The following is a 115,343-nucleotide window of genomic DNA, read 5'->3' as shown; positions in this document are numbered from 1 at the left end:
AAATACAGCCTAACAATATTTATTGTAGCAAATTTATCTAATGGCCACAATAGTTTTTTATGATTTTTCATGATTTCTTTTCATATTATACCTTATTTATCTTGTAAAACCTTAATTTTCAGTTTTTTTATTAATCTAAAATATAACTATTCTACTTTACTTAAATTTCATTGTAAAATATAATTTAGAATATGATAAATTACCCTTTATAATAAATAATTTCTAATTCAAGTTAAATTTCATGATACTACCCAATTGTTTTTATATACCTATAAAAACTCTTAAATATAACTTTTGGAGGTTTAATTATGGACAAGATACATATATTAGGTACTGGTAATGCGATGGTTACTAAATGTTATAACACCTGCTTTACTCTATCACATAATGAAGAACACTTTCTTGTAGATACTGGTGGAGGGAATGGAATACTTTCTAACCTTGAAAAATTAAATATAAGCATTAACAACATACATAATCTTTTTATATCCCATTGTCATAATGATCATATTAACGGTATAACTTGGATAATACGTAGTGTAGCTCAAGGAGTTTTAAGAGGAAACTATGAGGGAAACTTAAATATATATTGTCATAAATCTGTGGGGGAAACCATAAGAACTATATGCTCCTTAATACTTCAGAACAAATTTAATAGTGTTTTAGATAAAAGGATATTATTTCATTATATAGAGCATGGGGATTCCCTATGTATATTAGATAGCAAAGTCACCTTCTTTGATATAAACAGCAAGAAAGAACTCCAATATGGATTCACTTTAAAAGATGAGGCTGGTATGACCTTAACCTTTTTAGGGGATGAACCCTATAGAGATGATGTTTATGAATATTGTTATAATAAAGACTATATTCTTCATGAGGCCTTCTGCCTATATAGTGAAAGAGATACCTTTAAGCCTTATGAAAAACACCATGCAACGGTTAAGGATGCCTGTGTAAATGGTGAAATACTAAAAGCTAAAAATATAATTCTATATCATACAGAAGATAAAAATATTTTAAATAGAAAGCATCTATATTCTAAAGAAGGAAAAGAATTTTTCTCTGGTAATATATTTGTTCCAGATGACTTAGATGAAATTCCTCTAAACTCTAAATAAACTTTTAAAAGATAAAGCTTTTACTTAAAATATAATTCTATGATAAAGCATTTAAAAGCTACGAGTTATATTCTTAGCTTTTAAGTACAATGTTCTATATATCCCTATACTCCATAATTTATCCATAAACACTATTGAAACTTTAAAAAATCTATGATATTATTAACAAGTAACCAAGCCGATGTGGCGGAACGGCAGACGCATTCGACTCAAAATCGAACGGGAAACCATGTGGGTTCGAATCCCACCATCGGCACCAAAATATCAAAAAGTCACCTTAATCATGAAAATATTATTTTCTAGTTAAGGTGACTTTTCTATATTATAATTCAATATAAATTTATATTTTTAAGCTACTATTACCCAAAATGATATTCCTTTTATTTCCAGGGAAATTTTTATATAATTTTATGTCTTCACTATCCATAGGATACAATCTTAATATCACTTCTAGATATATTAGAATATTTTTAGGCACCTCTAAGTTTAGTCATTGAAGCAATAAACTCATTTACTTTTAAATAAAATATCACATTATCAACACCATTTTAATAGATAAATAATTAAAACTTATAAATTACTTTAGAAATAAGTTATTCTAACCTAACTGATTCCATTTCTTCTCCATTACTGGTGGAACATAGTTTTTCATTTTTTCTATTAATATTAATGGTTCATTAGCTGATAATAGAAGTTTCATATTTGATTCCTTCATAAAGCCTTCACTACATGCTGTCTTAAGTATATTTATAAAGTCATTAAAGAAACCTTCTATGTTTAGTACGCCTATTGGTTTTTCATGGATTCCAAGTTGTGCCCAGCTAAGTACCTCAAATAATTCCTCAAAGGTTCCCAGTCCTCCTGGGAGAGCTATAAATCCATCTGAAAGTTCAGCCATAGTTTTTTTCCTCTCATGCATATCTTTAACTTCAATAAGCTTAGTTAGATTCTTATGAACCATTTCTCCTGAAAATAAACCTTTAGGCATAACCCCTATTACTTTTCCATTATTACTTAGAACTTCATTTGCTACCTCTCCCATAAGCCCTATTCTAGATCCACCATAAACTAGTTCAATATTATTCTTAGCCATTTCCCTTCCAAGTAATTTAGCTATTTTTTTATATTCCTCACGTCCACCTAAATTAGATCCTGAATAAACGCATATTCTTTTCATTAAATATCCCTCCTATGCTTTCATCTGTTGATTCCCTGTCCTGAAATAATTATAATTAACATAATGATATAAGTAAAATTAATATCTAATATAGGAGGTATACTAAAATTTTATATGTATATTAATCTTGAACTTTACAGGACTTTTTATATTACTGCAAAACTCGGAAGTGTTTCTAAAGCCTCTAAGGAGCTTTTCACTTCCCAACCAGCTGTTAGCCACTCTATAAAATCATTAGAGGAAAAATTAGGAGGACAGTTATTTTATAGAACTCCTCGAGGTGTTTCCCTTACCCTAGAAGGCAAGGTGTTATTTGAATACATAGAAAAAGGATATGGAATTATTCAAAATGGAGAGAGAAAATTTAAGGAACTTAAAAATCTTACCTTTGGTGAGGTGAGAATAGCTGCTTGTGATGCAGCATGTAAGTATTTTCTTATTAATTACTTAAAAATATATAATAGGCTTTATCCTAATATAAGGATTAATATTACCAATGAATCTTCCTATAAAATCCTTGAATTATTAGAATGGGGTGAAATAGATATAGGTATATTAAATATGGATATTAATAAAAACAAGCCCCTTAATATTATAAAAACAATAGATCTACAGGATTGTTTCGTGGTTAATGAAAAATATAAAAATTTAGCTAGTAAATCCATTTCTTTACCTGAACTAGTTTCTAGTTGCCCTATTCTTCTCTTAGAAAAAGGTGGTAACTCTAGGCACCGCATAGATGCATATTTCTCTACTCAAGGGGTAATACCATCCCCTGAAATAGAATTAAGTACTGTAGAACTTCTGGTTGAATTTTCTAAAATAGGCTTAGGAGCTGCTTGCGTAGTAAAGGACTATATTAATAATGAATTAGAATCTAAGGAATTATATGAGATTAAACTTAAAGATCCTATTCCTAAAAGAGTTATAGGAGTTGCAACTAAAAAAGGAATCTCTATGTCCTCAGCTGCTGAAAAATTTATAGAGGTTATTGAAAATTAACCTCTTTCTATAGATATTACTATATTTGAAACTTTAATTATTAACCTTTAGAAATTCTCTTATAAAGAAAATTTCATAAGACTATCTTATTTTGTATAAATTCTGCTTACTTTGTAGACAATTACAAATGAGGTGTTTATATGAATAAAAATAAAGCAGGAGTTTTTTCTATGGAATCAATAGTAGTTATATTTATACTAGAATTACTTATTATAATACTCTCCTTAATAGTTGGATAATGCATAATTTTTAAGATTTATATAGTTAAAATATGCTATCCTTAATTGTTAATTACCTATATTCCTTTAGCTATTTTATACTATTTCTTTATCCTATATTTTTTATCACTCTTGAAATCATATGGTAAGAAGTGATACAATAGCATATAAAAAACTAAGGAGGTAAATATTATGGGGAACACAGCAGCTTTTTTTGATATTGATGGAACAATATATAGAGAAGGATTAATAACTGAAGTTTTTAAGAAAATAATAAAATATGAATTAGTAGATGAAGTTAAATGGTATAGAGAAGTTAAGCCTGCCTTTGTTAAATGGGATAAACGTCAAGGTGATTATGATACTTATCTACTGAAAATGGTAGATATCTATATAGAAGCTATAAAGGGTATAAATAAATATCATATAGACTATATTGCTAAAAAGGTAATAGAACAAAAGGGAGATAGGGTATATACCTTTACTAGAGAAAGAATTAAATGGCACAAAGAGCAAGGTCATGCTGTAATCGCCATATCTGGCTCTCCAATAGAATTAGTAAGAGAGATGTCTGCAAAATACAATATGGATGATTATAGAGGATCCATATACCTTTTAGATAAAGAGAATAACTATACTGGAGATATAATTCCTATGTGGGATTCTGAAAGTAAAGAAAAAGCAATAAAAGAGTTGTCAGAAAAATATAATATAGATCTTTCAAAAAGCTATGCCTATGGGGATACTTCAGGAGACTTTACCATGTTTAAATCTGTCGGAATACCTTATTGTATAAATCCTACTAAAGAATTATTAGCAAAAGTAATGGAAAATGATGAGGTAAGAGAAAAAATTAAGGTTGTAGTAGAAAGAAAAGATGTAACCTATAATTTAGATATAAATACAATTCAGTTTATATAATGAATTTTTTCGTAATATATTAGGGAAGGTAGTATAAAAATACTACCTTCCCTAATTTGTTATTTATAATATAACTAATTACTTTTTACTTTATGTTTTTAAACTCCTTACTAGGAATTAGTTGAACTAAAGTATCATACTCACTTGGTTCTAAATATATATATCTTACCTCTTCATCTAATTGAAATTTAACAAGAAGCTGATTTTTATTTAAAACATCAAGATTTATCTCTTGTATGTCCATTATACTATATTCTGAGCCTCCAAAAAAAGCTCTATCTGAAAACTTACTGTCTCCTAGCTTATCATGCTCTTTTAAGTCATTATAAACTTGCTCAAAAGTAGCAAAGTAGCTAATATCAATCATTGGAATTTCAATTATATTAAAATCCTCTTCTATGTCTTTAGATACTATTTTTAACCTATTATCCTTAACCCACCATAGGGTATTAATATCCGTTAAACTTATATCTTTATAATAAAATTCCACAATTTTAAGGATTTTAGCTTCTTTTGGTATGCCATAACTTATCCTGTTTTCTTCTCTTTCTTTAATTTCCTTAGCTTTTTTTTCTGCTTTAAATTTCTTTAATCCCTTATATATGGCTATGATAACTACTAACCAAATAAATATTCTTATATTTATAAGTGCTGTTAAAAGTAATATTATTCCTAGTTCAATTAAAAAAACATTATTTTTTTCCTTCATAGGTTTCTCCCTTCATTAGTTATTTTCCACTTATTTAATATAACATTTAGTTTATGATTAAATCAAATTTAGTTTTTCATCTATTATTTAATTTGTAAAACATTGTATCATAAATTCAAAAATAAAAATAAACACTATGAGCATTACTAAATTTCTATAATACTCATAGTGTTTTTATAATATTTTCTTAATCTTTAATTTGATTCTAAAAATAATGCCCTTCTATTATTTAACCTTTTAAAGTTAAATACTTCTTGTTGCTTCCTTTAACCAATTCTTTTCTTCTTCCTCTAAAATTGGGCTAAGGACGTCATAAACCTCTTTATGGTAGTTATTTAACCATAGTATTTCATCCTGGGACAATAAGTCTTTATTTATAACATCTAACTCTATAGGACAATAAGTTATGGTGTTAAATCTTAAGAATGTTCCATAATCATTTTCTTCAACTTTTTCAATTACATGAAGGTTTTCTGTTCTAATACCATGTTTTCCATCCTTATAAATTCCTGGCTCATTGGTTAAAATCATCCCTTCTTCAAGGGTAATTGAACTTTGCTCTTTTCTTATTCCTTGAGGACCTTCATGAATATTTAAAAAGAATCCTACTCCATGGCCTGTTCCACATCTATAGTCTAATCCTTTTTCCCAAATAGGTCCCCTAGCTAATATATCTAAGCTGTGTCCTGTAGCACCTCTTAAAAATACAGCTTTAGCTAAAGCAATGTGTCCTTTTAAAACTAAGGTAAAGTCTTCTCTTTGCTCCTCTGTAATATCTCCAAGGCTTATAGTTCTTGTAATATCTGTAGTTCCATCTAAGTATTGTCCACCAGAATCTATTAAATAGAAACCTCTTGGAGAAAGCTTAGCATTACTTTCTTCCTTGGCTTTGTAGTGAAGCATAGCAGCATTGTCTTCATAAGCTGATATACTATCAAAACTTATGCCCTTAAAGTCATCTTCTTCACTTCTAAACTTTTCTAATTTATCTGATGCACTAATTTCAGTTATTTCTTCTTTTCCTATAGTATTTTTTAGCCAATATATAAATCTAACCATTGCTCTACCATCTTTTATATGGCATTTTATAAAGTTCTCTATCTCCACTTTATTTTTTATAGCCTTAAAATCAGTAGTTACATTTCTTTCTTCTACTATATTAGATTCTTTATTTATAGCATCAAATATAGATACATTTGTCTTCTCTCCATCTAAATAGAAAGACTCCTTGGAATCTAAAACTTTTAAATCTTCAAATACTTCATCATAAGGTTTTACTGCAATTCCATCCTTATTTAAAATACTTTCTAATTCTTTTGAAACCTTACACTTATCTACATATAACGCTGTTTCTTCTAATCCTATTACTAGATAACTTAAGAATACAGGGTTGTGTCTTACATCATTTCCTCTAAGATTAGTTACCCAAGCTATATCATCTAGAGAACTTATAACATAGTTAGAAACCCTTTTCTCTTCCATTACTTTTCTTATTCTCTCTAGCTTACTAACCCTAGATTCTCCAGAATACTTTATATCAAAATCAAAAATTTCATCACAAGGAATAGTTGGCCTTCCTTCCCAGATATCATCTATTAAGTCTGATACTGCTCTTACTTCTATCCCTAATGGATTTAGGTCCTTACATAAGTTTTTGTATTGGCTTAAGGAAAATACCAATCCATTAAATCCTACTGTCTCTCCCTTTTCTAAGGATTCCTTTATCCAAGTAGTATAAGATATTACCCCTGGATTTCCCATTTTAAAAAGCTTAACTTCTGTACCATTAATTTCTCTACTAGCCTGAAGATGATATCTTCCATCTGTCCATAATCCTGCTTCTTTTAAAGTTACTACTAAAGTCCCTGCTGAACCTGTAAATCCTGACATAAATTCTCTAGACTTAAAATAATCTCCTACGTATTCACTTTGGTGATTGTCACTGCTAGGAATTATAAATGCAGAAAGATTCTCTTTTTTCATAAGATCTCTTAACTTACTTATTCTTTCATTAATCACAAAACCATCTCCCATCTTAAATATCTAGACCCTATTTATATAATATATCTATTATAATTAATTATCAAACCCCTTAATCTATAATTTATATAATTGAAAAAAATAAGAGTTATTTAAATAATATACAAAAAACTTTGGGTATAAATTACCATTTTAATATTTCTATGATAATTTCTTTATATCACTGAACTAACATACTCATATTAATTTATGATACTAAATAATTTTTAGGTGATAAAATCTATATTTATAAAAGTTAAGAAGAATTGTTTATCCTATTATCCTTAACTTTTATTAGTACACTCTAATAATCTTACTAAAGCCCTATTACCTCATCACTCTTTTAACAACTTAATATTTTCTCTATTTATTTTATAATAAGACAATGTCTTTTCTATGTTAAATCCTAAAGACTTATATAAATAAAAAGCTTTATTATCTATAGAAGTAGTAAGCCTTATATTTTCTAAATTTTTCTTAGAAAATAGCCAATCAACTCCTAAGGATAACAGCTTCTTCCCTATTCCTTTTCCTCTTAATTCCTCTTTAACTCCTATAAACTCTACAATACCTTCCTTAAATTTTTCCTTATACTCTACACAAATATATCCTCTTAAAACCTCATCTTTTAATACAAAAATCTTCTTATTTTCATTTAACCTATTAATAATATCTTTTCCACTATAATAAGAATCCTTAAAAAAACTTTCATGAAGTTTTATAAAATCATCATAATCCTCTTTTTCTAATTCTCTTTCCTTTCCATTGTCCATTATCTTAAAATCTTCTTTGCTTAAGGACATATAATATATATCTTGTAAATGTTCTCCTAGTAACATCCCACTTAAGTCTTTGCACATTATGTTCTCTTTATTAAAATACATATTTATTCTTTTAATAGACAATGGTAAAATTTTGTTTATCTCAATAAAAAGCCTTTTTTCCATTCCTTTATAGTTATTACCCTCTATAAATGGTCCTAAAGCCTCTCCTACTCCTTTTTCCTCATCAATATCTATTCCTAAAGTTCCTGCTAATTTATTATTTTCATAAGCCAAAATAAAAGCTTTCTCCATATCTTCTTCTGTAAAATCTTCTCTTAAGCTCTCTTCTATTTCTATAGTCTCCTCCCCTAGATAGCCTATATTCTTTTCTGGATGTTTATTTATATTTCCTATAAATTTACTTAAGTCCTTTATTAAATTTTTATCACCTTTAATAAAGCTAATCATTATATCATCCCCCTATTACTAATTAAAATCTAATAATTGACATATTATAGCTCATTAAAGTAATTATTCCATATTTTATAATTATAGTAAAGTAAAGGCAAACTCATCCTACATAATGTCCTCTTATTGTATAGGTACATCTTATAGGATATAGTTTACCTTCCTGTTTATTTAGATCTCTTATAGAGTTTTAAAATTAATTTATACTTCTGCCTAAAGCAAGATACGTCAAGGATATTTCTAACTTTTCTATTACTTTTAAAAATCTTTTAATAAATTATATAGCTTCTCTATGTTTTCCTCTAAAAGTTCCTTAGGGCTTTGATTATCCCTTCCTGCCCCTTCTGCTAAAAGCTCAGCATAATCCTCTATTCCCATAAATTTAAGGATTGCCTTCATAAATGTTGTATCAAAAGCATACTCATCTGAAGGTGGAACTGAATAATATCCCCCTCTTGTAACAACAATTAGTGCTTTCTTACCACTTAAAAGCCCTACTGGTATTCCATCTCTATATTCAAAAGTTATCCCACTAGCTATTATATGATCTATATAAGCTTTTAAAATAGAAGGAACACTTAAATTCCACATTGGAAATGCAAATATGTATTTATCATAAGAGGAAAACTCCTTAGCTTTCTCCATTATGACTCCCTCATATCTACCATAATCCTCTACTGCTTCTTTAGAAAGATGTGGTACCTTCTCCTTATATAAATCTAAATTCACTATAATATCCTCTGGATTTAACTTTTTATATTCCTCTACAAACTTATTACTTAAGGTTAAGGTATAAGACTCTTCATGATTCTTAGGTGTCGCCATTACATATAAAACTTTACTCATATTTACCCCTCTTTTCCCTATGACATTTAGTATTAACTATTATGATATAATATTACAACTTCTTAATATGAAACTCAATAATAGGGATAAAGTATATTCCTTAATATATAAATATTTACATAAAATATTCCCAAAAGCCTGTAATTACATAATATAAACTACTTTCTATTTGCCCCATTATTTAAATATACTAAAAGATCATGGGTAAAATTTGATCCCCTTGATATTATTATCCCTGTGAATAATATTCCTATGGTAAATTTCATATTTATTCCTATTATTGCCATTATATCTATTCCTGTGGTGTAAGCTACTAAAATTCCTATAAGCAAAGCTCCTAACTTATCTATAGAAAAATGTCCTTCCTGCCATACCATTTTTAATGTTTCCCATGTTCCTTCCACTAATAAAGCTAAAGCAAATATTTGAAAAAATTTCTCCACCTTAAATCCCCCTTTATTTATATAATTACTTTCGTATATTTAAGTGATTCTAACTTTTCATCTTATGGCTATAAGCTTTAACACCCACATCTTCTAAAAGGTGGGGATAACAGTTGCCACATAACTAGATGAGTCTATCTAACATTCGGTGGAAAGAACACCATCTGAATGTTAGATTCCTTCTATTTTAGCTTCACTTTATATATGTTTATTAAGGTTTTTAATATTTAATGCATAAAAATAGGTTATCTAGAATTAATTCTAGATAACCTATTTTTTACTCATGAGCCTTTGGTTCTCCAAACACTGCTCTTACACTCTCTGCTTGAGGGTCATGTTTAATTTTTTTCTTTTTAAATCTTCCATCTTCTTTTCTATTATTTTTTGTATCTCTCATTTTAGTCATATATTTCACCCCTCTTTTCAGTATTAGTGTGTTACTTTTCTTTTATTTTATTCTTAACTATAAATATTTTTAGTGAAATATCTGTCTCCTCTATCTGGAAGTATGGTTACTATATTTCCCTTTTCTATATTCCTTGATAGCTTTAAGGCTGCCACAATATTAGCAGCTGAAGAGGTTCCTACAATTAAACCTTCCTTTAAAGCTATATTTTTAACCATTTGAAAAGCTTCATCATCTGATACCTTTATAACCTGATGAACATAATTCATATCCATAGTGCCTGGAATAAAGTTATTTCCTATACCTTCGATATTGTAATCCCCTTCTTCTCCACCACCTAAAGTAGAACCTTCTGGGTCAGCAAGAATACCCTTTATATTTAAATTTTTTTCTTTTAAATATTTTAAAACCCCAGTAAAAGTTCCACCACTACCTGCTCCTGCTACAAAATAGTCTATCTCTCCTTTTAAGTCCTCATATATTTCTGGTGCTGTAGTTTCATAATGACATTCTGGGTTTGAGATATTATTAAATTGATCTAAGGACATGGATCTTGGAATTTCTTTAAGAAGTTCTTTTCCCCTCTTTACTGCCCCTTTAATTCCTTCTTCCCTTGGTGTGTTTATAATAGTAGCTCCTAAAGCTTTCATAAGTACTTGTTTTTCCTTAGAAAACTTTTCAGGAACCACAAAAATTACATTATATCCCCTGTTTATTGCCCCTAAAGCCACTCCTATTCCTGTATTACCTGCTGTAGCTTCTATTATTGTATCACCTTTTTTTAATTGTCCCCTATCTTCTGCATCTTTTATCATATATATACCAATTCTATCTTTTATGCTTCCTCCAGGATTTTGACCTTCTAACTTTACAAAAATATTTACCCCTTCTTTTATATCTAGATTGTTTAATTTTAAAATGGGAGTATGTCCTATAAGTTCAAATACACTATTTATATAACCCATATTCTCACCTTCTTTATATGACTTTGTAATTTAATATGATGTGTTCTTTTTCCTAGAGGCATTAAATCCATTTATTAAGTCCTCTTTTATATCCTCTACATCTTCTATTCCCACAGAAAGCCTTAATAGATTCTCTTTTATTCCTATGGTTTCTCTAATATCCTTTGGTATGGCTCCATGGGTCATGGAAGAAGGATGACAAATTAAAGATTCTACTCCTCCAAGACTTTCCCCTAAGGTTATTATCTTAAGATTTCTAAGGAATTCTCTATAATCATATTCTTTCTTTATAAGGAAAGAAATCATTCCACTAAATCCATTAGACTGACACCTATGAATGCTATATCCTGGATGATTAGAAAGTCCTGGATAATAAACCTTTGAAACTTCCTCACGGTCTTCTAAAAAAGCTGCTATTTTCTTTGCATTTTCATTATGCCTGTCCATTCTCACTCCTAGGGTTTTAATTCCTCTAATTAAAAGGAAGGAATCAAATGGTCCTAATATTCCTCCTGTGGAATTTTGAATAAAGTGAAGTTTTTCTCCAAGCTCCTTATCCTTAACCACTATAACTCCAGCCACTACATCACTATGGCCTCCTAAATATTTAGTTCCGCTATGAATTACTATATCTGCTCCTAGGGTAAGAGGCCTTTGATAATAGGGGGTCATAAAGGTGTTATCTACAATGGTTAATATTCCTTTACCTTTAGCCAAAGCAGAAACTTCTCTAATATCTGTTATATGCATTAAAGGATTTGTTGGAGTTTCTATAAAAATCCCCTTTACCTTAGAGTCTATAGCTTTTTCTATATTGCCTATCTCTTTAGTGTTTACAATAGAATATTCTATATTAAAATTACTAAAAACCTTATCTAAAACTCTAAAGGTTCCACCATAGAGATTATCTGATATTAAAATCTTATCCCCACTTTTAAAAAGAGATATTATAGCTGTTATAGCTGCCATTCCTGAGGCAAAAGCAAGCCCCCTTTCTCCCTCCTCTAAATCAGCTATAAGTTTTTCTAAAGCCCCTCTTGTTGGGTTTCCTGTTCTTGAATACTCAAACCCTTTAGTTTTATTTAATTCCTCTTGTTTATAGGTAGATGTCTGATATATAGGGATATTAACTGCTCCCGTAAATTCATCTCCATCTATTCCTCCATGTATTAAAGCTGTTTTAATTCTCATAAACTTATTCCTCCTTATTTGCTGATGCTATGAAAATACCTGTTTCTGTGTACTCACCATTACTTGAATAACCCTTACACATTAATTCTGTATTATCTATAGATATATTTTTAAATCTTACTTCTTCTAGCCAATTTTTTATTTCATCATTAGAAAAACCTAACCATTCGTCGTGCATTTCCTCCTTTGCCCAATGTCCATCATGCTGAAGCACATCAGATATTATAACTGTACCCCCTTTTTTTGTTACTCTATACATTTCTTCAATAGCCTTTTTAGCATCCTTTATATGATGAAGAGCCATGTTTATAAAAACTACATCCAAGGATTCATCAAAAAGAACTAAATTATCTATTAATGACTTAATTGGATAAACATTATAAAAATTTTTATTTTTTACTACCTTACTAACTTCTCTTAACATATTTGTTGATTGATCTAAAGAAAATACCACACTAGCATCTAAAGCCAATGCTAAAGATAAAAACCCAGTACCACATCCAAGGTCCGCTACTACCTTATCTTTTATATTTACCTTTGATAATATTTTGTACTTTAACCTTTCTTCAAAATAATTACTTCTTACAACACTCCAATTTTTAGCTATATAATCGAAATACTCCATAGAACTCATAATATTTCCTCCCCTTAATTATTTTTATTTCAAATTTTAATATACTTTTTACACAGTTTATTTTTTCCATTTAAATTTTTGCAAATAAAAAAGCCCCGTCTCCTTTTATAGAGACGAAGCTATGTATACTCCGCGGTTCCACCCTAATTAGATATAAAATCTCACTTACTTTCAAGCACAATTATGCTCTATCTCTTTAACGGGAGAACCCGTAGTATCCTACTTAATTCGGACCTATACTCCAAAGGGCACTTCATATATTTTATCAGTGAAAGCTTCTCAGCACCGCTTCCTCTCTGTAACCTTCCAATACACTACTTTCCTTTTTCAACGCATTTCTAAAATATTTGATTGTTTATAATCTTATTATATGATAATAATGAATTTTGTAAATTTTAATATTCAAATACATATCTCATCATCTATTATAAATATCTATAATAAATCACTAAATATATTGTAAATAACTTATCCCTTCCTTAAGGTATAACCCCTATAAAATTATATAAATATATAATTTTAAACATAAAAAAAGATATTGGTGGGGGACCAATATCTTAAAGGGGTTATATAAATAAGGGGTTAAATATTTATTTGGCTTTATGTGTTATAGTATATCACAAATTTCTACAAATTATATTAACAAAATGTAAATTCTCCTCTAAAAACTCATCTTAACGGTTACATTTAATAAAATTTTTAAATTATATTAAATTATTACTGTAAATCATAGCTTTTATAATCCCTTCTGATAATATCTCTTCTATAACTTTGAGGTCGTAGGATAAAATACATATTTCTATAACTATACCTTTAATTTTTGTATTTTTTAAAATATATAGTTTCTCCCCATTTTTTATATTCACATTAAAATCCATACTATACATTATATATTTTTTTATTCGATTTCCTATTTTAGCTCCATCCTCATCCTTTACATATATATTAATCTCATTACTATTACCCTTTATGCAGTTAATAGATATAAATAACTCTGCCTTACTTTGATTCACCTTAATTATTCTTCTTTGAAGAGATTCTCCATTATTTATTATATTTTCTGTAGAACAATCTATAATACTATGCCCCCTATCCTTAAGGTCTTTTATTATATTCCCACCTATAGATTCTATTAACTCTAATGCTCCCCTATCCTCATCACTACTCTTAGAAAAATCTTCTGTGAATTTATTCCCCATATCTATGGCGTATTTCATGTTTTTTCCTCCCCTTTATCTATATGTTATTTTATTCAAATTTCTTTAACTTGTTCTATAACAACTTCTTAAAACATATGTTATTTTTAGATATTATTTTAAAAATTGTTATATATTTTAATCAAGTTTCTAAGTTATATCTAAAAAGGAGGAAAAATTTCTATGAATAAAAAACTTTCCTTATTATTTCTTCTCTTTACATTCCTTTTTATAACCTCCTGTGAAGTAGTAGATTATAATAAGAAAAAGCCTAATAACTTTTTTTATACCAAAGATCTTTATAATAAAGTTACCTCTTCTGAAAATGTTAAAGTTCTTCTTTTTGAAACAAATCTACATAAAGAAATAGATGTTACCACTGAAGGAGTGGATACAGTAAAAAATTTCATTGAAAATTTAAAAAATGAAAGCTTTATATCTAAGCCTGAAGACCTATCTGAAGAAGCTCCTTATAAGTTCTTTGTAGATATAGATGAAGATAGATATGTTATAAATGTCTATGATGATGCCTCTGTATCTTTGCATCCTTGGGATGGAGTATACTCTCCTGACTATATAAATACTTCTAAGGTATATAAGGCTTATAATTTGCATAAGTTCTCTAAATATATATTAAAAAAATAGGTTTATTAATGTGATAATTTTTCTAATGAATTATTTTTAGAAATTTTATCACTTTTTTCTTTTACTCAATTAATATATAAAAATTACTTATAAAGACTTAATATTAATGATTTAGTGTATAATTAATGTAAGAAAGGAGTGTTTTTATGGATATTTCTAGTAATACTATTCATCACAACATATGCAAGAAACTTTTAAATATAAACTGGATAAATAAATATAAGCTCCCTAAAAATTTAATTGAATACCATATAAAAAAGTATGAATTTATAAGTAAACTTAATTTAATGATAAATAATAAGGATTTCTCTGCTAAGAGCACCTTAAATCTACTAAATCCTTTAATTACATATATAATAAAAGAAAATAGCTTAGGGAAAATGGACTCTTTAGAACTTTTAAATTATATTTATGAGTTTTCACTTAATAAATCCTTTCCTGAAGCCACAACCATTGACTTTAACCCTAACTTAAATGGTGTTTGTGAACTTTATTTAAGATGCTTTAAGGTTATTTGTGAAAGTGAAAAACTTAGTGATAAAGATACTTTTATAAGCAAGTATCCCTTAATTTTTTTAACTAAAGAAGAAGAAGAAGATTTAGAACATAAGGATGAATATATAAGATTCGTTAAAGCTTTTAATAATTCTTATGTTTATGAAATGATAAAAATTAATGGAGAAATTACTGGTTTTAATACCTTAGATCATATTTGCGGGGTCCATTATTTAGCCGTATCTGTAGCTCGTCAGATAAAAGCTCTTGGCTTTAAAGTTGATCTTGGGAGAGTTTCAGGTAGTGCAGCTGGTCATGATATTGGGAAATATGGATGCAAAAAACATGAAATGAAAAGGGTTCCTTATCTTCATTATTACTATAGTGATCAATGGTTTAAAAATCATGATATTAATTATATAAGACATATAGCTGTTAATCACTCTACCTGGGACTTAGAACTTGAAAACTTATCCCTAGAAAACTTAGTCCTTATATATTGTGATTTTAGGGTTAAAAATATAAGAACATCCAATGGAGATGAAATGAAAATCTTCACCTTAAAAGATTCTTTTCAGGTTATATTAGATAAGCTTGATAATGTAAATGAAGAAAAAATTAATAGATACAAAAGAGTCTATGCAAAGCTTAAGGATTTTGAAGATTTTTTACTTAGTGTTAATGTTAACACTGATATAGCATATATAAATGATAATTCGCCTTTAAACACTGAAGGTATAGAAATAAAAAATTACTCTTTAACCCAAGGTCATGAAGTAATAGATAGTCTAAAATATATGGCAATAAACCATAATATAAATCTTATGTATATGCTTAGAGATGAATTTTCCTTAGAAGTACTTTTAGAAAAAGCTAGAAGTGAAAAGAACTGGAAGAATCTTAGGGAATATCTTAGAATTTTCGAAGAATACTCTACCTACTTAACCCCACAGCAGAAAATTCAAACCATGAATTTTCTTTATGAAAACCTAATACATCCTGAGGATGATATAAGAAATCAATGTGCTAAAACCTTAGGAAGCTTAATTGCAATTTATGATGAGGAATATAGAAAGGAAGTACCTCCTAGCGTAGGATCTACTGTAAATTCCTATAAAAGTCCAAAACTTTTAGATAAATATATAAATCTCCTATTATTCCCAAGTCATAAAATTATATCTACCCATAGGTACTGGCTTGGATATAGCCTAAGTATATTGGTTAACTCCTTATTTCAAAACTCTAAGGAAAACTTAGCCTTAATTTATAGAGATATTCTTTTAAAATATTATGATAGCTCAAAATATAAGTCTTCTGAAATATATATATTCCTTTTGGAAACTTGTAAATATATTCCCCTTAACCCTTATGAGGAGAATGTGGAAATATTATATACCTTTCTTATAAGTATGGTAAACAAAAGAAATCCTTCTTTAAGGCTATGTGCTTTAGAAAGTTCTATATATATTTATTACGGTTCTAGCCTTAATAAAAATTTCTCTAATAAACTTATAGATTATATTAAAGAATGTACTAAAAAAAGCCCTATATATACTGAAAATCTTTTAAGATATAAGTTATGTAAAGCCCTCAATTTAGAAGAATATATTTCCATTTTTAGAAACTCTGCATTAAATACTCAAGAGGAAATTCAAGATATATTCCTCTCTAATCTAAAAACCGCTACTGATTGGGTTAGAAAAAAGTATCAGATTGAACTTCTTTTAGAAAACCTAAAATTTAAAGATGAAGCTCCTGCAATGCATACTGCCCTTCACTTTTGTAACCTTTTGAAGGTAAGTGCTGTTGAAAGTGTTAGAAATGCTGCTGGTGCTGGTATACTTAAGGTTATGCCAAGACTTACTTCATCTGAAAGAAATGAGATCGCAGTAGAACTTCTTCGTGCTCTTGAAATGGAAGAACATAAATTTACAGAATATATACCTAAATACTTAGGTGAAATTTTCTTGTACCTATCCCCTAAGGAGCTTGATGAAATCATAGATGATTTAAGTTATAAAATTAAAATTACAAAAACCAATGTTAAAAGTCTTATTTTAAAAACTATTGGGGTAACTGTAAAATTCTATGATAGTTATAAGAGAAACTTTAAAGAAGAAGAGGGTTTATTTAACCATAGACAAAAAAAGTTATTAGGAATCCTTTTAAATGGACTTGGAGACCCAAACCATCAAGTGAAACAATCTGCCTTTGGGGTTATTGGTAAAAGTATTTTTGGCTCTCACAATTTATCTTTACCTCAAAAGAATAGTATATTTAAGCTTTTATCAAAAAAATTATTGAATCTTATAATAGAAGAAAAAGAGGATGAACTTTTATTTCTCTCTAATTCTGCTGGACTTAATCATATATATAGATTTATATCTGATTATACCTTCTTTTTAGGGGATATAGATTTACCTATTCCTAAAAAGGTAGCCTTTTTCCCTGGGACTTTTGACCCATTTTCCTTAAGTCATAAGGAAATAGCTAAAAGAATTAGAGATCTTGATTTTGAAGTTTATCTTGCTGTGGATGAATTTTCTTGGTCTAAAAAGACTCTTCCAAATCTTTTAAGACGTTCTATTCTTAATATGTCCATAGCTAGTGACCTTAATATGTTTATATACCCTGGCACCTTTCCTACAAATTTATCTAACAAGGAGGATTTAAAGTCTCTTAAAAATAACTTTAAAAATTCTGAAGTTTATATTGTAGTTGGAGCTGATGTAATTGCCAATGCCTCTTCTTATAAAGCTTCTTATGAAGAAGGATCCATATTATCTTTTTCTCATATAATTTTTGAGAGAAATAAGATTAAAGAGCTAGAAGAGGTACTTAAAAACATTAAAGGTAATGTGGAAATTTTAAGTCTTCCAAATAAGTATACTAATATAAGTTCTACTCAAATAAGAAATTATATTGATGAAAATAGAGATATATCTAGCCTAGTAGATCCTTTGGCTCAGCAATATATATATGATAATGGCTTCTATCAAAGGGAACCTTTAAATAAATCAAATGTTAAAATGCTAACCATTGAAGTTGAAGTTTTAGATAATTTAAAAGAGAATCAATTAATAGATTTTCTAACTTTAATTTCTAAGGATAAAGACGCCACCTTATATAAAACTTTAAAAGAGTTCTCTCTTAAGCCATCAGCTAGGGCTCTACTTCTTAAAAATAGCCAATCTAATGAAATATTAGGATTCTCTTTATTTCATTGGGCTAGGTCTTCCATGTTATATGATGAGCTAAATGATGTTAAAATGGCTAAACTTATTAGAGATACCAGTCCCGGAAGAATAATAATTTTAGATGGTTTTTATGTAAAAAATCATGATAAAAATAAAACTATTCTTCCAATGCTTTTAACTGAAACCTTAGCCTTTTGTGTATCTCATGATTATGAATTTGCACTATTTAAAAATTCAATTAAAGAATTGACTCCAAATAGCTTAGAGGATTGTTTAAAACTTTATGGATTTACCTCTATAGAAGATAAGGGGTATTCTAATACATGGATTGTAAATATGAGTAATCCATGTGTTATAACCTTAGACCTTGAAACTTACTTAAAAGAACCTTTTAGAAGTAATTCAAAAATTAGAAATGTAATAAATGAAAGTAGAATAAACCTTCAGAAGGCACTATGTAACCTATTCCCTTCTGAACTAATTCTTCCTTTTAATATAAATATGATTCATAAAGCCATGATTGAAAAAGTTTGTGAGGAAAATAAAGTACCTACTACTATAATAGAGCCTAAATCCTCTGGAGATGCTATGTGTGTTCCTTATGGAGATATTTTAGATAGATACGTTATTCCAAATACAGTAACAAAATCTCTCCATACTGAAAAATATTTTAATCCAGATATGAAAGATTTTAAAGTAAGAGAATCTCCTCACTATTTAGATCTAGAGAATCAGATTAAAATGCTAAAGTCTTTTAAAAGACCTATAATTCTTGTAGATAATATTCTACATAAAGGATATAGATTAAAAGCCTTAGACCCTATCTTTAAAAAAGAAGATATTAAAGTCCAAAAGATTATTACAGGTATATTATCAGGTGGTGGTAAAGACCTTATGGACTATCATGGGCGTTTAGTTGATAGTGTATATTTTATTCCTAGGCTTAAAATGTGGTTTAATGAGAATTCCCTGTATCCATTTATAGGTGGTGATTCTTTATGGAGAGGTAAGTTCCCTGAAAGAAATCTTCTTCCTTCCATAAACTTAATTCTTCCTTACACCTCCCCTGTGTTTATAAGAGGAGCCTCTGTTGAATCCATATATGACTTTTCAGAGACTTGTATAAAGAATTCTATCAAAATACTAGAAGTTTTAGAGGAAGAATATCATTCTATTAATGAAAGAAACCTTACTCTCCACTCTCTTGGAGAAGTCTTTACCATTCCAAGATCTGTGGATCATGGGAAACATATGAAATATGACTTAAACTTAAGTCCTATTACTTACCTAAGAAACGATTTGGAATCTCTTGAAAGGCTTAAAGAAATATTAAGGAGATGATAGATATGAATATATATAAATATAATAATTCAATACTTGTTTCTACTAAGGACCTTAACTTTGAAAAAATTACAGAGGAAGAAGCTAAAGGCTTCTCCTCCTTAGTTTATTATTTAGATTATAAACCTCTAGATTCCTTTAGGAGTTATTTTAAAATTAACTCCTTAAAGGATTTAGAGGAGGAATCAATTAATACTTTAAAAAAATCACATGTTGAAGCCTCCTCTTTCTATCCTAGTATATTAAAAGAAGCTATAGATAACAATTGTGGATTCTTTATAAACCTAGCCAATAAAAACTTTAAAGAACTTATAAACCCATGTAAAAAGGATAAATTCAGGATTAATATAGTTGGTCTTGGAGATGTGGGAGGAACTCTATTAACTGGAATCAGGCTCCTTGGAGGTGAAGTAGTTCATTCTATTGGTATATTTGACTTAGATAAAAACAAGGTAGATAGATGGGTTTTTGAAGGTAATCAAATTTTAGATATAAATAATCCATGTGCTCCAACCATAGAAGCCATAGACGAAAAAGATCTATTTAATTGTGATATGTTTGTATTCTGCGTGTCTGTAGGTGTCCCTGAGGTTGGAAAAGAGCATAGCGATGTTAGACTTATACAGTTTGAAGGTAATAAGAAGATTTTATCCCTATATTCTAAAAAAGCTAGGGAATCTGAATTTAAAGGAATATTTTCTGTAGTATCAGATCCAGTAGACCTTTTATGTAAGGTAGCATTTAATGAAAGTAATAAAGATTCTAATGGAGAATTTGATTACAAGGGTCTTTTAAGCCACCAAATAAGAGGATATGGCTTAGGCGTTATGAATGCCCGTGCAAATTATTTTGCCATGGAATCTCCTTCTACTAAAAATTATATACAGGAAGGAAGAGCCTTCGGTCCTCATGGGGAAGGACTTATAATTGCAAATAGTATAAAGAAATATGATGAATCACTTTCAGATGATTTAACTGAAAAAACTAAAACTGCTAACCTTCAAGTTAGAAAGGCAGGTTTTAAACCTTATATAGCCCCAGCCCTATCTTCTGGTGCCCTAAGTCTTCTAGCTACCTTAAAAAGTCAGTGGCATTATAGTGCCACCTTCCTTGGTGGTACATTTATGGGATGTAAAAATAAAATGATTTTAAATGGAACTGAAATAGAAACCTATGACTTCCCTGCTCTTTTATTTAAAAAGCTTGAAAATACCTATAATTACTTAAATTCTATATATAAATAATTGGATAATCAAATTTATGTAATCAAGCCAAATAAAAATATAAGTAACAGGCTTGATAATATGATTAAAGGAGCATTAGAGGGAAAAGATTTTGTAATTATTGAAGATTTTAAATCTAACCTTAACTTAAAAAATAAAAAGCTTTTATTTGCCTTAGAACTTGATAATATACTTTTAGATATACCAATGATAAGTTTTATAAAGGATATAACAACCTATGATAATAATTCCCTTAAAAATTCTATTGGAGCTATTCTTGTAAATAGCTCCTCAGAACTTGGAACTAAAAATGCTTCTCAAGATTTAATATTCCTTTGCAATAATCTTGGGTGTAGCTTTTTAGGACATCCTATAGTAGAAGCAACTAAAGATCTTAGAAACTTTTCTAAATGGCAGAAGGTATTAAATCTTCCACTAGAGGAAGTTCTTATAGATAGAGCTAAAGAGCTAGGTAATAGACTCTATAAATTCAATGGGTTTTCTATTAAAGACCCTAAGATACTTATACTATACTCAACTCCTAATACCCACTCAAACACCTTAGCTCTTTGGAAAATGGTATATAAAGACCTCCCTAAAAAACTTTCTGTAGAAGAACTTTTGATAGAAAATGGAAAGGTGCTAGACTGTAGAGGTTGTAATTATAATCTTTGTGTCCATTATGGAAAAAATAATAAATGCTTTTATGGAGGGGTTATGGTAGAACAAGTTATTCCCTCTATAGAAAATGCTGATATTATAATTTGGCTCTGTCCAAACTACAATGACGCATTGGCAGCTAACTTAACTGCTGTTATTAATAGACTCACAGTGCTCTACAACAAAATGAACTTTTATGATAAAGCCTTATATGGGATTGTGGTTTCTGGAAACTCTGGAGGTGACTCTGTAGCAAAACAGCTTATTGGTGCTCTAAATATAAATAAGGGATTTTATCTCCCTAGTAACTCTATTCTTACAGCTACAGCAAATGATCCAAAGAGTATATACTCCTATCCTAATATAGAAGCTATGGCAAAAGAGTTTAGTGATAAAATCTTAAAGGTAATTTTTAGGAATTGAGTGTTACCCTAAGATTAATACTTTTATGAAACTAAGTACTAGTGTTTAAATATTATAAATTCTAAGTATTCGATAAGTGATATTTAAAATCTAAAATAGCTCCTAGTATTAAGTTTTAACTTAATACTAGGAGCTATTTTCTTAAATCCTAATATTTATGTTTATTTGATAGCTATAAGCTGCAACACTCACATCCTCTAAAAGCAGTGGATAATAGTTGCTACACCACTAGATTAAACTCATCTAACCTTAAGATGGTGGAAAGAACACACCGTCTGAAGTAAGATTCCTTCTATTTTCCCAGTTTAATATAGTATTGAAATTGAATATATCTTTAAATGTGAAATAATATATTTTTATTTATCAACAACAACTTCCCCATTTTCATCTAGTAATGGAGTTAACCCACTGGTAGCTCCCCCTAAGGTACCTAAATAATTAACACCCGTTATTTTATCAACAAGTATTAATACATATGTTGCCCCAATGTTTTCTTTTAATTTTACCTCAAATCTCTTTTCTTTTTTATCTTTATCAAACATATTTATTCTCCTTTTAAACTATAACAACGTCATTACATCCATTATTTATTGCTATATCTCTAAGCTCTTCCATATATTCATCTCTTGGTACATAAGATTTTATTAAATCCGTCCTAACTCCCAAGGGTCTATATTTTATAAGCTTATATCTTATATTCCCATCCATAGATCCTATTAATTTACTTACCTTGTCCACTGTATATTTATTATTTAATACCTCTGGAACTATAACTGTTCTAATTTCATAAAGCTTATTCATATTACCAAGATATATTGCATTATCAAGGATAGTTTTATTACTCTTTAAAGTGAGGTTTATATGTTCCTCTTCATCATAGGCCTTAATGTCTAACATAACCTTATCAGTATAATTTAAAAGCTCTTCCATATCTCTAAAGTCTTTATATCCATTGCTGTCGAGAAAAGTACTTAACCCTAAGTCCTTAGCTTCTTTAAAAACTTTTGAAATAAATTCATGTTGAAGAGTACATTCCCCTCCTGAAGTTGTTATTCCAGTTATAAATGGCATATTTTCTTTAATTTCATCTATAAGCTCCTTATAATGGAACTTTCTTGTTTTGGGAGTACTGCCATTTTCACATATTTTTATGCAGCTATCACAGTTGACACATTCCTTATAATCCCAAGATATATTCCCTTCTTTAATTGATATAAGATTTTTAGGACAAACATCCCTACACTTTCCACAATTAATACAGGAATTTATAGTCTCAGGGTTATGACAATACTTACAGTTAAGATTGCAGCCTTGGAAAAATATAGCCGTTCTATTACCTGGTCCATCTACAGAACTAAATGGAATTATCTTATTGATTATTCCATAATCCATTGCTATCTTACCTTTCTATCTAATATTCTTGCATTGTCTACAGCACCCTTACCTAAAACTACTGTATCATTTAAGACTTGTTCTCCCCTGTTTAGCTTCTCTATATCTGACCTTTTAACAAGATATCCTGTTATTCTTATAACATCACTATCTGAAGAATATATAGATAGGTATCTCATTCCTACTTTAAATGCTCCATCTATAATATCTACTATATAGTCTGGATTGTTTATACTATTTTTTTCAAACGGGAATATATCACCAATTCCTGATGGAAAATACTTATGGAATAAAGCACTTTGCTTTAAATGATTTAGAAGCTCTGGCTCTTCTCCTATTGGTATTCTACATCCTGGACTACTACCCTTATCAGTATCTATACCAACTTGAGCATGAAGAAGAAATCTATTATTTGCTCCTTCACAGTATTTATTTTCATGATTATTTACAAAGTCATACATAGTATTTATAATTTTTACTCCAAGGTCGTCTGCCTCTTTATTATGTCCAAATTTATCACTTAATTCTTCTGCCTTTAAAAGAGTGTTAACACATTCTGCAAGACCTACAAGTCCAAACATTGCTGTAAACTTATCTCTAGAAATTAATCCTTCCTTTACTAAGAAGTTTGAGCTAAAGAAGCTACTTTCTTCTACTATATATTTTATTCTTTCATCTATATAATCTGCCATATTTTCCATAGCGAAAGGTAATTTATTATTTAAAAAATCCTCTACACTACTAGCCTCTAAGGATAGCTTATGTAAATTCATTCTAACTAAAGTATAGCTTCCTCCTCCAATGTTAAGTCCGTTATAGCAGCTAGCAATAGCGTAATCTCCCTTAAAATCTTTAGAGAACATTTCATCATTAGCAAAACTTGGCTTTGCAGTTACTAAAGCTGTCTTTATTGATTCTACAACAAAATCTCTTGGAGTATCTTTACCATACTTTAATGTTATATTAGGTGTTGAATTTTGTAATTCTCTCTCTACCTTAAGAATTATCCTTCCTGCCTTAGTGGCCCTTGGTCCTATATTAGCATGACAGAAAGAATCTGTTATAGTTCTATCTATATGAGTTAAAAATAACTTTATAGCCTTATAGCTCTCTTCCTCATCAACTACAAAGGGTTCTAAAAGCTCGTCTATATTTCCTACATATACTGGCATTGTTGTAATAGATGGAACATGTTTATATAAGATTAAAAGATTATTTACAGCTTCCCATATATCCTTTGCTGGCTTTAACCTTAAAAATTCACTACCATCTTTCATAAACTTTTCATAGTTCGGTATTATATATCTTGGTCTATAAGGAGCATTCCCCTCGAATAAATCACATATTATCCCTTTGTCTCTAAGTTCTTGTGTTTCTTTAGAAATGTTTAATACATTTAATGTATTTTCCCCTGCCCTTGCTAAAGCAACCACTTTTTGTTCAAAAGTAAGAACAGCATCCTTTACTATATTCTCAATATTGCTCATACTAATTGCCTCCATTTTCTATTGATTCTAATTTCCCTATTTAAAACCCTATTGAAAAGGTATACTATTATAGTTTTATTGTATAACATCCAATGTTTTTAGTAAAGGTCACTTATTTGCATTATTGTATTCATATGGAAAACAATAATATATTTTAACATATCAATAGAGCTCAATACTACTATATAGCATTAAGCTCTATTTTTAAAAATTAATATAGTTTTTTATATTGGCACTTAACTTATATCTCTTAGCTTCTTAAACTTATAGATTATAACTCTTATATAAAATACGCTTTTAGTTAAAAATCCTATGCCTTGTTATAATATAAGTTACTATCTTTTCAGATTAAACTCTAAAAATTCTTAAGTTTAATTTATATATTTATAAATTAAGTAAATCTCACTATCTAAACTAAATTTAATAATAGAATTACTAGGTAAATGAAGTTACTTTATTATTAAGTTATTTTTCTAAGTCCTTCTTTATATCTATTATTCTCTTATTTAAAATAGGGTGAACATAATAAGGAGCTATTTCACTTAAAGGATCTATTACAAAAGCCCTTTCCTCCATTCTTGGATGAGGAATTACTACCTTTTCTCCTTCTGTTACTATATGATCATATAATAATATATCAAGGTCTATAGTTCTTGGCCCCCACTTTATAACTCTCTCTCTCTTTAACTGTTTTTCACAGTTAAGTAAAAAGTCCATAAGTTCTTCTGGAGTTAGTAGAGTTCTCACTTCACATACTCCATTTAAAAACTCCTCTTGGTCTTCATAACCCCAAGGCTCAGTGGTTATAAATTCAGAAACCTTTGTAACCTTTGTATGGGATTCATCTATAAGTCCCAATGCATTATCTAAGTTCTCTTTTTTATTTCCCATATTGGAGCCAATGGCTATATAAGCTTTATGCCATTTTCTTAAAACACTTACCTCTACATAATCTAAAGGCTTTAAAATAGGTGCCCAAGGTTTTTTTATAGATACCTTAACTTCCTCTATGATTTCATATTCTTTTAATATAAATTCTGCTAAATTTTCAGCTGCTTCTTCTATTAAATCATAGCTCTTTCTCTTAAATTCTTCCTCTACCTTATGGCTAAGCTCCCCATAATGTACTGATTTATTTAAGTTTCCAGTTTTCCCTGGTTCTCTTAGAGGTAAATATAATTCCATAGTAATTAAAAATTTTTGCCCTAAGATTTTTTCTTCTTTAAACACCCCATGGTTTGCATATATTTCTAAGTCTTTAATAAGTATTCTATCCACTATTATTTACCTATTTTAACCTTTCTATGGCATCTGTCATTATCGCCACCCTTTTATTTTCAAGAACATCATGGATTCTTACAAAATCACAGCCCTTAACTATGCCAATAGCTGTAGTTGCTAAAGTTCCCTCTAGCCTCTCACCCTTTGGAAGATCTAAGGCATTTCCTATCATAGACTTTCTTGAAGTTCCAAGTAGCCATGGATATCCTAAATCATTTAATTTACCTAAATATTTCATAGCCATTAGATTTTCTCTTTGATCCTTAGCAAAACCTATACCTGGATCTAATATTATATTTTCATCCTTAACTCCAGCTTCCTTTGCTATATTTATGCTTTCTCTTAAATCTTCCATCATGTCATCTATAAAATTATTATAATTTCTATTTTCTCTATTATGCATTATGCAACAAGGTACTTCATACTTTGCTGCTACCCTTGCCATGTCCTTATCTTTCTTAAATCCCCAAACATCATTAATCATGTTTGCTCCAGCTTTTAAAGCTTCCTCTGCAACCATTGCCTTATAAGTATCAATAGATATAGGAATATCCTTAAATTCTTTTCTTAGAGCCTTAATTACAGGAACAACTCTTTTAACTTCTTCTTCTGCATCTACAAAATCATGGTTAGGTCTTGTGGATTCTCCCCCTATATCTATTATATCCACACCATTTTTAATCATTTCCCTAGTATGTTTTAATGCCTTTTCTATTGAATTATATTTTCCTCCATCTGAAAAGGAATCTGGGGTTACATTTAATATCCCCATTATGTAGGTTCTCTCTCCTAAATTAAAATTCTTATTTCCAATTTTTAAAACTCTATTTCCTCTAAACATAGTGTAAATCACCCACTTAATACATAATATTTTTATTTTTTTTCTCTTCACTCCAGTAACATTTATCTATGGCTTTGCAATTAAAACAACCTCTAGATAACTTATCACTTCTATATATTAGACTCTCTAAGGAAGTTTTATCTTCCTTATGAATCCTATGATTGTCTATAGCAGAACATATTATTTTTATTTCCTCTTCATTAAACTTAGAGTCTTTTAGTATAGGAATTCCAATCTCTATGGATGCCTTATTATGAGGTACTCCTCTTTCATACTCTAATACTCTTCCTATATCATGAATAAGCCCTATAGCATATATGACATCTTTAGGATACTTAAGATTTTCTTCTAAATTTATTATGTAAGCTATTCTACAAACATCTAAAAAATGATTTAAATCATGTCTGCAGAACTCCCTATTTCTTTCATATTCTTCAAGGATTCTTACATTTTTTATATAATCTCTATGATGGAGTATATTATTGATTCTCTCATTATTATTCATTAATATCTCACCCTCTATTACTACAGTGCCATTAGCCTATATACTTCATCTCTAAGATCTTTATTAGTTTCAAACTCTCCCTTATAACATAGGGTAACAGTTTTACTTCCTGGTTTTTTTACCCCTCTCATGGTCATGCAAAGGTGCTCTCCCTCAACCATTACCATAACTCCCTTAGCATCTAAATGCTTCATAATAGCCTCTCCTATATCACTAGTTAGCTTTTCTTGAAGCTGAGGTCTTTTTGAAAACACATCTACAGTCCTTGCAAGCTTACTAAGTCCAGCTACTTTTCCATTAGGAATATATGCAATGTGAGCCTTCCCAAAGAAAGGTAAAAAGTGATGTTCGCACATAGAATAATAGGTTATATCTCTTTCAATAACTATATTGTCTTCCTCTACAGTAAAGCTTTTAGATAAATGTTCCTTAGAATCCTCATATAATCCTCCAAAAACTTCCTTATACATTCTTGCTATTCTATCTGGAGTTTCTTGTAACCCTTCTCTATTTGGATCTTCTCCTATGGCTTCTATTATAAGTTTTACTCCTTCTTTAATCTTCTTCTCATCTATCATAATTGTCCATCTCTCCTTCAAAGCTTAAATAAGATTTTCTTATGTCATCTATATAACTATTTCTCTTAATATTAATATCTCCAACTTTATTTATAGGCATAATCCCCATAAGAGAGTTACTTAGAAAAGCCCCTTGGCTCTCTAGCAAATCCTTTAAGGTATATTCACCTTCTATAACATTAAAATTTCTTATAATCCATTGTCTTATTACTCCATTTAAAAGTCCACACCTTACCTTTGGAGTATATATTCTATTATTATTTATAAAAAATAAGTTGCTTACTGCTCCTTCTGAAAGCTTATCCTCTTCATTTAAGAATATAACTTCTTGAAATCCTTCTTTTGAAGCTCTTCTTTTTTCTAATATATTTTCCCCATAATTTAGAGTCTTATGGTAAACTAATAAAGATTTAGAATTCCTTCTGTAATCACTTACCTTTAAATTAAATCCATTATAATAGTCTTCCTTTTTATAGGTAATATCTCTTAAAGATATTACCTGATTTTTATCTGTAACCACTATTTTCAAACCACAATTCTTAATTTTATTATCCTTAATAATCTGTTCTATGGATTTATGGTTTATAGATTCATCTATTTCTAATATCTTTAAAGAGTTATTTAGTCTTTCTATATGTTCTTTAAGAAGAACTCCATACCCTTTAGATGTAACTTTAATAGTTTCAAAAGCTCCAAGTCCAAAGTTAAATCCGTTATCTAAATATATAATATTATTTTTCTCATCTAAAATCTTCATAATATTATAATACCCTCATTAAAGCTTTTGCTTTATGTAGAGTCTCCTCATACTCATCCTCTTTTATGGATTCAAAGGTTATTCCTCCACCAACTCCAAAGTAGGCTTTATCATCCTTCTTAACTATGGTTCTTATAGCAATATTAAAATCTGCATTTCCCCTAAAGTCAAAATATCCTATGGCTCCTGTATATATATTTCTACGAATCCCTTCTACTTCCTCTATAACTTCCATAGTTCTTATTTTAGGTGCTCCTGTTATAGATCCTCCTGGAAAACATTCCTTAATACACTTAACGCTAGATACATTGTCTTTAAGGTCTCCCTTTATGGTAGAAACTAAATGAAATACTGTAGAGTACTCCTCAATAACAAATAATTCAGTTACCTTTACACTATGATTTTTGCATACCTTACTTAAATCATTTCTCTCTAAATCCACTATCATAAGAAGTTCTGATTTATCCTTCTCTGAATTTAAAAGTTCCATCCTATTTTTTTCATCCTCCTCTTGATTTTCTCCTCTAGGTCTTGTACCTTTTATAGGTCTTGTTTCAACATGTCCATCTCTTATACTCATAAATCTTTCTGGCGAGGAGCTTATTATATGAAAGTCATCCACTTCCATGTAAGCTCCAAAAGGACTAGGATTTATTCTTCTTAAATCCTTATATATATCATAGGAATCTCTTTCTGTTGTACAATGAAATCTTTGAGTTAAATTTCCTATATATATATCCCCGCTTCTTATATATTCCCTAAAGGTTTCAACCCCATTTAAATATTCTTCTTTGGTAAAATTAGATTTAAATTCTTTATTAACACCCTTTACTTCCTCATATTCTACCTTTTTTCCATTTTTTATTCTATTAATTATACCCTCTATGGATTTCTCTTTATCCTGAAGGACTCCCATAGAAGAAACATAGGATTTATTGTTTAAATGATCAAAAATTATTATGTTGTCATAAAATAAAAAATAGGCTTCTGGTATTTTAATATCCTCTTTAGCAGTGGTTGGAAGAGTTTCTAAATTTCTTCCCATATCATAGGAAAAGTACCCCATAGCCCCACCTATAAAAGGAAGGCTTAATTCCTTACTCTCCACATGATACTTATTAATAAGATCTTCTAATTTCTTAAAAGCATCTCCTTTAAATTCTTCATTATTTATCCATATAGTATCTCCATAGGATTTAAATTTTAAGAAAGTATTTATTCCTATAAATGAGTATTTACTTAGATTTTTATCCTTTAATGAGCTATCTAAAAATATTACATCCTTATTTCTAAATAGACTATATATACTAAAAGCATCAAGATTACTTTTAAATTCTTTAACTAAAACCTCCATAATTAAATCCCTCTACATTCCTCAATAAAATTTTTAAGGATTTCATGTCCTTGTTCTGTAAGTTCAGCCTCTGGATGAAACTGGACTCCTTCAATAAGATATTTCTTATGTCTAAGTCCCATTATAACCCCATCCTCTGTACTACAGGTTATCTCTAACTCTTTAGGTAATCCTTCTTTTTCTACAATTAAAGAATGATATCTGGTAACATTTAAAGGATTTTTTATGTTCTTAAATACTCCCTTATTATTATGAGTAACTTTTGTAACCTTTCCATGGACAGGAATACTTCCCTTTACTATTTCTCCTCCAAAATAATGTCCAATACATTGATGTCCAAGGCATATTCCAAGAATAGGAATCCTTCCTTTAAATTTTCCAATTATATCTAAACACCCTCCACAATCTGTTGGATTTTTAGGTCCTGGGGATATTATTATTCCTTCTGGATTTAAATTCTCTATTTCATCTATGGTTATACAGTTATTTCTCTTTACTACTACCTGTTCTCCTAATTCCTCTAAATATCTAACTAAGTTATATACAAAGGAATCATAATTATCAATCATTAAAAACATACATCTCACCTTTATTATTATTTTACTTAGCTTTAAAAAAATAATATCATAACCTTAAAATATATTCTACAATTTATAACGTATAAAACTAAACTTAGGTTTAAATATGTAATAATTTCTTGTTTTTACTCCAAAATCTAAATTTTCTAATAATTCAAGTTACTTCTTGTCTATTTCTATTTTAAGAGCTTTTATACTAAGGTATATTAAATAAAAATATTTTTACCATATTAACTAATTATTTTCTTTATTCTATCTTATAATATAATTAATACCTTTAGAAAGGATAGATGAAAATGATTATAGATTTACATACTCACTCTAATAAATCTGATGGCACATTAAGTCCTTATGCCTTAGTGGAGCTTGCTAAAGCACAATCCGTAAACACCTTAGCTCTAACAGATCATGATACTGTAGGTGGGGTAGAGGAAGCCTTAAGGGCTGGATATGATTTAGGAGTTAATATAATTCCTGGTATAGAACTTTCAACTACTTATAATAAAGAAACTATTCACGTTCTTGGATATTTTAAAGGAGATGGCTATAAAGATAAGAATTTAATTAATTTTTTAAATAACTTAGAAACAAATAGAATGACTAGGGCAAAGCAAATAGTTGTTAATCTAAAAAAATACTTTAATATAGATATAGATTATAATTCTATCATAAATAATAATAAGGGTGTTATAGCAAGACCACATATTGCAAAGGCAATTATAGATGCTGGGTATAATTACACCTTTCACAATATATTTAAAAAATTCTTAGGTGACGATAGTCCTGCTTATGTTCCTAATAAAAAGGTTTCTACTGAAGATGGAATAAATCTTCTTAAAAGTTATGGATGTATAACTTCCTTAGCTCATCCTGTACTAATTAAAAAAAATCCTGTAGAAGATATAATCTCCCTCCCCTTTCATTGTATTGAGGCAGTGTATTATTTAAACTTTAAGAAGGATGAGTTAAAACTTATATCTTTAGCTCAAAAATATAAAAAGGCCATAACCTGTGGTTCTGATTTTCATGGTTATGGAGAAAGTGACACAAAACATGGTAATGTTGGTTCTGTTTCTATTACCCCTGAACTAATAGATCCTTTTCTTAAGCTTATAAAAAATTAGTTCTTATAAATGAACAAAAGCCATTAAATAATGGCTTTTGTTTTTATTTAAACAATAATTAAAGATTAGTATAATTATTGTTGCGGCTTATTAAATTTCTTTTTCTCATCATCATTAAACCACTTATTTATAGTGGTTGGGTTACTAATTATTCCTGCCATTACTAGTATAGATAAAAATGCTGTCACAAGTTCATTATAATTTTCTGGTAGAACCTTTAATCCTAATCCTTCTAATAATAGTGGTATAAAAGCAAATATAGCTAACCATAGTCCATAATTTGTCCATCTGCTTTCTTTCATTGGTATCCCTCCCTTGTCCATAACTTTATAAGGTGTTATTTTCATGTGTAAAAAATAAAAATTTAATTACAAAGGGCTTTTACTACATTCTAGATTCACTAATAATTTAAATATAGATTATTCATAAAACAACTTAAATCTTCTCTAAAGTTTTTACCCTCTCAATACATAATATGGCTTTCTATAAATTCAGTTACAAAATAAAAAATCCTATATTTGATAGGATTTTTATTTTTCAATTATAGATCACTAAGTTTTCTATTATAATAACTTAATTCTATATAATATAAGTGTAGTCCTTTATAGTTTAATTATATAGGGTTACTATGTCAGTTCTTAACTTATACATTCCTTAAAAAGCTGATTTATCAATGAATAAATACCATGTATAAGTTAATTTTATATTGAGTAGCCCTATAATATAGGGTTTTTAACTTGAATCTTAACTTATACATGCACTTAAATCCTTTAAAACCTTAAATCTTAAGTAATGCATAAGATAAGTTTTGAATGGAAAACCCTATAGTTTATAACTTAAAACTTCTACTTTATCTTTACATTTAACTAAATCCTTTAACTAGATAATTCATGTAATAATATACTGAGGATTCATTACCATTTAAATAAAGAGATAAACCCTTTATTGCTTCTTGATAATCCAAATTTAGAATAAAAGGACTCTTCAGAAGGCTTTGTTAATAAAATAGGACTTAAGTTGTTTTCCTCAAGAACTTCCATTAACTTTTCCATTATTTTTGTGCCAATTCCATTTCCCTGAAAGTCCTTATGTACAATTAACCTCAATATATAAGCATGTTTGATGCCGTCAGAGAGTATCTGCACAAATCCTATAAGTCTATTTAAGTCATCTCTTGCAGTAATCCATCCCCAAGATAATTTTAATGATTCCTCTAATTTACTAGAAGAACTTACTCCCCATCCTATAGTTTTTAATAGGTCATTTAATTCATTTACATCCATTGTATCATTTACTTTAATTTTCAAAGAATCCTCTCCCCTACACCTAAATAATAACTAGTTTATACTTATAAAATATATATTTTATTATACCAATTCTTCAATATATTGTATATATACCTTATCTATGATATTCTTTCCTATAAACTTAGGTTTAATTTTAACTTTATAATCTTTTCCTTTTTATTCACTTTGTTTACTTTTAATTTAGTTTACATAATATTTATTTTGTAGTTGTATTTTAACTTAGACAATATTATTTGATTTTATAAAATAAAAAGGCACTAAGATTCTATCTTAGTACCTCCTTAACTATATTTCTATTCGTTTAATTTTACTATAAAGTTATATTTTATTTTTCTCACTAAAATTCCTTCAATTACTTTAGCGCTTTAAATAATTACATCTATCTCATAAACTCCTATTGCCTTATTAGATTCCATGATTTCAAGTATATCTTTCATATTATAAATTTGTAAATCTATACTTGAATTGTTCTTAAGATCTTCTATATAATTTAGTGCATTCTTATGTACCTCTCCTGTTGTCACTATAATGCCTTTATCTATATTATTACTAACCATAGCTCCTACTAACTTTTGGCATATTTCTCTTCCTATTACTAGTTTCTTAATATCACTCTTATTTTCTATTTTCTCTAACTTTTCTTCTGAATCAAATCTCTTACATTCAACATATGTTTTCTTTTCATTTTTATCTATTAAAATTAAATCCTTTCCCCCATCACCTCTAGCTTCTGTGATTTCTACATATCTGTATTCTCCAGTACCTTCAAAAAGCCATCTACAAAATGCTTCAAATTCTATTCCTGTCATGTTCATAATGCTTTCTTTTTTAACATCCATATTAAACTGTATTTTTTCATCTTTAAACTTTAACAATTTATCTATAATATATACTAATGCTTTTGTTATATATACTAAACTTATCACTATTATAATACCTTTTATTGTATACATTTAATCACCACCTATAAGGAATTATTTCCAAATCATTATATTATTATTCCATAATAAATAAGAATCTATAATGATTAAATATAAATTATCACTAAGGGTAGATTTTCATTTTTATATAAAAAAACATAAATTAATTGACAATTCTAGGTACTATTACTTCTATGGAGAGCTATCTTTCTTAAATATTTTAATAGAATTCTATTAATTTTTACAATCAATAACCTTCATCTATTAACATGTCTTTTTTTACCATATTTTCTTAAAATATATCATAATTTCTGCCTTATACACTTGCAAATAATTACATAAATATTTTAAGGTAAATGTTATTATATTATTTATTAAAAATATCTATTTATAGGAGGATAATTTAATGAACAAACTTTTTCTAAAAAAATTCTTAGTGATCTCACTATCCTTTGGAGTTATATGTATTAACTCCTTATATACATCAGCATCTCCATCCATTCCTCAATTTACAAGGGCCTCTCCTATTTCAATGTTAAAAGCTAATAGTTCTATTATCGAGTCCACTCCTTTGCAAGAAGGACAAACTATAGTAGAGACTATAACTAAGGAAAAAGCCTACACCATAAATACAAAGGATTCAGAAAATAAAGAAATCCTTTTAATTGGTACTAAACCAGTGAAAGCTTTCCTCTATTCAGAAAATTTCAAGCATCTAGAAAGTTTTGATTCAGGATACTTTGATTATTCAACTAAAATAAACTGGGACTTTGTTCCTGGATTAAATTATACATTAGTAATAATTCCTCAGGATGGAGAAACTAAAATAAGAACTCAGTTCCAAAATAAATATGACTCTTCACTTATGTATGTAAGTTCCTTCACTCATGAAACAAGAAGAATAATAGAGGGAGGAAAAAAAGACTTATATAATCTAAAGTTTTTAAGTGATGGAAATTACAAGGTTACAATAGAAAGTAATTCAGAAAAGTTAAATGTTTCTCTTAAATCTTCTTTTGGATTAAATGAAAACTTTGTAGTTGGCCTTTCAAAAAAAGAATTCACCTTGAATGCTAAATCCACAGGTAATTATCTTGATCATTCAATCTCCTTATATAATGAAGGAAAACCAAATAGCACTGCCACATACACTATAAAAATTGAAAAGTTTAAATAATATTATTTTCTATTCTTTCTTATTCTATAACTATATATAACAAAAAGAAAGAAGCAAATAAATAACCTCCTTCCTATTAAACACAAAGAAGTCATGTTATTCCTCATTCTCTTTCATTAAGAACAGGAAATCACATGACTTCTTTAACTAAAGATCATTATTTCAATACTGAGTTATTTATATTCTTAAAATACTCCAGGCTTTTTATATAAGTAAGTATCCTATGCTTCTAATAAGAATGCATGGTATCCTCTCATGGTTTCATATATATCTGCTTTACTTGCTATTTCCCATGGAGCATGCATATTGTGAAGAGCAACTCCACAGTCTATAACTTCCATACCATATTCTGCTAATATATAAGCTATAGTACCGCCACCTCCTTGATCAACTTTTCCAAGTTCTGCAGTTTGCCATGTAATATTATGCTTGTCCATTATAGCTCTTATTTGCGCTACATATTCAGCATTAGCATCATTACATCCTGACTTTCCTCTAGCACCTGTATATTTATTAAATACTATACCCTTACCAAAGTAAGCAGCATTCTTCTTCTCCATTACAGCTGGATAATTTGGATCAAAAGCAGCACTAACGTCAGATGATAACATCTTAGAGTTAGCTAAAGCACGTCTAACCTTAAGTTCACTATATTGTCCTAATCTATCCATAATTTCTGCTACTGCATTTTCAAAGAATCTTGATTGCATTCCTGTAGCTCCTATGCTACCTACCTCTTCCTTATCCACAAGTAAGGTTACACAAGTTTTATCACTTTCTTTTATTTGAGTCATAGCTTCAAAGGAAGTATATGCACATACTCTGTCATCTTGTCCATATGCCATAACCATACTTCTATCTAATCCATACTCTCTTGCTCTACCTGCTGGTACAAGTTCTAGCTCTGCAGATACAAAATCTTCTTCAATAAAATCATATTTTTCGTTTAATAATCTTAATATATTTAACTTAACTCTGTTCTTAGCTTCTTTATCTTCTACTGGAATAGAACCAACAAATACATTTAAGTCTTCTCCCTCTATACCATTGGAAAGTTTCTTTTGCATTTGATCAGCAGATAGATGTATAAGTAAATCTGAAATTCCAACTACTGGGTCTTTAGGATCTTCTCCTATAACTACCTCTACAGAAGTGCCGTCCTTTTTAACTACTACTCCATGTATAGCAAGAGGTATTGTAACCCACTGATATTTTTTAACTCCACCATAATAGTGAGTTTCCATCATAGCCATATCTGTATCTTCGTATAATGGATTTTGCTTAAGGTCTAATCTTGGAGAGTCTATATGAGCTCCTAATATTCTCATTCCCTTTTCTAAAGGATCATTTCCTATTAAGAACATAGCTAAACACTTGCTCATGTAATTTACATAAACTTTATCTCCAGCCTTTAAAGTTTCTCCATTTTCAATTATCTCCTTTAGGTTTCTATATCCTTCTTTTTCTGCAAGAACTATAAGGTCACTTACACATTCCCTCTCTGTTTTGCATCTTGACATAAAATCAATATATCTTTCTGAAAGATTAAAAACCTTTTCCAAATCTTCCTTGGAATACTTATCCCAAGCATATGGATAATTTTTACTTAAGTCTTTTAATTCCATAGTATTGCCCCCTAATTTACGAATTATTCTACTATATTTTAAGCTATTTTTGGTAAAAATACAAATCTATTTCCTCTTAATCTGTTATGATACAAGGTACTAAAAAATCATTTTCCTCTCTTGGAACCTTTTCAATTACCTGAAAAGAATAAGCTATAGCTATTTTATAACTCTCTTTTCTTACCATTGGAAGAAATCTATCATAAAAGCCTCCTCCATAGCCTAGCCTTCCCCCATCTTTATCAAAGGCCACTCCGGGTATTATAACTAAATCTATAGATCTTTCGTCTATTATGTTGCTTTCTTTAATTTCAGGCTCTAGTATTCCATAATTACTAGGAGTCAATTCCTCTAAGGATTTAATTTCTATAGCCTTCATTCCTTCTTTTTTAGATACAACCTTAGGAACACATATTCTTTTACCTAACTTAAGACTATAGGTTATTAATTCATGAGTATAAACCTCACTTCCAAAACTTACAAAAATAAATATTACTTTGCTATTTTTATACGCCTCTGTGGAAATCACCTTATTAAAAATATTTTTACTAGCCTCTTTTAAACTATCTATGGTAGCCCCATCCCTAAGAGCTATCATATTTTTTCTTAGAGTGCTTTTATAGGAATTCATCTGAGGCAGCATCCATTCTTTGTTCTATTATATCCACAGGCGAAGTTTTAGAAATTAGGTTGTATCTATAGTTAGCTGCTGCTGCTTCTATTATAACTGCAATATTTCTTCCTGGTCTTACTGGAATCCTAAGTCTTCTTGCAGGAACATTTAATATGTCTATATATTCCTTATCTATTCCTAACCTATCATAGTTACCATCATCTTTCCAATGCTCAAAATGAATTATAAGAGCTATGGTTTTTGAGTGAATCACTGAACTTAGTCCATATAATGCTGGTACATCTATTATCCCCATTCCCCTAACCTCAAGCATCCCTGATGTTATACTTGGGGAAGATCCCTTTAATACTCCATCTATTGCTTTTATATCTACAGCGTCATCTGCAACTAATCTATGGCCTCTTTTTATAAGCTCTAGAGCAGTTTCACTTTTGCCTATACCACTTTCTCCTGTTATTACTATTCCTATACCATAAACGTCTACAAGAACTCCGTGGATTCTTGTTTCTGGAGCTAAGTTTTCAGCCAATAGATTTGAAAGTTTATTAATAAACTTTGTAGATATCATATCACTTCTTAAAACCCATCTTTTATTCTTCTTAGCATACTCTAAAAGTTCCTCATGAGGCTCTAAGTTCCTAGTAAGAATTATACAAGGGGTTTCAAAGGACATAAATTTCTTAAGTCTCTTTCTTCTTATTTCAACTTGCATATCATCAAGAAAACTCCATTCAGCTCTTCCTATAATCTGTATTCTTTCATTAGCAAAATAATTGTAAAATCCTGATAATTGAAGTCCAGGTCTATTTAAATCACTAGTATCAATTTCTATGTTATCTTCTCCTTGTACTAGTATTTCAAGATTAAATTTATCCACTAGCTCTTTTATTTTTACTGCCATCCTTCTCAATCCTTTCAAGCTTAAAATTAAGATTTCTTTTTAACAGTATCAAGCTGTGCTTTAAAATTTTTCTTTATGTTATTTACATATTGTCTTCTTAATTTTTCTTGCTCTTGTTTTTCTTCCTCTGTTAATCCTTCCTCTTTGCTTTTTTTATATAAATAATTTATTCTTTTAATTAATTCATCTATATTCATCTTCTTCATTCCTTCCTCTTTACACTGCTATATTAAATTACTATAATCATATTTAATTTTACTTCATATAAGGTAAATGAATCAAGGATAACTTTATATTCTCACTTAATATTTTACTAATATCTTAGTAAATTTATGACTATATTCTACATATTATAAGTTATACATCTGTCCTTTATTCAACATATAACAACTACTAGTAGTTTTTTCCATTTATTGTAATTAATCTTTTTCTTGATGTTTTTGTGATTCTTTGAAGTTTTTTGTATATATATGACTTAATTTTTTACTTTATTTATTCTATATATTTGGTAAAATATTATTACAAAGCTTTCCATTTTTATTTATTATTTTTATTTTTTTATTAGGATTAGGAGGAGTGATTTATTATGATAGAAAGGTATTCTATTGAGCGAAAAATAGAAGATTTACGAGGGAAATTAAACACCCTAACTTGTAGCAATAGACTTACAGATGATATTGTCATACAATACAGTGAAGAATTAGATGAGCTTATAGTTGAATATTTCAATCTTATTACTAGTAGTTATACTATAAGTTAATACTAGCTTTTACTACCATATACCCTTCATCTAAGTTAGTTTTAGAAGCTATATGCTTAAGATTTTTGAGTAACCTAAAGCTTAAGGTACTTTTATACAGAACATATTATAAACTTTTATTAAAGTTATTACTTAGGTAGACTTATGAAAAAGAGTTGGTTTTTAATTTTTAAAACCAACTCTTTTATTATAAAAATTACATATTTAAGGAGTCTAAAACTTCCTCTATATCAAATTCCTTTCCCTTTTCAAAGAATATTGCTATAAACTCATTGTAGTCATAATTCTCTGAATCTGCATCATAGGAAATAAATTGACCATCTATATGGAATTCATCCATAATTTCTTCAACTATTTCCCCTACATTATCTATAGCTAGATCATTTATATATGGAAGAAAATACTCATCATACCACTTATTACTTTCTTCTTCATCAGTACATTCATCATTACTATAAGCTCTAGCTGCCTCTATTTCATCCTTATCGAAATCATAAAAGAATCTTACTACCTTAGCATCACCTTTATAGGCAATCTCTTCTGCTTCACTTAAATCATTTTTGCTTAAATAAGCTATTACATTTTTTATATCCATTATTATCACCTCTTATATTTATTTGTTGTAAAGAAGATCCTTGTATTCCTTCTTTACTTCCTCAAATTCTTTATCATCTTCTACTAAATTTAATTCCTTATTTTCTTCTATGTAATCTACTCTAAACACAAAGGCATCATCTTCGTTTCCTCCCTCTACAGGAGCTAATATCATATATTCTTTTTCATCCTCTGTATCCTCATTTAAAAATATATGCGCCACCGCTTCAAAGGCTACCTTATCTCCATTTTCATCTTTAAAGTACATTATTTCCTTATCTTCCATTAAGATCACTACCTTTACAATAATTTATCTGATGACTACCAGCTGTAGATAACAGCTGCTACGCCCCTAGATTAACTCATCTAATCTTCAGATGATGGAAAGAATACCATCTGAAGGAAGATTCATTCTATATCTATACAATAATACCATTACATTTATTAATTATCAATAAGAGTAATTTTTATACCTAAATAAATTTTTATTTAATTTTTAATATAGGGTTTTTAGCTTGAATCTTAACTTATACATGCACTTAAATCCTTTAAAACCTTAGATTTTAAGTAGTGCATAATATACGTTTTCAATTCAAAACCCTATATATGAGTTTTAAACTTTTAACCTAACTTTTTCATGCTTTAACTCCTTAAAATTATAAATTTTAAATATCTTTCTTATTTCATTAGTTTTTGCATTTATATATTATTTTTAGGAAAATCTAAATTATAAAGGACTATGTGATAGTTTATAAATTATCACATAGTCCTCTTTATTATTTTAAATTTTCTACAATTGTCTTTGCAAGGGAGTCTGCCTTTTCAAATTCATCCTTTGATGGAACAAAACATATTTTTAGTCCATCATCTATAACCTTAAACTTTAAGGTTTTTAATCTCTCTGTAAGCATTGTAACGCCTTCTCCACTCCATCCATAAGAACCAAATGCTGCTGCAACCTTTCCTCTATTAGTTATAGCACTTACCATAGATAATAAGTCCCAAGCTGGTTTTACAGCGTCTTGGTTTATTGTTGGAGACCCAACTAATATTCCACTTGCATTTTCAATTTTTTCTACTAATTCTTCCATAGGATGCTCAGTTATTTCATAAGCTTCTGCTGATACTCCTAATTCATTAATCTTTTTCTCTAAGTACTTAGCCATTACTTCAGTATTTCCATAAGCTGATATATAGAATATTTGTATATTCTTATCTTCTCTCTTATCCTCAGTAGCCCATTGTCTATATAAATCTAAATACTTATTAAGATCGTTAGTATGAACTGGTCCATGACTTGGAGCAATTACATCAAATTTTATATCCTTTATCTTTTCTAGTCCCATAAGAACAAATTTCTTAAATGGTCCCATTATGCAATCAAAGTAATATTTCATTTCCTCTAAATAATCTTCACTTTTAGCACCCATTATTTCTCCTTCTTTTGGACAATAATGGCATCCTGTAAAGTCACAAGTAAATAGTAATTCCTTCTCTACTGCATAAGTAAAAATTGTATCTGGCCAATGAAGATTTGGTGCAGATATAAATCTTAATGTTGTACTTCCAAGACATAAATCTTCTTTAGCTTCTATTGATTTAAATTCTCTATTCATTATATTCTTTAAATACATTATAGCAGCTCTTGAACCTACTACTGTTGCTTCTGGATAATCCTCTAAAAGCCTAATAACAGATCCACTATGGTCAAGCTCTGTATGTTGTACTATTACATAATCTACCTTCTTTTCCCCTATAACTTCCTTTATATTTCCTTTAAATTCATCATAAAAACCATTCTTTACAGAATCCACAACTGCTATCTTCTCATCGTTTATAACATAGGCATTATAAGTAGTTCCCTTTTTTGTTTCCATTATTATATCAAAAACCCTTAGGTCTTCATCTCGGACTCCTACCCAATAAATATTTTCCTTTATTTTTATTGCTCCCATGAAAATACCTCCTCTGTAACAACTATATACATATAAATTAAAATCTTAGTTAAACCATCTATTATTTCTTTAACTTAAGTTAATTTTATCACAACTTCGCACTATTTGGAATACTAATTAATAATTATTATCCATTTAATAAAAAATTTAAGGTTATTTATCAATTAAATAAGATAAATTTCCATTATAAAATATATATTCATAATGAAGAGCCCTTGTTAATGCAACATATAACAGTTTCTTGTCTTCCTCTTCTTCCTTATAATTTTCATCATTACAATTGTATATTATAGAACAATCAAATTCTAAACCCTTTGTCATATAAGAAGGTATAACTATGTTCTCCATAGATATTATATCGTCACCCTCTTTTATAAGAGTCCATGAATAGCTTGAGTTTTTTCTAATATAATCATAAATCTTTTTACACTGCTTTTGAGTCCTTCCTATTATTGCCACAGAAGACTTCCCATTTTCTCTTACTTCCTTTACTATAAGTTCTATTTCAGCTAAGAAATCTTTATTACTTTTAAACTCTTTAACTTCTGGATTTTTTCCATGCCTTAACACTGGCATTGCTGGAGTTAAACTATTTTTCTGCTTTTTTAAAACCTTATTTGCAAATTCTATAATTTCAACGGTTGATCTATAACTTTGTGTTAAAGGAGTATATAGACAGTTATTATTAAATACTTTTTCTATAACATCCTTCCAATCTTTAATTCCCTTATAGAAATATATGCCCTGTCCTATATCTCCAACTATAGTTAGAGATTCTTTTTTAGCTAAATATCTTAAAATATGCATTTGAAGAATACCATAATCCTGAGCTTCATCCACAACTACATGGGAAAATCTATAGTTTTCTGGTATCTCTTCTAAGTTAAATTTTAAATAAAGCATAGGTGCTAAATCGTCACTATCCACTCTTCCATTTTCTATATCTTCCTTAAGTTTATTTTTTATGTAATCTGATATTCTCTTTGGTATCCTGTTATCCGTAGCTATTGAAAATAAATCTTCATCTTGAAAAAATCTTAAATATATATTCCTTGCATTAAGATTTTCCCAACGCTTAAAGTATTCTTCAATAACTTTTTTACTATTCTTTTTTATTATTTCTTTCTTAGCATCTCTTTCATCATAAAGACTTATTATCTTCTTTCTTATCTCTTCTTTGTCCTTTGTATCTTCACTCTCTCTTTTTATCTTAAATATTTCATTATCATATTTACCTTCTATTTTATCTATTAAATACTCTATCCTTGTCTTAAGTCTTAAATTCAAATATCTTTTAATTTCATGCTTTCTTTTATTTACTGGAAGATGAATAAAATCCTTAAGGAATAATCTCCTGATTTCCTTACCATCTACAAGTTCTTCTCCATCTATAAAAATAGATTCTATCTTACTTTGTTCTATTTGTATAAGCTTTATATATCTATCTAGCATAATTTTAAATTCTAATGAATTTTTAAGTCTACTTACTTCCTTAATATAGGTCTTTTCTTTCTCATCATCCATCTCTAATACCAATGCTAGCTTTTTATCTTTATTCTCCACTTTACCTTTTATTTTAAGAATCTCTAAAGCAATTTCCTCAAAAGTTTTTTGTTTAACCTCTGCTGCTCCAAGGGAAGGTAGTACGTCAGATATATAATCTAAGAACACCTTATTAGGAGCTATAACTAATATATCTTCCCCCTTTAAGGTCTCATTATATCTATATAAAAGATAAGCAAGTCTATGAAGGGCTACTGTAGTCTTTCCTGATCCTGCTGACCCTTGAACTATTATAGGGCTAACTTTAGGAGCTCTTATTATATCATTCTGCTCCTTTTGAATAGTTGCTACTACATCCTTAAGTTTTGATCCTGTGCTCTCATCTAAGGTTATTTTTAAAAATTCATCTACAAGAGCATTTTCATCATCTCCTCCAGAAGCTTTTAAAATTATATCATTAATCCCTTCATCAAAAATATCTTCTATCTCATTATCCTTATATCTAAACTTTCTTTTTAAGGAAAGTTCTCCCTCAATTAATCCTACAGGTGCTCTGTATTCTGTCCATCCTTGGGTTCCACTATAATATAAATCAGCTAGTGGTTCTCTCCAATCTATTACCTTTTGATCTCCACTGTCAGAATCCCCTATACTAAATTTCCCTATATAAAAACCTTCTACTTCCTTTTTATATTCTCTAAAATCTATTTTTGCAAAATATGGCTTATTGTAAGCCTCTTTAAAATTACTTATGTTTCTTTTAGTTGCCTCATATCTTATAGAGTTTGCTTTTATATCATTAGAATTTGCTACTACTCCACCTTTTTTTAGTGTAGTTAATTTATCCTCTAGGTCTTTAGACTTATTCTCTAATTTTAATATTTCTAAATCAAGCCATTCCTTAGTATCTTTTAATACTCCTCTTTCTATTTTAAGTTCCTTTTCTTTCATAGTTTCACCTCTCTCCTTAGCACTATAAAATAATAAGATCCATAGATAATCCTATACTTTAATAACAAACCTATTTCTACTAAAACTACTCTTATAATATATTTTATTATGTAATATATTAAACCCATATATTATATTCCCATTTCAATATTTTGTCAAATAAAATAAACACACTAAGACTTTTAAAAATCTTTAGTGTGTTTATTTTAAATATTATCTTTATGAAAATATTATTAAGATAAATTATTATGCTCTTTGTCTTTCTTTGAAGAATCCCTTAGATAAGTCTCTCCTTAATGCCTTACTTAAAGCTTTAAGTAACGCTGCTGAAATCACTCCATCTGCACAATGATGAGCTATAGAGCCTATAACAGTTACTACTAATATGTAGTATAGGTCTAATCCAAAGAAAGGAATAACTGCAAGGCCTTCTAATAATCCATGTACTGGAGCTGTAATTAAAACCACCTTTTTATATTCAAATCCTCTTTCAACTAGTATTCCCCCTAAAGCCCCTACTATTATATGACTAGCTGCTCTAAATACTACCACTAAAGGAAGTCCTGTATACATAAAACCTAAGGTAGATCCAAGGCCTACAACTGCCGCAGAAGCTGGTGATAAGTACATAGATAAGAACATAGGTACATGGGACGCCAGTGTAGCTGTAAAAGGCCCTATAATTATCTTTAAAAATCCGAAAGAAACAGGTATTATAATAGCTAAAGCTGCAAATAATGCTGTAAAAACCATTTTAGTAATTTTATTATTCATAATATTATCCCCCTAATCGATGTATATACACTAGTATATACCATTATTTTTCTCATGTAAATACCTTAGGTTGTAAATATGAATAATTAATAATATTTCTAGATTTTAATAGAAATATTAAAGCAGATGGCATGTATAATACCATCTGCTTTCTTTTATAGCATATCTATATGCTTATATTTATGTCTAAAGCTTATTCTAAGCTTCCCTATTTTGTTCCTGCTCCATCATAGATTTAACTTTCATAAGTCTTGTTAAATTACCTCTTTCATTCTCATCAAGTTTCATTACTATATACTTAATTGTTTCCTGAAGTTGAGGTATTGTCATATACTCAAGAGCATTAACCCTTCTTCTTGTCTTTTCTATTTCATCAGCCATAAGCTGGCAGCTCTTTTCTACCTCTGCAAGTTCTAATAGCTTTGGTAGTATTCCATAAAGCTTTTCTATGGCTCCATCTAATTCTGATGAGGTTTGAGCAAATCCATAAGGATATATGCTTCCTGTATCTCCTTCTAAGCTTCTTTTAAAGTTCATCACTGGAACATTAACACTCATTATATTTTTATGAGTGAGCTCTAGGGAAATTTTTTCCTTAGGATAAGCAATAGCCTCCTCCAGCATTTCTGAGCTCATAACAGCTCTAGCCATTAAGAACTCTTTAAAGGATCCACCAAGTTCTTCTTCAACTGACTTTCTAAGTTCATTATTGTACTTAATAAGTTCTATAAATCTTCTCATAAGCTCATCTTGCTTATCCTTTAGAAGTTTATGTCCTCTTGTTGCAGTTGTAAGTCTTTTCTTAAGCTTGGTAAGCTCCATACGAGTAGGATTTACATTTAATTTCATAACTACTCATCCTCTCTCTTAGGAAGGTACTTTTCAAGATATTCATCTCTAATTCTCTTAAGCTCAGCCTTTGGAAGTATTGATAATAGCTTCCATCCAAGTGCTAATGTATCTTCTATTGACCTATTTGCATTGAATCCTTGAGATACATAGTTATTCTCAAACTCTTCAGCAAACTTAGCAAATTTCTTATCTGCATCTGATAAAGCTGATTCTCCTAAGATTACTGCAAGTTCCTTAGCTTGCTTTCCTTGAGCATAACAAGCAAACATTTGGTTCATTGTGTCTGCATGATCTTCTCTAGTTTTTTCCTTACCTATACCCTTATCTTTAAGTCTAGATAGGGATGGAAGAACATCTATTGGAGGCATTACACCTTTTTTATAAAGTTCTCTTGATAGAATAATCTGTCCTTCTGTTATATATCCAGTAAGGTCAGGAATTGGGTGAGTCTTATCTTCCTCTGGCATTGTAAGTATAGGAATTTGAGTTATAGAACCCTCTCTTCCTTTAAGTCTTCCAGCTCTTTCATATATAGTAGAAAGGTCTGTATATAGATATCCTGGATATCCTCTTCTACCTGGAACCTCTTTTCTAGCTGCTGAAACTTCTCTTAGAGCTTCGCAGTAGTTAGTCATATCTGTTAATATAACAAGAACATGCATTCCCTTTTCATAAGCAAGATATTCAGCTGTAGTTAATGCCATTCTTGGAGTAGCTATTCTTTCTATAGCTGGATCATTAGCAAGATTTATAAATAGTACTGCTCTATCTATAGCCCCTGTTTTTGTAAAGTCATCTATGAAGAATTGAGCTTCTTCAAAAGTAACTCCCATAGCTCCAAATACAACAGCAAACTTAGAATCAGAGTTTAGAACCTTTGCCTGTCTTGCTATTTGAGCTGCAAGTTCTGCATGTGGAAGTCCTGAAGCTGAGAATACTGGAAGCTTTTGTCCTCTAACAAGGGTGTTAAGATGGTCTATAGCTGATATTCCAGTTTGTATAAACTCTGAGGGATAATCTCTTGCCACAGGGTTTATTGGGGTACCATTTATATCTAATCTCTTCTCTGGTATTAGCTTTGGTCCTCCATCTTTTGGTCTACCAAGTCCATCAAAGACTCTTCCAAGCATATCCTCAGAAACTCCTATTTCAAGTGGTCTTCCTAAAAATCTAACCTTTGTTTCTTTTAAGTTAATTCCAGCTGATCCTTCAAAGAGCTGAACCATGGCTTTATTTCCATTTACCTCTAGAACCTTACCACGTCTAATTTCTCCTGTCTGAATTTCTATTTCAACTAGTTCATCATAGTTTACTCCCTCAACTCCATCAACAAGCATCAAGGGTCCAACAACTTCTCTTACGGTTTTATATTCCTTAAGCATTTAGTACCCCTCCTTCGCTTATTAACTTATCCATATCTTCGGATAATTGTTCACTTATAGCATCAATTTTACTAATTTCTTCTTGAGGGATATATTTAGCCCTTGCTATTTTTTCTCTTATTTCCATTTCAAGAATCTTGTTTAAGTATACTCCTGATTTTAAAGCTCTTGCTGCTTCATCCTTGAACTTAAGAGCAAGCTTTAACATCTTATATTGCTTTTCAAGAGAAGAATAAGTATCTACTTCATGGAAAGCATTTTGCATTAAGTAGTCTTCTCTTATAGACTTAGCTGCTTCAAGCTTTAATCTATCATCCTCTGATAAAGAATCTACTCCAACAAGTCTTACTATTTCTTCAAGCTTTGCTTCCTCTTGAAGTAAAGCCATAGCTCTTGTTCTAAGATCACTCCAATCTGATGCAACCTCTTCATCCATCCATGTTCCTATTTTTTCAAGGTATAATGAATAAGAATTTAACCAGTTTATAGCTGGGAAGTGTCTCTTATATGCAAGGTTAGAATCTAGTCCCCAGAATACCTTAACTATTCTTAAAGTTGCCTGAGTAACTGGCTCTGATAAGTCTCCTCCTGGAGGGGAAACCGCACCAATTGCAGTTAATGCTCCTTCCCTATTATCAGAACCTAAGCATATAACCTTACCTGCTCTTTCATAGAAGTCTGCAAGTCTTGATCCAAGATAAGCTGGATATCCTTCTTCTCCTGGCATCTCTTCAAGTCTTCCTGACATTTCTCTTAAAGCCTCTGCCCATCTTGAAGTTGAGTCTCCCATAAGAGCTACTGAATATCCCATATCTCTAAAGTACTCAGCAATAGTCATTCCTGTATATATAGATGCTTCTCTTGCTGCAACTGGCATATTTGAAGTATTTGCTATAAGTACTGTTCTTTTCATTAAGGATTCACCAGTCTTAGGGTCAACTATTTCTGGGAATTCCATAAGAACGTCAGTCATCTCATTTCCACGTTCTCCACAACCTATATAAACAACTATCTCCGCATCTGCCCATTTAGCAAATTGGTGTTGAACAACTGTCTTACCACTTCCGAAAGGTCCTGGAACTGCTGCTGTACCACCCTTTGTAACTGGGAAGAATGTATCTATTATTCTTTGTCCTGTAACTAGAGGCTCTGCTGGATTTAACTTTTGTGCATATTTTCTACCTCTTCTTACTGGCCACTTTTGAAGCATAGTTAATTCATGAGTTCCTTTAGAAGTTTCTAACTCACCTATCTTTTCAACTATAGTGAATTCTCCTTCATTTAGGCTCTTTATTGTACCTTCAATTCCATAAGGTACAAGTATTCTATGCTCTACAACAGAAGTTTCTTGAACCACTCCTATTATATCTCCTGAAGTTACATGATCTCCTACCTTCTTAGTTGGAGTGAACTTCCACTTTCTTTCTCTATCTAAAGATGGAACCTCAATCCCTCTCTCTAGAAAATCTCCTGCTAATTTTTGATAAGCTTCAAGAGGTCTTTGTATACCATCAAACATAGCCTCTAAAAGTCCTGGTCCAAGTTCCACACTTAAAGGCTCTCCTGTTGTATAAACAGGATCTCCTACTCCTACTCCTGAAGTCTCTTCATAAACCTGAATGGAGGCTTTATCACCTCTCATCTCTATAATCTCACCTATAAGGCGCTTATCACTAACTTTAACAACGTCATAAACGTTAGCTTCTTCCATACCTTCAGCAACAACTAAAGGTCCAGATACTTTTATTATTCTTCCAACCTTCAAGCTTCTTACCTCGCTTCCTATAAAATATTAACACCAACAGCCTTTTCAACATTCTCCTGAATTCTCTTCATTCCAATGTTTAGAGAACCTTGATTGCTTGGAATTAATATGATGGCTGGAACCATAGCTTTATTATATCTTTCTATGGTTTCATCTAAATCCTTAGCCACCTGCTCCGTTACAAATATAACGGCATATCCTTCCATTGCCATTTTATCTATAGTTCTTCTAGCTTCCTCTATCTCAACCACTGGATAAACATCTATTCCTATGGCTTTAAAAGCTAAAATTGAATCTTTGTCTCCAACAACACCAATCTTATACATAGACATCACGCAGCCTTTCTCTTATAGCATCAGGTGATAATCCATTTATCTTTCCAACCATTATAATTCTAAGGACTTTTATTTCAGTTTCCTTAGCTATTATATAAGAAACTATTGGCTCTGGTCCAAAATGAATATACTTTGCCTTTTTAGCTTCTTTCATTAAATAGTCTTCTGTAACTTTTTCAAAAAAGCTTAATCTTCCTGATACTAAATAATCTTCTAAGCCACTTTTTACAGCTTCGAAACTTTTTAATGAGGACAACTTAGGTATAAAATTTTCTAAAGAATCTTCATAATTCTTTATGAAAACTTCTTCCTTTAAGTTTCCACCCTGAAGGAAAACTTCTTTAAAGAACTTAGCTTCCTTCTTCTGCTGTTTAAGTCTAATATAAGTTTTTATATTTATAAAATCTATATTATTTTTTACATAATCCTTAATAAAATCAAACTCAGTATCCTCTGCAGTTCTTAAAATATCCTTATAAAGATATCTATCAAGAATTATATCTATTACTTGAGGGTCCATAGACTCCTTAAAATCACTTTGAGCTTTCTCTATAGCTTCTCTCATAGTATCTGGAAGTTCTTTAAGATTTTCTGATACTATAGAAAGTTTTAGCTTTTCTAAAGGAACTGTTCCCATTTCCATAAGAAGATGGTCAAGATCACTTTTCAAAGCTTTAGCTTTAAGAAGAACCTTTAGATTATGATAATCATACTTTAAGGTCATTATGTCTACAAAGGACTTTTCTGGAGTTATCTCATAGGCTAAAGAGATTACTCTCTTTAATTCCTCTCTTAATAAATCATCATAGTCCTCAGCTCTTTTTACATTTCCCATAAGGTTCCCATATTCAGTTTCTTGTAGAACCTTTAAAGCTTCTAGAGCAGAGGAAGAATCTATCATTCTTTCTATTTTAATTTTATTAAGGAGCCTAGTTTCTAAAACTCTAAGCCTAGCCACTGCTTGAGTATACTTCATTCTATCCATAATGGCTATCCTCCTTAAAACTAATTAAATAGAGCTTTTACAATTTCCTGCTCTAAATCATCTTTGTTATAGGATAATAAACTTTCAAATGTCATATTTACATATATTCCATTCTTTGAAAGGATAAATCCACTTGATATTTCTCTCTCTCCCTCATAAAGCTTAAGTTCTCCCTTTTTTCCTTTAGCTGAAAGAGACTTATTAGTTTCTTTTAAACTATTCTTTATTTCTGCCTTATAAGCTTCTGGAACTATAACTTCCTCGTCTCCTTCTATATCCATATTTACTATAAAATTATTGAATATAGAGTTAAACTTTTCCACTGGAAGATTCTTAAGTTCTTCCAGTGATTTATTTAATACTTTATCTATTATTTGTCCTTTAGCCTTTAAGCTTTCATTTCTACATTGAAGTTCTGCAGAAGATATAACTCTTTCTTTTTTAACCTTAGCTTCACGATTAGCTTTTTCAATAGTAGAAGCCTTTAAAAGGTTAGCTTCATTTACTTTTTTATCTATAATCTTCTGCTCATCTTTTTTTGCTTCTTCTAAAATTTCATCGCTTTTAGCCTTAGCATCCCCTAATATCTTAGAGGTAATATTATTTAAATTTGACATAACTTCACATCCTTAATCAGCTTTTTATTAGAACTTAAATACTAATAATAGTGATATAACGAAGGCTAAAAGTGCATATGTTTCAACCATTGCAGAGTAGATTATTCCCTTTGTATTGTGATCTGGGTTCTTAGCAAGTATAGAAATACCAGCAGCAGCTGTTTTAGCCTGAGCTATAGCTGATTTCCAACCAACAAATGCTATTGGAAGACATGCAAAGAAATAATATGCACCAGTTTCAAGAGCTAATCCTGTATCAAGCTTTAAGAATACCATAAGACCTATAACGAATCCGTATAACCCTTGTGTACCTGGTAGTAATTGAAGAACTAATGACTTACCAAACTTTTCTGGCTCCTCAGTTATTAAGCCTGAAGCAGCTTCTCCCACAAGACCAACACCCTTAGCGGATCCTATTCCTGGCATTATTACAGCTAATGCCATACCTAGTGTTGCTAACACTAATCCTCCATTATTTTCAGTTAAAAATTTAATTAACGCTTCCATTTTATTTCCTCCTAATTCTCTTTCTTAAGATTTATATATTTGTTTTTAGCCTTAAATGGAGTGAATGCTTTTCCACCACCCTCATAAAATTTACTAAAATATTCAACATATTGAAGTCTACATGTGTGTACATATGCACCTAAGGCACTTAGTAGTAAGTTAAATACATGACCTGCTACAAATATAAGAGTACCTGCTATAATCTTCATTATAGGATTACCAATCATTCCAACCATTAAGTTAAATGCGGATCCTATAAATCCTCCTGCAAGTCCTAATGCCATAAGTCTTGAATAGGAAACTAAATCTCCTACATATCCACTTATTCCATATAAAGCATATAATCCTGCTCCAAGTTTTGCACCCACACTCTTATTTTCTCTACCTTGGGTAAGAACTATCATAACCATACCAACTATCATTACCCACTTAAAGATGGATATTATAGAAGGTGATAGTCCAAGAGCGCCTCCTCCAATAAGAACAAGTCCTCCTGTTAATGCTAAATACCAAGATCCAGCATCATATATAGCATCTTTTATGGCACTTGTTATAGCACCATTTCTTATACCTTCTCTAATGATCATATAAGCCTTAATGCCTAATCCTGTGTATATTTGTATTAATCCAAGGACTATAGCAGCTATCATAACTACCATTACATCCTCACCTGGATTTACTAAACCTTTAATAGGAATAACTCCATTTAATATATCTCCAAAGTAAGAACCATATATTATTCCAGCTATAGCTGTTGGAATACTTAGATACATAAAGAACCTTACAAAACCTTCTTGATTTTCATCTAGCTTAAATTTCTTTAAGGCGTAGAAAGCAGCTATAAACATTACTAATCCATATCCAGCATCTGCAAGCATCATTCCAAAGAACACTAAATAGAATGGTGTTAAAAGTGGTGTTGGATCTATCTCATTATATCTAGGAACACTAAACATAGATGTTATTGACTCAAAGGCACTAACCACTTTATTATTTTTTAATAGTACAGGAACATTAGGATCATCAGAATCAGCATCCTTAATATCTAAATAATAATTATCTTTAGCTACGGATTTTACATTATTTTCTAGCCTCTTTCCATCTTCACTAGGAATCCACCCTTTTATAACTACTAGATTATCACTATTTAAGAAATTATCACTAGCTCCTGCTATGAGTTCTTTATTACTTAAACCTTCATATACAATCTTTAAATCTTCAATATTAACAGCTTCTTTTTTTAGTTCTTCTTTTATATTATTTTCTTCTATTCTAAGAGTTTTAAGTTTACTATTAAAAGAATTAATAATATCTATTGGTTTTTCTTCATAATTTATATTTACTTTTGAAAAACTATTAGCTTTTAATATTTCAAGAGCCTTCTCCTCTTCCTCCTTATGCACTATTGCAAGGATATAGGATTCACCCTTTATATCATTTAAAAGCTCCACATATGAATTTTTAATATTGCTATTAAAGTCTTCAAGGAATCTATCCTTAAACATTTTAGGTATAGTACCTATAAAATATCCACAATGATTTAAACTCTTTAAATCACCAAAAGATACATCCAGATTAACCCAAGGAGATAATACCTCTATTTCTGAATGAATTTTACTTAATTCATTTTTAATACTATTTAGATCATTATCCTTTTTCTTAAGGCTATTATAAGTATCCTCCCATGGAATGGTATTAACTCTTCTTTCAAGTTCTCCATAGGATAAAGTTGTTTTTCCTTTTTTCAGGGCCTCAAGAGCACCTTCCTTTTGGGCATAATCTTTTAGCATATCCAAGGAAAAATTTATTTTAGCTAAATCCCCCTGAATCTTAGAAAGACCTTCTCCCTGTCTACTAGAAGTTAAGAAATTTAGTTCTTCTTCTTCATTGTCCTTTAAGTCAATGAATTGAACTCTTTCAAACCTTTGAAGTCTTTCTAAAAGCTCTTCTTTTTGTGATTTAAAGGCTAACAATGTGAATTTGCTCATTTTAACTATTGCCATTTATATTCACTATCCTCTCAATCACTAAATTCACAGCTTTGTTTAAGTTTTCATCACTTAAACTTAGGATACTATCCTTTTGCTTTTTACCTTTATCCAATATAGGTAGTGCTTCCTTTTCCCCTTCTTCCTCTGCATTTTTTAAGATAGCACTGCTTTCCTCTTTTGCAGATTTTAATATTTCCTCATACTGACTCAGTGCCTTTACTTCAGCATCTTTCAGTATTTCCTTAGCTTTTAAAGCGGCATTTTTTATAATTTCATTGCCCTCTTCTTCAGCTTTTCTTATATCTTGTATTGCTTCTATGGCCAAAACCTCACCACCTTTGTATGAATATTTTTAAATTGTAATTAAGACTTTATATAGTATTAATTACAATTTATTCAGTTATTAATTATTATACTATATTTTTAAATAATTTCAACCTAAAAAACGACACTATATGCAAGTATACATCATAACTTCTATCGTTTATTGTAAAACTTCATAGTTTGTTTTCTAAGTTTAAAAATTATTATCAACTTTAGAAATAGAGACAGAGGATTACCTCTGTCATCTTAAGCATATATTATTTCTGGGACTTCTTTGTCTTTGAAAACCACATAAACTTCTTGATTTTCAATAGTTTTTCCTTGGATAATCCCTTCAATATTTATATTAAACTTATCTATATAATCACTATTTGAAAGTTTTTTCCCATTATCTTTTAACATAAACTTAATATTTTTTTCTTCTTCCTTAGTTATATAACCATGCAAGAATTCTGGTATTCCTCTTCTTTTATTGAAAGAAAGATATTCATATCTTAGAATTTCTTTTAAAACTTCATTACTATTTTCTAGAAATTCTGAGTTAAATTCCATGAAAAACTTATAATAATCATTATTAGATATGCTTCTTTTAAAATATCCCTTATCTTCAAAAAACCTTCCTAAAGCCTCATAAAACTCAAAAGGAGTATTAAACTTTTTTTCTAAATATTTTATAGTTAAATTAAACTTACCTGAATTATAATATTTATCGACCATATGCTCTACCTTCTTTAATAAAAGCATATTTTCATAGGATACATCCTTAGTCTTTAAAACCTCATAAGGAGCATAAGGTGTTGGAGCCATACCCCACTTATCTTTTTCATCCCTCATAGATGTTCCCTTTATAAGTTTTAAAAATCCTAGTTGAATCTCTTCTGGTCTTATACTATACACATCATTAAAAGACTTCTTAAAACTTTCTAAGTCTTCCCCTGGAAGTCCAGCTATTAAGTCTAGATGTTGTTTTATATTTTTTCCCTTTTGTACATATTCTATGTTATGTTTTATATCTTTAAACCTTACATATCTATTAATTTCTTTAAGTACATTATCATTAGTAGTTTGAACCCCTACTTCAAATTGAAATCTTCCTTTAGGAGCCTTTCTTAAAAGCTCTAATTCTTCCTTTTTTAATATATCTGCAGATATTTCAAAATGAAATGCAGTATCTGTATTAATATTCATTAAAAAATACCAAATCTCCATGGCAAATTTCCCATTACAATTGAAAGTTCTATCTACAAACTTTACAAGTCTTACATTCTTATCTATAAGAAATTGAAGATCTTTTTTTACCCTCTCTATATTTAGAAATCTTACATTACTTAATACTGAAGATAGACAATACTTACATCTGAATGGGCAACCTCTAGATGCCTCATAATATACTATTTTATTATTTAAATCATCTTCCTTATCATAAGGAAACACTAGTTTATTCATATCCATTATAGGTCTTTTCCCATTATAGTTTATTATGACTTCCCCATTTTCCTTAAAAGTTTTATAATAAAGACCCTGTATATATTTTAAATCTTTTTTTCCTAATTTATACTCAACAAATTCTTTAAATGTCTCCTCCCCTTCTCCTTCAATTATATATTCTCCTACATTATGCTTTAAAAAATTCTCTCCATTGTAGGTAACCTCTGGTCCACCATATAAAATTTCTATGGATGGATCGATTAATTTAATAGTTTCTGCTACTTTTCTAACATATTCCTCATTCCATATATAAGTTGAAAAAGCTACAACCTCTGGCTGTTCCATAATAATTCCTTGAACTATATTGTCTAAGGAATCATTTATTGAGAACTCCATTATCTCCCCTTGGTAATTTAAATCTTTTGTATATGCCTTTAAGTATCTTATGGCTAGGTTGCTGTGGATGTACTTTGAGTTTATCCCCACTATTACTATCTTCATGTGCTTCTCTTCCCTTCTTTTTAGCTCTTATAAAAAAGATTTCATCCCATACATTAGTATCTAAAATCAAATACTCTTTATTTAATATGGATAAAATACTATGTTCATCATAGGATTTCATTATATTCATATCCTTTAATATAAATTCTTTTTCTATGTTGTTTGGAAGACTACAAATTATTTTACCTATAAAAGTTTTACCATAGGCTTTTTTATAATCCCAAATATAAATTTCTCCATTCTCTTTTAACTTACTGGTAACATCATCTATAAGCTTTTTTCTCTCCTTATTAATAAGAGGCTTGTTCAATACGAAAAACATGGCAGCATTATCATAAAACCCTTTTTCTAAAGCATTACCATCTCCATCTACGTAATCAACACTTATCTCATCATAGCTTTCCTTTAATAGACTATATATTATACCATAATTTTCACTGGATATATCTAAAACATTATTTTCTAATTTAATATGATTAAAGTCTAATTTATATTCCCTCATAATCCCCCTCCTCTTTGGTATTTATTTCCACATAGAAAAGGATAATTCCTTCTTTAAAGAATTATCCTTTTATTTTTCTTAAATTTTCATAAAAATCCAATAAGAATCCTGCTGTAGTTTTCTGAGCTTCAACTAATATTACAGAAGCTATAGAACTATACTTTTCATCCTCTGGAACCTTATATTTAAACTTAGAATATATCTCCCTTGCCATTTTTGAATTTCCCTTAATATAGTTTTCTACAGTACCATATCTAACAATCCCTTTATCCACTGCATACAAACTAGGATTTGAAGAAAGTTTTCTTACTATCCAAAGTTCAAAAGCCCTATGCTTATTTAAAAGCCTATTATCTACATGATGAGGCACTGTCATATCTTGAATCAAATGACAAGACGCCCCTAAAAAGAACATTGCTTTTCTTACATCCCCTATTTTATAATTAGCTAAAGATTTGTTACTATATTTTATACATTCTGTTAAGGCATTAGAGAAACCATAAAGTCCCCTTTCCTTAGTTGCATGATAAAAATGATTAGTACTCTTAAAATCTTGATCTATCCAATGGGCTCCTTCATTTATGTCTACTATATATTCTTTAAAAAACTCAAATTCTTTTATATATCCTTCTTCCTTTAATATATTTAATCCTTGAGTATTTATATACTTATGAACATTGCAGTGGGTGTTTATAACCTTTTTTTTCATAGGATTAACAGCCTTCATTACAGACCTTACTGCATTTCCATAAGTTTTTTCAAAAGTTCTCTTCAAATTCTATCCCTTCTTTATCTGTTTATTGTTTTAAAAGCTACAGCTACTATAACCACTCCAATAACTAGTAAAGATATATATATGGATTTTTTATCTACCCCAGTAAATCCCAAATTAGATTTTTCTTTAATTTCATATATAAAACCCTTATCTTTATCTAAAATTATTAATCCTTCTTTATTAGACTTCAAGCTAATGTTCTTTGATTCTGGAAGGCTTATAGTTTCTATTATAGATGTTTTTTCTCTTAAGCTATATATAATAGTATCCTTATAATCATAAAAATATATACCATCTTTCTCTCCTAAAACTCCATATTTATCTATAGCAAGAGACTTTATAGATGATAAATTACTGTGCTGATATATTGGAGAAGGTGGATTTACTGTTTGATGATTTTCTAATATAAACTCTACTCTTGTATTATTCTTACCTTTAAACCTAGGAGAAGTTACAGGATCTCCTCCACTATAGTCTGGCCATCCATACCAAAGACTCTCTTTTATATCATATATATAATCCTTATCTCCTTTTATAGGTCGTGACCCTCTATCTTCCATTCCTCCAATTGAAGCTATTATGTTTCCTTTACTACTAAAATCTATTCCTTCTATGTTCCTTATTCCCCAGCTATATAAAGATAGCTTATTAGCTTCTATATTATATTTAATAACTGAACTATTTCCTGGAATCTTTCCATTTATCACTTGCCCCTTAGTGTTTTTTGTATTATAAGAAGTAAAGGCTCCCGTTCCCTTAAACTCCCTTCCCTTAACTGAAATTGATTTAGGACTTATATCCTGAGAAAATGGACTTTTACTCAGCCAAAGATTATCTTCTCCAACTATTCCTGAGTTAGTTACTGCTCCAACAGTAATATATAGATTCCCCTCATTAACTATAATTTTACTCTTATTATAGTCACCTATATTAGGAAGATCATTTATTAATATAGTAGTTCTATTATCTTCTATATCATACTTATAAACCCTAGTATCGCTACATATATATATGTTGTTTTCATAATAGACTATGGAGTCTATATTAAATTCATTTTTTTCCAATAAGTTATTTACCTTACCATATTTATCAATTCGTTGAAGCTTACTCTCATAAGCTACATATATGTTGCCTTCCTCATCTAAGGTTATATCCCTTGGTTCTTTAAGCCCCTTAAATTTTATCTCATAGCCTAATTTTTTATCCTTTATCTCTATAGGTGGTGCAGAGTATATTTTAGATATTATAAATATAAAGCATATTGAGCATACAAAAATCAGTATCCCCCATAAATTTTTAAAAACCTTCCTCATCCCTCTCCCTCTCTTTTATTACTCTATTAATTATATATATTTTCTAAACCCCTTCTTAATTACTTATATATCTTATAAAAATATATAATAAAAAAGAGTAAGTGATTTAAACCTCTAATCACCTACTCTTTAAGGAGTCTTCATCTATAAATCTTATAATCCTAATATATATTTTTTATTTAGTTTAAAATATATATTGTAAAGTAAATCTTTAGTTTAAACTATAACTTTCTAAACTAAGTTCCTATTTATCGTACACTAGCTAAAGTTATATGCTGCTTTTCTACAGTAGATAAGATTTCAAATAGAGTTTGTAATTCCTTGCTACAAACCTTATCATAATATCTATTGTAATAATTTATAGCATGTTCCTCTCTTTTTATAGCTTCTTTTAAGAAATCTTCATCCTTCTTAAATCTCTCATAACTAATATTCGCTAATTTAGGTAGATTCTCAATTCCAATAATTCTTTTATGAATATGAGCATGAGTATACTCAATATTTGATAAAGCCTTAAAAAAGCTTTTATTTTCTTCATTACTACACTTTTCACTAGCAACCTTATAGAAATCCCCATTAAAAACCTCAAGTTTCATAGCATGATCCATAATTTTTGTTGTATCACCATCTAAATTTAAGTCACTTCCTAGAACTCTTTTATCTTCTTCCCCAAACCATTCCATAGAAACTCCACAAAATGGACAATATTTAATATCTAAAGGCTTATTATAGCTTGGCATAGCATGTTTATTGATATCTACTGAAGCCTCCCTTAATATATATCCGCAAACTAAACACTTTATCATAGTACTTCCCCCACTTATATATTCAAGAACTTATTTATTAAAATTATATAAACTTTAATTTCATTTCTTATATCTTCCATAAAAGTTTATACAACTAAAGCATAAAAAAGTCATTACCCTTTATCTTTAGTTATAATTTTAAAATTGCAACCTATATATTTTCTAATAAGTATTCTTGTTTATTTATAATTTTATAAAATTATTTCCTAATTCATTTTATCCCAATTTAAATATAAACTAATTATAAAGTAATTTCAAATCTTTTGTGGTAATATCCCCTCCTCCTTAAGAATATTATTTATAAGTGAACACTTTAAAATTAGGAGGATATTATGTCTAACAAAAGCTTCTATAAAAACTCCTTAATGCTTATTGCTTCTAACTTAACCACTGGTATATTAGGTTTTACCTTTTCTATAATATTATCCAGAAGTTTAGGAGCAGAAGGCATGGGATTATATGGTCTTGTAATGCCTATATATAACCTCTTTATTTGTCTTATATGTGGTGGAGTAATAACTGCCATATCAAAACTATCAGCCATATATTTTGATGAAAAAAGTTATTTCAACCTAAAAAGCACCATTAGAACAACCCTCTTTTTTAATTTAATATGGGGGGTGCTAATCGCTATATTAGTATTTTTTCTAGCTCCCTTTATAAGTTCCTTTATTATAAAGGATTCAAGAACAGTAAATGCTATAAGAATAACATGCCCAGCCATGGTTTTTATAGCTTGTTCTAATATATTAAAAGGATATTTCTATGGAACATCAGAGATATTAGTTCCAGCTATTATAGATATTTTCGAGAAAGCCGTAAGAATTTCTGTAATAATATCTATATCCATGATATTTAAACTTAGCTCAGTGACAACTTTAGTTACAGTTTCCTACTTGGCACTATGCATTGGGGAATTTATAAGTCTAACCTTCTTATATATATATTATAAAAAAAGCATATATAAGCTTAAGGATATAAAGCACACCAATAGAGATGGTCGTGGTCAACTACTTTTTAATGTTTTGATTATATCTTTACCTTTATGCCTAAATGGTTTTTTAACCACTGCTTTAGATGCTTTATGTACCTTATTATTACCAAGAAGACTCCTTAAAGCTGGTATAGAATACTCCATGGCCTTAGGACTTATTGGAAAATTCACAGGAATGACTATGAATATAGTGTTTTTCCCAATGATAGTTGTTGGATCCATATCCACCTTATTGATTCCTGACTTATCTCAAACTATTAATAAAAAAGATTATGATTCTGCTGCCCTTAGAATAAAGGAAGTTCTTAAGATAGCTCTCCTCCTAGGTCTTAGCACTTTAGCTATTTGCAATGCTATTCCAACGGAATTAGGTTTTATGTTTTTTAAAAGACAGGATCTTGGTCCTTTTATAGCTTTTGCTTCTCTTTGTGCCCCATTTAGCTATTGTTCTTTTACAACCTATAGCATTTTAAATGGTATAAGCAAACAAAACATAATTTTGAGAAATTCTATAATAGGAGCATTAATAGAGATTTCTTCATTATTTATATTAGCTTCTATTCCATCTATAAACATATTTGGCTATGGCATAAGTCTTATGATTACTGCTATAGTTGTTTTAATTTTAAATTTATACGAAATAAATAAACATATAAAAATTAATTTCTCTCTTTTTCAAATTGTACTTCCTATTCTTATAGGAGTATTATGCTTTTTTTCTTTAAAGATTGTATCTGCTTTAACTTTACCTATTACTGGAACCTTTAAAAATATATTTATAATTGCCCTTGGATTTTCATTCTTTTTAATAGGTATATTTATAAAAGACAATACTAAAAACCCCTCTTATTATAGGTAACATAATAAGGAATTAATAATATAAAAAACACTAGAATACCCTTAATATTAAAAAAACACTCCTTGTGTTCTTTTAAATTTAAGTTATCCTAGTGTTTTATCTTTATTATAAATTTTATCTTAGCCTTCTTCTCATAAATCTTGGGATTACCTTTTGAATCTTTGGAGAAAGTGAGTTAATATCCTTCTTAGTTATTCCTCCTGTTAATATAATTCCATAGGAATATGCAAAGGCTCCAACTAATATTGTAGTTATTGTAGGAAATGCAACTGTAATTACATAGCCTGACCCAATACTATTTGCTATGGAAGAAGTTATTAGCATAGTTACAAATACAAATACTGTCATAAGTATTGATGCCATAAATGGTTTTATAGCATATCTAAATAAGCTAACCCTTATTTTCAATGTAGAATTTAAAATCCTTTGATTTATTATCATAGGTATTAAAGAACATAATATAGTACCTACAATAGCCCCCTTAACATTAATATGGGGTATAACTACTAAGAAATAATTAGATGCTAATTTTGCTAATATTCCTAGTCCAAGGGATATTAAAACTGCATATAATTTATTCATACATTGTAATATTATTGTTTGTATTTGTACTATGGAGGTAAACACCACAGCGATAGCTCCTAAAAATAAAAGCTCATATCCTGCTGAATTTTTCATAAAGATAAGTTTATATATTTGTTCGCTTAGTATACTAAGTCCAAAAGCACAAGGTATAGATATCATATAACTTACCTTAAAGGCAAATCCAATTTTCTCCCTTATGGTTTTTCTATCCTTTACAATAAAAGCCCTAGATATTGCAGGAATAATAGCTGCACATAAAGCTGCAATTAATGTTAGAGGTACATTAATAAGGGTTGTGTATTTTGATACAAGTCCAAACATAATATTGGTCTCTGCCTCATTAAATCCTGCTACTCCAAGCCTTCCTCTAACAACAATCATATCAATAACTGCTCCAAAATATTGAAGCATAGCACTTAATGTTATAGGAAATCCGTATCTAAATAAATTTCTTACTATTTCCCTATTACTTAGCCTTCTAGGTTGTAATTCATCTATACTTTTACTTATTTTAATAATTTTATTATCATTATACTTCTTTATAAGATATAGGGCTGCAACTAAAGCTCCTAGCACTGTACCCAGGGTTCCTCCAGCTGCCCCATCTGCTGGTCCATTTTTCCTAAGTAAAAGGGCAAATCCTAAACTAAATATAACATTAAATATCTGTTCTAAAATTTGAGATACAGCAGTAGGTGTCATTATACTTCTACCTTGGAAGTATCCCCTATAGGCTGCTAAAATAGAGGTAACCACAATAGCCGGTGCTAAAGTTATAAGAGATAAAAATCCTTGTGGTCCCTTAGTAAATTTAGCAATAGGCATAGCAAACTGTAAAAGTATTATACAGGTAACCATACCCACTGCAAGAAGGATGCTTCTTGCTATTTTAAATGTCTTTACTGCATCTCTATAATTATTTAATTCTATAAGTTCAGAGACTTGCTTACTTATGGCTGTTTGCATCCCTGTGTTTGTCATAACATATGTAAGAGTAAATATTACATAAGCTCCTGAATATATTCCATACCCCTCATCCCCTACTATATTAACTAGGAGAGGAACATATAAAAGTGACATTACTTTTACCAATATTCCTGCTAAGGAAAGTACAGCAAACCCCCTTGTAGTAGATTGCTCTTTCATAACTATCTCCTCAAACTTTTCCTAGAATTTAAATACATCCTTTTTTATCTTCTTAAATATAGGAGGCAATGTCTCTGCTATAGTTTTATTTTGAAGATAAGTAAATTTCTCAGGACAGTCTCTAAAAACAACTTTGTAAGCATAAAGGTATTGATAGTTTAATCCAAATTTATTAAAGAAGAAACTATTAAGCCTCTTTTCACCATACTTTTCATCCCCAACAATAGGATTTCCAAGATGAGCTAAATGTGCTCTAAGTTGATGACTTCTTCCTGTAATTAGTTCTATTTCTATAAATGAAAATAACCCATTACTTTTAATTGTCTTTACTTCCATGGCTATTTCTTTAGTATTAGCCTTTTCTGTATCAAAGATTTTTGAAGTATTACTATTTTCATTCTTACTTATGTACCCAGTATAAATACCGTCCTTTATTCTTCCTTTAACTAAAGCCACATAGTATTTTTGAACCCTTCTATCTCTTATCATTTCATTTAAAGTTTTTAGAGAGTCAAAGTTTTTACCAAACATAACTATTCCAGAAGTATTTCTATCTAACCTGTTACATGGTGCTGGGGTAAATGTTATCTCCTTTTCTGGAGTATAGTCTCCCTTTTCATGAAGATAAGAAAGAACATAATCAGTAAGGGTTGTGTCTCCCTTTTTCTTATCTGAATGAACAAGAACTCCCGGCCACTTTTCTATTAATAATACATTTTCATCCTCATAAGTAACCTTAAAATTTGTATTAATATCTTTTAATTTTTTAAGTTCTTCTTCTTTTTCTTTTTTTCTTTCAGAAGAATCAGTTTGTATGTACTTTATAAAAACCTCATCACCTTCACAAAGTGAATATTTTTCATTTCCTTTTTTACCATTTACCTTTATGTCCCCTTTTCTTAGAGCTTTATATATAGCACTTAAAGGAACGTCCTTTAATAATTTTCTTAAAAATTTATCTAACCTTTGAGCTGCTTCATTGGGTCCAATTACTATTCTCAAGTCAACCACTCCTAATTCTTCATTTTTTCGGGCGCTATATTTACATAAAGCGCCCATTGTATAAGCATAATATTATTTTAGTTACTTGTCAAATAGTCAAAAGCTGCCCTGCATTGTATTGCTATTCCTAAAGAAAGGCTTTTTTCATCTATATCAAAATAACAACCATGGGCTGGATTTACTATCCCCTTATCCTTATTTTGAACTCCTAAAAAGTAGAAAGCACTAGGTCTTTCATTGGAAAAGTATGCAAAGCTTTCAACTCCCATACTTGGATGTTCTAAAATATTAATATTTTCTTCTCCTAAAATCTTCTCTGCAGAAATCTTTAAATGCTCCATCATGCTATCATCATTGTAAAGGCATGGATAACTCTCTTCTATATCTATCTCTGAGTCTCCTCTCATAGCCTTACATATTCCCTCTGTTATTTCCACAAGTCTTCTTTTAACAAGCTCTCTATCTTCCTTTGTTAAAGTTCTCATAATCCCTTTAATTTCAACCTCAGAAGGGATTATATTTTGAGCCGTTCCTCCATGTATAGCTCCAACTGTTACCACCCCTGGATATACTGGAGCTATTTCTCTTGATACTATAGTTTGTAGTGCTGTAACTACATGACAAGCTATTACTATAGGATCTATGGTATCCTCTGGATGAGCTCCATGGCCTCCCTTTCCTTTTATTTTAATAGTAAAGGGATTAGATGCAGCGTTAAATACTCCATACTTAATACCAACCTTTCCTACTTCTATCTGTTCTGCCACATGTAATCCAAGGACACAGTCTACATAAGGATTCTCTAAAACCCCTTCTTTTATCATAAATCTTGCTCCTCCAACAGTTTCTTCTGCTGGCTCAAACAATAGCTTAACATTTCCTTTTAGCTTATCTTTATGACTATTTAATATTTTTGCTGCCCCAAGAAGTATTGAAGTATGAGCATCGTGACCGCAAGCATGCATTTTACCCTGAACCTTAGATTTATAAACAGTATCCTTCTTATCTTCAAGGGGAAGAGCATCAATATCTCCCCTTAAGGCTATGGTTTTTCCTTCTTCCTTTCCTTCTATAATTGCACACACTCCTGTGCCTGCAACCTCCTTATATGGTATTCCTTCCCTATCTAAAAACTCTTTAATTTTTCCGCTAGTTCTAAACTCCTCAAACCCAATCTCTGGATGCTGGTGAAGGTCTCTTCTTATTTCTATTATTTCCTCTTCTACTTTTAATGCCTCTCTATAAAAATCTATATTACTACTCATATTATTACATCTCCTTTATTTCCAGTATATATTTATCATATCCCCTTCTTTAAGAATATCATAATAATTAGCTCCCTTTCCATTGTTCTCTAAAACTATATTTCCTTTTGCCTCTGATAAATCAAAGTCTATAAAATCAAATATATCTACAAAAATATATTCTTTTTTTCCTCTTAATATAGTTTCCTTTCCATTTATTACAACTTTAAGTTTCTCATCATATTTATTATCTTTATCCTTAGAAATATGAATTTCCTTAGCTACCTCTTTAGAACTATAATGTAGCGAATCCCCATCATTTATTACATAATTATCATCTAACTCTTTTCCTTCATTTAATACCATTTGATCTCTGTCTATATAGTACTTCCTTAAATCTCCTACTGTTTTAGGATATCTAATTTCTATCTCTTCCATAGGTAATATTTCTTTAAACAGGGATACCCTATGTCCATTTAGAAAGCTTAATGGAGTAAGCTCTGCTTCTTCTTCATTTAACGTAAACCTAGTTGAATAAATATTTTTAACATGATCTACTATTTTGCTAGAACCACCTTCCCCATCCACTGCTGGTATAAGGTCTATTATATCGCCTTCTCTAACCTCATCTTCTAAGGATGCCTCTTTACCATTTACTCTTATTTTAGCATTCTGTCCTAAGGTCCCAAACATCACCCTATTTACTCCATTTATTTTAAATTTTAAGTTCTTACCATTTTTTCCTATGAGAACCTTTGGATTAACCCCTCCTTGAAGAAGCACATCCATAACCTTATTCTTGTGAGAATTAAACAAGCTAACCACATTGCCATCAAGTATCACATCAATAAAATCATTTCCTAAGTTCTTTATAGATACTAGAGCTATTCCAAGTACCGTTACTCCAATACTTCCTAAGGAATTATCTTCACTTAGGCAATCTGTTACTCCTTCACGTCCCTTAATTGCAATTCTTTCAATAGGAAGTCCTATTTCTTTACTAAGTGCCTCTTTAATTCCTGGGGTATGAGCTCCTCCTCCTACTAAAAACAATGCATTGGGTGGTTTTTCTCCATTAAGTTCTAGAACTTTTATAGCTATTTCATGGGATATTTTATGAACTACTGGCTCTATAACCTTTATTATATTTTCTCTGCTCACACTATTTTCAAGGCCTAAAACATCTGTATAAGTTATTTCATCTTTAGTTAAACACTGCTTTTTCATGTTTTCTGCCATGTTAAAATCTACTAAATAGTTTTGCGCTAAAGCTTCAGTAATTTCATCTCCTGCCATAGGAACCATTCCATAGGCACTAATTGTATTAGCACTTGATATTGCTATATCAGATGTTCCTGCCCCTATATCTATAAGACCTATATTAAGAAGTCTAAGACTTTTAGGTATTACAGCCTCTATGGCTGCTATAGGCTCCAATGTTATATTTGTAACTGTTAAATCTACCTTATTCATAACTGCATATAAAGAATCAACCACAGATCTTGGAAGAAAGGTTGCTATAACCTCAACAGCTGCTTCTTCCCCCTTATGGGATAAAAGATTTGACATTAAATATCCATTTAAATAATAATTTTTTACTGAATATCCAACACAATATAATTTCCCCTTTGAAGAGGAAAAAACTGCCTCCTCTGCATTCCTCACTGCAGTAAGCTCTAGACTTCTTATGCTATCCTTATCTATTTCCTTATCTTCACTAAGTCCTACTGAAGCCTTACTTATAGAAGTTCTTAAAAATCTTCCTGCTGCAGCTATTGATACATTAGTCAATTTCTTTTCTATATTTTTTTCTATATCCTCTTTTACAAACCTAACAGATTTCGCCACTAAATCTATATCATGTATTTGTCCATCTATCATAGATCTTTCTTCATGTTCCTTATAACATTCATAAACTACTTGAAATTTATTATCCACTATTTTTCCTACAGTGCCTATAATAGATCTTGTTCCTATATCTAAGGCAAATATTAGTTCATTCACCATAATCAACCCTCTTAATTGTAAATTTAAAGGCTCATATTCTACCCTGAATATGAGCCTTTATTAAAATTATATAATACAATTTTTTATTATTCAATATTTTAGTCAACTAATATAAGTTCATCCTTACCTTCTGTTACATAAGGTAGGTGTTTAACTATATCATATATATAACACATATATCTATTTTTATCTCTCCCCATCTGCTCTTTAGATACTTTGTTATAGTATAGCATATTACACCAAAAATCAACAAAGTGATCCTTAGTTAAAAACACCCTTTCATTATTGGAATTAATAACAAAGCCAGTACTAAATATATCTACTATGTCTAAGTCTATATTATTTTCCTTATTTATTAATATATTTACGTCTTCCCACATTTTTTTAAATGCTACTGCTCCCATAAATATCTCTTCCTTTCAATAGTTATCCCTTATTATATATAACACATTTCTTAAAAATAATATAACATATTTCTTCATTTCTTTCAATTAATATATTCTTTTTACTTTAATATATATAACTGAAAGTTTTTATTTTACTATGTCTATTAACTTATTGTTTAGTAGTACATTAAAATTGAAACTTCTAACTATATCATTAAACTTTATTTTTATAATATCGTCTTTAAGCTCTTCAATAATTCCTTGTCCATAAATTTTATGAGTAACAGTAATACCTTCCTCATATCCACAATAATCTATCTTATTTTCTATTTTACATTCTTCTATAAAAGGAGATGATTTTATAAATTCTCCCTTTATACGTCTTGGTGAATAAAGATAGAGATTATCTATAGCTCTTGTAATTCCTACATAAAATAGCCTTCTTTCTTCTTCCATGGTTTCTAGCTCATCCTTACATCTTTTATGTGGAATATACTCTTCACTACAGTTGATTATATGAACATTTTTAAATTCCATGCCCTTAACTCCATGAATTGTAGAAAATATAACCCTATCCTCATCATTCTTAACTTTAGAGCTATTTTTCATTTCCTCTTCCACCTTCTCTACATGGACTAAAAACATTAATATAGAGTTGAATTCCTCTAAGGAACTTTTAAACTCCTCTATAATTTCTTCTAATTCATCAATGGAACTTTTAAATTTTAAACAGTATTCCTTTATATAATCTATGTATCCCAAATCACTTAATATGAAATCTGCTGCACCTTTTAAGTTTATTTTATTTAAATAATTTATATCTTTTCTTAATCTATCCATATTTTTAAGCTGGAAAGCCTTCATATCTTGATATTTTTCTAGGATATCAAATACATTTTCATCATAGGGATGGTTTCTTACCTTTTCTAATGTGCTTTTACTTATATATCTAAAAGGTTTATTTATTATCCTTAAAAAGCTTTCTCTATCACTTGGATTTATAGATAACTTTAAGTAGGATATAATATCCTTACATATAAAATGATTAAAAAAATTATATTCCTTGTCTAATAGAAGAAAAGGTATCTTTTTTCTTATAAAGGCATCTATTAAACTTCTACTTTCTAAGTTTGTTCTATAAAGGACGGCATGTTCACTATAGTTCCCCTCATTAAGACTTTTATATTCTTTTATTTTATCGCCTATATCATTGCACTGGAGATTCTCATCAAAAGGATTAAATTTTACAATCTTTCCTTCATCTTCTCTATTTGCATTTATATCTTTTAAATTTCTTAGAGTATTATTAGTTATCAAATTTTTAGAGGTTTTAACTATATTCTCCTTACTTCTATAATTTACTTTCAAATAAATTTTTTCTCCATTTTTAAAATACTTATTAAAGTTCACCATACATTCTGGTTTAGACCCCCTAAAAGAATATATGCATTGATCTTCATCTCCTACTGCAAAAACTTCCCCTTCTTCTCCAATACTTTTTAGTAAATCTATTTGAAGTCCATCACAATCTTGAAACTCATCAACTAGGATATGTTTAAATATACTTCTATATCCTTTTAGTATACTTGGATTTTCACTGAGTAGTTTTTTAAGCTGTATTTGAAGGTCGTCAAAATCTAAAAGTCCCTTAGAACTCTTATAATTTTCATAGTTCTCATAGGCCTTAATAAAGACTTCCTTATCTATGCTACCTTGAAATTCTTCTATGGTTTTAAGACTACATTTATGAAGAGATATATTATTTATAACTTCTTTTATTTTATCCTCACATGCTGAATCAGAAAATTCCATTAAGCTTCTAGATATTAATTTATAAGTTTCTCTAGATTCTATAATTTTTATTTCTTTATAATGCCTTAATAAAAGTTTATAGCAAAGCCCATGAAAAGTTCCAAAAAAGGGCGAGTATCCTATGTCTTTTATTTTTTCATATCTTTCTTTCATGTTAATAGCAGCTGCTTTAGTAAAGGTTATTACCAATATATTTCTTGGATTAACCTTTAAATTATTTACTAAATATGCAACCCTATTTATTATAACTGTGGTTTTACCACTACCTGGAGCTGCAACTACTAAAGTATTTTTAAAATTACTTTCTACAGCCTCTCTTTGGTATTTGTCTAACCTCATACCTTGACCTCTTTTCTAAATTTATACTGTAATTATTGACTACTACTTGAATTAAAATTCAACTATATGTGTAATATATTATAGACTACTTAAGAATAAAGTAAAACTTAATTTATAGATATGTTTTATGCTTTTATCCTCAAATATATTAAGTTAATTCATCTGTAATTCTTATAGTAACTTCTAAAGAAATATAAAACATTAAAATTGTAAAACCCACCCTAAAATACTAAATATATTGTAATAATTCTTTTAAGGTATTACAATATATAATGATATAATTAAACCTTAAAGAGGAGATTTGATATGAATGCTAGCTTTAATGTAAGAAATGAAAGAAATTTAACAATGCTTGTTGACTTTTATGAACTTACTATGGGAAACGGTTATTTTAGCAGCAATGTAGCAGATAAAATAGCTTATTTTGACATGTTCTTTAGAAGGGTTCCTGATGGCGGTGGATACTGCATAATGGCAGGAGTGCAGCAATTAATTGAATACCTATCTAATTTAAAATTTACTAAGGATGATATTGATTACTTAAAGAGCAAAAATATTTTTTCTGAAGACTTTCTTAATTACTTAGAAAACTTCGAGTTTTGTTGTGACGTTTGGGCTGTTCCTGAAGGAAATCCTGTATTTCCAAATGAACCCTTAGTAGTTGTTCGTGGACCTATTATTCAAGCCCAATTTGTTGAAACTATGATACTCCTTACTATAAATCACCAGACACTTATAGCCACTAAGGCCAATAGAATTTGTAGGGCTGCAGAAAATAGACCTGTTATGGAATTTGGTTCAAGACGTGCACAAGGATATGATGGAGCTATATATGGTGCAAGAGCTGCAGTTATCGGTGGATGCTCTTCAAGTGCATGTACCATAGCTGAAGAACTTTTTGGTGTTCCTACTTCTGGTACCATGGCTCATAGCTGGGTTCAATTATTCCCTACAGAATATGATGCTTTTAAGGCTTGGGCAGAAACTTATCCAGATAACTGTACCCTTCTAGTTGATACCTATAATGTAATAAAATCTGGTATACCTAATGCAATAAAAATTTTTGATGAAATATTAAAACCTAGAGGCTTTAGTCCTAAGGCTATAAGAATAGATAGTGGAGATATAACTTATCTAACTAAGAAATGTCGTGCATTACTAGATAATGCAGGTTATAAGGATTGTAAAATAATAGTTTCTAACTCATTAGACGAACATATTATTTCTGGTGTATTATCTCAAGGAGCTAAAATAGATGCTTTTGGTGTTGGAGAAAGACTAATTACTGCAAAATCAGAACCTGTCTTCGGTGGAGTATATAAGCTTAGTGCCATTGAAGAGGATGAACTTATATTACCTAAAATAAAAATAAGTGAAAATGAGGAAAAAATTACAAACCCAGGTTTTAAAAAGATTTTTAGAATTTTTGATAAAGATACCCATACAGCTATTGCAGATCTTTTAGCACTAAACTATGAAACCATAGATGAGAGTAAACCACTTGAAATATTTAATCCTATCTTTACATGGAAAAGGAAGAAGTTAACTAACTATTATGTAAAAGAACTTCTTGTACCAATCTTTAAAAAAGGTAAGGCTGTTTATTCTAGTCCTTCAGTTATGGAGATTCAAGAATTTGCAAAGAATGAAAGTGAAAAACTTTGGCAGGAAGTTTTAAGGTTTGAAAATCCACATACCTATTATGTTGATTTATCTAATGATCTTTGGAATTTAAAACAAAATCTTCTTCATAAGTTTTCAGATAATTATAAAGAAAATTAATCTATTAAGGCTTGTAGAAAATTTTTCTACAAGCCTTTTACTTTTGTTATTTTCTTTATTATTCTTTAGTTTACCACGTTATTCCCTGATAATTCTCATAAATATTATCTATATCTAATTCTAAATTATCTTTAAATTTAAAGGATTCTCCATTTGCAAAAACTTTAAATGGACACTCATCATCATCCTTACGGAAGGGACAACTATTAAAGCAAGTTATACTTTCTTTTGAAGTTGATAAAAATGGACACTGATTAATTTTTATAACCCCCTTACTCCTTAAAGTAATAAACCATAAACTCATTATAGTAAAGTTTCTTATATTTTTAAAGGGATTTTTGTAAATATTTTCAGTCTTTTCTAATAACTTTTTATTATATTTATTTATTATTCCTCCTTGCTTATACTTATAATTATGCTATAATACATTTTTGTAAGAACTAAAGATTAATTATAATTACAAGGAGGTAAATATGCAAAACTCAAAGTTTTTGAAAATATTAGTTTTAAATAGTTTAATAGCAGCTCTTTATGCTGTTCTTACTATATTTGTTCCATTTAGCTATGGTGCTGTTCAGTTTAGAATTTCTGAGATTTTAACATTATTAGCTTTTGTAAATAAAAAATACATACCAGGTCTTATTTTAGGATGCTTTATAGGAAATCTTGGCAGCGCCCTAGGTCCATTAGACCTTATATTAGGAACTCTTGCTACGGCTATTGCTGTAACCCTTATGAGCTTTACTAAAAATCTATTCGTATCTACTCTATGGCCTGTTATTGTAAATGCATTAATAATAGGTGGAGAATTATACTTTGTTTTAAATCTTCCATTTATACCTTCTGCATTTTCTGTAGGTTTTGGAGAATTTGTAGTAGTTTCTATAGTTGGATATTTTATATTTAAATCTCTTATAAAAAATAAAAAACTTATGGATATACTAGATATATAAGTTTTAGGGAGGCATACTTTATAATACATTTTCATGTATTATAAAGTATGCCTCCCTTAGATTATAAATAAAAGCTCTTACTTTTCACTTTAAACTATTAAATATATTTTATCTTTTCTTTTTATTATGATTTCTATAGACAGTTATATCCATAATCTCATTTTGGAAAGCCTTTAACAATGCTTTTTCAAGAACCTTTTCCTCATCAAAGTTTTCTATGTCCTTACATACTGCATACACCTTATTTAATTCACCAAAAGCATTTCTATAGGTTAATGTAACATTTGGTTTTTCATACTCTACATTCATTATTTTAATTCCCCAAGATATCTGTGCATAATCTCCATTAACCTTTAATTCACTCATATCTTTTAGTCTATTCTTCTCATCATCTATATTTTCTATAATTATTAATTCATCTCCAACTCTATATTTGCTCATATATACCCCTCCTCTTTGTTAACATATTAACAATCTTTAATTACAGCTTAACATATTTCTGAAAATTAGTAAATACCAAAATATTCTTACATTCCTTATATACTTATATATAAATACAAAATTTACATTTAAATATATAAATATTTTATTTAAACAATATTATATTATGATATAATTTTCTATAGACTGATTACTATAATTTACTATAAAGATCTTAATGTTATAAATGGTATTAGATTATAATTTTAAAACTTATAAATATGGTATTAAATCTTATAAGTTTAGTTCAAAGGTTTCATAAAATAAACATATAATAGAACTTTATATGTTTCTAGAAACCTTTTGTTATACGAAATATTATGGTAATTATTCTATAGATTTATAATATAAATCCTATTTACTATAAAGTACTAAATATAATTTAAGTAGGATTAACTTTAAACAAAAGGAGAACTAAATGTTCGGTTATGTTAAACCTTTCAAACCAGAATTAAAAATAAAGGATTATGAACTTTTTAAGTCCTATTATTGTGGACTATGTCACAGCATTAAGAAGCTTTATGGAAACCTTCCTAGAATGTCTTTAAATTATGATATGACTTTTCTCTCTATATTATTAGAGGGACTAGAGGAAAACAAGGAAGATTTTACACCCTTTAAGTGTGCTATTCATCCCTTTAAAAATAGGGTTAAAATAATAAACTCTTCTAATTTAGATTATTCTGCTCATATGAATATTGCTCTAGCATATTATAAATATATAGATGATAAAGAAGATGATAACTCTATTAAAGGTCACATAGGATCTATTTTATTTAAATCTTATTTAAAGTCCTATTATAATGAATATAAGGACTTATACTTAGATATCTTCTATCATCTTAAGGAACTAAATAAAATAGAGAATTCATCTCCTAAAAATATAGATGAACTTTCTCATAACTTTAATATAATAACAGGTAAAATATTAAGTTACTCTGTTAAAGATGAAAAAACTAAAAACTTAATGTATAACCTAGGCTATAATCTAGGAAAATGGATATACATAATAGATGCCTTAGATGACTTAGAAAAAGATATGAAAAACCAAAAATTTAATGGCTTAAACGTCCTATATAATGCCAACAATATACCTTATGATGATTTTAGAAAAAGTATTTTAAATAAGGTAGAGTTTCTTCTTTTATCTTGTGCATCTACTTGTTTAGATTATATTAATATGATACCTTTATATAAAAATAAAGATCTTATATATAATATACTAGAATTTGGTCTAATGGATAAAACCCAAGAGATATTAAAAGGAGTTGACTGTAATGAAAAATCCATATGAGGTCTTAGAAATAAACTCTAATGCATCTCAAGAAGAAATAAAAAGAGCTTATAAGGAACTAGCAAAAAAATATCATCCTGATCAATATGGAAACAATCCTCTTCGTGAATTAGCTGAGGAAAAAATGAGGGAATTAAATGAGGCCTATGACTATCTTATGAAAAATTCCTCAAACTCTAATTTTAATGGAGGAAATAGTAATTCTAACTATAATAACAATAATGTTTATATGGATATAAGACAGGATATCCAAAGAGGAGACTACTTTAGCGCAGAAAATAAACTTAATTCTATATCACAAAAAAATGCTGAGTGGTATTACTTAACTGGTATTGTTCATCTTAAACGTGGTTGGCACGAATCTGCCTATGAAAACATAAAAACTGCCTCTAGAATGGATCCTTCCAATCTTGAATATACTCAAGCTCTTAATGCCCTTAATAACAGAAATAAAGGCTATAGAGAAAATTATTATGGCAGAAGATCTAATAGCAATGATATTTGTGATACCTGTTTGAAACTTTGGTGTCTTGATACATTTTGTGAGTGCTTAGGTGGAGACTGTATTTCCTGTCTATAATATACATAATCTTAATCTTAATTTATACAAATTCTTTAATATATAAATTCTTTAATAATATAGTTTTAAATATATTATTAAAGAGTTTTCCAATTAGTTTTATCTATATAATAGTAGTGAATGAAATAGTTTATGACTTTACAATTCTAATATTCTAGTTTTAATTTATCTAGAATATTAGAATTGTAAATTTAAAGATAAACTTGGAGGTAGAGATGTGAAAAATAAATCTAATCTTATATCAAAGGGAGGACTTTTTACTGGATTATCAGTTATTTTTCTCTATCTATCATTTATACTGCCTACTAATAAATTAGGTTTTCTTATTTTAACCTCTGCCCTAATTATTTTAACTATAAAGACCATAGGGTTTACTGGAGGACTATTATCTTATATATCTACAGGAGTGCTATCCCTTATAATAGGTTTAAAGTCTATATCACTGGCTTATGTATCTTTATTTGGATTATACCCTATTATAAAATATAAGGTAGAAGGACTTAGAAATATATTCTTAGAAATTCTACTAAAACTTTTATTTTTAAATCTCTCATTATTTCTTAATTATTATATTTATAAATCCTTATTTATGGATATTAATTTAATGAATATGGATTTACTAAATAAGCTACCCATACCCTTAATTATAATTTTTATTCAAGGTGTATTTTTACTAATGGATTATATACTTACTTTAATTATACAATTTATAAACGAAAAATTAAAATTTCTTTAAGAGATAAATTACTCTTGATTAAAAGTATACTATTTAAGAATTGTATACTTTTAAAAACATATATCTTAATTAAAATAATAAAAGGTAGGGTTTCCCCTACCTTTTATTATTTTAATATATCTAAAAAGCTTTCCTCTATTAAAGAATTATATTTTCCTTCTCTAAATTCTTTAACAATATGCTTTTTATTCTCTAAATTACTTATTTGTATTTTCTCTTTTAACTCTTCTGGAAACTCTACATAAGCTCCTAGTGGGTTCATCTCTCCATCAAAAACTAAAATACTAGGTATTCTTGCATCCCCTACTGCTTCTTCTAAAAACTCTTCATTTCCTTCTCTTTTAAAAAATTTTAATTCTATATTATTATTTTCTTCTTCTAATCTTTTTATAAAAGGAATAGCTACTGTACAATCTGGACAATATCCTTCTGAAAAAATCAGTACCTTTCTCTCTTCATTTAATGACTTTATTGTATCTTTAGTTTCATCACTTAATACAGTATTCTTATATATGTTAAAATGCTCCTCATCTTTATCCCTCATATAAGTATTAAAATCTACACTTTTAGATATATCTATCATAGTAATCCTCCTTTATTAAAAATATTTGTTAAATACTATTATATATTAAGAGTACTATTTAATCACCTATAATAGAAAAATTTTATTACCAATAAATAATTTCCATTATATTACTTAAAGGAGTTATTTATTCTAAATCGTGATTTAACATATTTTTTAATAAAATATTAATATTATATAGCACTAAATCACATTATGTTATATAATATTTCTTATTAATTATATTTATATAGTCTATTATTAATTATTTATTATATAATATTCTTATTTATGATAAATTTTTGTACTCTGCCTAAAGAATATTTATATTATTAAATAACTTTTGACAATTAATAATTTCTATTATATAATTTAAGTAACACTATATAGGGGTGATTTTATGGATAATATAACTACTATTTTCAGAGAAAAAAAATTAAAACTAACACCTCAAAGAATTGCAGTATACAGATATCTTCAATCAACTAAAGATCATCCATCTGCTGAAATCATATACAAAGCTCTACAACCTTCTTATCCAACTATGAGCTTAGCTACTGTTTACAAGGCATTAAAAACCCTTGTAGAAGTTAATTTAGTTCAGGAAATAAATGTTGGTGAAGGTAACTTTAGATATGATGGAAAGATAGGAATACATCCTCATATTCAATGTGTAAGTTGCGGTAAGGTAGATGATGTAGAAGGAGTTAGTTTTGAAAATTTAAATTCAGATGTACAAAATTTTACTGAATATGAAATTTTCACTAATAAACTTTATTTCTATGGGGTTTGTCCTCAGTGCAAAGCAAATAAAGCTTAAAATAAGGCTATAGCCTTATTTTAAGCTTTATTCTTTTATATTATATATTATACCCTTTTTTATATGATTCACTATTACTTCTTCATATTTTCCTTTAAACATCTCATTAACTTTTTTATTAGCCCCTATAAGACCTTCCTTTGAAAACTCCTCTTGAACTTCATCACTTAATGCAAACTTTATAAGATTAAAAACTTCCATATTAATATTCCCTCTTTCTGGAACCATCATTATCCCATCAATAAATATAGGATAATTATAAATTTTAGAGTAATCAAAAATACTCACTCTACTTTTATCTATATCTTTAGCATAATAAGATGATATAACTGCCACTGGTATTTCCCCATTATTTATAGATATAAGTTCTTCCTTTCTTCCTACGTATAATATTTCTTTAATCTTCTCATCCTTAATATCCATAAGCTTATAAATTTCTTCTAATTTTACTTCTTCAGGAAGTATTACTGGTATAGTTATATTCTTATTCTTTAATTCTTTCTTATCTGGGACTCCAGTTATAGTTCCTTTATTATATATTACCTCTAAAGTATAAGGAAGCACTCCTATACCATAATAGCTTTCTTCTTTTAGCCCAAGTAAAGTAAATGAGTCATAAAACCTATCTTTAATACTATTCTCTTTTACCAAAAAATCTAGATTCTTTAATATGCCTTTTTCTTTTAAGGTGACTAAATTTTTTCTACTACTTATAATAAGATCAATTTTTTCGTTATTTAGAATCTCATCTAATACTTTTTTATCCTTTGAGTATATTGTATTTATTTTAATACTATTTTTTTTCTCAAATTTTTTAAAAACCTTTGAAAATACCTCCTCCATGGTATCTTTTTTTATATCAACTACAAAAACATTTATACTATCCTTTTCACTAATATTTTTATACTTTTTGCTATCACAAGAAATAAAAGTCATAGAAATCAAGAGAAGAACCCCTATAAATTTTAATATTTTTTTCATATTCTTCCCTCCTATAAAATATTCTAATTATATGATGTGTAGATTAATTAATTATATGTACCAAACATATAATTAATGGAGGTGATAATTATTGAAAGTTAAAATACTTATTTTAAAGAAAAATCATTTACTAAGTATTATCTTTGCCGTTGCCTTCTTATTCTCCCTACTAATACTCTGGAGAGTAAAAACTTCTTCTAAAGCTTTAAATACTTTAAACCCTTTAAGATATAAAGAGGATTTAAATGTGGATTTAACTGGTGATGGGGTTAAAGATAATATATATATAGGCACTAAGGACAATAACTATTACGTTGAAATATCATCTAATAAAAAAAACTACTATCTTAAATGTAATAATAAATTAAACTCTTTAGGTAAATTTAAAGAGGATTATCCTATCAACTTAAGAATACATGATATTTCAAGAGATAAAATCCCTGAAATTTTTATTCAAAGTTCTGAAAATGGTGTTCCAATACAACATATATTCACTTTTCATAATAAGGAATTTAAAGACATATTTTGTTCTAACGGTAATATATTAGGGTTCTTAGATTATAAAAATAACAAAACTCCAAAGCTTATTACTGGTACCCTCAATAAAGGAAATATAGATTTAGGTTATTATATGATGATTAATGAAAAACTAGAAAATTATAGTTTTGATTCTTCCCTGCTTCCTGGAAAGAAGTCTATTATGGATTTTATAACTTATATAGAGAGCCTTCCTTATGGTGAAGAATATAAACCTGATGTGTTTTACCAGGGGTTTGGAGAAAGTTCCCTTTATGCTATTGATAAAATTTCCTCTGAATGCTATGAGGTTAGCTTTATACAAGGATACTTTACAGATAGTAAATGGGATAATAGTGGAAATATAACTGAGGTAACATGGAACTTAGACTTCAAAGGAAAGGGAAAAGATGATAACTCTAATAAATCTTACTCTCTTAAAGTTAACCTTATAATAGATAAAAATTCAAATAATGAATTTAAAATAAATTCACTATCCATTTAGGAACTCTATTTTTACCCTTTAAAATTTAACTTAACTATTTTAATTCTTATGTTAAATGTTACCTTTTATAAAATATCAGAATTATATCCCTAAAAAAATTAAAGGGTCGCAATAATGCGACCCAAAGGGGGATGGGGGGTTTTGTTATAGCTAATATTTCTTTAGCTATTAGGAGTTTATCTCCTATTCACATTTATATTATTACCAAAACTATTTTTATTTATACATTTTTATATTATAAATTTTAAGGAGGATGTTTATATGTTTAATGGCTTTTCAAACCAAGATAAGGATTCAAAATCTCAAAAAACCTTAGAAAGAATAGAAACTCTTATAGGTGAAAATTGCTCAATAACTGGAAATATAAGTGGGGAAGGACTTCTTCAAATTGACGGCTCTGTGGAAGGGGATATAAATTGGATTGATGACATAATAATAGGCCCTTCTTGTAAGTATAAAGGAAATATTTCTTGTAAAAATGCTTCTATAAAAGGAAGTGTTGAAGGTAATATTTCTTGTGAAGATATACTTACCATAGAGGATACTGGAAAAGTTACTGGAGATATTACCGTTAAGAAAATAATTATCAATGAAAACGGATCTTTAGATGGCAAGTGTATAATGGGGAATAAAAAAGTTGACTATATAGAGGAATAAAAGAGTTTCTTTCGAAACTCTTAATCCTCTAACTCTCCACTTATATACATGTCTATAATCTTATCTATTACCTTAACTTTATTGGGAGGTAAAAATGGTTTTATGGCACCTAAAAAGTGTGTCACATCATCATCACTAGTTATAGGTGCCTCCCCTCCAAAGCTTCCAGTAAATTCATCCCTATTATTCTCTTCACTATATTGTTTTTTAGAGTTATTTCCCATACCAAAGGCACCTAAAAGTGAACTTATTTGATTTATATCAACTCCATTTAGCATATTCATCAATGGATTTCCTGACTGGTTTCCCATGCCCCCCATATTAGGATTCATATTTCCTCCCATATTAGGGTCCATGTTACCACCCATACCAGGATTCATATTCCCTCCCATATTAGGGTTCATATTCCCTCCCATATTAGGATTCATACTTCCTCCCATATTAGGATTCATATTCCCCATCATATTAGGATTATGTCCCATATTCATATTAGGGTTCATCATATTCGGTGGCATCATGTTGGGATGCATCATATTGGGATTGAACATAGGACTTTGCATATAATCTTGTTCTCTGTTTCTTCCCCTTTTATGTTTTGACATTTATGGTAATTCCCTCCTCCCAATTATATTTTTTTGGAGGGTCAACTCTAGACCCTCCAAAACTTACCTTCTTTTAGGTTCGGTATTTTTTTATTTTGATTTTAGTTATTAGCAGCAGCCGCCAAATCCTCTTCCACCAAATCCGCCGCAGCCACCAAATCCACCAAATCCGCCTCCACAGAAGCAGCATAATAATAGTATTATAACTAGGATGTTATTGTTATCAAAGTCTCTTCTATTTCCATTGTGGCATCCATTGTCACATCTATCATTAAATCCATTATTGCAGAATAATAGGAATAATATTATTAACCACCATATTCCGCCTCCGCCAAATCCACAGTTTCCACCATATCCGCCTTGACCACCAAATCCGCTATATGGCATTTGAGCATATTGAACAGGTTGAACTTGTGATATTTGATATAATGGTCCACATGGCATTGGTGCTGAACATACTGTACAACAACTTTGTTTACATTTGCATCTTGACATTATTATTTCCTCCCTTTTATGGTTGATTTTTTAATTTTGCCTTTGTATTTTTAATAGCTTAAGTTATTGGGTTTAAATATATTTTACTTAAGCCCAATTACACTAATTAATTTGGGTGAAGTCTAATTCAGAACAGTCACCACAGTTTCTATTGTTACAATTTGACCTGAAACCTCTTCCCCCTAATAGGAATATTAATATGATTAGGAAGAATATTTCACATCCACTCCCGCAGTTATTGCCATAATAGTTTGGCTGGAAACAACCGCCTTGTGGATAGCAGTAATTTGGTTGAACATAATTTAAATTACTATTAAAGCTACAATTACTGCCTCTTACGCATGGATCGTAGTAAGTGTAATATCCAGATCCTGGATACCCACAGCCTCCTCCACAGTTTCCAAAGCCACCGCCTCCTCCACAGTTGTTGCCTCCAAATCCACCTGAGAAAAGTAGTAATAAGATTATTAGCCACGAGTTGTTGTTACTTCTACCTTCATTATCAAAGCAACTAGATATGGTATCAGCCATGTTTTTATCTATTTTCCCATTACTTAATCCACTTAGGAGAGTTGTTATATCCACTTTACTTCCTCCTTTCTAATTGGTTACTTTTTCATTAGCTTTATAATACATACTATTCTACCAATTTATTTTTGATACAAAAAAATCACTATGTTTCCACATAGTGATTTTAATAATATATATGACCTATTCAAATGCTTATTTACTCTCATAAATCTTATATATTTATTTATTTAAATTTCCAAAAATCTCTTCATTTAATTCTTCTATACCTTTTTTATTTAAAGAAGAAAAGAATACTAACTTATCTTCCTCTTTTAAATTTAAGGTTTCTTTAATTACTTTTTTACTTTTTGGTTTTTCATTATTAGATATTTTATCACTCTTAGTTGCTATAACTAAAACCTCATATCCATAATGTTTTATCCAATTATACATTATAACATCATCAGCTGTTGGCTTATGCCTGCAATCTACAAGAAGTACAACTTTCTTTAATGGTTCTCTCATATAAAGATAGTCTTCTATTATCTTTCCCCAACCTTCTTTTTCTTTTTTAGATACTTTAGCGTATCCATATCCAGGTAAATCCACTAAGTGATGTTCTCCATTAACTAGAAAAAAGTTAACTAATCTAGTTCTTCCTGGAGTTCCACTAACCTTTGCAAGTCTTCTTCTATTAGTAATAGAATTAATAAGGGAAGACTTTCCTACATTAGATCTTCCAACAAAAGCTACCTCTGGTATCATAGTAATTGGATATTGATCTTTCTTTACTGCTGAGGTTACAAATTCCGAAGTTTTTATTATCATTCTTACTCATCTCCAACTAAAGCATTTTTAATTACTTCATCTATTTGTGCTGCTAATATGAATTTCATTTTACTCTTTAAGGATTTTGGTATTTTATCTATATCTTTTTCGTTATTCTTTGGTATTATAACAGTATCTATACCAGATCTATAGGCTGCTAAACATTTTTCTTTAAGTCCACCAATAGGTAATACCCTTCCTGTTAAAGTAACTTCTCCAGTCATAGCCACATTATGCCTAACCTTCTTATTTGATAAGGCAGATATAATGGCAGTGGTCATAGTTATTCCTGCTGAAGGTCCATCCTTTGGAATTGCTCCTTCAGGAGCATGAATATGTATATCCTTATTTTTATAAAACTCATTATCTATACCATAACTTTCAGACCTAGAACGTACTAAAGAATAAGCTGCTTTAGCTGATTCCTTCATAACATCTCCCAATTGTCCAGTAAGCTCTAATTTACCATTGCCCTTCATTACGCTTACTTCCACTGGAAGTATATCTCCTCCATAAGCAGTCCATGCCATTCCTGTTACAACACCTATTTTATCTTCCTTATCAATTCTTTCTTGAAGGAATACTTCTTTTCCTAAATACTTTCTAACATGATTTATTGTTATACTAATAGAAGTCTTATCTTTTTCTAATAATTCTGTTATAGCTTTTCTTATAACAGCTCCTATTTTTCTTTCTAAACTTCTAACTCCTGATTCTCTTGTATAACATTCTATAATAAAGCTTAAGGAGGAATCAGCAAATTTTATCTTATCTTCCTCTACCCCATGTTCCTTAAGCTGTTTTTTTACAAGATGTTCTTTACTTATGTTAAGTTTCTCTTCATAAGTATATCCTGATACTTCTATTATCTCCATTCTATCTAAAAGAGGTCTTGGAATAGTCTCTAAGGTATTCGCTGTTGCAATAAACATAACCTTAGATAGATCCATATCTAGCTCTAAATAATGATCTCTAAAGCTCTTATTTTGTTCTCCATCTAAAACCTCAAGTAAGGCTCCAGCTGGATCTCCCTTAAAATCATTACTCATTTTATCTATTTCATCAAGAAGAAATACCGGATTACTAGAATCAGCCTCTTTCATTCCATAAACTATTCTTCCTGGTATAGCCCCTACATAGGTTCTTCTATGTCCTCTTATTTCTGCTTCATCTCTAACTCCCCCTAAAGAAACTCTTACAAAGTTTCTATTAATTGCATGAGCTACAGATTTTGCTATGGAGGTTTTTCCCACTCCTGGTGGTCCTACAAGACATAAAATAGGCCCTTTTAAGGAATTACTAATTTTCTTTACAGCTAAATATTCAATGATTCTTTCTTTAACATCTTCTAAACCAAAATGTTCTTTATTAAGGATTTCTCTAGCATCACTTATATGAATGTTATCCTTAGTTTCCCTTGTCCAAGGAGTAGCTAATAGCCAATCTAAATAAGTTTTAATATTGCTACTTTCTGAGGAATATCCTCCGCTATTCTTTAACTTGTTTAATTCATAAAGGGCTTTTTCTTTAGCTTCTTTTGGAAGCTTTGCTTTAGTTATTTTTTTCTTATATTCTTTTATTTCCTTTTGCCCTTCATCATCTTCTCCAAGTTCCTCTTGTATCACCTTTAATTGTTCCCTTAAAAAGTAATCTTTTTGAAGCTTATCTATTTTCTTTTTAACCTTAATATCTATTTTCTTCTCAAGCTTAAGTATTTCTATTTCATTTTTAAGGATAAGAATTAGCTTTTCTATTCTCTCCTCAAGTTTAGCTGCTTCTAATATATCTTGTTTCATTTCTAATTTTAAGGTTATGTAAGAACTTATAGTATCTACTAATTTTGAATTATCTTCGATTTCCTCTAATCCATCTAAAATCTCTGGAGGAAGATTTCCACTTAATCCTACGAATTCCTTAAATGTATCCTTTAGCTTAGCAGTTAAAGCCAGATAATTAATATTCTCTTCTTTAACTACATCTGGAACACTTTCAACTTTAACTCTATAGAACTCATCATCCACTAAAATCTCTTTAATTTTACCTCTTTCAACACCTTCAACTAGCACTCTCACTGTATCTCCAGGTAACTTAAGAAGTTGCTTTATAGTACATATAGTACCTATTTCATATATATCATCTTGGCTTGGTTCTTCAACCCTTGCCTCTTTTTGTGCTGATAAAAAGATTTTTTGTTCATTTATCATAGCTTCTTCTAAAGCCATTAAAGATTTTTCTCTTCCTACATCGAAGTGTAATATCATATTTGGAAAGATTACCATCCCTCTTAAAGGAATTAAAGGAAGAATCTTTTCTTCTTTTTTCATATTTCTCCCCTCATTTCTTTATTTAAGTTTGAATTTTAAGCTATTCTATAATTATATATGAAATTATATTGTATATCAATTGAAAAAAACATTATAATTACTATATAGATTTTTTACATTTATTCTATGTTTAAAATACCTAATATCATAGCATGACTTCATATGAATCTAAAATTTAAACTTAGGAGGTTTTTATGAGAATATACATAGTAAGACATGGTCATAGTACCTGGAATGAAGAAGGAAGACTTCAAGGTGTTAAAGATACAGATCTTCATCATAAGGGGTTTGATCAAGCTCACATTTTAGGTAAAAGACTAGAATCTTCTTCTATAAGTAAAATATATTGTAGTCCCTTAAAAAGAGCTTTTCATACTGGAGAAATAATAAATAAATATCTTAATGTTCCTATAATAAAAGACCAAAGCTTAATAGAAATGAATTTTGGAATATTAGAAGGAAATACTAAAGATCAAAGTAAAACCCTGCATTCTGAGTTCTTTACTTACTGGGAAAAACATAGATTCTCCACAGTTATACCAAATGGAGAATCTTATGAAATGCTATTTAATAGATCTTTTCAAGCACTAGAGACTATAGTTAAGAAAAATAATGAAGATATCCTTCTAATAAGTCATGGTTCTTTTATAAGAGCTCTTATATGCAAAATCATGGATATAGACTTAGATAAATCCTATAAATTAAGTTTTGACAATTGTGGAATATCAGTTTTAGAACATATTAATAATAGATTTATCATAAAAACTATTAATGACATAGGCCACTTTTTCTAATATAGGATAAAGTTTTAAAATATCTTAAGAAAAATTACATACATTCCTTCTGAATATTTTATTTTTCTAAATTTTATAAAGTATAGTAAAAAGTATATTTATAAAGTGAAACTAACTTCAGATGAAGTTATACTCCATCTGAAGTATAGCTAAGCTAATGTGTCTATATAAAATTCTCTTTCTCTATTAACTCTACTTTTAAATTAATTTTTTCCCTTTAAAATTCGCTACCTAAAGATTTAGCTGCTATTATCTCAACTTTTTCATCCTTATCTTTATGATTCTCAATTATTTTCTTGTTTTTATTATCCTTCTCTAGGATAGCTAATGTTATAACTTCCTTTATATGATTTACAGGTATTATCTCTATATCTTCTAGATTATCAAAACTTTCAGCCCAGTTATCCTTTGGAATAATGACTCTCTTTGCCCCAGCTTTTTTAGCTGCTGATATTTTAGCACTTACCCCTCCTACTGGCTTCACAGATCCCTGTATGGATATTTCACCAGTCATAGCTAAAGTATTATCTATCTTTAGGTCTTTTAAAGTGCTGTATATAGCTGTAGCTACACTTATACCTGCTGAGGGTCCATCTACTGGCGCCCCTCCTGGAAAGTTAACATGAATATCAAAATCTTCACAATTAAGATCGAATAAATTTTGAAGAACGGTTATAACATTTTCTACTGAACATCCTGCAGTACTTTTTCTTCTTATTTTTTTATGAGAATTTCCTATTTCCTCTTCTTCAACTATTCCTGTTATTCTAAGCTTTCCTTTTCCTTTTTCAACCCTTCTACTACTTGCTTCTATTTCCATTAAGGTGCCCATATTAGCTCCATATACTGCTAATCCATTAACATATCCTACCCTAGGTTCTTTTTCTATATTTTTTTCTGGTCTTGGAGAATATTGACCATTTTCTATTACCCACTCCACATCATCTAATGTTATAATATTCCTATTTTCATTTATTGACATTCCTGCACAAAGCTGAATTAGATTTACTACTTCACGACCATTAGTACAGAACTTACTTACCATCTTAAGAGCATTATCCTCTATATCTAAATTCACCTTACTAATTGCATTTTTGGCTATAATCTCAATTTCATCTGCTAATAATGCCCTAAAGAATATCTCCACACATCTTGATCTTATGGCAGGAACTACTTCTTCTGGAGCTCTAGTTGTAGCCCCAATTAACCTGAAATCTGCTGGGAGACCATTATCAAAAATTTCTTTTATATATATAGGCATGTTAGGATCCTCTGAACTGTAATAAGCGCTATCTAAAAATACCTTTCTATCTTCCATTACCTTTAAAAGCTTATTAAGCTCAATAGGATGAAGTTCTCCTATTTCATCTATAAATAATACTCCTCCATGAGCCTTAGTTACTGCCCCTGGTTTAGGTTGGGGTATTCCAGCTACCCCTAAAGCTCCTGCTCCTTGATAAATTGGATCATGAACCGAACCAATTAATGGATCCGCTATACCTCTATCATCAAATCTTATGGTAGTTGCATCAATTTCTATAAACTTTGCTTCCCCTTTAAAGGGAGAGTTAGGGTTCTTCTTAGCTTCCTCTAAAACCAACCTTGCAGCTGCTGTTTTTCCAACCCCTGGTGGTCCATATATTATAACATGTTGAGGATTTGGTCCACATAAGGCAGCTCTTAAGGCTTTTATTCCTTTTTCTTGTCCTATTATCTCTTCAAAATTACAGGGTCTACTTCTTTCTGCTAAAGGTTCTGTTAATTTTATATTCCTCATCTTTTTGAGTTTATCCATTTCCTTTTTATTTTCTTTATCCACCACAACTTTACTACTTTGTTGTCCTTTTAAAGCAGTAAAAAAATATAATCCCATAACTATTGATATTAAGAATTGAATTAAAACTAATAATTCTGTCATAAATCCTCTACACCTTCCTTATACTTAATATATTAAATATTATCTCCTCTTTCAGGTATTATATTCTATATAAAAGGTAATTTTTATGGATAAATGAAAGATCTACTAATTAACTTAAAATAAAAAAAGACAGATTATAAATCTGTCTTTTTTGTTAAGCACTTTCTATGCCTTTTTTATTTTTAACTTTTTTTGTCTTTAAAGCAGGTCTCTTCTCTCCTTCAACGGAAAGAACTTCTGGCTTCTTAGTTGATACTGTATCTTTATTTATAGTAACCTTTGTAATTTCTTCATTAGAAGGTACATCAAACATAGTATCACTCATAATTTCTTCCATTATAGCTCTAAGACCTCTTGCTCCTGTATTTCTCTTTATGGCTTCATCAGCTATAGCTTCTAAAGCTTCTGTATTAAATTCAAGCTCTACATTATCAAGCTCAAATAATTTTTTATACTGTTTAACAAGAGCATTTTTAGGTTCACTTAATATATTCACTAAGGTATTCCTATCAAGAGCATCTAAAGTAACCACTATTGGTAATCTACCAACAAACTCTGGAATTAATCCAAACTTTAATAGATCTCCTGGCATTATGTCTTTTAGAAGCTTACCTATATCCTTACTTTCCTTAGATTTTATATCTGCACCAAAACCTATAGAACTATTACTTGTTCTCTTTTCAATTATTCTATCTACACCATCAAAAGCTCCTCCACATATGAATAATATGTTAGAAGTGTTGATTTGAATAAACTCTTGATGAGGATGCTTTCTTCCACCTTGAGGTGGAACTGAAGCTGTAGTTCCCTCTAATATCTTTAGTAGGGCTTGCTGTACACCTTCTCCTGACACATCCCTTGTAATAGATGGATTTTCAGATTTTCTTGCTATCTTATCTATTTCATCTATATAAATTATGCCCTTTTCAGCTCTCTCCACGTCATAATCTGCATTTTGGATAAGTTTTAAAAGGATATTTTCAACATCCTCTCCCACATATCCAGCTTCTGTAAGAGTTGTAGCATCTGCAATTGCAAAAGGTACATTTAAAAATTTTGCAAGAGTTTGAGCTAATAGAGTTTTACCTGACCCTGTTGGTCCTAATAATAAGATATTACTCTTTTGAAGTTCTACCTCTCCATCCCCTTCATTACTACGAATTCTCTTATAGTGATTATAAACAGCCACAGCTAAAGATCTCTTTGCACGATCTTGACCTATTACATACTGATCAAGATAAGATTTTATCTCAGTTGGCTTTGGTAAATTTGTAGAATCTATTTCTATACTTTCTTCAAATTCATCTGCTATGATTTCTGAACAAAGTTCTATACATTCATCACAAATATAAACTCCTGGTCCCGCTATAAGTCTTCTAACCTGGTCTTGATTTTTGCCACAGAAAGAACACTTTAACTGCTTTTTGTCATCATATTTAACCATTACTACACCTCTCTAGGTTTTATACTACTTGTCATTTTCCCCTTTGCTCTCCTCATGCCTAGCATAAACCTTATCTACTAAGCCATAATTCATCGCTTCTTCTGCACTCATAAAGTAATCTCTTTCTACATCTCTTTGTATCTCTTCTAGAGGTTTTCCTGTTTTTTCACTTAAAATCCTATTTAATGTATCCTTTGTTCTTAAGATTCTTTTAGCGTGAATATCTATATCAGTAGCCTGACCTTTGAATCCTCCTAAAGGTTGATGTATCATTATTTCACTATTTGGAAGAGCAAATCTCTTACCTTTTGCACCTGATGCTAAAAGGAATGCTCCCATGGAAGCTGCCATACCTACACATATTGTACAAACATCAGGTTTTATATAGTTCATTGTATCATAAATAGCCATACCAGATGTTATTGAACCTCCTGGACTATTTATGTATAAAGATATATCCTTATCTGGATCTTCACTTTCTAAAAATAACAATTGTGAAACTACTAAGCTAGCAGTTACATCATTAACTTCATCACTTAACATTATTATTCTATCTTTTAATAATCTTGAATAAATATCGTAAGATCTCTCTCCTCTATTTGTTTGTTCTACAACTACAGGAACTAAAGCCATGTAAAATCCCTCCTTAACTCTTCTTTAAATATAGTAGCATAGATATAAAGATACTATATAATATAACCAATTTTAAAAATTGTAACCATAGTTAGATTATATAATAAAATACCTAACTTTGCTAATACTTATTTTGTAATGCTTTTATATATTATACTCTATAGGGTATTGTATACTCAACCCTTATACTAGATGCCTATACCTTATTAATAAATTTATAATAAGATTTTTTTATTAATTTTATTCCTTATTCTAAGGTAATCTTATACTTTTTATATAATATATTCTTTACATTATATCATATAAGCAAAATACTCCCAAATAAAAAATAATTGCCAGAAAAAGTTCTTCTGGCAATTATCTTTATTTTATTTAAAAATTATACTATTTTAGCGCCTTCTACAAGCATTTTAATAGCCTTTTCACGTACTACATCTTGCTTTATAAGATGTCCTTGAGATTGAACTAGTAAATCAACCATCTTATCTAATTCCTTATCCCCATATTGCTTAGCTATTTCTAAAGCTTTTTCCTTCATTTCTTCTTCAGTAGCATCTACATTTTCTGCCTTTACTATAGCTTCTATAACAAGGTCAGTTTTAACCTTCTTGAAAGCTCCTTCTTTCATGAACTCTCTCATTTTTTCTTCTGTATTATTTGTGTATGCATAGTATGTTTCAAGATCTAATCCTTGATATTTTAATCTCATTTCAAGATCCTTTATCATTTGATTAGTTTCATTTTCTATCATAGCTTCTGGTATTTCTACTTTAGCATTCTCACAAGCTACAGTTATTATTTCTTCTTCTAGCTCTCTCTTAGCTCTTAAATCATTTGATTCACTAATATTTTTTTCTATATCACTCTTTAATTCAGCCATTGTATCAAATTCTGATACTTCCTTAGCAAACTCATCATCTAAAGCTGGAAGCTCTTTTACCTTTATTTCATTAACTGTTACTTCAAATAAAGCTGGCTTTCCATTTAAATCTTCTCTACCATAGCTTTCTGGGAAAGTAACCTTAATTTCTTTACTTTCAGAAACCTTAGTTCCAACTAATTGATCTTCGAAAGTATCTATGAAAGTACCTGAACCTATTTCTAAGCTAAAGTCCTTACCTTCTCCACCTTCAAAAGCAACTCCATCAATAAATCCTTTAAAGTCTATAACTGCTATATTTCCTTTTTCAACAGTTCCTTCTGCCTTAGTTTCTATTCTAGCACTCTTTTCTTGCATAGACTTTAATTGCTTTTCAACTTCTTCTTCTCCAACTTTATACTCTATGTTCTTAACTTCTACACCCTTGTATTCACCAAGTTCTACCTCTGGCTTAACTACAACAATTGCAGTATATATAAAGTCTTTACCTTCTTCTATTTGAACCACATCTATTTGTGGGTAATCAACTGGTGTTATATTATTATCATCTAAAGCCTTTGGATAAGTATCGTCACAGCAGAAGTTTATAGCATCCTCATATAAAGCCTCAACTCCATAGTATTTCTTTATTATGTTCATTGGTGCCTTACCTTTTCTAAATCCAGGCACATTAAATCTCTTAGAGTTTTTATTATATGATTTCTTTAAAGCTTCGTTGAACTTCGCAGCTTCTACAACAACTTCTAACTTTACTACATTAGTTTCAACTTTTTCCATCTTAACATTCATTGATGACTCCTCCTAAAATTCTTCTTAAAAAATATTTTAATAATAGCAATTTGCTACAAATTAAACCACATTTAAACATAAGCAATTTGCTCTAACTCAAACATTATAACATAGATTTAAAAATTATTTCAAACATTAATATAAAATATTTAGCATTTTACTCTATTTCTCTCAAAATTTCTTCTAAAAACTTTTTACTTTTATATAAATCATGGTTTTCTTCAAAGTTGTCCCTATAAACTTCTATAATTCCAATTCCATTATATCCATAAGTTTTTAGTTCTTTTATAATACCTCTGTAATCCACATCTCCCTTACCTGGAAGGAGACAATCTTCCTTTTGGCTTCTATCATTTATATGTAAATTTTTTATTCTATTCTTTAATACCCCTATATATTCCTTTGGATCTATTCCACACTTAAAAGCTTGCTTTATATCTAAGGTATAATTAAGCTCTGGTACTTCTTTTAATAAAATTTTTAGAAAATCTAAATCCTTTGACATACACCTTGATACATTTTCCTGGCAAAGTATAATTCCTTCATCGTAAGCTATTTCAACCAATGTTTTATATACTTTTATTATTAGTTCTAAATCCACAGTATCTATTGGCCTATATCTATCTCCATGAAATGTATAATACTTTGCTCCAATTATTTTTCCAACTCTACAAACCTTCCTAAATATTTTAACCATATCTTCTCTTCTTCTTTCATACCTATCAAAGATATAAGGTTCAAAAGCTGAAGCAAAGCTATGAATAGAATTTATATTAAAATCATATTTTTCCTTTTCCTTAAGTAATATTCTCCCAAACTCCTCTTCATATTCTGAATAAGTATTTAAAAAAATTTCTCCACTATTAAAACCTATGGATTTAATAAGTTTTATAGACTCTTCTGGATTTATAGTTGGATAAAAACTTGCAGAAGATAATCCTATTTCCATATTGTCCACCCCATCTAATTATAATTGATGACTTTTATTATACTACTTTATTATTGAAAGATTTATATATTTTTCACTATTCATACTATATATAAATAACCTTATATATAGTGATTAAACACATTAATATATTCACCCTTAGAATTTTTTAATATACCTTATTTAAAACAAACTATCAGTAATGTTTTTAAATTCAAAATAAACACTATCAAAATTATTGGATTCCAATGATTTTTGATAGTGTTTTATTAATTAACTTTTAAAACTATACAATATTTATATTTTCTACATCCTTTAATCCACTAAACTTCCATCTGGTTTCAGATACTTTAAACTTCCATCCATGTTTATTTCTAATCCCTTTTCTTCTAATTTCCCAAAGGATATATTCTTCCCACTTATATTATATACCATTTTATGGCTTTTACTAGTTAAATCAACCATCCATATATAATAATCATCTTTATTAAACCAAGGCAACTTACTTATATAAGCTAGATTATTATTATCTACAATCCTTGGAGTGCTATGCCATATATAATCTGGTTTTTCTTTTAGTGTATTATCCTTATAGAATGTATTCCTATTATCGCTAGTTACATATTCCTTTAAAGTTATATCCTCTAAAGCCCCTTCTTTGTTTATTGTATATATATTTTGAGTCTCTTCATCTATAATCACTATAAAATCTTTATTTTGAGATATATCAAAAGATATCTTAGATTTAAGAGGATCTATAACTTTGTATTCCCTTCCCCCTTGGTTTTCAGTATAAATTACCTTTATTTCTTTTCCACTTCCTAAATCCAGGGTAAGATCTTTATCTGATATTTCTTCTTTATTTTCCTCTACCTCTTCTTTTGATTGTTCTTCTTTCTTCTCTTCCTTATCCTTTTCTGATTCATCCTCTTTATCACTATTAATTTCTTTACCTTTATTAGTTTCTCCCTTATCTAACTCCCCATCTTGCTTCTCTGAAAAGAAGCTCTTAAAAGATAAGAAGGTTATGTTTTTACTTATATATTTCCTTGCAAAGAAACCACCTAGGGTCAAAACTGCTATTATAATTAAAATTATATTTCTAATTTTTCTTCTCTTCATTTTCTTTTCATAATCTTTGCTAAATATGCTAGGTCTTCCCACGGTAAACCCTCCTAGTAAATACCTATTTTATTACTTAATCTCTACATATTATAACTCATAAAAATATATTTAGTAATGGTTTTAATAAAAAATATACATTTTGACAAAGAAAGTTTTATATCCTATAGTTATATTAGGTAAATTATGAATATAATTCTTTTAAATTACTTATTTCTGGAGGATACTATGTTTAATTGGAAAGAAGAATATAGTGTAGGGGTTAAGGCTATAGATAACCAGCATAAGGAATTATTTAACCTAGGAAATATGATTTATAATAAAATCAAATCTAATAATAAAGATAAAATGGAAGATGTAAAATTAATAATAAAAAGACTCCATGAGTATACAATTTATCACTTTGAGTATGAAGAATCCCTTATGGAAAAATATAATTATAGGGATTATTTTCAGCATCAAAATAGCCACAAAGATTTTATAGATGCTTTAGATAACATGGAAGATCTAGATATGCTTATAAATCAAGATAAGGCTTTAGTTGATATGTTAAACTTTGTATTAGAATGGATTACTAAACACATATTAAAGGAAGATATGCAGTATAAAGAGTTCTTCTTAAATAAAATCACAGGGTAAAATAATCTTTCTAATCTTAAAGTTTTAACATATCTACATTACTATATGTGAAAGTATAGTAATGTAGATTTACATAAAAGAAAGGATATCTTAGTAAAAGATATCCTTTCTTTATATATATAATTATCTCTTTTTTCCACAACCACAAGAACCACCGCAACCGCAGCTTCCACCACTTTTACATGCACAAGAAGATTTCTTCTTAAAATCCATAAGAACTTTTTCTGTATATATATTTTCTGTATATTCTTCTCCACCGTGTTCTTGAGATTCCTTTAATAAAGATTCTTTATTCATAGCTACCTCCATACTGATATTCATTTTCATATAATAAATATTATCACTCTATTCCTCTTTTGTCACCTATAAGTTTTTAATATTTTTTAAAATCCTATTTTACCTATTTATAACAATAGCTCTAAAACCTTTATTACTCATATATTTCCCTAATAAGTTTAAAAGATATTAATTATTTTAAAATATATATTTAATATATATTTAATATATATTTAATATATATTTATAAACTTATTATGCTTGGATTAAAGTTAAATATTCAATTATTCACTACCAATTATTAAGTTTATTTATATACTCTCCCAAGGGGTGTTTAAGCATATCTATTTGATTCTCTAAATAATTTATCCTTAAATATATTTCTTGAAGTTTTTTTCCTTCTTCTATTGTTAAGTCTTCCTTAATAAGCAAATTTCTTTCTATAATATATGGAGCCATATTTTCCTTTACTTCTTTTATATCCCCTTTTATTTCTATTTCCTTTTCTTCTCTTATTAGCTTATCTTCATATACTATTGAAGTATGTGAAAACTCCTCTTGTAATTTCATAAGTATAATATAATATTCACTTATATTATTAAAAACTGTAGTTAATTTATCCCATTTTGAAAAATGAATCTTTCTAAGAATATGAATTTTCTCCTCCTCAAGAGTTGCTATATCTTTGTTTAACTTCTCAATTTCATTATCCCTTACTTCTTTTTTTCCTAACACAAATTTTCCCCCTTACTTTTAATTTTAAATTTACCTTAAGCTATTTTTATAGTGTTTTCTATTATAAATAAACTTAAAACCCTTATTTTTCATCCTCTAAATTAACCTTATATTTCAACATTTATAAAAAATCAGTTTTTTCTTTAGATTAGAGTATAAAAGTTCTTCTATTTAATTAATTTTCTACTAATATAGTTTTATGAAAAGGTCTAATATAGTAATATTATAGTATATTCTTAAAATTAAAACTTTTTGTTTTTATTATACTATAAATAAGGAGATGATGTCATATGAGTATTCATATTAATGCAAAAGAAGGTTCTATTGCTGAGACTATATTGTTACCTGGTGATCCCTTAAGAGCTAAATACATAGCAGATAACTTTTTAGAAAACCCTATATGTTACAACGAGGTAAGAGCTATGTATGGATTTACTGGGTTTTACAAAGGAAAAAAGGTATCTGTCCAAGGTACTGGAATGGGAATCCCATCAATTAGTATATATGTAAATGAACTTATAAACTCCTATGGAGTTAAAAATCTTATAAGAATAGGTACAGCTGGTTCCATAAATAGTGAAATAAAAGTACGTGACTTAGTTATAGCTATGAGTGCTTGTCATGATTCTAATATGAACTCTAGCCTATTTCCTAACATGACCTATTCCCCTACTGCTGACTTTTCCTTATTAAATAAAGCTTATAATTTAGCTATTGAAAACAATTTAAACCCAAAGGTAGGTTCTGTATTAACTACAGATACATTTTATAATAATGATATAACTCACTGGAAAAAGTGGGCAGATTATGGTTGCTTAGCTATAGAGATGGAGACTGCTGCCCTTTATACCCTAGCTGCAAAGTATAAAAGACGTGCTTTAACCCTATTAACTATAAGTGATAGCCTTATAACCTCTGAGGAGACTACTGCCCTTGAAAGACAAAATACCTTTACTAACATGATGGATATAGCCCTAAATCTTGTTTAACCCTAAATAAAAAAGACTTTATTACATGGCATTAAATCCCACTTGTAATAAAGTCTTTTTAATTCATTATAAAATAAATTTCAATTTAGATATAGTTTTTACTCTAGATATTTTTTAGACCTTTATAATTCTTTTAGTTTAAGATTTTAATTATATATAAAAATTAAAAATATCTTGGATAAACTCTTATACTTAGAAGTAGCGTTTCATTACAATTTATAATCTCTTATTATCCTAAATAGCTCATTGGATTTACTCTTGAACCATTTACTAAGAACTCTAGGTGTAAATGAGGACCTGTACTCATTCCTGTAGAACCTACATTAGATATAACTTGTCCTTGTTTAACCCTGTCTCCTGTAGAAACATGTAATGCACTTGAGTGTCCATATAAGGTCTGTATTCCGTTACCGTGATCAATTATAATCATTTTACCATATCCTGCATTAAGTCCAGCAAAAATAACCTGTCCATCTTTTACCGCTTTTACAGGTGCTCCCATAGGTGCTCCAAAGTCTGTTCCTGTATGAAGCTTTTTCTCCCCTGTTACTGGGTGAATTCTATATCCAAAGTGTGATGTAATGGGTGCACTTACAGGATAAATCCATCCACCAGAGCTTGGCTTACTAGGTTGTGAAGTTCCATTATTATTATTATTGTTGTTTCCACCGGTATTATTACTACTTCCATTATTCTTATTAGCACTAGCTGCAATAATAGAATCTATTTCCCTTTGAATATCCTCATTAATATCTTCTAGTTGTGATGCTTCTCTTTGTACCTTCTTTTGCTCATCACTTAATGCTGAAGTCTTAGCTAGTTTCTGATTCTCCATTGTTTCTAACTCTTTTTTACTATTTTCTAATGCTTTCTTTTCTTCTACTAACTTGCTTTTTGCACTATCTAATTGGCCTTTTTTATTTTCAAGACTTTTTCTATCCTCTAGAAGCTTTTCTTCTTTCTCTTTTAGATCATCTTGTATAGATTTTATCTCTTCCATAAGATCTTTGTCATAATTCACCATTCTTTTTATGTTTTCAAATTTACTTATAAAGTCTGAAAAACTACTACTTTCAAATATAACAAAAAGTAATTGGTTGTATGTATTGTTTTTATATATAGCCCTTAATCTATCATCAAGTAACTTCTCTTTGTCCTTAAATTCAATTTCTTTTTCCTTTATCCCTTTTTCTAAATCTTTTGTTTCCTCTTGTAAGGATGATATACTTCCTTCTAAATCTTTTATATTATCTTCTACGCTACTTAACTCTTTATCCTTATTATTTATAACATTTATTTTTTCAGCTATATTAGTTGTAATTTCCTTTATTTCTTGTTGAACTTGTCCCTTTTCTGTTTCTAAAGATTTATTCTTCTCTTTAAGCCCATCAATTTTTTTTTCATTTTCCTTTTGTTCTTGCTTCTTACCATTTACGCTAGTACTAGCTGTTGCCATGGTTGTGTTAAAAACTAAAGCTAATGCTAAAATAAAAGAAAAAGTCTTTTTATTTCTTAACATGGTATTCTCCCTTTCTTTACCTTACTAATGTTATGATTATACTAAAAAACCTCTAAAATTTCCATTAACAATATGTAACTATTATATTTTACATAAATTTTTCCATAAGATTTTTAATTTCAACCTCATAAGGTTCTAAATATAATCTTCCCCCTAAAAGTCTTAATATAATATCTTCTATATAATACCCTTCCTTATATATTTTAAGGGGATTAACTACTCTTAAAACTTCACTAATACTTATATTCAATAAGTTTTTAATATCCTCTTCTCCATAATATTTTTTCCCTTTAAATATATTATAGAGTTTATCTTGAAGTTCTCTTTTAAATTTAAAGTCAACTTCCTTGCTAAAATGTGGACTTTTTTTACCTCTATGACACTTAAAACATAAATATTTAAAATTTATTGGTAAATTAGCTAGATAGCTTGCCTCACTTCTAAATATTATATGATGAATTTCTACCTTTTCTCCTCCACATATTTGGCAATACTTCACTGCACCCTCTCCTTTTAAAATATCTTTTGTCAATATATATTATATACATATTTTTTATAAATTTTAAAGGTGTATTCTTAAACTTCCTATTAATTAAATGTAAAAATGCTATGAAAACTCAATGGTCTTCATAGCATTTTTACATTTAACCCCTTTTAAGGTATTCTAATCATCTTCTCTTAAAAGATTTATATCTTTTCCAGCTAAAATCTTATTCATGTTTCTCATAGAACACATTTTTCCACACATAGTACAGCTATCTTTATGATGTGGAGTAGATTCTGCCCTATATTTTTGTGGCTTTTCTTTATCTAAAGCTAGATCAAACATCTTATCCCAATCAAGCTCTTGTCTTGCCTTACCCATCTTATAGTCCCAGTCTCTGGCTCCTTTAACACCCTTTGCAATGTCAGCAGCATGGGCAGCAATTTTAGACGCTATTATTCCTTCTTTCATATCATCAAGATTTGGAAGTCTTAAATGTTCTGCTGGAGTTACATAACATAGGAAATCTGCTCCATAAGTAGCAGCTATGGCTCCTCCTATTGCTGAAGTTATATGATCATAACCTGGTGCTATATCTGTAACTATTGGCCCTAACACATAAAATGGCGCTCCATGACAAAGTCTTTTTTCAAGAATCATGTTAGCCTCTATTTCATTTATAGCCATATGTCCTGGTCCTTCTATTATTACCTGTACATTTTTCTTCCAAGCTCTTTTAGTAAGTTCTCCAAGAACCATAAGTTCTTTCACCTGACTTGCATCTGTAGCATCATTTATACATCCTGGTCTGCAAGCATCTCCAAGGCTTAAAGTTAAATCATACTTTTCACATATATCTAATAATCTATCAAAATGCTCATAAAATGGATTTTCCTTCTTATTAAGCTCCATCCAAGCAAATAATAAAGATCCTCCCCTAGATACTATATGGGTAAGTCTTGGATTTCTTTTAAAGGTTTCTATGGTTTCTCTATTTAATCCTGCATGGATGGTTACAAAATCAACTCCATCCTCTGCATGTTTTTCTACCACCTTAAAAAACTCATCCACTGTTATATCCTTAAGCTCTTTATCATAAAATCCTACTGCATCATACATAGGAACTGTTCCAATCATTGCTCCTGACATTTCCACTAATTCTTTTCTAAACTCTGCAGTTTTACCATAGTTAGAAAGATCCATTATAGCTTCTGCCTTCATATCTAATGCTACTTTAACCTTTTCTAACTCTCTCTCTAGATTATAATCATCTCTAGATATACCTAAATTTACATTAATTTTTGTTTTAAGTCCTTGTCCTATTCCATTTGGATCTAAAGATTTATGGTTTTTATTAGCTGGTATAGCTATCTTTCCTTCAGCTACAAGATTCATTAATGTATGTAAATCCATCTGCTCCTTACCTGCAACTATTTCCATCTCCTTTGTTACTATGCCCTTTTTAGCAGCATCCATTTGTGTTGTATAATTCATTTTAAATCCCCCTGTATTCTTGTATTTATTTTAAAAGTTTTATAGAGATTAATATAAAAGTCACCTATAGCCTTTAATGCTAGAGGTGACTTAAATGAACTTAACATGAATACCAAAGGACATGCCTTAAATAAAAAAGGCTTGCCCTAGGCAAGCCAATAATTATCTAAATATTAAATAATATGTATGCTTTCCTACGGTGGTACTATCCACATCAGGTTCAAGGGTTAAAGTCTTATTACTTCTCTCAGCCTAAATAAGGCACCCCTAGCTCATTGTTATATTAACTTTTAATTACACCATCATTATATACCCATAGATATACTTTGTAAACATTTAATTGGTATATTAATCTTAAATTATATAGATTTTCTAAATTTATAATTCTTTATTCTATAGAGCGAATCTTCCTTCATATGGTGTTCTTTCCATTATCTGAAGGTTAGATGAGTTAATCTAGGGTTGTCTCAACTGTTATCCCACACCTTTTAGAGGATGGGGATATTAAAGCTTATATCCATCAGATAAATTAATACTCAATATACTAAGTTCTAGCTATTTTAAAACTAATTCTACACATCTACACCTTACTTCTTCATTTAAAATTTCTGAAAGTTTTTTTGCTTCCTCTTCTCCATGCCATTTATAATGCCACTTATCAGCGTTCTTAAGAGAAACTCTTCTTATTGTTCCATTTTCCCCATACTCTAAAAACTTTCCATCACTAAACTCTATTACATATATGGTCATAGGGTCAAAATAATATAGCTCTAGTTCCTCTTCTCTACACTGTTTTTTCTTACCTTTCTCAGTGTATATTGTATATATTTTTTTCTCTCCTACCTCTCTTCTATCAACTATTTGCCCAAAGCCTTCTTTATTATCTTCATAAAAAGATACATCATATCCTATGGGAAACCTAAAACTCATATAAACACCACCTTACAACTGTCTATTTTAAAACTTAAGTAAAACAATAATTTAAATTATATAAAATTAGGATGTGCTTAAATACACATCCTATGTTTTATAATTCATAAGTTTCCATATTATCAATAGCTTCTTTTACAAGTTCATCAATATTAAGAACTGACTCACTTTTTACCATTTCTTCTAATCTTGGTTTAGTTTTAGGATGCTTTGGTACAAATATAGTACAGCAATCCTCATAAGGTAATATGGAAGTTTCGTAAGTTCCTATGTCTCTTGCTATATCCATAATATCAACTTTATCCATAGTAACTAGCGGTCTAAAGACAGGTCTATCAGAGCAGTTATCACTACATACTAAACCTTCCATAGTTTGACTAGCTACCTGACCTATACTCTCTCCTGTAGTTACCGATTGTATTCCCTTATTCTTTGCTAAAGCACATGCTACCCTCATCATAAATCTTCTCATTATTATAGTAAGTTCATCTTCCCTACAATTTTCTATTATACTCATTTGTATATTAGTAAAAGGAACTACATATAAATTAACCTTACCTGTATATCCAGATAAAATTTTAGCTAAATCTTTTACCTTTTCCTTAGCTCTTTCACTGGTATAAGGATGAGAATGGTAATATACAGCACTAAGTTCTACTCCTCTTTTGGCCATTAAGTATCCAGCTACTGGTGAATCTATTCCACCTGATAGCATAAGCATAGTTCCCCCATTCATTCCATAAGGAAGACCACCTACAGCCTTTATCTTATCTTCATAAATATAAGCCTTACCTCTTATTTCTACTCTAAGCATAAACTCAGGACTTTTTACATCAACAGATAAATTTTCTGTGTTACTTAATATATATCCTCCTAAAGTTCTACTTATCTCCATAGAATTCATAGGAAAGGTTTTATTTGCTCTATTGGTTTCTACCTTAAATGTTTTAGGTGATACCTCTTTAATAACCTCTAAAGCTTCCTTCTTTATTTCTTCTAAATCACTTTCAACTTCTCTAACTATACATACCTCTGCTATACCAAAAACATTTCTTATAGGTTCTATTAAGTCTTCTAAGTTTTCTCCACTAATAAACCATCTTCCTTGATCTATTATAAGTTCATGAGGTATATCTTTTATCACTCTTTCTATATTCTTTTTTAATTTTTTTTCAAACTTCCCTCTATTTAATCCTTTTAAAAATATCTCTGGTGCGTATTTTACTAATATTAATCTTCTCATCTTTTTAATCTCCTTAAAAACTTTAATGAAGCCTCTATGACTCCTATGGTTTCATCCACTTCTTCCTTAGTACTAAATTCATTAAAACTAAATCTAAGGGTTCCTTCTATATAATCCTCTGAAAGCCCTATAGCCTTTAACACATGGGAATACTTCTTATCCTTTGAAGAACAAGCTGAAGCCGTAGATACATATATATCTTTTTCTTCTAAAAGATGAAGAAATACCTCTCCCCTAGTCCCTTTAAAACTTAAATTTAATATATAAGGAGAAATATCTTCACTTAAAGGGCTATTTATACTTAATTTCTCTATATGATTTATTTTATTTATAAAGTATTCTTTTATTTCACTAACCTTCTTATAGTTCTCTTTTAATTGGCTAGTAATTATTTCTGTTGCTTTTCCTAAAGCTAGAGCAGCTGGCAAGTTTTCAGTTCCAGCTCTAAGTCCAAGCTCTTGTCCTCCACCGGCTATAAGAGGGATAGGAGTTAAACCCCTTTTCATATATGCAATTCCTATACCTCTTGGTCCATGAATTTTATGTCCGCTAGCTGATAATAAATCCACATTACATTTTTTAACATCTATAGATACCTTCCCAAATCCTTGAGTAGCGTCTACATGAAATTTAGCCCTACCATGATACTTTATTATTTTTCCTATTTCCTCTATAGGCTGGATGCTTCCTATTTCATTATTAACATGGATTATGCTAACTAAAAATGTATCCTTAGTTAAAGCATTCTTTAATTCTTCTAAATCTATTAAGCCTCTATTATTAACCTTTAAATATGTTACTCTTATTCCTTGAGACTCTAATATCTTACAAGTCTTTAACACACTAGAATGTTCTATTTCAGTAGTTATTAAATGTCCTTCTGGTCTTATAAATCCTCTTAAAAAGAAGTTATTGCTTTCACTACCGCCTGAAGTAAAGATTATTTCTTCCTTAGAAGCATTTATAGCTCTGCCAATTACCTCTCTACTATAATTCAATTTTTTTTCTGCCATCATACCTAATTTATGAGGAGAAGAGGGATTTCCAAAATAGTTTTTCATACTATAGGACATTTCCTCTATAACTTCATCATAAGGTTTAGTGGTGGCAGCATTATCAAAATAAATCATTATGCTATCACCTTTCTATGTTAATCATTATTCTCTAAGATATATAATTATATAACAAAATATGTACCAATGTAATTATATATTAATTAATACCTAATTTCTATAATAAATCCATGAAGATTAGATATTATTTTAAGCTTTTATTCTTTTACTTTTAACTTATTAACTATATTTCAAGTATAACTTAAAATTCACGAAAAAATTATTGTAATTTTCTGATTTTTCTAGCAACCTTGACATATTTCGAAGTTCATGTTATAAAATTCATAGCCACACTTTTATAAGTAGAATAAAAGTACACATATTTCTTCTTGCCCATATTAGTGTGGCTGCCCAAAATAAAAAGCACCTAAATAAAAATTTAGATGCACCAATGAATACCTTTACACAGGATATTTAATTAAAATATGTTTCTCACTTCTATATCATCCCATAAATTTTCTAAAGATCCTTCTCTTAAGGTAGCCTTATCAATAAACTCCTTGCTGTCTTTAAAAAATTCAATATCTCCCATATAGCCATATCTTAAAAAACATATTCCTTTTTCCCCAGTACTTATACCATAGATTCTATTCTTATATTTTATATCAAATTCTCTTCCTTTATCTAAGTCACAACAAAAATCTTTAAAGCTATATACCATAACATCACCCCTAAAAGTCTATTTAATATATAATTCTTTAAAAGTATAAAAATTCCTTTATGTTTTTTGCACATATATAAAATTTTTATATCTATATATAGTAATTTTAAAATTTTATACTTCATTCTTCTTTAATATTATATGTATCAATAAGATTTTTAAAACTTATTCCTTAAATTTAGGTAACTCTGGTTTTTCTATTCCCTTCTTACTACTTACCTTAGTTAAAAACTCTTCTATACTATTAAAAGTCTCCCTTCTTTTTTCACTATCCATTCCCCCCCTACCCATTCTATCACTTAATGAAAGAAGCCCAAGTTCATATAGAGATGTATTTTCAACTATTCCATCTATATCACTAAAAGGGAGGTTTTTAACAATAAATAATGGATTCATATGATAGGTCACCAAGGCAGCCACCTCTTTTATAAAGTTTTCATCCTCATTAAAGTAGTTTAGAAATTCCTCTGCCATCCTCCCTCCTACTTTGTCATGTTCATAAGAGGTCCATCTCCCCTTCCTAAGTTTTGTGGTGGGGGTTTTCCCTATATCATGTAAAAGAAGTGCCCACATAAGTATTCTTTTATCCTCACTAAACTCTCTGTTTTTTGCCCCTTCATCTAAAACCATCATTAAATGATTAAATACATTCCCTTCTGGGTGATATTTAAGATTTTGTTCTATATTCTTTAAATCTTCTATCATAGAAAAAGGATAATCCTTTAAATATCCTTCTTCACTTATTCTCCTAAAATAATTAGACGGCTTCTCATCCTTTAGTAAATGCTCCTCTATTTCATTAAATAGTTTCCTAGAATCTTTATTCATTAAAAATCACCTTACCTTATGATTATAAAAGTCTTCTTAAACTTTATATTTATCTTCCTTTAACTTATAACTCCTTATTTCTAGCCTAATAAAACTCTACCGATATTCTTATAATTACCTAATTTTTTATTTTTTATGCTTACACATCAGCTCTTACTTTCTCCTTTAGTACTATATATTCTAAAGCTATATTACTTAACTTCATGTAATAAAATATTAATATTTTTCTTTAATTTTAAATTTATTAGAAATATATATATGTTCCTTCTATAAATTATATAATGTTATAATTTATGTAATATAATCTATCAATTAATTAGTATCTTAATTTGTTATATTGTTTAATATGGTAATAAGGAGATGTTTTAATATGACTTTATTTATTTTTATAAATTTTATCCTTGGATTTATATTTATATTTTTGGGTTATGAAATAAAATATAACAAAAGATTAGATTTAATTAATGATTTAAATATTAAAAATATAGCAGATAAATTATCCTATTCAAAATGGATTGGTTTCTCTGAACTTATTACGGGTTTATTATTTTTAATAACTTCTTTTATAGTTTTTATTACTAAATCAATACTTTTAGGAAGTGCAATTAATGTATTATTAATAGTAAGCCTTATAATACTGTTAATTTATGGTGACAGAAAATATGGTACTAAGTTAAAAAAATAATCATATATTATGCGTTATCTTGAGTTTGTATTTTCATATAAGCTTATATAATAAAAAGGTATTATGATAAATCATAATACCTTAAGACTTTATTTCCTCATTTTTTTAACTGCAAGTACAATAGAAGATGTAATAAGTGCTGCAACTATTGCCTCTAAAATACCATTTGTATATACCACACTTAAAACTAATTTTTTAGCGCCTTGAACTGTAGTATTTTTAGCTGCGGCATACTTGTCCACATATAAAAGTAATATCATAGATAATACTCCAACAGTATTAGTTATAGATCCTACTAAAGCAGCTATTGATATTCTTATAGATTGATTTTTTATTCTTACAGCTTTATATACTAAATATGTAGTTATAGCTATAAGTATTCTTGGAAGTATTGAAACTAATGGATTAACCAAAGCAAAAGATAATAAATTAGGTGCTATCATATTTTGAAAAATACTAAATGCCCCAAACATAAATCCTATAGCCATTCCTACTTTAGGTCCTTCTAATATGGTACCTATTATAACTGGAATATGCATTATAGTTAACCTTGCAATTGGTAATTGAATAAAACCATAACCTGATAACCCTAGAAATATGGTTATCCCCGAAAGCAGTCCTATAACCGTCAGCTTTCTCACCTTAGTTTTCCTTACCTCAAATACATTATTCATTTTAATACCCTCCCACTCTCACTCTAAATTAGATGTGAGTTGAATTTTTAGAAAATTTTGTTATTATTTGTTCAGTTTCTACTAAAAGAATACCGACAAAAGTATTTTATCATTTTCTATAAAAATTTCAATAACTATTTTAAATATTTTAAGAAAAATATTCCTCTTTTTCCTATGAACAATAAGGATTTCCTTGTTTTTTATAGTGTATTTTAAAACCTTAAGGATAAAATATTATCACAAGGTAAATAAAAAAATTTTTACCAAGAATAATATAAATTAAAGGAGGAATTTCTTATGGCAAAGAAATTAGTACCAGAAGCAAAAAATGGATTATACAAATTTAAAAATGAAGTAGCAAGTGAAATGGGAGTACCATTTAGCGAATACAATGGAGATTTATCTTCTAAGCAATGTGGATCTGTTGGTGGAGAAATGGTAAAAAGAATGGTAGAACAATACGAAAATGGCTTAAAATAATATAAATAATAAAGGGAGCAATATTGCTCCCTTTTATTATAGCTTAAAAGACTTTAAATACTCTGTAAAGTCTTCTCTAAGTTCATCTCTTTTTAATGCAAATTCAACAGTAGCCTGAAGGAATCCTAATTTATCTCCCACATCATATCTCTTTCCTTCAAAGTTATAAGCATACATAGCTTCCTCAGAAATTAGAACCTTTAATGCATCAGTAAGCTGAATTTCCCCATTTTTTCCTGGCTTTGTATTCTCTAATATTTCAAAAATCTTAGGAGTTATTATGTATCTACCTAAAATAGCTACATTAGAGGGTGATTCTTCTACTGATGGTTTTTCTACTAAATCCTTAACCTTATATACTCTATCTTCTATATGAATACCACTTACTATCCCATATTTATCTACATTCTCTTTTGGTACCTCTTGAACTCCAAGTATTGTGGTATTATATTCATCATAACAATCTATAAGCTGTTTTAAACAAGGCTTACCCTCATTATAAACTATATCATCTCCAAGCATTACCGCAAAGGGCTCATTTCCTACAAAAGTTTTTGCACAATATATGGCATGTCCTAGCCCCTTTGGTTCCTTTTGTCTTATGTAATGTATATCTACCATATCAGTTATATCTCTAACTAATTCTAAAAGTTCTGTCTTTCCTTTAGATTGTAATTCATATTCAAGTTCCACTGACTTATCAAAATGGTCTTCTATACACTTTTTATTTCTTCCTGTTATTATTAAAATTTCTTCTATCCCTGATTCTATAGCTTCTTCTATTATATATTGTATGGTTGGTTTATCAACTATTGGAAGCATTTCCTTAGGCTGAGCCTTTGTAGCTGGAAGAAACCTAGTTCCAAGCCCCGCTGCTGGAATAATAGCCTTTTTAACCTTCATATTGATTCCTCCTAAATAAACAATTCTTATTTAATGGTTTTCTTAATTAACTTAATTCTATGGTCTTTATAACATTTCCTTCTAAATCCTTTATAAAAAACTTTTCACCCTGAAGTACCCCATAGGAATTTTCACTATTTTCCTTAGGTAATGTAATAGAACCTGGGTTTATATAATATACCCCATTAACTTTCTCCCCTCTTGGTACATGAGTATGCCCACTTATAACTATATCTCCCCTAGTAGAAGTAATTGGATTATTCTCATTGTACTTATGTCCATGGGTTATAAATATCCTTTTTCCACTATAAAATATTAAACTATACTCTGATAGTATAGGAAAGTTTAAAACCATTTCATCTACTTCACTATCACAATTACCCTTTACAGCTATTATATGCTCCTTAAAAGTGTTTAAAATATCTATTACTTCTTTAGGATTATACCCTTCTGGAATTATATTTCTTGGTCCATGATATAATATATCTCCTAAAATAACTATTTCCTTTCCCTCTTCCCTTTTATAAGCCTCTAATGCCTTTTTTAAGTAATAACTAGAACCATGAATATCTGATATAAAAAATAATTTCATATTACCTCTCCTCATCTTCAATCACTAAAGGCCATACTTCTTTTAATTCCTCATCCTTTTTTACATATTCTTTAAACCAAGGAAGAAGTTCTACAGCTTTTTTTAAATCTTTAGAAGCCTTTTCTATATTTTTTATTAAAGCATAGAAACAAGCTCTGTTATAATATAAAGACGGCATTGAAGGATTGTATACTATTCCCTCACTTATTATCTTTATAGCCTTATTATAATCTTGTTTTTCCTTATATATAATTGATAAATTTAAAAAAGAATATCCATAGCCTAAATTAGCCTTAATAGCTTTTTTGTAGCATTCTATTGCTTCCTCTATATTATTCTTTTTTTTAAGTACTACAGCTCTATTAAATAGTCCCATATAATGATTTGGTATTATATTTAAACTTTTATCTGCTTCTATTAAGGCTTTATCATAGTACTCTATTTCTTCATAAATACTACTTAAGTTTAAATGAGCCCAAAAATCTGAATCAATAAGCCTTATTACTTCTTTATAAAATTCTATTGCCTTTATCTTTTCCCCTAATTCATCATAGGCATTGGCCATAAAAAAATAAGCCCTATCATAATTTTTATTATTTTCTACAGCCTTTTTATAATATTCTATAGCTTTTCTGTAATCCTTAATATTATCATATAAGACTCCTATACCATAGTATGCTCTGCTTTCTTCTTTATCTAAATTTAAGATTTTCTTATAGATATCCTTAGCTTTATTATATTCTTCCATCTCATCATAAATAAGTGCTATATCAAGAAGTAACTCTATATTATTTTCTCCCTCTTTATATAAGCATGCTCTTAAAAAGTAGGGTAATGCACCTTGTAGATCCTTTTCCCCCAATAAAACTTTACCTTTTCTTATAAGTTCATCATATTTAAATGATTTTATCATATATCCTTCCTTTCAAAATCATAAGAATTATAAGTTAACTCTTACTTTATAACTATAATATATTATAATTTCTTAGATATATAAAGTTTATTTATTTTTCTTTATTGAAAACATTAATTAATTCTTTATGTAAAATAAGTACTTATTCTTGTACTATATATACATATTCAAGCTAAAACTAATATATTTAAAAGTCTAGTATCATAAATATTATAAAAGCCCTTATACTATTACAGCTATATTAAAGTAAGAAACATAAGGACTTCTATAATAAACTTTATTATAATATTTTTTAAAATTTATAACTTAAGCTTTAACCGTCTTCATAATAAACTTAAATAAAAGTACTATTCTATACTTAAAACAATATTATCCTCAGTAGCATCTACTAATATATTTTCTCCATTATGCACACTGCCTTTTATTATAAGTTTAGCGATTTCAGTCTCTAAAGTGTTTTCAATATATCTCTTAAGAGGTCTTGCTCCATAATAAACATCATATCCCTCTCTTGCTATTAAATCCTTAGCTTTTTCTGAAAGCCTTAGAGATATATTCTTTTCCTTTAGTCTACCTTCAATATCCTTTAGGAAAATATCAATAATTAATTTTATTTTATCTAGGGATAGAGGTTTAAATAATATTATATCATCTAATCGATTTAAAAATTCTGGCTTAAACCTTAGTTTAACCTCTCCTAATATTTGTTTTCTTACCTCTTCTTCAATAACTTCTTCCCCATGATTATTTAATAATAATTCACTTCCTATATTAGAAGTCATTATAATTATAGAATTTTTAAAATCTACAATTTTTCCTTTATTATCTGTAAGTCTTCCATCATCTAAAATTTGAAGGAATATATTAAATACATCCTTATGTGCTTTTTCTATTTCATCAAATAAAATTACACTATATGGGTTTCTCCTAACAGCTTCTGTTAATTGTCCCCCTTCTTCATATCCCACATATCCCGGTGGTGCCCCAACTAGTCTTGATACAGAATGCTTTTCCATATACTCTGACATATCTATTCTTATTATATTGTCCTCAGAATCAAATAATGTTTTAGCTAAAGTCTTTGCAAGCTCTGTTTTACCAACTCCTGTAGGACCTAAAAATATAAATGATCCAATAGGTTTTCTTTCATCTTTTATACCTGCTCTTGCTCTTATTACAGCATTGGTTACCGCTTCTGCTGCTTCATCTTGACCTACTACTCTTTTTTCTAACTCTTCTTTTAAATGTAAAAGTTTTTGTCTTTCTCCTTCTACTAGCTTTGTTACTGGAATCCCTGTCCAATTAGATACAATCTGTCCTATTTCTTCTGCTGTAACCTCTTCCTTTAAAAGAGCTCCATCATAATTTTCTTTTATTTCTTCTTCCTTTTTCTTCATATCCTTTTGTAGCTTTGGTAAAACTCCATATTTTAATTCTGCTACCTTATTTAAATCATATTGCCTCTCATATTTTTCTATTTCTCCTTTAACTTCATCAATAGATGATTTTAAGTTTCTAACCTCTAGAATATGAGCCTTTTCCTTTTCATATTTAGCAGATAATTCTTTATCCTTTTCTTTTAAATTATCTACCTCTCTTTCTATTAACCTTAATCTTTCCTTAGAATATTCATCATTCTCTTTAGTTAAAGCTTCTCTCTCTATTTCTAGCTGCAAAATTCTCCTCTTAATAGAATCTAATTCACTTGGCATAGAATCTATCTCGGATCTTATCATAGCTCCTGCCTCATCTATAAGATCTATAGCCTTATCTGGAAGATATCTATCAGTTATATATCTTTGTGAAAGCTTTGCTGCTGCTACAATGGCAGAATCATGAATTCTTATACCATGATGTATTTCAAATCTTTCCTTTAATCCTCTAAGGATAGATATGGTGTCTTCTACAGTAGGCTCTTCTGTAACCACTGGTTGGAATCTTCTCTCTAGTGCCTTATCCTTTTCTATATACTTTCTATACTCATCGAATGTTGTGGCCCCAATACAATGTAGATCCCCTCTTGCAAGTGCAGGTTTTATAATATTCCCTGCATCCATAGCTCCTTCTGTTTTCCCAGCTCCTACTATGGTATGAATCTCATCTATGAATAATATTATACCGCCTCTACTACTTTCTACTTCTTTTAAAACTGCCTTTAGTCTTTCCTCAAATTCCCCCCTGTATTTAGCTCCAGCAATTAATGCTCCCATATCTAAAGATATTATTGTTCTATTCTTAAGACTCTCTGGAACATCTCCTCTTACAATTCTTTCAGCTAGTCCTTCTACTATAGCTGTCTTTCCAACTCCTGGTTCTCCTATTAACACTGGATTATTTTTAGTTCTTCTTGATAATATTCTAATTACTCTTCTTATTTCCTCATCTCTCCCTATAACAGGATCAATTCTATGGCTTCTTGCTCTTTCTATTAGATTGATTCCATATTTATTTAATGCATCATAGGTTTCTTCTGGCGCTTCAGTATTAACTCTCTGATTTCCTCTTATAGTAGATAATATATTAATGAATTCTGATTTTTTTATTTGAAAGGAATTAAGTATTTTTCCTACCTCTCCCTTACTATCTACTTCAATAAGTGATAAAAATACATGTTCAACACTTATATAAGAGTCCTTAAATTCATTTTTAATCTCTTCAGCTCTTATAAATACCTCTTCAACTCTTCTAGTTATATATAAATTTCCACCCTTTGCTCCCTCTCCTAATACTTTTGGAAGCCTATCTAAAGAATTATCTATGGAATTTTTTATGCTTTTTAAATCTTTCCCCATTCTCTCGAATATTGTTCCAATTAATCCATCCTTTTGATTAACTAAAGCTGAAAATAAATGAATAACATCTATTTGCTGATGATTAAATCTAACTGCAGTTTTTTGTGCCTCATTTAATGCTTCTTGTACCTTTAAAGTAAGATTATCTATATTCATACAAAAACTCCTTTCTATAAATGTGAGATCTCCTAATAATTCTCACCTTAAATATAAATCCTATCTATAAGTCTTATATATTTTTATAAAATATATAAGACTTATGATTAAAAACTTTTTCACATACTATTATACCCCTATATAATAGTTTTTCAATTATGCTGAAGTCCTACTCCTATAATGGATAAAGTTATCCTTTATATTATTTAATAAAATGATTTATTTTACTTATAGGAATAATATAAAATTAGGGTGAACATTATATTTTTCTAAATGTTCACCCTAATTCTATATTATATTTAAATCTTTTTTTCCATGGTTACAGCAAGATTTAAGTATTTTAATGCTTCTCTAGTCTCCCCTAGTTTAAAATACATATTACCCATCTCCAGGTATCTTTCATATATATCCTTTTTACTACCAAATTTTATAAGAGCATCAAAGGAAAAATTCATATACATTTCTGATTCTATAAACTTGTCCTGCTTCTGCAATACCTTTGATTTTAAATAATAAGCTCTTTCTATATATTTAATATCATCACTAGAAATTGCATAGTTCAAAGCCTCATCACACCTATTTTGTGCCTCTTCCACAAGTCCCTTTTCTAAAAGATTTTCTACACATGTAATAAGAACATTTACAATTCCTTTTTCATTATTAGCTTTACATATATCTATAGCTTCATTTATATACATAAAACTTTTTTCTATTCTACCAACTTCCATAAGTATTAAAGAAGAATTTATTAGTGCACAAATTTTTTGATCTGTATTCTCATAAAGGGAATGAGCTTTATTTTCAAAGTCATCTGCTTCCTTCAAACCTCTTTTAAGAAGTACATCTCCAATAAAATTATATATACCCGCACGTGTTGACTTATCTTGTACATACTCTACATAAGTTCTTAATTCGTCCACAAGCCTATAAGCCTCATCAAAATCCTTAAGTCTAACATGACAAGCGGCTTTATTGTATATTGCTATGGCCTTCTCATTATTATCAGCTATAGCTTTTTCATCTATTAAGTCTATCATATTCTCAAAATAAGATGATGCCTGAGCGTATTCTCTATTGAAAAAGAAATATTTACCCATATCCTTTAAATATATTAGCATGTTATCTACGCTTCCACTTTTCTGACAAACATCATAATATTTAGAGACCATAATCTGTATTTTCTCAAAACTCTTAATATCTAAATAATTTTTAAATAATATATGTATTAAATGGAATGCTAGGTCATAATACTTATATTCCATAGCATATTCTAAGTTATAAGAAAGTTTCTCTTCTAATTCATTAGAGAAATTTTGATTCTTAAACTTACTTATATTATCCTTTATCTGTTCTTTAACATCCTTCAATAAATAACTAATATCTAAATCTAACTTTTCTGCTACCATTTCTAATATCCATTGTTCTGGCTTTACTTTATTGTTTTCTATACAACTCATTTTGGATACCGAAATTTTATCACCACATATTTCCTTTAAGGTAGCACCCTTATATATTCTAGCTCTTTTAATTTTCTCCCCTGTTGATAATATTTCCATATTCATCACACCCAACAACCTTTATTATAGTTCTTTTAAAATACCTAATTCCTTAAGCAATCCCACTCCATCATTTAGATATTTTGCTGCCTTTATATCTTCCTTATTATCAATATAGAACTTACCTATCATTATACAAATCTCAGCTGCTTTCTTTAAAAACTCCATATTTTTAGCATAATTTAAAGCTAAAATTAAAGTGCTTTCTGCTGCTAATGTATCATTCTTTAAAAGTTCTACCCTATACTTTATTAGATAATAGTCTATAAAAGCTAGTCCACCTATATCCTGTACAGAATCGAATATTTCCTCAAGGATCTCTTCACACTTATCAACATTTTTTAGTTTAATGTAATTTTCACATATATTTATTAAAGTATCAATTAAGGTTTTATCATTATTCTTTTCTTTTATTTCTTTAGCAGTATTATAGTGTTTAAATGATTCCTCAAGATTATTAAACTCATAGAAAAGCCTTCCTAAGTTATTTTCGATATAAGAAAGCTGGAGTGAATCTTTTAATTCTCTAAAAACTTCTAAGGTTTTCTTAGAATATTTTATTGCATTATCTATGTCACCCTTTTTATTATATTGCTCTGTAAGAAGTAGTAATGCTTTTCCATATTCTTTTTTATTATCAAGCTGATTAAACTTCTCTTTAGCTAGGTAAGAATAGTTTATAGCCTTGTCCAAATTATCTAACTTAAAATATACACTGGCTATGTAATAATATATCTCTCCAAGTATAGCATCAATTCCTAGATCATTATCTAGATAAACCTTTTCAGCTTGTTGAAGATAAGAATTTGAAGAGTGATAAGCTTTTAACTCATAGGTTATTTTACCTAAGTTTAAGAAGGTATTAACAACTTCTTCATAATTATTATTTTTTATAAATATTACATTTGCTGATAAAAAATACTGTTGGGCAGGTACATTTTCTTCTTTAGACATATAAATACTAGCTCTTAAATAAAGGTTTCTTGCCTTCCTGTACTCTAAGTTGTATTTTTCAGCATAATATAGAGCTCGCTCTATATATTGTTCCCCTAAGGATAAATCCTGATTTAATACATAAGATTCAGCTAAGTTTTCGAAATATAAACATATTTTTTCTGCTTGGGTTTCCTCTGATTCCATTAAATACTCAACAGAGGTTTTTAGTGTAGATGCCAAATACTCAAGTAAATCCATACTTGGATTTGATTTTCCTGACTCTACAAGACTTATTTGACCTGGAGTTATTCTATCCCCTGCCAAATCCTTTAAAGTCATATTTAATTCTTTACGCCTTCTCTTTATTTTTTCGCCTAAAGAAAGTATCTCCATAACTCACTCTTCCTTTACTGAAAATATTCTCATATATATTGATTTTATGTATTATTATAGCACATTTTGTGTACTGAACAACGATTTATTAAAAAAAACTTTTAGATTTTTAAAATTTATCAAAAAACTCTTACAAATGCCCTAGATTTGTTAGCCTATCTAGGGCATCATAGTAATTATCTCATATATTGATTCATTTGTGAATATACATCTTCAGCAAAAGTCGCTAGTTGTTTACCAGTCCTTCTTAACTTTTTCTTAGTTCTTCTATCCATATTGCTCATCATAGATCCAACTGTTCCACCAACTATTGCTCCTGCTGCCATTCCAACTATGAATTTTCCATTACGCATAATCTCATCTCCTTATTATTTATTGTAGTCTTAGATTATGCAAATTTCCCTTTATTAAACTAGAATGTTTTTTCCAAAATCACTATATGTTTAATGCATTTTTAGCTAACCTATCTGCTCTATCGTTATATAAATCACCACTATGTCCTTTAACCTTAACGAATTTAACCCTTAATGTTTCCATTTTTTTCTTCATAAATTCATGATATCTTTGGGTTAAAAAATTATTTCTTTTCCACATCCCTAAAGCCCAGCTTTCAATTCCTTGATAATCAAAATATATTTCTCCCCCATTATATCCATTTAGCTCCATAAATTCTATTGCTTTCATAGCTCCTAAAACTTCTCCTGCTACATTCCTCATAGAAGCAGCTTCTCTTTCTTCTCCCACGCCCTTATCTTCATAGATAACTTCATTATTTAAAACCGCCACAAGTCCATAAGAATATTCTTCTGTACTTACATTATAGCTTCCATCCACATATATTTTAACCCTATTATCATTATCATTACTACTTTCAAAAACTTTACTACTTTTTTCTTTTATGTCTTTTTTATTTTCATGATAAAGTTCTAAAAAATCTAGGGCCTCTTTTTCATTTTTAAAACTTTTATATATAGCTCCCTTAAATCCAATTACTTCTGCTCTGCATTGATCCCAGGTTCTATAAATTTTTCCTCCTCCAGATTTTCCTTTGACTACTGCATAAAACTTCGGCATTAAAATGTTCTTCCTTTCTATAACCTATCTATTGTGTTATATAACTTATCCACTCTCTCTCCACCTGATAAAGTGTTCAAATAGTATATACCATCTTTTATAATCTTTATTATATCATCTTCCCCTTCCCAATTTTCTAATATTACAATATCATCCACATTGTTAATTATCTTATTTAAGGCAAAGAATACTACTGCTACATCATCAATCTTACCTACAAATGGTATGAAATCTGGTAATATATCAAAAGGTGAAGATATATATACTAGAGAGATAAGTACAGAAATTTTTATTTTTTTACCTACCCTCTTATCCTTAAGTAATCTATATAATAAGGCTGCTAAATCTGGTATGATAAGAGCAAATTTAAGAAGTCCATCATATTTTTCTGGAACCTTATTCTCTATATATCCCTTAACCTCAGTATAGCAATCCTTAGTTTTATTAATTTCAATCCTCTCTATTTCTTCTTCTTTAATAAGAACCTCGTCTATTATTGGTTTATTTAAAGAGAAGTCAATATTTTTAGCCTCTCCCCTTAGAAGTCCATCTTTAATATAAAGTCCTTGAAGGGTAAAATCTAAATATACTGGTATTTTTTTTAGAAAACTAGTTATATCTATTGTA

Annotated in this window: 112 protein-coding genes, 1 tRNA gene, 1 riboswitch and 1 other annotated feature (1 of these 115 only partly in view); of the genes, 25 read left to right on the top strand and 88 right to left on the bottom strand. The window is 29.2% G+C overall.

Annotated elements, in window-relative coordinates:
- The first annotated feature begins 308 nt into the window (after positions 1 to 308).
- Both BR69_RS0106065 and BR69_RS0106060 read left to right on the top strand, forming a co-directional pair.
- Positions 309 to 1,121 carry an MBL fold metallo-hydrolase gene (locus tag BR69_RS0106065; protein ID WP_027632387.1) on the top strand — a complete coding sequence of 271 codons (813 nt, stop codon included), beginning with the start codon at positions 309 to 311 and terminating at the stop codon, positions 1,119 to 1,121.
- Between the two features lie 177 nt (positions 1,122 to 1,298).
- Positions 1,299 to 1,380: transfer RNA gene (locus BR69_RS0106060), tRNA-Leu, on the top strand.
- 339 nt (positions 1,381 to 1,719) lie between these two features.
- Here BR69_RS0106060 and BR69_RS0106055 read toward each other — a convergent pair.
- A complete protein-coding gene (locus BR69_RS0106055; protein ID WP_027632386.1) occupies positions 1,720 to 2,298 on the bottom strand; it encodes an LOG family protein in 579 nt (192 codons plus the stop codon).
- A 114-nt stretch (positions 2,299 to 2,412) separates the two neighbouring features.
- Here BR69_RS0106055 and BR69_RS0106050 point away from each other — a divergent pair, with 114 nt between their 5' ends.
- Positions 2,413 to 3,300 carry a LysR family transcriptional regulator gene (locus tag BR69_RS0106050; protein ID WP_027632385.1) on the top strand — a complete coding sequence of 296 codons (888 nt, stop codon included), beginning with the start codon at positions 2,413 to 2,415 and terminating at the stop codon, positions 3,298 to 3,300.
- Positions 3,301 to 3,710: 410 nt separating this feature from the next.
- Positions 3,711 to 4,439, top strand: coding sequence for an HAD-IB family hydrolase (locus BR69_RS0106040; RefSeq protein ID WP_027632384.1), 729 nt, complete (start codon positions 3,711 to 3,713; stop codon positions 4,437 to 4,439).
- Positions 4,440 to 4,524: 85 nt separating this feature from the next.
- On the opposite strand, the gene BR69_RS0106035 is transcribed toward BR69_RS0106040, so the two are convergent.
- The 10 genes from BR69_RS0106035 to BR69_RS0105990 all read right to left on the bottom strand — a co-directional run bounded on the left by BR69_RS0106035 (position 4,525) and on the right by BR69_RS0105990 (position 14,101).
- Complete coding sequence (locus BR69_RS0106035) at positions 4,525 to 5,148, bottom strand: hypothetical protein (RefSeq protein WP_027632383.1); 624 nt, start codon at positions 5,146 to 5,148, stop codon at positions 4,525 to 4,527.
- A gap of 243 nt (positions 5,149 to 5,391) precedes the next feature.
- Positions 5,392 to 7,182 carry an aminopeptidase P family protein gene (locus BR69_RS0106030; protein ID WP_034849436.1) on the bottom strand — a complete coding sequence of 597 codons (1,791 nt, stop codon included), beginning with the start codon at positions 7,180 to 7,182 and terminating at the stop codon, positions 5,392 to 5,394.
- 320 nt (positions 7,183 to 7,502) lie between these two features.
- Entirely contained in the window at positions 7,503 to 8,399 is an 897-nt protein-coding gene (locus BR69_RS0106025; RefSeq protein ID WP_027632381.1) for a GNAT family N-acetyltransferase, read from the bottom strand.
- A 258-nt stretch (positions 8,400 to 8,657) separates the two neighbouring features.
- Complete coding sequence (locus BR69_RS0106020) at positions 8,658 to 9,245, bottom strand: FMN-dependent NADH-azoreductase (RefSeq protein ID WP_027632380.1); 588 nt, start codon at positions 9,243 to 9,245, stop codon at positions 8,658 to 8,660.
- A gap of 158 nt (positions 9,246 to 9,403) precedes the next feature.
- Positions 9,404 to 9,688, bottom strand: coding sequence for a hypothetical protein (locus BR69_RS0106015; protein WP_027632379.1), 285 nt, complete (start codon positions 9,686 to 9,688; stop codon positions 9,404 to 9,406).
- 277 nt (positions 9,689 to 9,965) lie between these two features.
- The gene (locus BR69_RS22275) at positions 9,966 to 10,094 is read right to left on the bottom strand and encodes a CPC_1213 family protein (RefSeq protein ID WP_278246084.1); all 129 of its coding nucleotides are present in this window, start codon (positions 10,092 to 10,094) and stop codon (positions 9,966 to 9,968) included.
- A 53-nt stretch (positions 10,095 to 10,147) separates the two neighbouring features.
- On the bottom strand, positions 10,148 to 11,059 hold the full coding sequence (locus BR69_RS0106005; RefSeq protein ID WP_027632378.1) for a PLP-dependent cysteine synthase family protein: 912 nt from the start codon (positions 11,057 to 11,059) through the stop codon (positions 10,148 to 10,150).
- A gap of 30 nt (positions 11,060 to 11,089) precedes the next feature.
- Positions 11,090 to 12,250: a trans-sulfuration enzyme family protein gene (locus tag BR69_RS0106000; RefSeq protein WP_027632377.1), complete on the bottom strand. Its 1,161-nt coding sequence runs from the start codon at positions 12,248 to 12,250 to the stop codon at positions 11,090 to 11,092.
- A 4-nt stretch (positions 12,251 to 12,254) separates the two neighbouring features.
- On the bottom strand, positions 12,255 to 12,884 hold the full coding sequence (locus BR69_RS0105995) for a class I SAM-dependent methyltransferase (protein WP_027632376.1): 630 nt from the start codon (positions 12,882 to 12,884) through the stop codon (positions 12,255 to 12,257).
- 106 nt (positions 12,885 to 12,990) lie between these two features.
- Positions 12,991 to 13,224, bottom strand: a binding site (T-box leader).
- Positions 13,225 to 13,588: 364 nt separating this feature from the next.
- Positions 13,589 to 14,101, bottom strand: coding sequence for an N-acetylmuramoyl-L-alanine amidase (locus tag BR69_RS0105990; RefSeq protein ID WP_027632375.1), 513 nt, complete (start codon positions 14,099 to 14,101; stop codon positions 13,589 to 13,591).
- Between the two features lie 162 nt (positions 14,102 to 14,263).
- On the opposite strand from BR69_RS0105990, the gene BR69_RS0105985 reads away from it, so the two are divergent.
- The 4 genes from BR69_RS0105985 (at position 14,264) to BR69_RS0105970 (ending at position 22,064) form a co-directional block, all read left to right on the top strand.
- A complete protein-coding gene (locus BR69_RS0105985) occupies positions 14,264 to 14,725 on the top strand; it encodes a DUF4883 family protein (RefSeq protein ID WP_027632374.1) in 462 nt (153 codons plus the stop codon).
- 146 nt (positions 14,726 to 14,871) lie between these two features.
- Positions 14,872 to 19,758 (top strand): nicotinate-nicotinamide nucleotide adenylyltransferase, encoded by a 4,887-nt coding sequence (locus BR69_RS0105980; protein WP_034849434.1) that lies wholly within the window; start codon positions 14,872 to 14,874, stop codon positions 19,756 to 19,758.
- The gene (locus tag BR69_RS0105975; RefSeq protein WP_027632372.1) at positions 19,755 to 21,002 is read left to right on the top strand and encodes a lactate/malate family dehydrogenase; all 1,248 of its coding nucleotides are present in this window, start codon (positions 19,755 to 19,757) and stop codon (positions 21,000 to 21,002) included. The genes BR69_RS0105980 and BR69_RS0105975 overlap by 4 nt, the downstream gene beginning before the upstream one ends.
- A gap of 60 nt (positions 21,003 to 21,062) precedes the next feature.
- Positions 21,063 to 22,064 (top strand): NAD(P)H-dependent oxidoreductase, encoded by a 1,002-nt coding sequence (locus BR69_RS0105970; protein WP_051623511.1) that lies wholly within the window; start codon positions 21,063 to 21,065, stop codon positions 22,062 to 22,064.
- A gap of 356 nt (positions 22,065 to 22,420) precedes the next feature.
- Here BR69_RS0105970 and BR69_RS0105965 read toward each other — a convergent pair whose 3' ends face one another.
- The 10 genes from BR69_RS0105965 to BR69_RS0105920 form a co-directional block, all read right to left on the bottom strand.
- On the bottom strand, positions 22,421 to 22,606 hold the full coding sequence (locus BR69_RS0105965; protein ID WP_027632370.1) for a DUF6440 family protein: 186 nt from the start codon (positions 22,604 to 22,606) through the stop codon (positions 22,421 to 22,423).
- Between the two features lie 13 nt (positions 22,607 to 22,619).
- Positions 22,620 to 23,456 carry a YjjW family glycine radical enzyme activase gene (locus BR69_RS0105960; RefSeq protein ID WP_027632369.1) on the bottom strand — a complete coding sequence of 279 codons (837 nt, stop codon included), beginning with the start codon at positions 23,454 to 23,456 and terminating at the stop codon, positions 22,620 to 22,622.
- A gap of 2 nt (positions 23,457 to 23,458) precedes the next feature.
- The gene (locus BR69_RS0105955) at positions 23,459 to 24,943 is read right to left on the bottom strand and encodes a YjjI family glycine radical enzyme (RefSeq protein WP_027632368.1); all 1,485 of its coding nucleotides are present in this window, start codon (positions 24,941 to 24,943) and stop codon (positions 23,459 to 23,461) included.
- Between the two features lie 465 nt (positions 24,944 to 25,408).
- On the bottom strand, positions 25,409 to 26,221 hold the full coding sequence (folK, locus tag BR69_RS0105950; RefSeq protein ID WP_027632367.1) for a 2-amino-4-hydroxy-6-hydroxymethyldihydropteridine diphosphokinase: 813 nt from the start codon (positions 26,219 to 26,221) through the stop codon (positions 25,409 to 25,411).
- Positions 26,222 to 26,231: 10 nt separating this feature from the next.
- Entirely contained in the window at positions 26,232 to 27,065 is an 834-nt protein-coding gene (gene folP, locus BR69_RS0105945) for a dihydropteroate synthase (RefSeq protein ID WP_034849432.1), read from the bottom strand.
- A 16-nt stretch (positions 27,066 to 27,081) separates the two neighbouring features.
- Positions 27,082 to 27,570, bottom strand: a complete 489-nt coding sequence (locus tag BR69_RS0105940; RefSeq protein WP_027632365.1) for an HD domain-containing protein — start codon at positions 27,568 to 27,570, stop codon at positions 27,082 to 27,084.
- Between the two features lie 20 nt (positions 27,571 to 27,590).
- The gene (folE, locus tag BR69_RS0105935) at positions 27,591 to 28,148 is read right to left on the bottom strand and encodes a GTP cyclohydrolase I FolE (RefSeq protein ID WP_027632364.1); all 558 of its coding nucleotides are present in this window, start codon (positions 28,146 to 28,148) and stop codon (positions 27,591 to 27,593) included.
- On the bottom strand, positions 28,138 to 28,905 hold the full coding sequence (locus tag BR69_RS0105930; RefSeq protein WP_027632363.1) for an aminotransferase class IV: 768 nt from the start codon (positions 28,903 to 28,905) through the stop codon (positions 28,138 to 28,140). Before BR69_RS0105930 ends, folE begins: the two co-directional genes overlap by 11 nt.
- Positions 28,906 to 28,909: 4 nt before the next feature.
- Entirely contained in the window at positions 28,910 to 30,259 is a 1,350-nt protein-coding gene (gene pabB / locus BR69_RS0105925; RefSeq protein ID WP_027632362.1) for an aminodeoxychorismate synthase component I, read from the bottom strand.
- Between the two features lie 2 nt (positions 30,260 to 30,261).
- Complete coding sequence (locus tag BR69_RS0105920; protein WP_027632361.1) at positions 30,262 to 30,837, bottom strand: anthranilate synthase component II; 576 nt, start codon at positions 30,835 to 30,837, stop codon at positions 30,262 to 30,264.
- Positions 30,838 to 31,127: 290 nt separating this feature from the next.
- On the opposite strand from BR69_RS0105920, the gene BR69_RS0105915 reads away from it, so the two are divergent.
- Positions 31,128 to 31,961, top strand: a complete 834-nt coding sequence (locus tag BR69_RS0105915) for a PHP domain-containing protein (RefSeq protein ID WP_027632360.1) — start codon at positions 31,128 to 31,130, stop codon at positions 31,959 to 31,961.
- Positions 31,962 to 32,035: 74 nt separating this feature from the next.
- Here BR69_RS0105915 and BR69_RS0105910 read toward each other — a convergent pair whose 3' ends face one another.
- The 3 genes from BR69_RS0105910 to BR69_RS21105 all read right to left on the bottom strand — a co-directional run bounded on the left by BR69_RS0105910 (position 32,036) and on the right by BR69_RS21105 (position 34,221).
- Entirely contained in the window at positions 32,036 to 32,263 is a 228-nt protein-coding gene (locus BR69_RS0105910; RefSeq protein WP_027632359.1) for a holin, read from the bottom strand.
- A gap of 612 nt (positions 32,264 to 32,875) precedes the next feature.
- A complete protein-coding gene (locus BR69_RS0105905; protein ID WP_027632358.1) occupies positions 32,876 to 33,268 on the bottom strand; it encodes a GNAT family N-acetyltransferase in 393 nt (130 codons plus the stop codon).
- Positions 33,269 to 33,633: 365 nt separating this feature from the next.
- Entirely contained in the window at positions 33,634 to 34,221 is a 588-nt protein-coding gene (locus BR69_RS21105; RefSeq protein ID WP_027632357.1) for a restriction endonuclease, read from the bottom strand.
- A 373-nt stretch (positions 34,222 to 34,594) separates the two neighbouring features.
- On the opposite strand from BR69_RS21105, the gene BR69_RS0105895 reads away from it, so the two are divergent.
- The gene (locus BR69_RS0105895) at positions 34,595 to 35,365 is read left to right on the top strand and encodes a hypothetical protein (RefSeq protein ID WP_027632356.1); all 771 of its coding nucleotides are present in this window, start codon (positions 34,595 to 34,597) and stop codon (positions 35,363 to 35,365) included.
- A 221-nt stretch (positions 35,366 to 35,586) separates the two neighbouring features.
- Here the strand turns inward: BR69_RS0105895 and BR69_RS0105890 are convergent, their stop codons facing one another.
- The 4 genes from BR69_RS0105890 to BR69_RS20040 all read right to left on the bottom strand — a co-directional run bounded on the left by BR69_RS0105890 (position 35,587) and on the right by BR69_RS20040 (position 38,722).
- Positions 35,587 to 36,990 carry an aminopeptidase gene (locus BR69_RS0105890; RefSeq protein ID WP_027632355.1) on the bottom strand — a complete coding sequence of 468 codons (1,404 nt, stop codon included), beginning with the start codon at positions 36,988 to 36,990 and terminating at the stop codon, positions 35,587 to 35,589.
- A gap of 76 nt (positions 36,991 to 37,066) precedes the next feature.
- Complete coding sequence (locus BR69_RS0105885) at positions 37,067 to 37,621, bottom strand: 5-formyltetrahydrofolate cyclo-ligase (RefSeq protein WP_027632354.1); 555 nt, start codon at positions 37,619 to 37,621, stop codon at positions 37,067 to 37,069.
- Positions 37,608 to 38,525: an HPr(Ser) kinase/phosphatase gene (hprK, locus tag BR69_RS0105880; RefSeq protein ID WP_027632353.1), complete on the bottom strand. Its 918-nt coding sequence runs from the start codon at positions 38,523 to 38,525 to the stop codon at positions 37,608 to 37,610. Before hprK ends, BR69_RS0105885 begins: the two co-directional genes overlap by 14 nt.
- Positions 38,526 to 38,551: 26 nt before the next feature.
- Positions 38,552 to 38,722 carry a DUF896 domain-containing protein gene (locus BR69_RS20040; protein WP_084315306.1) on the bottom strand — a complete coding sequence of 57 codons (171 nt, stop codon included), beginning with the start codon at positions 38,720 to 38,722 and terminating at the stop codon, positions 38,552 to 38,554.
- Between the two features lie 389 nt (positions 38,723 to 39,111).
- On the opposite strand from BR69_RS20040, the gene BR69_RS21445 reads away from it, so the two are divergent.
- The gene (locus tag BR69_RS21445; RefSeq protein WP_084315286.1) at positions 39,112 to 39,285 is read left to right on the top strand and encodes an aspartyl-phosphate phosphatase Spo0E family protein; all 174 of its coding nucleotides are present in this window, start codon (positions 39,112 to 39,114) and stop codon (positions 39,283 to 39,285) included.
- 196 nt (positions 39,286 to 39,481) lie between these two features.
- On the opposite strand, the gene BR69_RS0105865 is transcribed toward BR69_RS21445, so the two are convergent.
- From BR69_RS0105865 to BR69_RS0105770, 19 genes are all read right to left on the bottom strand, one after another.
- On the bottom strand, positions 39,482 to 39,880 hold the full coding sequence (locus BR69_RS0105865; protein ID WP_027632352.1) for a hypothetical protein: 399 nt from the start codon (positions 39,878 to 39,880) through the stop codon (positions 39,482 to 39,484).
- An 18-nt stretch (positions 39,881 to 39,898) separates the two neighbouring features.
- Positions 39,899 to 40,165: a DUF1292 domain-containing protein gene (locus BR69_RS0105860; protein WP_027632351.1), complete on the bottom strand. Its 267-nt coding sequence runs from the start codon at positions 40,163 to 40,165 to the stop codon at positions 39,899 to 39,901.
- Between the two features lie 490 nt (positions 40,166 to 40,655).
- Entirely contained in the window at positions 40,656 to 41,834 is a 1,179-nt protein-coding gene (locus BR69_RS0105855; RefSeq protein ID WP_027632350.1) for an FprA family A-type flavoprotein, read from the bottom strand.
- A gap of 153 nt (positions 41,835 to 41,987) precedes the next feature.
- Positions 41,988 to 44,288 carry an RNA polymerase recycling motor HelD gene (helD, locus tag BR69_RS0105850; RefSeq protein ID WP_027632349.1) on the bottom strand — a complete coding sequence of 767 codons (2,301 nt, stop codon included), beginning with the start codon at positions 44,286 to 44,288 and terminating at the stop codon, positions 41,988 to 41,990.
- Positions 44,289 to 44,534: 246 nt separating this feature from the next.
- Positions 44,535 to 45,062, bottom strand: a complete 528-nt coding sequence (locus BR69_RS0105840) for a hypothetical protein (RefSeq protein WP_034849429.1) — start codon at positions 45,060 to 45,062, stop codon at positions 44,535 to 44,537.
- A gap of 198 nt (positions 45,063 to 45,260) precedes the next feature.
- Positions 45,261 to 45,911 (bottom strand): V-type ATP synthase subunit D, encoded by a 651-nt coding sequence (locus BR69_RS0105835; RefSeq protein WP_027632347.1) that lies wholly within the window; start codon positions 45,909 to 45,911, stop codon positions 45,261 to 45,263.
- Between the two features lie 2 nt (positions 45,912 to 45,913).
- Positions 45,914 to 47,296, bottom strand: a complete 1,383-nt coding sequence (locus BR69_RS0105830; protein WP_027632346.1) for a V-type ATP synthase subunit B — start codon at positions 47,294 to 47,296, stop codon at positions 45,914 to 45,916.
- Positions 47,289 to 49,061, bottom strand: a complete 1,773-nt coding sequence (locus BR69_RS0105825; protein ID WP_027632345.1) for a V-type ATP synthase subunit A — start codon at positions 49,059 to 49,061, stop codon at positions 47,289 to 47,291. Before BR69_RS0105825 ends, BR69_RS0105830 begins: the two co-directional genes overlap by 8 nt.
- Before the next feature lie 17 nt (positions 49,062 to 49,078).
- On the bottom strand, positions 49,079 to 49,393 hold the full coding sequence (locus BR69_RS0105820; RefSeq protein ID WP_207640758.1) for a V-type ATP synthase subunit F: 315 nt from the start codon (positions 49,391 to 49,393) through the stop codon (positions 49,079 to 49,081).
- Positions 49,380 to 50,381: a V-type ATP synthase subunit C gene (locus BR69_RS0105815; protein ID WP_027632343.1), complete on the bottom strand. Its 1,002-nt coding sequence runs from the start codon at positions 50,379 to 50,381 to the stop codon at positions 49,380 to 49,382. The genes BR69_RS0105820 and BR69_RS0105815 overlap by 14 nt, the downstream gene beginning before the upstream one ends.
- Positions 50,382 to 50,401: 20 nt before the next feature.
- A complete protein-coding gene (locus BR69_RS0105810) occupies positions 50,402 to 50,998 on the bottom strand; it encodes a V-type ATP synthase subunit E (protein WP_027632342.1) in 597 nt (198 codons plus the stop codon).
- 27 nt (positions 50,999 to 51,025) lie between these two features.
- Positions 51,026 to 51,505 carry a V-type ATP synthase subunit K gene (locus BR69_RS0105805; RefSeq protein WP_027632341.1) on the bottom strand — a complete coding sequence of 160 codons (480 nt, stop codon included), beginning with the start codon at positions 51,503 to 51,505 and terminating at the stop codon, positions 51,026 to 51,028.
- 11 nt (positions 51,506 to 51,516) lie between these two features.
- On the bottom strand, positions 51,517 to 53,508 hold the full coding sequence (locus BR69_RS0105800) for a V-type ATP synthase subunit I (protein ID WP_027632340.1): 1,992 nt from the start codon (positions 53,506 to 53,508) through the stop codon (positions 51,517 to 51,519).
- A complete protein-coding gene (locus tag BR69_RS0105795; RefSeq protein ID WP_027632339.1) occupies positions 53,495 to 53,821 on the bottom strand; it encodes a hypothetical protein in 327 nt (108 codons plus the stop codon). Before BR69_RS0105795 ends, BR69_RS0105800 begins: the two co-directional genes overlap by 14 nt.
- Before the next feature lie 245 nt (positions 53,822 to 54,066).
- The gene (locus BR69_RS0105790) at positions 54,067 to 55,743 is read right to left on the bottom strand and encodes a B12-binding domain-containing radical SAM protein (protein WP_242840663.1); all 1,677 of its coding nucleotides are present in this window, start codon (positions 55,741 to 55,743) and stop codon (positions 54,067 to 54,069) included.
- Positions 55,625 to 56,251, bottom strand: a complete 627-nt coding sequence (locus BR69_RS22155) for a hypothetical protein (RefSeq protein ID WP_242840661.1) — start codon at positions 56,249 to 56,251, stop codon at positions 55,625 to 55,627. The genes BR69_RS0105790 and BR69_RS22155 overlap by 119 nt, the downstream gene beginning before the upstream one ends.
- Before the next feature lie 61 nt (positions 56,252 to 56,312).
- Positions 56,313 to 57,026: a zinc dependent phospholipase C family protein gene (locus BR69_RS0105780; RefSeq protein WP_027632337.1), complete on the bottom strand. Its 714-nt coding sequence runs from the start codon at positions 57,024 to 57,026 to the stop codon at positions 56,313 to 56,315.
- A gap of 14 nt (positions 57,027 to 57,040) precedes the next feature.
- Positions 57,041 to 58,339, bottom strand: a complete 1,299-nt coding sequence (locus BR69_RS0105775) for a PQQ-dependent sugar dehydrogenase family protein (RefSeq protein ID WP_027632336.1) — start codon at positions 58,337 to 58,339, stop codon at positions 57,041 to 57,043.
- A 248-nt stretch (positions 58,340 to 58,587) separates the two neighbouring features.
- Positions 58,588 to 59,145, bottom strand: coding sequence for a ferritin family protein (locus BR69_RS0105770; RefSeq protein ID WP_027632335.1), 558 nt, complete (start codon positions 59,143 to 59,145; stop codon positions 58,588 to 58,590).
- Between the two features lie 332 nt (positions 59,146 to 59,477).
- Between BR69_RS0105770 and spoVB the strand changes: the two genes are divergently transcribed.
- Positions 59,478 to 60,998 carry a stage V sporulation protein B gene (gene spoVB / locus BR69_RS0105765; RefSeq protein ID WP_027632334.1) on the top strand — a complete coding sequence of 507 codons (1,521 nt, stop codon included), beginning with the start codon at positions 59,478 to 59,480 and terminating at the stop codon, positions 60,996 to 60,998.
- A gap of 114 nt (positions 60,999 to 61,112) precedes the next feature.
- Here spoVB and BR69_RS0105760 read toward each other — a convergent pair whose 3' ends face one another.
- The 6 genes from BR69_RS0105760 to BR69_RS0105735 form a co-directional block, all read right to left on the bottom strand.
- Positions 61,113 to 62,729, bottom strand: a complete 1,617-nt coding sequence (locus BR69_RS0105760; protein WP_027632333.1) for a putative polysaccharide biosynthesis protein — start codon at positions 62,727 to 62,729, stop codon at positions 61,113 to 61,115.
- 21 nt (positions 62,730 to 62,750) lie between these two features.
- Positions 62,751 to 63,731, bottom strand: coding sequence for an RluA family pseudouridine synthase (locus BR69_RS0105755; RefSeq protein ID WP_027632332.1), 981 nt, complete (start codon positions 63,729 to 63,731; stop codon positions 62,751 to 62,753).
- 77 nt (positions 63,732 to 63,808) lie between these two features.
- A complete protein-coding gene (locus tag BR69_RS0105750) occupies positions 63,809 to 64,996 on the bottom strand; it encodes a M20 metallopeptidase family protein (RefSeq protein ID WP_207640757.1) in 1,188 nt (395 codons plus the stop codon).
- A 15-nt stretch (positions 64,997 to 65,011) separates the two neighbouring features.
- Positions 65,012 to 66,982, bottom strand: a complete 1,971-nt coding sequence (locus BR69_RS0105745; RefSeq protein WP_034849427.1) for a cell division protein FtsA — start codon at positions 66,980 to 66,982, stop codon at positions 65,012 to 65,014.
- A gap of 98 nt (positions 66,983 to 67,080) precedes the next feature.
- A complete protein-coding gene (locus tag BR69_RS0105740; RefSeq protein WP_034849425.1) occupies positions 67,081 to 67,386 on the bottom strand; it encodes a hypothetical protein in 306 nt (101 codons plus the stop codon).
- Between the two features lie 129 nt (positions 67,387 to 67,515).
- Positions 67,516 to 69,519, bottom strand: coding sequence for an ATP-dependent helicase (locus tag BR69_RS0105735; protein WP_027632328.1), 2,004 nt, complete (start codon positions 69,517 to 69,519; stop codon positions 67,516 to 67,518).
- A gap of 306 nt (positions 69,520 to 69,825) precedes the next feature.
- On the opposite strand from BR69_RS0105735, the gene BR69_RS0105730 reads away from it, so the two are divergent.
- Positions 69,826 to 71,301, top strand: a complete 1,476-nt coding sequence (locus tag BR69_RS0105730) for a nicotinate phosphoribosyltransferase (protein WP_027632327.1) — start codon at positions 69,826 to 69,828, stop codon at positions 71,299 to 71,301.
- Between the two features lie 70 nt (positions 71,302 to 71,371).
- Here the strand turns inward: BR69_RS0105730 and BR69_RS20030 are convergent, their stop codons facing one another.
- Positions 71,372 to 71,605: a hypothetical protein gene (locus BR69_RS20030; RefSeq protein WP_034849423.1), complete on the bottom strand. Its 234-nt coding sequence runs from the start codon at positions 71,603 to 71,605 to the stop codon at positions 71,372 to 71,374.
- Positions 71,606 to 71,774: 169 nt separating this feature from the next.
- On the opposite strand from BR69_RS20030, the gene BR69_RS0105720 reads away from it, so the two are divergent.
- Positions 71,775 to 72,254, top strand: a complete 480-nt coding sequence (locus BR69_RS0105720; RefSeq protein ID WP_027632326.1) for a QueT transporter family protein — start codon at positions 71,775 to 71,777, stop codon at positions 72,252 to 72,254.
- Positions 72,255 to 72,362: 108 nt separating this feature from the next.
- Here BR69_RS0105720 and BR69_RS0105715 read toward each other — a convergent pair whose 3' ends face one another.
- On the bottom strand, positions 72,363 to 72,695 hold the full coding sequence (locus BR69_RS0105715; RefSeq protein WP_027632325.1) for a hypothetical protein: 333 nt from the start codon (positions 72,693 to 72,695) through the stop codon (positions 72,363 to 72,365).
- A 457-nt stretch (positions 72,696 to 73,152) separates the two neighbouring features.
- On the opposite strand from BR69_RS0105715, the gene BR69_RS0105710 reads away from it, so the two are divergent.
- The 3 genes from BR69_RS0105710 (at position 73,153) to BR69_RS0105700 (ending at position 75,344) form a co-directional block, all read left to right on the top strand.
- Positions 73,153 to 74,028 (top strand): DUF5685 family protein, encoded by an 876-nt coding sequence (locus tag BR69_RS0105710; protein WP_027632324.1) that lies wholly within the window; start codon positions 73,153 to 73,155, stop codon positions 74,026 to 74,028.
- On the top strand, positions 74,012 to 74,608 hold the full coding sequence (locus BR69_RS0105705) for a J domain-containing protein (protein ID WP_027632323.1): 597 nt from the start codon (positions 74,012 to 74,014) through the stop codon (positions 74,606 to 74,608). The genes BR69_RS0105710 and BR69_RS0105705 overlap by 17 nt, the downstream gene beginning before the upstream one ends.
- 217 nt (positions 74,609 to 74,825) lie before the next feature.
- Entirely contained in the window at positions 74,826 to 75,344 is a 519-nt protein-coding gene (locus BR69_RS0105700; protein WP_027632322.1) for a hypothetical protein, read from the top strand.
- A gap of 106 nt (positions 75,345 to 75,450) precedes the next feature.
- On the opposite strand, the gene BR69_RS0105695 is transcribed toward BR69_RS0105700, so the two are convergent.
- Complete coding sequence (locus tag BR69_RS0105695; RefSeq protein WP_027632321.1) at positions 75,451 to 75,927, bottom strand: thioredoxin family protein; 477 nt, start codon at positions 75,925 to 75,927, stop codon at positions 75,451 to 75,453.
- A 379-nt stretch (positions 75,928 to 76,306) separates the two neighbouring features.
- Between BR69_RS0105695 and perR the strand changes: the two genes are divergently transcribed.
- Positions 76,307 to 76,726, top strand: a complete 420-nt coding sequence (perR, locus tag BR69_RS0105690; protein WP_027632320.1) for a transcriptional regulator PerR — start codon at positions 76,307 to 76,309, stop codon at positions 76,724 to 76,726.
- 27 nt (positions 76,727 to 76,753) lie between these two features.
- Here perR and BR69_RS0105685 read toward each other — a convergent pair whose 3' ends face one another.
- On the bottom strand, positions 76,754 to 77,707 hold the full coding sequence (locus BR69_RS0105685; RefSeq protein WP_027632319.1) for a type 2 periplasmic-binding domain-containing protein: 954 nt from the start codon (positions 77,705 to 77,707) through the stop codon (positions 76,754 to 76,756).
- A gap of 91 nt (positions 77,708 to 77,798) precedes the next feature.
- Between BR69_RS0105685 and BR69_RS0105680 the strand changes: the two genes are divergently transcribed.
- Together BR69_RS0105680 and BR69_RS0105675 are read left to right on the top strand one after the other, a co-directional pair.
- Positions 77,799 to 78,728, top strand: coding sequence for a hypothetical protein (locus tag BR69_RS0105680; RefSeq protein ID WP_027632318.1), 930 nt, complete (start codon positions 77,799 to 77,801; stop codon positions 78,726 to 78,728).
- 261 nt (positions 78,729 to 78,989) lie between these two features.
- Positions 78,990 to 79,385, top strand: coding sequence for a bactofilin family protein (locus BR69_RS0105675; RefSeq protein ID WP_051623510.1), 396 nt, complete (start codon positions 78,990 to 78,992; stop codon positions 79,383 to 79,385).
- Between the two features lie 20 nt (positions 79,386 to 79,405).
- On the opposite strand, the gene BR69_RS21780 is transcribed toward BR69_RS0105675, so the two are convergent.
- The 5 genes from BR69_RS21780 to lon form a co-directional block, all read right to left on the bottom strand.
- A complete protein-coding gene (locus tag BR69_RS21780; protein WP_051623509.1) occupies positions 79,406 to 79,987 on the bottom strand; it encodes a hypothetical protein in 582 nt (193 codons plus the stop codon).
- A gap of 108 nt (positions 79,988 to 80,095) precedes the next feature.
- Positions 80,096 to 80,482 carry a hypothetical protein gene (locus tag BR69_RS0105665; RefSeq protein ID WP_051623508.1) on the bottom strand — a complete coding sequence of 129 codons (387 nt, stop codon included), beginning with the start codon at positions 80,480 to 80,482 and terminating at the stop codon, positions 80,096 to 80,098.
- A gap of 102 nt (positions 80,483 to 80,584) precedes the next feature.
- The gene (locus BR69_RS22065) at positions 80,585 to 81,067 is read right to left on the bottom strand and encodes a hypothetical protein (RefSeq protein ID WP_034849421.1); all 483 of its coding nucleotides are present in this window, start codon (positions 81,065 to 81,067) and stop codon (positions 80,585 to 80,587) included.
- A 165-nt stretch (positions 81,068 to 81,232) separates the two neighbouring features.
- Positions 81,233 to 81,820, bottom strand: a complete 588-nt coding sequence (gene yihA, locus BR69_RS0105655) for a ribosome biogenesis GTP-binding protein YihA/YsxC (protein WP_027632315.1) — start codon at positions 81,818 to 81,820, stop codon at positions 81,233 to 81,235.
- Positions 81,821 to 81,822: 2 nt separating this feature from the next.
- Positions 81,823 to 84,144, bottom strand: coding sequence for an endopeptidase La (lon, locus tag BR69_RS0105650; protein WP_027632314.1), 2,322 nt, complete (start codon positions 84,142 to 84,144; stop codon positions 81,823 to 81,825).
- Between the two features lie 194 nt (positions 84,145 to 84,338).
- Between lon and BR69_RS0105645 the strand changes: the two genes are divergently transcribed.
- Positions 84,339 to 84,938, top strand: a complete 600-nt coding sequence (locus BR69_RS0105645) for a histidine phosphatase family protein (RefSeq protein ID WP_027632313.1) — start codon at positions 84,339 to 84,341, stop codon at positions 84,936 to 84,938.
- 217 nt (positions 84,939 to 85,155) lie between these two features.
- On the opposite strand, the gene lonB is transcribed toward BR69_RS0105645, so the two are convergent.
- The 6 genes from lonB to BR69_RS0105615 all read right to left on the bottom strand — a co-directional run bounded on the left by lonB (position 85,156) and on the right by BR69_RS0105615 (position 92,694).
- Positions 85,156 to 86,856: an ATP-dependent protease LonB gene (gene lonB / locus BR69_RS0105640; protein WP_027632312.1), complete on the bottom strand. Its 1,701-nt coding sequence runs from the start codon at positions 86,854 to 86,856 to the stop codon at positions 85,156 to 85,158.
- Positions 86,857 to 87,010: 154 nt separating this feature from the next.
- Positions 87,011 to 88,300 (bottom strand): ATP-dependent Clp protease ATP-binding subunit ClpX, encoded by a 1,290-nt coding sequence (gene clpX, locus BR69_RS0105635; protein WP_027632311.1) that lies wholly within the window; start codon positions 88,298 to 88,300, stop codon positions 87,011 to 87,013.
- 24 nt (positions 88,301 to 88,324) lie between these two features.
- Positions 88,325 to 88,933, bottom strand: coding sequence for an ATP-dependent Clp endopeptidase proteolytic subunit ClpP (gene clpP / locus BR69_RS0105630; RefSeq protein WP_027632310.1), 609 nt, complete (start codon positions 88,931 to 88,933; stop codon positions 88,325 to 88,327).
- A 379-nt stretch (positions 88,934 to 89,312) separates the two neighbouring features.
- Positions 89,313 to 90,602, bottom strand: coding sequence for a trigger factor (tig, locus tag BR69_RS0105625; RefSeq protein WP_027632309.1), 1,290 nt, complete (start codon positions 90,600 to 90,602; stop codon positions 89,313 to 89,315).
- 157 nt (positions 90,603 to 90,759) lie between these two features.
- Positions 90,760 to 91,551 carry a sugar phosphate isomerase/epimerase family protein gene (locus BR69_RS0105620; protein ID WP_027632308.1) on the bottom strand — a complete coding sequence of 264 codons (792 nt, stop codon included), beginning with the start codon at positions 91,549 to 91,551 and terminating at the stop codon, positions 90,760 to 90,762.
- Between the two features lie 294 nt (positions 91,552 to 91,845).
- Positions 91,846 to 92,694, bottom strand: coding sequence for a hypothetical protein (locus BR69_RS0105615; protein ID WP_027632307.1), 849 nt, complete (start codon positions 92,692 to 92,694; stop codon positions 91,846 to 91,848).
- 186 nt (positions 92,695 to 92,880) lie between these two features.
- Here BR69_RS0105615 and BR69_RS0105610 point away from each other — a divergent pair, with 186 nt between their 5' ends.
- Positions 92,881 to 93,291, top strand: coding sequence for a bacteriohemerythrin (locus tag BR69_RS0105610; protein ID WP_027632306.1), 411 nt, complete (start codon positions 92,881 to 92,883; stop codon positions 93,289 to 93,291).
- 123 nt (positions 93,292 to 93,414) lie between these two features.
- Here BR69_RS0105610 and BR69_RS21775 read toward each other — a convergent pair whose 3' ends face one another.
- Together BR69_RS21775 and BR69_RS0105600 are read right to left on the bottom strand one after the other, a co-directional pair.
- The gene (locus BR69_RS21775; protein ID WP_160169937.1) at positions 93,415 to 93,588 is read right to left on the bottom strand and encodes a hypothetical protein; all 174 of its coding nucleotides are present in this window, start codon (positions 93,586 to 93,588) and stop codon (positions 93,415 to 93,417) included.
- Positions 93,589 to 93,858: 270 nt separating this feature from the next.
- Positions 93,859 to 94,302, bottom strand: coding sequence for a hypothetical protein (locus BR69_RS0105600; RefSeq protein WP_027632305.1), 444 nt, complete (start codon positions 94,300 to 94,302; stop codon positions 93,859 to 93,861).
- 290 nt (positions 94,303 to 94,592) lie between these two features.
- Here BR69_RS0105600 and deoD point away from each other — a divergent pair, with 290 nt between their 5' ends.
- Positions 94,593 to 95,291 (top strand): purine-nucleoside phosphorylase, encoded by a 699-nt coding sequence (gene deoD, locus BR69_RS0105595; RefSeq protein ID WP_027632304.1) that lies wholly within the window; start codon positions 94,593 to 94,595, stop codon positions 95,289 to 95,291.
- Positions 95,292 to 95,520: 229 nt separating this feature from the next.
- Here the strand turns inward: deoD and BR69_RS21095 are convergent, their stop codons facing one another.
- The 8 genes from BR69_RS21095 to BR69_RS20005 form a co-directional block, all read right to left on the bottom strand.
- Positions 95,521 to 96,810: a murein hydrolase activator EnvC family protein gene (locus tag BR69_RS21095; RefSeq protein WP_051623507.1), complete on the bottom strand. Its 1,290-nt coding sequence runs from the start codon at positions 96,808 to 96,810 to the stop codon at positions 95,521 to 95,523.
- A gap of 88 nt (positions 96,811 to 96,898) precedes the next feature.
- Entirely contained in the window at positions 96,899 to 97,309 is a 411-nt protein-coding gene (locus tag BR69_RS20010; protein WP_034849419.1) for an HNH endonuclease signature motif containing protein, read from the bottom strand.
- 165 nt (positions 97,310 to 97,474) lie between these two features.
- The gene (gene thiC, locus BR69_RS0105580) at positions 97,475 to 98,788 is read right to left on the bottom strand and encodes a phosphomethylpyrimidine synthase ThiC (protein ID WP_027632303.1); all 1,314 of its coding nucleotides are present in this window, start codon (positions 98,786 to 98,788) and stop codon (positions 97,475 to 97,477) included.
- Between the two features lie 174 nt (positions 98,789 to 98,962).
- Positions 98,963 to 99,067, bottom strand: a riboswitch (TPP riboswitch).
- A gap of 276 nt (positions 99,068 to 99,343) precedes the next feature.
- Complete coding sequence (locus BR69_RS0105575; protein WP_027632302.1) at positions 99,344 to 99,718, bottom strand: hypothetical protein; 375 nt, start codon at positions 99,716 to 99,718, stop codon at positions 99,344 to 99,346.
- Between the two features lie 97 nt (positions 99,719 to 99,815).
- Positions 99,816 to 100,961, bottom strand: a complete 1,146-nt coding sequence (gene thiI / locus BR69_RS0105570; protein ID WP_027632301.1) for a tRNA uracil 4-sulfurtransferase ThiI — start codon at positions 100,959 to 100,961, stop codon at positions 99,816 to 99,818.
- Positions 100,958 to 102,094 carry a cysteine desulfurase family protein gene (locus BR69_RS0105565; protein ID WP_027632300.1) on the bottom strand — a complete coding sequence of 379 codons (1,137 nt, stop codon included), beginning with the start codon at positions 102,092 to 102,094 and terminating at the stop codon, positions 100,958 to 100,960. Before BR69_RS0105565 ends, thiI begins: the two co-directional genes overlap by 4 nt.
- 397 nt (positions 102,095 to 102,491) lie before the next feature.
- Positions 102,492 to 102,734 (bottom strand): hypothetical protein, encoded by a 243-nt coding sequence (locus BR69_RS0105560; protein WP_027632299.1) that lies wholly within the window; start codon positions 102,732 to 102,734, stop codon positions 102,492 to 102,494.
- 165 nt (positions 102,735 to 102,899) lie between these two features.
- Positions 102,900 to 103,562 (bottom strand): HDIG domain-containing metalloprotein, encoded by a 663-nt coding sequence (locus BR69_RS20005; protein WP_034849417.1) that lies wholly within the window; start codon positions 103,560 to 103,562, stop codon positions 102,900 to 102,902.
- Between the two features lie 370 nt (positions 103,563 to 103,932).
- Between BR69_RS20005 and BR69_RS0105550 the strand changes: the two genes are divergently transcribed.
- Positions 103,933 to 104,247, top strand: a complete 315-nt coding sequence (locus BR69_RS0105550) for a DUF3784 domain-containing protein (protein ID WP_027632298.1) — start codon at positions 103,933 to 103,935, stop codon at positions 104,245 to 104,247.
- Positions 104,248 to 104,336: 89 nt separating this feature from the next.
- Here BR69_RS0105550 and BR69_RS0105545 read toward each other — a convergent pair whose 3' ends face one another.
- Positions 104,337 to 104,921, bottom strand: coding sequence for an ECF transporter S component (locus BR69_RS0105545; protein WP_027632297.1), 585 nt, complete (start codon positions 104,919 to 104,921; stop codon positions 104,337 to 104,339).
- A gap of 297 nt (positions 104,922 to 105,218) precedes the next feature.
- Here BR69_RS0105545 and BR69_RS0105540 point away from each other — a divergent pair, with 297 nt between their 5' ends.
- Positions 105,219 to 105,401, top strand: a complete 183-nt coding sequence (locus tag BR69_RS0105540; protein WP_027632296.1) for an alpha/beta-type small acid-soluble spore protein — start codon at positions 105,219 to 105,221, stop codon at positions 105,399 to 105,401.
- Positions 105,402 to 105,437: 36 nt separating this feature from the next.
- On the opposite strand, the gene galU is transcribed toward BR69_RS0105540, so the two are convergent.
- The 9 genes from galU to BR69_RS0105495 all read right to left on the bottom strand — a co-directional run.
- Positions 105,438 to 106,304 carry a UTP--glucose-1-phosphate uridylyltransferase GalU gene (gene galU / locus BR69_RS0105535; protein WP_027632295.1) on the bottom strand — a complete coding sequence of 289 codons (867 nt, stop codon included), beginning with the start codon at positions 106,302 to 106,304 and terminating at the stop codon, positions 105,438 to 105,440.
- Positions 106,305 to 106,350: 46 nt separating this feature from the next.
- Positions 106,351 to 106,896 (bottom strand): phosphodiesterase, encoded by a 546-nt coding sequence (gene yfcE, locus BR69_RS0105530; RefSeq protein WP_027632294.1) that lies wholly within the window; start codon positions 106,894 to 106,896, stop codon positions 106,351 to 106,353.
- Between the two features lies 1 nt (position 106,897).
- The gene (locus BR69_RS0105525) at positions 106,898 to 107,809 is read right to left on the bottom strand and encodes a tetratricopeptide repeat protein (RefSeq protein WP_034849415.1); all 912 of its coding nucleotides are present in this window, start codon (positions 107,807 to 107,809) and stop codon (positions 106,898 to 106,900) included.
- Positions 107,810 to 108,156: 347 nt separating this feature from the next.
- Positions 108,157 to 110,757 (bottom strand): ATP-dependent chaperone ClpB, encoded by a 2,601-nt coding sequence (gene clpB, locus BR69_RS0105520; RefSeq protein ID WP_027632292.1) that lies wholly within the window; start codon positions 110,755 to 110,757, stop codon positions 108,157 to 108,159.
- Between the two features lie 299 nt (positions 110,758 to 111,056).
- Positions 111,057 to 112,313, bottom strand: a complete 1,257-nt coding sequence (locus tag BR69_RS0105515; RefSeq protein ID WP_027632291.1) for a helix-turn-helix domain-containing protein — start codon at positions 112,311 to 112,313, stop codon at positions 111,057 to 111,059.
- Positions 112,314 to 112,337: 24 nt separating this feature from the next.
- On the bottom strand, positions 112,338 to 113,642 hold the full coding sequence (locus BR69_RS0105510) for a helix-turn-helix domain-containing protein (RefSeq protein WP_027632290.1): 1,305 nt from the start codon (positions 113,640 to 113,642) through the stop codon (positions 112,338 to 112,340).
- Between the two features lie 176 nt (positions 113,643 to 113,818).
- Positions 113,819 to 113,995, bottom strand: a complete 177-nt coding sequence (locus BR69_RS21670; protein WP_150112248.1) for a YtxH domain-containing protein — start codon at positions 113,993 to 113,995, stop codon at positions 113,819 to 113,821.
- 82 nt (positions 113,996 to 114,077) lie between these two features.
- Entirely contained in the window at positions 114,078 to 114,716 is a 639-nt protein-coding gene (locus BR69_RS0105500; RefSeq protein ID WP_027632288.1) for a ribonuclease H1 domain-containing protein, read from the bottom strand.
- Positions 114,717 to 114,733: 17 nt separating this feature from the next.
- Positions 114,734 to 115,343, bottom strand: the 3' portion of a protein-coding gene (locus tag BR69_RS0105495) for a YkvA family protein (RefSeq protein WP_027632287.1). Its footprint extends 326 nt past the window's final position; the window shows 610 of its 936 coding nt (coding positions 327-936); the start codon falls outside the window, past its right edge; its stop codon occupies positions 114,734 to 114,736.

Origin of the sequence: Clostridium hydrogeniformans DSM 21757, assembly GCF_000686705.1 — a bacterium.
GTDB classification, from domain to species: domain Bacteria; phylum Bacillota; class Clostridia; order Clostridiales; family Clostridiaceae; genus Clostridium_Z; species Clostridium_Z hydrogeniformans.
Note: the sequence above shows the minus strand (reverse complement) of the source record. Positions and strands in the feature narration are given on the sequence as shown.

Coding starts and splice junctions, on each gene's coding strand:
- BR69_RS0105735 (WP_027632328.1), bottom strand. CDS start 69,519: ATGAGGTTAGACAAATACCAAAGAGAGGCTGTAGAAAGTAATTTTAAA.
- BR69_RS0105840 (WP_034849429.1), bottom strand. CDS start 45,062: ATGAATAATAAAATTACTAAAATGGTTTTTACAGCATTATTTGCAGCT.
- BR69_RS0105975 (WP_027632372.1), top strand. CDS start 19,755: ATGATAGATATGAATATATATAAATATAATAATTCAATACTTGTTTCT.
- BR69_RS0105775 (WP_027632336.1), bottom strand. CDS start 58,339: ATGAGGAAGGTTTTTAAAAATTTATGGGGGATACTGATTTTTGTATGC.
- helD (WP_027632349.1), bottom strand. CDS start 44,288: ATGAAAGAAAAGGAACTTAAAATAGAAAGAGGAGTATTAAAAGATACT.
- BR69_RS0105740 (WP_034849425.1), bottom strand. CDS start 67,386: ATGGGAGCAGTAGCATTTAAAAAAATGTGGGAAGACGTAAATATATTA.
- tig (WP_027632309.1), bottom strand. CDS start 90,602: ATGAATGTTAAGATGGAAAAAGTTGAAACTAATGTAGTAAAGTTAGAA.
- thiC (WP_027632303.1), bottom strand. CDS start 98,788: ATGAATTATACAACACAAATGGATGCTGCTAAAAAGGGCATAGTAACA.
- hprK (WP_027632353.1), bottom strand. CDS start 38,525: ATGGCAGTAAAAATAAAAGAGCTAGTGGATAAATTTAATCTTGAAATA.
- perR (WP_027632320.1), top strand. CDS start 76,307: ATGGATAATATAACTACTATTTTCAGAGAAAAAAAATTAAAACTAACA.
- thiI (WP_027632301.1), bottom strand. CDS start 100,961: ATGAGAAGATTAATATTAGTAAAATACGCACCAGAGATATTTTTAAAA.
- BR69_RS0106050 (WP_027632385.1), top strand. CDS start 2,413: ATGTATATTAATCTTGAACTTTACAGGACTTTTTATATTACTGCAAAA.
- BR69_RS0105710 (WP_027632324.1), top strand. CDS start 73,153: ATGTTCGGTTATGTTAAACCTTTCAAACCAGAATTAAAAATAAAGGAT.
- BR69_RS0105770 (WP_027632335.1), bottom strand. CDS start 59,145: ATGATAAAGTGTTTAGTTTGCGGATATATATTAAGGGAGGCTTCAGTA.
- BR69_RS0106030 (WP_034849436.1), bottom strand. CDS start 7,182: ATGGGAGATGGTTTTGTGATTAATGAAAGAATAAGTAAGTTAAGAGAT.
- BR69_RS20040 (WP_084315306.1), bottom strand. CDS start 38,722: ATGAATATAGATGAATTAATTAAAAGAATAAATTATTTATATAAAAAA.
- BR69_RS0105745 (WP_034849427.1), bottom strand. CDS start 66,982: ATGGTGAATGAACTAATATTTGCCTTAGATATAGGAACAAGATCTATT.
- BR69_RS0105915 (WP_027632360.1), top strand. CDS start 31,128: ATGAAAATGATTATAGATTTACATACTCACTCTAATAAATCTGATGGC.
- yihA (WP_027632315.1), bottom strand. CDS start 81,820: ATGATAATAAAAACTTCGGAATTTGTAACCTCAGCAGTAAAGAAAGAT.
- BR69_RS0105920 (WP_027632361.1), bottom strand. CDS start 30,837: ATGTTTTTAATGATTGATAATTATGATTCCTTTGTATATAACTTAGTT.
- yfcE (WP_027632294.1), bottom strand. CDS start 106,896: ATGAAATTATTTTTTATATCAGATATTCATGGTTCTAGTTATTACTTA.
- BR69_RS0106040 (WP_027632384.1), top strand. CDS start 3,711: ATGGGGAACACAGCAGCTTTTTTTGATATTGATGGAACAATATATAGA.
- BR69_RS0105720 (WP_027632326.1), top strand. CDS start 71,775: ATGCAAAACTCAAAGTTTTTGAAAATATTAGTTTTAAATAGTTTAATA.
- BR69_RS0105990 (WP_027632375.1), bottom strand. CDS start 14,101: ATGAAATACGCCATAGATATGGGGAATAAATTCACAGAAGATTTTTCT.
- BR69_RS0105695 (WP_027632321.1), bottom strand. CDS start 75,927: ATGATAGATATATCTAAAAGTGTAGATTTTAATACTTATATGAGGGAT.
- BR69_RS21780 (WP_051623509.1), bottom strand. CDS start 79,987: ATGTCAAAACATAAAAGGGGAAGAAACAGAGAACAAGATTATATGCAA.
- BR69_RS0105525 (WP_034849415.1), bottom strand. CDS start 107,809: ATGATAAAATCATTTAAATATGATGAACTTATAAGAAAAGGTAAAGTT.
- BR69_RS0106055 (WP_027632386.1), bottom strand. CDS start 2,298: ATGAAAAGAATATGCGTTTATTCAGGATCTAATTTAGGTGGACGTGAG.
- BR69_RS0105815 (WP_027632343.1), bottom strand. CDS start 50,381: ATGGATAGAATGAAGTATACTCAAGCAGTGGCTAGGCTTAGAGTTTTA.
- BR69_RS0105955 (WP_027632368.1), bottom strand. CDS start 24,943: ATGAGCAATATTGAGAATATAGTAAAGGATGCTGTTCTTACTTTTGAA.
- BR69_RS0105885 (WP_027632354.1), bottom strand. CDS start 37,621: ATGAATTCCTATAAAAGCACTCTAAGAAAAAATATGATAGCTCTTAGG.
- BR69_RS0105730 (WP_027632327.1), top strand. CDS start 69,826: ATGAATGCTAGCTTTAATGTAAGAAATGAAAGAAATTTAACAATGCTT.
- clpB (WP_027632292.1), bottom strand. CDS start 110,757: ATGAATATAGATAATCTTACTTTAAAGGTACAAGAAGCATTAAATGAG.
- BR69_RS0105910 (WP_027632359.1), bottom strand. CDS start 32,263: ATGAAAGAAAGCAGATGGACAAATTATGGACTATGGTTAGCTATATTT.
- BR69_RS20005 (WP_034849417.1), bottom strand. CDS start 103,562: ATGAATAAAGATTCTAGGAAACTATTTAATGAAATAGAGGAGCATTTA.
- BR69_RS0105550 (WP_027632298.1), top strand. CDS start 103,933: ATGACTTTATTTATTTTTATAAATTTTATCCTTGGATTTATATTTATA.
- BR69_RS0105940 (WP_027632365.1), bottom strand. CDS start 27,570: ATGAATAATAATGAGAGAATCAATAATATACTCCATCATAGAGATTAT.
- lon (WP_027632314.1), bottom strand. CDS start 84,144: ATGAAAAAAGAAGAAAAGATTCTTCCTTTAATTCCTTTAAGAGGGATG.
- folP (WP_034849432.1), bottom strand. CDS start 27,065: ATGTTTAGAGGAAATAGAGTTTTAAAAATTGGAAATAAGAATTTTAAT.
- pabB (WP_027632362.1), bottom strand. CDS start 30,259: ATGGAGGTTTTAGTTAAAGAATTTAAAAGTAATCTTGATGCTTTTAGT.
- BR69_RS0106025 (WP_027632381.1), bottom strand. CDS start 8,399: ATGATTAGCTTTATTAAAGGTGATAAAAATTTAATAAAGGACTTAAGT.
- BR69_RS0105865 (WP_027632352.1), bottom strand. CDS start 39,880: ATGGATATAAAAAATGTAATAGCTTATTTAAGCAAAAATGATTTAAGT.
- BR69_RS0105750 (WP_207640757.1), bottom strand. CDS start 64,996: ATGAGTAGTAATATAGATTTTTATAGAGAGGCATTAAAAGTAGAAGAG.
- BR69_RS22275 (WP_278246084.1), bottom strand. CDS start 10,094: ATGACTAAAATGAGAGATACAAAAAATAATAGAAAAGAAGATGGAAGA.
- BR69_RS0106000 (WP_027632377.1), bottom strand. CDS start 12,250: ATGAGAATTAAAACAGCTTTAATACATGGAGGAATAGATGGAGATGAA.
- BR69_RS0105970 (WP_051623511.1), top strand. CDS start 21,063: ATGATTAAAGGAGCATTAGAGGGAAAAGATTTTGTAATTATTGAAGAT.
- BR69_RS0105830 (WP_027632346.1), bottom strand. CDS start 47,296: ATGCTTAAGGAATATAAAACCGTAAGAGAAGTTGTTGGACCCTTGATG.
- BR69_RS0105995 (WP_027632376.1), bottom strand. CDS start 12,884: ATGAGTTCTATGGAGTATTTCGATTATATAGCTAAAAATTGGAGTGTT.
- BR69_RS21095 (WP_051623507.1), bottom strand. CDS start 96,810: ATGTTAAGAAATAAAAAGACTTTTTCTTTTATTTTAGCATTAGCTTTA.
- BR69_RS0105685 (WP_027632319.1), bottom strand. CDS start 77,707: ATGAAAAAAATATTAAAATTTATAGGGGTTCTTCTCTTGATTTCTATG.
- BR69_RS0105715 (WP_027632325.1), bottom strand. CDS start 72,695: ATGAGCAAATATAGAGTTGGAGATGAATTAATAATTATAGAAAATATA.
- BR69_RS0105895 (WP_027632356.1), top strand. CDS start 34,595: ATGAACAAACTTTTTCTAAAAAAATTCTTAGTGATCTCACTATCCTTT.
- galU (WP_027632295.1), bottom strand. CDS start 106,304: ATGAAGGTTAAAAAGGCTATTATTCCAGCAGCGGGGCTTGGAACTAGG.
- BR69_RS0105675 (WP_051623510.1), top strand. CDS start 78,990: ATGTTTAATGGCTTTTCAAACCAAGATAAGGATTCAAAATCTCAAAAA.
- BR69_RS0105835 (WP_027632347.1), bottom strand. CDS start 45,911: ATGAAATTAAATGTAAATCCTACTCGTATGGAGCTTACCAAGCTTAAG.
- BR69_RS0105645 (WP_027632313.1), top strand. CDS start 84,339: ATGAGAATATACATAGTAAGACATGGTCATAGTACCTGGAATGAAGAA.
- BR69_RS0105560 (WP_027632299.1), bottom strand. CDS start 102,734: ATGGTATATAGCTTTAAAGATTTTTGTTGTGACTTAGATAAAGGAAGA.
- clpX (WP_027632311.1), bottom strand. CDS start 88,300: ATGGTTAAATATGATGACAAAAAGCAGTTAAAGTGTTCTTTCTGTGGC.
- BR69_RS0105515 (WP_027632291.1), bottom strand. CDS start 112,313: ATGGAAATATTATCAACAGGGGAGAAAATTAAAAGAGCTAGAATATAT.
- BR69_RS0105890 (WP_027632355.1), bottom strand. CDS start 36,990: ATGGAATTAAAAGACTTAAGTAAAAATTATCCATATGCTTGGGATAAG.
- BR69_RS0106020 (WP_027632380.1), bottom strand. CDS start 9,245: ATGAGTAAAGTTTTATATGTAATGGCGACACCTAAGAATCATGAAGAG.
- BR69_RS0105860 (WP_027632351.1), bottom strand. CDS start 40,165: ATGGAAGATAAGGAAATAATGTACTTTAAAGATGAAAATGGAGATAAG.
- BR69_RS20030 (WP_034849423.1), bottom strand. CDS start 71,605: ATGAGTTTATGGTTTATTACTTTAAGGAGTAAGGGGGTTATAAAAATT.
- lonB (WP_027632312.1), bottom strand. CDS start 86,856: ATGACAGAATTATTAGTTTTAATTCAATTCTTAATATCAATAGTTATG.
- BR69_RS0105965 (WP_027632370.1), bottom strand. CDS start 22,606: ATGTTTGATAAAGATAAAAAAGAAAAGAGATTTGAGGTAAAATTAAAA.
- BR69_RS0106065 (WP_027632387.1), top strand. CDS start 309: ATGGACAAGATACATATATTAGGTACTGGTAATGCGATGGTTACTAAA.
- folE (WP_027632364.1), bottom strand. CDS start 28,148: ATGATAGATGAGAAGAAGATTAAAGAAGGAGTAAAACTTATAATAGAA.
- BR69_RS0105980 (WP_034849434.1), top strand. CDS start 14,872: ATGGATATTTCTAGTAATACTATTCATCACAACATATGCAAGAAACTT.
- BR69_RS0105930 (WP_027632363.1), bottom strand. CDS start 28,905: ATGAAGATTTTAGATGAGAAAAATAATATTATATATTTAGATAACGGA.
- BR69_RS0105855 (WP_027632350.1), bottom strand. CDS start 41,834: ATGGGAGCAATAAAAATAAAGGAAAATATTTATTGGGTAGGAGTCCGA.
- BR69_RS0105760 (WP_027632333.1), bottom strand. CDS start 62,729: ATGAAAGAGCAATCTACTACAAGGGGGTTTGCTGTACTTTCCTTAGCA.
- BR69_RS0106005 (WP_027632378.1), bottom strand. CDS start 11,059: ATGGGTTATATAAATAGTGTATTTGAACTTATAGGACATACTCCCATT.
- BR69_RS0105575 (WP_027632302.1), bottom strand. CDS start 99,718: ATGAGTTTTAGGTTTCCCATAGGATATGATGTATCTTTTTATGAAGAT.
- BR69_RS0105985 (WP_027632374.1), top strand. CDS start 14,264: ATGAATAAAAAACTTTCCTTATTATTTCTTCTCTTTACATTCCTTTTT.
- BR69_RS0106035 (WP_027632383.1), bottom strand. CDS start 5,148: ATGAAGGAAAAAAATAATGTTTTTTTAATTGAACTAGGAATAATATTA.
- BR69_RS0105810 (WP_027632342.1), bottom strand. CDS start 50,998: ATGTCAAATTTAAATAATATTACCTCTAAGATATTAGGGGATGCTAAG.
- BR69_RS0105510 (WP_027632290.1), bottom strand. CDS start 113,642: ATGGAGATACTTTCTTTAGGCGAAAAAATAAAGAGAAGGCGTAAAGAA.
- BR69_RS0105500 (WP_027632288.1), bottom strand. CDS start 114,716: ATGCCGAAGTTTTATGCAGTAGTCAAAGGAAAATCTGGAGGAGGAAAA.
- BR69_RS0105800 (WP_027632340.1), bottom strand. CDS start 53,508: ATGGCAATAGTTAAAATGAGCAAATTCACATTGTTAGCCTTTAAATCA.
- BR69_RS0105540 (WP_027632296.1), top strand. CDS start 105,219: ATGGCAAAGAAATTAGTACCAGAAGCAAAAAATGGATTATACAAATTT.
- deoD (WP_027632304.1), top strand. CDS start 94,593: ATGAGTATTCATATTAATGCAAAAGAAGGTTCTATTGCTGAGACTATA.
- BR69_RS0105620 (WP_027632308.1), bottom strand. CDS start 91,551: ATGGAAATAGGATTATCTTCTGCAAGTTTTTATCCAACTATAAATCCA.
- BR69_RS0105820 (WP_207640758.1), bottom strand. CDS start 49,393: ATGTCTATGTATAAGATTGGTGTTGTTGGAGACAAAGATTCAATTTTA.
- BR69_RS22155 (WP_242840661.1), bottom strand. CDS start 56,251: ATGAGGGAATATAAATTAGACTTTAATCATATTAAATTAGAAAATAAT.
- BR69_RS0105545 (WP_027632297.1), bottom strand. CDS start 104,921: ATGAATAATGTATTTGAGGTAAGGAAAACTAAGGTGAGAAAGCTGACG.
- clpP (WP_027632310.1), bottom strand. CDS start 88,933: ATGGCTTTAGTTCCTGTAGTTGTAGAACAAACAAATAGAGGAGAGAGA.
- BR69_RS21670 (WP_150112248.1), bottom strand. CDS start 113,995: ATGCGTAATGGAAAATTCATAGTTGGAATGGCAGCAGGAGCAATAGTT.
- BR69_RS0105610 (WP_027632306.1), top strand. CDS start 92,881: ATGTTTAATTGGAAAGAAGAATATAGTGTAGGGGTTAAGGCTATAGAT.
- BR69_RS21445 (WP_084315286.1), top strand. CDS start 39,112: ATGATAGAAAGGTATTCTATTGAGCGAAAAATAGAAGATTTACGAGGG.
- spoVB (WP_027632334.1), top strand. CDS start 59,478: ATGTCTAACAAAAGCTTCTATAAAAACTCCTTAATGCTTATTGCTTCT.
- BR69_RS21105 (WP_027632357.1), bottom strand. CDS start 34,221: ATGTATACAATAAAAGGTATTATAATAGTGATAAGTTTAGTATATATA.
- BR69_RS21775 (WP_160169937.1), bottom strand. CDS start 93,588: ATGAATAAAGAATCTTTATTAAAGGAATCTCAAGAACACGGTGGAGAA.
- BR69_RS0105960 (WP_027632369.1), bottom strand. CDS start 23,456: ATGGATTATGGAATAATCAATAAGATAATTCCATTTAGTTCTGTAGAT.
- BR69_RS0105705 (WP_027632323.1), top strand. CDS start 74,012: ATGAAAAATCCATATGAGGTCTTAGAAATAAACTCTAATGCATCTCAA.
- BR69_RS0105665 (WP_051623508.1), bottom strand. CDS start 80,482: ATGTCAAGATGCAAATGTAAACAAAGTTGTTGTACAGTATGTTCAGCA.
- BR69_RS0105805 (WP_027632341.1), bottom strand. CDS start 51,505: ATGGAAGCGTTAATTAAATTTTTAACTGAAAATAATGGAGGATTAGTG.